Below are 113154 nucleotides of genomic sequence, written 5' to 3' on the forward strand. Positions count from 1 at the left end.
CGCCATACGACCGGCTCGGTCTATGCCGTCTTCGACAAGCCGGTGCATTTCTATCGCGGCACGACCATGGCAGGGATCATCCAGGACGAGGCACGTCACGATCCGTCACGCGGCTTCGTCGGTGGCTATGAGCTCGAGACGCTGGCGCTCGGCGTGCCCTTCATGGCGGCCTTCCTCGATCCGGGTGGCTGGGGTCGCTCGTTTGCCTCGGCCATGGACCAGTATGCCAATATGGCGGGTCTCTGGATCGTCGGCGAGGACATGCCGCAGGAGCAGAATGCCGTGAAGCTGCATGGCGAGCTGAAGGACAAATACGGCATGCCGATCCCGGACGTCTGGTTCACCGACCATCCGAACGACGAGGCGATGCGCAATCACGCCTACAAGCAGGGCGTGGCCCTCTATGAGGCAGTTGGGGCAACCCGTGCCTTCCCGACGCCGCCCTATCCGTCGACCCACAATCTCGGCACCAACCGCATGAGCGAGAAGGCCCAGGATGGTGTCGTCAACAAGTGGGGCCAGACACACGACATCAGCAACCTTTTCGTCTCCGATGGCAGCCAGTTCACCACCGGAGCGGCCGAAAATCCGACCCTGACGATCGTCTCTCTTGCGATCCGCCAGGCGGATTACATCGCCGAACAGATGGGCCAAGGCACGATCTGAGAGGCGGAACTACCTCCCTCTTGCGGGCAGCGATCGCGACGAGCGGTCCTGCCCGCTTTTTCGTGGGGAGAAGAGCCTTAGTGGCTTCGGGCCGCAACCAGAGCGCGGGCTTTCTCGCGTGCCTTGTTGCGGGTGCGGACAACGGCCTCGCGGATGCGTGCGCTGCGGCTGTTGTCGTTGTCGGCGACAGTCATCGCATTGCCGCGCCATTCGAAACCGCTGCCGAACCAGGCGGCGACAAAGAGAGCCGGCAAAAGCAGATCACGGGCGAGCATCGCGGGCAGGATGCGCCAGCTGCTTGGCCAGCCATAGCCTCGAGCGAGCAGCACTTCTGCGCCATACCAGGCGGCAAGATAGGCGAGCGGGGCGAGAAGCGGCAGTGTACCTGTCGCCGCGAGCGCAATCATGGCTGCCGTCGGCAGGGCTGCGCCTGTCAGGATTTCCGGCAGGAAATAGAGCGGGAAAGAGGCTCGGCGCAGGCGCGCCCACCGCAGCTGTCGCTTCCAGACGGCGGCGATGTCCCGCTTGCCGAGCGGCTGCGGGAAGGGCTCGTGAACGATGCGGACCTTGAGGTCCGCAGTGCGGATCAGCAGTGTTGCGGCGGCATCCTCGGCGACTTCGTCGCCCAGTCGCTCGAAACCGCCGAGCTGCGTCATCACGTGACGGTTGAACAGCATCGATTTGCCCTGGGCAAAGCCAAAGCCACAGGCGTCGGCGAAGAGCTGCCAGCGGGCCTGGAAACTGTTGAGCCAGGCGCTTTCGAGAAGGGCGCCAGCGTTCTCCGGCTCGGTTCCCACCGGTGGCGAGCAGACGAGGCCGGTCCCGCTGTCCCAGCGGGCGATCATGCGCTCGATGGTGTCTGCTGGCATCAGCACGTTGCTGTCGGTCATGACGATCCAGTCATGGCGGGCGGAGCGCCAGCCCTTGACCACGTTGTTCAGCTTGGGATTGGCGCTGAAGGGATCTTCGCCAACGAGAAGCGTCGATGGGACGTCGGGATGCTCCGCCATCAGGCGACGGGCGAGGGCGGCAGCCGGATCGTCGGCTCTTGCGACACAAAAGAGGATTTCATAGGTCGGCCAATCGAGCCGGAAGGAGGATGCGAGGCAGCGCTCGAGATTGTTTTCCAGTCCGCAGATCGGGCGGATGAGGGTGACCGGCGGGCGCGGCGTCGGCGCAGCCTCTCGGCTTCGGTGGCGCAGCTTGACGGAGAGGACGATGGCGATGCTTGCAAGCTGGGCGAGAAGCGCGATCGCGGCAAACCAGATCAGAAAAGTCATGGCGAGTCTCCGGATTTTGGTATCCGGATAGCACCGCTGTGTGACAGTTCGGCGAAGCCTCACCGGGTTCGCTATGTGGCTTCAGTCCTTGCTGCGCAGAGCGCGAAGCAGTTTGAAACCCAGGAATGCGGCAACGGCACCGGCCGCCAGGAAGCCGCTGATGCTGCCGCTGATTTCGGCGATCTCCGTGACGCTCTCGCTGAAGGCCGCTCCGAGACCGGTATAGAGACCGACCCAGACCATCTCTCCAAGGATGCCTGCCAGCGTGAAGCGGGCCCAGGAAAAGCCTGAGGCTCCGGCCAAAAGGTTCAGATAGGGGCCGAGCGGGGAAAGCAGCCAGCGGGTGAGAAAGACGGCGACAGTCCCGCGTGCATCCATCTCGTGCTGCGCCCGTTCTATCGCTTTGCGGCGTGCCGGCTCGCGGCTGACGATCGGGACGAGGCGCTGTCCGGCGAGGCGGCCAAGCATGTAGCCGATCTGGTCTCCCGCCACGGCCGAGGTGAGTGCCACGGCAATGACATAGGCCAGCGTGAAGTCTCCGGCGGCCGCCAATGCGCCCATCAGCATCATGACGATCGAGGCGGGCAGGGGCGCGCCGAGGCAACTGATGCCGACGACCAGCGCAAGCAGCAACAGGCCATAGGACGGCAGCGATGCGAGCAGCGTCTCGGTCAGGGTCATCTCGGAGGCACCTGCCGGCGCAGTTCGGCAAGGGAGGCCTCTATCTCGGCCTTGAACTCTTCGAAGTCCTGGCCACGCTCTTCTGCCAATCGCTCCAGCGAGGGGCGCGGGCCATCCTTTGGCGGCGGTGGCAGATCAAGGTCGCGGGCGAGCTTCTCGACCGGCACATGCCAGGAATGGGCGACATAGCCGATCGTCATCCAGGGTTCAGGCGGAAGGTCCTGGCGGGCGGGGTCGTTCCAGTAGGTCACGAAGAAAATCGTTCGCCCGGCGAAGAAGATTGCGAGCGCCATCGCCAGCAGGAATGCCGATGTCAGAATGCGCTGGCGGCGCCAGAGTTTCAGGAATGACTTCACGGTTCTCTTGTGTGCTCAGGTCGGGTTGAGGTTGACAGGTCCGGTTGCCGGCTCTCTATCGTCACGAAGCATGTAAGCGAGAACGAGGAGCGGCGGCAATGGCGGAGGTGGGTGTCCGGCTCGAAGACAGCTGGAAAGCGGTGCTGGGAGACGAGTTCGCGCAGCCCTACATGCGCAATCTCAAGGATTTCCTGAGGGCAGAAAAGGCGGCTGGCAAGCAGATCTTCCCCAAGGGTGCGGAGTATTTCCGGGCGCTTGATCTGACCCCACTCGACGAAGTCCGGGTGGTGATCCTCGGCCAAGATCCCTATCACGGGGCGGGGCAGGCGCATGGGTTGTGCTTCAGCGTCAAACCCGGCGTGCGCATCCCGCCCTCGCTCGTCAACATCTACAAGGAGCTGCAGAGCGACCTCGGCATTGCGCCGGCACGGCACGGCTTCCTGGAGCACTGGGCGCAACAGGGTGTGCTGCTTCTCAACAGCGTGCTGACGGTCGAGGAGGCGCGGGCGGCCTCGCATCAGGGGCAAGGCTGGGAGCGGTTTACCGATGCGGTGATCCGCGCTGTTAACGAGGATTGCGAGCATGTCGTCTTCATGCTGTGGGGCTCCTACGCGCAGAAGAAGGCTGCCTTTGTCGATGGGTCCCGCCATCTGATCTTGAAGGCGCCGCATCCCTCGCCGCTTTCAGCACATAACGGTTTCTTCGGCTGCCGGCATTTTTCGCAAGCCAATGATTATCTTCTCTCCAAGGGCAGAAACGCGATTGATTGGCAGTTGCCCAGCGAAGCATGAGGCGGGATCCTGGATGCCCTTATCGAAACCTGCTTAAGTAAGTAAATCGTCATTCTACCGAGCGAACAAAATACAGCCTGACGTTTATTGTGTGCTTTATTGGGGCGGGGCAGATTGCTCGACGATTTTTCCAGTCGTTTTCAGGTCTCACCTTTATGCAGTCCGCAATTCCGGTTTCGTCCGTTTGGCGACGGCCCGTTTCGCCGCTTCTTTGTCGCTGTGAAGAGGGCGATCTCGACCTTGTTGTCATTGGTGCCGGGTATCAGGGTCTTTCGACAGCGCTGCATGCGGCCCGCGCCGGGCTTTCGGTACAGGTCATCGAAGCCGGCGGGATCGGTGACGGTGCATCCGGGGTGAATGGCGGCCAGGTGATCCCGGGACTGAAGCAGGATCCGGAAACGCTGCTTGCGCTTTTCGGTGAAGAGACCGGCCGAAGGCTGATCGAGTTTTCGGCGGGGACGGCAGATCTTGTCTTCGATCTCATCGCCCGCGAGGGGCTCGATGTCGAGCATACGCGCTCCGGCTGGATCCAGGCGGCGCATACCGAGACCGCCATGCAGGCGGCCGCTCAGCGCAATCGGCAATGGCGGGCTCAAGGGGCGGATGTGGCGCTTCTCAATTCTGCAGAGATTGCGCTTCTGACCGGTGCCGAAGGCTATCGCGGCGGTTTTCTCGACCGTCGCGCCGGTGTCGTCAATCCGCTGGCGCTCGTGCATGAACTGGCGCGTGTCGCGACGGAAGCCGGCGCGGCGCTTGTTCTGAATGATGCCGCCATGTCGCTGCAGAGGGACGGAGCGTTCTGGCAAATCACAACGCAATCCGGCCGCTCGTTCCGGGCGCCGAAAGTCCTTGTCGCGACCAACGCCTATTCCGAGGGGCTGGTGCCGAACCTTGCCCAGAGCCTCATCTGGCTGCATTCCTTCCAGATTGCCACGCAGCCGCTACCGCCGGATTTCGATTTCGTCCTGCCAAGCGGACAGGCGGTGTCAGACAGCCGGCGTATCCTCGTCTACTATCGCCGCAGCGCAGACGGTCGTCTGGTTCTCGGTGGACGGGGGCCGATGCGCGTATCGCAATCGACAGACGATTGGCTGCATCTGGAGCGGGCCATGCTTCGGCTCTTTCCCATGCTTGGCTCCGTGCGGATCGAGCAGCGCTGGTTCGGTCGTGTCGCGATGACGCCCGACCATCTGCCGCATCTCCACGAGCCTCACCCTGGGCTTCTGATGGCGGTCGGCTGCCAGGGGCGCGGCATTGGGCTGATGGTGGCGCTCGGTCGGGCTCTCGCGCGGTATCTGGCCGAGGGCAGCCGGGAGGCCCTGCCACTGCCGATCACGCCCGTGGTACCCATTCCGCTGCATCGCTTCCGACGTCTCGGTGTCGCTGCCCATCTTGCCTGGTATAGATTGCTCGATGGACTGGAACGCTGATCCCCGCATTGAGGTTGGGGAAAGCCTGATCACGCCGTTTTGGATGCTTGCCGTGATCCGGCATGTGACCAATAGTGCAACATACCTTACTTTCACTCCGCTGGAGCGCGCATGTCCAACCATCTGAAGTTCTTCATAGACGGTGCGTGGGTGGATCCGCTGGAGCCTGCGGTGCTGGACGTGATCGATCCGTCCACCGAGGAGGCCTTTACGACGATCTCCATCGGCGGACGCGGCGATGTCGAACGCGCCGTGGCAGCCGCACGAAAAGCCTTTGCCACTTTCTCGCTGACCGACCGGTCGGAGCGACTGGCGCTTCTTGAGCGCATCCTTACTGTTTACAACGAGCGCTTCGACGACATCGCCCAGGCCATCAGTCGTGAAATGGGTGCGCCGCTCACTTTCGCACGAGACTCTCAAGCCGGGGCAGGGCGAGCGCATCTGGAGGCAACGATTGCCGCCTTCAAGAGCTTCGAATTCATGGAACAGCGTGGCTCGACCCGCATCGTCAAGGAGCCAATCGGCGTCTGTGCGCTTATCACGCCCTGGAACTGGCCGCTCAACCAGATCGTCTGCAAGGTTGCTCCGGCAATTGCCGCCGGCTGCACCGTCGTGCTCAAGCCCTCGGAGATCGCGCCGGTCTCGGGGCTGATCTTTGCCGAGGTGATGCAGGCGGCTGGGACGCCTGACGGGGTGTTCAACCTGGTCAACGGCCGCGGCCCCGAAGTTGGTCAGGTGATGGCGGGCCATCCCGATGTCGACATGGTGTCGTTCACCGGCTCGACGCGTGCCGGCATCATCGTCGCCAAGACGGCGGCCGACACGGTCAAGCGTGTGGCGCAGGAGCTGGGCGGCAAGTCGGCGAACATCATCCTTCCGGATGCCGATTTAGAGACTGCCGTGCGCAAGGGCGTGGAGGGCTGCTTCGGCAATTCGGGCCAGTCCTGCGATGCGCCGACCCGGATGCTGGTCCCGGCCGATCGCCATGACGAGGCGCTTCATATTGCGCGCGAGGCTGCGGACGCTCACAAGGTCGGTGATCCCAGAGCCGAAGATACCGTCCTCGGTCCTGTGGTGAGCGACATTCAATACAACAAGATCCAGCGGCTGATCGAAATGGGGATCGAAGAAGGCGCGCTGCTGGTCACCGGCGGTCCCGGGCGGCCCGAGGGCCTGAACCGCGGCTACTATATCCGCCCTACGGTTTTCGGCCATGTGACGCCGGATATGACGATCGCCCGTGAAGAGATTTTCGGCCCCGTGCTGTCGATCATGCCCTACGAGACCGAAGAGGAGGCGATCGCAATCGCCAACGACACCGTCTATGGCCTCGCTGCCTATGTTCAGTCGCAGGATATCGACCATGCGCGGCGGGTTGCAGGGCAGATGCGCGCAGGCTCCGTCTATCTGAACTATCCGGACTGGGACACGTCCGCGCCGTTCGGCGGCTACAAACAATCCGGCAACGGGCGCGAATATGCCGACTGGGGGATCAACGACTTTCTCGAGATCAAGGGCATCGTTGGCTGGGGCGCCTGAGCGGCTTTCAGAACACTCATCACGCCGTCCGTCCCGCCGCAAACGCGCCGTGGGCTTTTCAGCTTTGGCATCGGCTCGCCCTTGAGCGACTGCAGTTCTACTGCCACCTCAAGTAATATCTGCCACAGATGTTACGCTTCTGCCTAAATTCTGCCAATTTTTCCAAAGGCTTGCAGTAGAGTCTTAGGACAGGTGCGCGGAACAATTTCGCGTGAAGTCCGTTCTTTCCGTCAATGGCAGTCAACGGAAAGGATCAAGCCATGAATACGAAGATTATCGCTCTTAGCGCAGTCGTACTTGGTGCCGTCGCTTCTCCTGTCCTGGCGCAGGAAGGTACGGTCACCGGTGCTGCCGGTGGTGCCGTGACCGGTGCTATTGTCGGCGGTCCCGTTGGCGCAGCCGTAGGTGGCGTCGTCGGCGCCATTGCCGGTACCGCAGTCGCCCCGCCGCCGGACCGGGTTGTCACCTATGTCCAGCAGCAGCCGGTCCCGGCTCAGCCGGTCGTGATCGAGCGGCAGGTGGTCGTCGGTGAACCTCTTCCGCAGGAAGTTGTCCTGACCACGATCCCCGAGGATCCGACCTATGCCTATGCCGTGGTCAACAACCAGCGCGTCATCGTTGACCCGCAGACCTATGTCGTCGTCGGCGTCGTCCAGTAAGCGCCGATTGCCAGCCTTGTGAATAAGCAAGCTAACGGCCGACCGCGCAGCGGTCGGTCACCCAAACCAGGAGGAAATACCATGGACCAACGTCCTGATCCCCGCCTCGATCAGCGTCCGCACGTCACCCAGCAGACCACTGCGGGCAGCGGCGCTACCTGGGGCATCGCAGTCCTGCTGATCGTGGTGATCGCAGCCGGCGCATACTTCGTCTTCGGTGGCAATGACACCGCCGAGACCCCGGTTGCTCCGGCCACGGAAAGCAGCACGCCTGCGGCACCGCCGGCCGATGCTCCGGCTCCGCCGCCGGCTGACACGACGACGCCGCCGGCAGGTACGGCAACGCCCCCGGCTGCCGATCCGGTCACCCCGCCGCCGGCAAGCGATCCGGCACCGGCGGCACCTGCGACACCGGCTCCGACCGGTGGTGCCACCGATACGCCGCCACCTACCACGACGCCTTAATCGGTGTCTTGAAGCACTGCGAGGCCGGCCCCTTTGGGGCTGGCCTTTTTAGTGCCGATACGCTTTTCTCTCACTGCGTGCAGCGCAGCGACAGGACAGGAGAACGTCCAATGGGTGATGAGGGGCTCATGAGCACTGACACAGGTCGCCCACCACGTCTCGTCATCGATCCCTCCGACTATGCCGCTGTCTACGCAATCGGTGACGTGCATGGCTGTCTCGACGCGCTTCTGGAGCTGGAAGACATGATCCGCGAGGACGCGCAGTCGATAGAGGGGCGCAAGCTGATCGTGATGCTCGGCGACTATGTCGACCGAGGCCCGAAATCCGCTGCCGTCCTCTATCATCTCACGGCATCGCCGCCTTCAGGATTCGAGCGGGTTTGCCTGCGGGGCAATCACGACGACGCCTTCCTCGCATTTCTCGACGGTGATCCGGCCGGTGACTGGGTCCTCGACCACGGTGCGGAGACGACCTTGGCGTCCTACGGGGTCGAGATCGACGGTTTCACTCTGCCTGCTGGCTGATTTGCTTTGCGCGAGGCCATTAGGAATGCAGTTCCGAGCGGCCATGTGGCGTTTCTCAGATCGCTGCCGGTGCTGCTCACCATGGGTACGGATGTCTTCGCCCATGCCGGTCTAAAGCCGGGGCGACCGCTTTCCGAGCAGACCGATGACGACCTCATGTGGATCAGGCGATCCTTCCTCGATCTCGGTCCGGGTCTGCCTGTCCGTGTCTTTCATGGGCATACGCCGATGCGGGAAGCCCATGTCGGTCCGGATCGGGTCAGTCTCGACACGCATTGCTATCGCAGCGGGCGGCTGACAGCGGCGCGTGTTTTGGCGGGAGACGTGACAATCCTCTCTGTCGGCTAACCTTTCTTGAGGTTGTCAGCGCGGAGCCTTGTCAGGTGCGGGCTTGCCCCATTCGGCGATGGCGATGCCACCGAGAACCAGCACCAATGCCACCACATGGAAAACTTCCAGCTTTTCGCCGAGAATGGTGACCGATAGCAGCGTGCCGAAGACCGGAACGAGATTGATGAAGAGGCCGGCCCGGTTGGCGCCGATGCCTTCGACGCCCTTGATGTAGAGGATCTGCGAGATCAGCGAGGGGAACAGCCCGGCATAGAGAATGATCAGCCAGCCGCGCGTATCGGGGAGGATCAGCTCGCCTCGGCCCGCTTCCCACCAGAGAAGCGGCAGACAGGTGACGGCGGCGGCGAGTGCCGGCACCGCCATCAGGCTCTTCCAGTGGACAGGCGGTTTCCAGCGCAATGACACGGTATAGATCGCGTAAGCGATGCCGGCAAACAGCATCAGCAGATCGCCATAATTCAGCGTCAGGGTGAGCAAGGTCTGGAGATCGCCATGGGAGGCGGTGACGGCAGCCCCGATGAAGCTGATCATGAAGCCCAGGATCTGGACCGCGGAGACGGCAATGCGAAACAGCAGGAAGTTGATGACGAAGATCAGGACCGGGATCGCACCCTGTTCGATCGCGCCGTTGACCGCGCTGGTATACTTGAGCGCCGTATAGAGAAAGCCGTTGAAGGCGGCATAGCCCACCGCGCCGTAGAAGATCAGCAGCTTCCAGTTGGCTTTGAGGACATCCCAGTCCTTGCGGATCTGCGGGATTGCAATTGACGCGATCACGAGGGTCGCCAGCGCCCAGCGGCCGAAGCTCAGGACCATCGGGCTCACATGGCCAAGCGCCAGCTTGCCAGCAATCGTATTGCCGCCCCAGAGCAAGGTCGTGATGACGAGAAAGGTATAGGCGCGGATGGGCAAAGACGTCATTCCCTGCATGCGGACGCCGCTTGCCGAAACCGTGTGCCCCCCGGTCCGTCACGGCGCAATTGCCTCCGAAATAGGCCAGGGGGGACGCTTTGTCACGTAAAAAGCCAAATCGCCCGTCAAGACGGGTCGATTTCCCAAAAACAACACAGTATAGATGCGCGGGTTTGGGTAGGCGCAGGCACTGCGCAATATACAGGATTATGTGATGACGAATGTCGTGGTGATTGGTTCGCAATGGGGTGACGAGGGCAAGGGCAAGATTGTCGATTGGCTCTCTGAACGTGCGGACATCGTGGTCCGCTTCCAGGGCGGACACAATGCCGGCCACACGCTCGTCATCGACGGCGTTTCCTACAAGCTGTCCCTGCTTCCCTCGGGCGTCGTGCGTCCCGGCAAGAAGGCCGTCATCGGCAATGGCGTGGTCGTTGATCCGCATGCGCTGATCGCCGAAATCGGCCGTCTGAAGGATCAGGGCGTCGAAGTGACCCCGGACAATCTGCGGATCGCCGAAAACGCCACGCTGATTCTCTCGCTGCACCGCGAACTCGACGGCATGCGCGAAGATGCGGCCTCGAACAGCGGCACCAAGATCGGGACCACGCGTCGCGGCATCGGCCCGGCCTATGAAGACAAGGTCGGTCGTCGCGCGATCCGCGTGATGGATCTTGCCGATCTCGATGCGCTGGAAGGCAAGGTTGAACGTATTCTGACCCACCACAACGCGCTGCGTCGCGGCTTCGGCGTTGCCGAAATCGAGCACAAGACGATCATGGAAGAGCTGACTTCTATCGCCGATCGCGTGCTGCCGTTCATGGATTCGGTCTGGGTGCTGCTCGACAAGGAGCGCCGCAAGGGCTCGCGCATCCTGTTCGAAGGCGCTCAGGGCTCCCTGCTCGACATCGACCACGGCACCTATCCCTTCGTCACCTCGTCGAACACAGTTGCCGGTCAGGCCGCTGCCGGTTCCGGCATGGGCCCGGGCTCGCTCGGCTATATCCTCGGGATCACCAAGGCCTACACGACGCGTGTCGGTGAAGGTCCGTTCCCGACCGAGCTGCACGACGAGATCGGTCAGTTCCTCGGTGAGAAGGGCCATGAGTTCGGCACCGTCACGGGCCGCAAGCGCCGTTGTGGCTGGTTCGATGCGGCGCTGGTGCGCCAGTCGGTTGCCACCAATGGAATCACCGGCATTGCATTGACCAAACTCGACGTTCTCGACGGCCTTGAAGAGCTAAAGATCTGCGTCGGCTATAAGCTCGACGGCCAGGAAATCGATTATCTGCCGGCCGCCCAGGCCGCCCAGGCGCGAGTCGAGCCTGTTTACATCACGCTCGAAGGCTGGAAAGAATCGACTGTCGGCGCCCGCAAATGGGCGGATTTGCCGGCTCAGGCGATCAAGTATGTCCGCCAGGTGGAAGAACTGATCGGTGCGCCGGTCGCCCTCCTGTCGACAAGTCCCGAACGCGACGACACAATACTTGTGACGGACCCCTTCGAGGACTAATCTTAAAATTTAATAAAGCTTTGCCGGCCCTCAGCGGGCCGGCACCTTAGAGAAAGTGCTGATGGCTGACTTTATCGCAGTGATTCGACGGGCCGTTGACGGGCTCTCGAACAATACCCCGGAGATGCGTGCGCGGGTCTATGAAAAGGCTCGCGCCGCTGTCGTTCGGCAGCTCGAGAACATGTCACCGCGCCCGCCCGAGCACATGCTTCAGCGCCAGCTGGACAAGCTCGATCAGGCTATCCTGGAGGTCGAGGCAGAGCATGCGGAAGCCTTGGCGCCGCTTGAAGAGACGCCGGATTCTTCCATGCCTGCAGCCGCGGCTGCCGGTGTGGCAGCGGCAACGGCTGTTTCTGCGCCTGCCTGGGGCGAGCCGCAGCCGGAATACGCGCCTTCTTCGAACGAGGATGTGGCGGCGCCGGAACCGGCAGAAGACGCTGCTCCGGCCGAACAGCCGGTCGAGCCTCAGCCGGCGGTAAGCGGTGATGACTGGGCGGACGCCCACATGGCCGAGCCTGCGACACCTGCAGCGGTGGAGGAACCAGCCTATGTCGCCGAAGAACCAGCCTACGTCGCCGAAGAAACCATCACGCCCGTAGAAGAGTTTGTTCCGGAACAGGCCGTCGAACCGATGCCGTCGGCGGAAACCGCCTGGCAGGACCAACCCTTTGCGGTTCAGGAGCCGGAGAACGACTATTCGCGGCTCTACGAGAGCCGTGAAGACGATGCTCCTGCCGTCGAGCCGGAGCCGCCATACGAACCGGCGCCGGAGGCGAGGGACGAAGTCGAAACGGTCGCAGCCGCTGCACCCTACGGCGAAGGCCTGACCGCCGAAGAGACCTGGCCTCGGGGTGACGAGCCGGAAACGGCTGCACCCGCCTGGGATGCTGTGCCTGTTGTCGAGGTCGAACCTGTGGCCGAAGAGCCCCTTGGCTCTGACGCGGCAGTCGAGGTCGAGCCTTATCTCCCGCCGCAGGCGCCGGAGGTTGGCATTCGGGTGGATTCGGTTGAGGACTGGCTGCAGAGCCGCGCACTCGATCCGGCCCCGGTCATCCCCTCGGCAAGCTGGGAGCTGCCGGCTGCGACCGAAACGGCCGCCAATCGCGTGCCCGAACTGCCGGAAATCGACACCGCGCCGCCGGCCGTTTCCTATACGCCGACCGACGAGTTCCCCGCCTATGAGGAACCTGTACAGGTCGAGGCCAGCAACGACTATGTCGCGCCGGAGGGCTTGAGCCTTCCCGATGCCGATCCGGTCGTGCTCGGCAAGATCGCGTCCACCTCCACGGCACCGGCAATCGACGCCGATGACTTCAGCCAGTGGTTCCAGGAGCATGTCGATCAGGGCGAGACCCAGAAAGGCAATGGTGCTCCGGCTTCTGCTTCGGCCGCCCCTGCGGCCAGCGAATGGGACGAGCATATCGACAGCTTTGCACCCAGCGCCAAGGGTGCGCAGGTAGACGTCGCGGGCCAGGCCGATGGCATGGAAGCGCTGGTCGGCGGTTATGGCCAGCAGCCTGCCTATCGCCTCGAGCCGAAGAAGCGTCGCAATCCGGCCCCGATCATCGTTGCCGCGCTGGTGCTGGTTGTGCTCGGCGCTGGCGGTTATCTCGCCTGGAGCATGCGGGATCAGATCGGCAGCATGGTCGCCAACCTGACGGGCGAGGTTGTGCCGACGCAAGAGGCCGCCGAAGCGCCCGCGGCGACACCTGCAGAGCAGCCGGAGGCACCGGCCGACACGGCGGCTGCACCGGAAGTGGCGGCACCTGCAGTCGACGACGGCAGCCAGAAATTCACGCAGCGACTGCAGGCCGACGGAACGGAAATCGATGCAGGGGCCGGATCGGCGCCCATCGAGGGCGCGCCCGCCGAAGGTCGCTCCGTTTCGGCCCAGACCGTGGCGTCCACGGTCGAGCCCACCGATGCGCCGGCTGCTGCCAATGGCGCGGCTGCCACGCAGACGCCGGGAACCGCCGCCAATACGGCAGTCGTGGCCGGCGGGGAAAAGCTCTTCCTCTACGAAGAGCGTATCGGTCAGGCGACGCCGGTCGCAGTGCCTGGTTCGATCACATGGACGGCTGTGCGTGAAAACGGGGCGGACGGCCGACCTGATCCGCAGATCCAGGGCCGTATCAACGTGCCGGAGCGCGGCATCTCGGCGCTCCTGACCTTCAAGCGCAACACCGACAATTCGCTGCCGGCGAGCCACATCATCGAAGTGGTGTTCTCCGTGCCTGCGGATTTCGAGGGTGGTGCGGTGGAGAATCTGCAGCGGATTGCCATGAAGCGTACCGAGCAGGACCGCGGCGACCCGCTGGTTGCCGTGACGGCCAAGGTGACCGACGACACCTATCTCGTGGCGCTCAACGACTTCGAGGACGTGGTAAAGCGCAACATGGACCTTCTGTCCACGCGCGGCTGGATCGATATTCCCGTCACCTACCGCAATGGCAGACGCGCGCTGATCACGCTCGACAAGGGAACGACCGGTGGCAATGTCTTCGATCAGGTCATCCGCGAGTGGGCGGCATTGACGCCCGCCGCGCCAGCGAACTGAGGCTCGTCCCTATCGCTTTTCTACGGATCCGTCGGGCATGTCCCGGCGGATTTTTGTTTTCGATTTCAGGGGTAGGGCAGCGGAAGTTCTCTCCGCCAGCGACCAATGCAGGGACGACGTGATGTCAGTACAGGCGCAGCGAGTGTCGACGATTCCCTTTGCCGATCCGGGCGGTGATCCGGCGATTGCCTTCCTGTCCGTCAGCAAGGGTTTCGGGCGTGGAAGCGGGGCCATCAAGGCGCTCGATGATTTGAGCCTTTCCATCCCCCGAGGTGTCGTCTATGGCCTGCTCGGTCCGAACGGCGCGGGCAAGAGCACGCTCCTGCGCATTCTCGCCGGATTGGTCAGGCCCGATCGCGGCGAGATCCGGATCTTCGGCGAGCCGGCTTGCCCCGCCCAGCGCAGCCGTCTCGGCATGTTGATCGAATCGCCGAGCTTTTACCCCTTCCTGACGGCCCGAGAGCATTTGCAGATGTTGGCGGGCGCCACGGGTACCGCAACGCTTGTGGAGCCGATCTTGCGGCGCATTGGCCTTGAAAAGGCGGCTGACAAGGCCGTCTCCGGCTTCTCGCTTGGCATGAAACAGCGGCTCGGCATCGGCTGTGCGTTGATCGGGCAGCCCGAGGCGCTCGTCCTTGACGAGCCGACCAACGGGCTCGATCCCGATGGCATTCTGGAGATGCGGGCCCTTGTCCACGAACTGGCGCATCGCGATGGCCTGACTGTGCTTCTTTCCAGTCATCTGCTGGACGAGGTGGAGCGGGTTTGCGACCGGGTGGCGATCCTCCGGCGGGGGGCGCTGGTCGCCGAAGGTGCGGTTGCCGACCTCCTTGATCGTGACGGTCGCTTCTGGCTGAAAGTGGACGCGCCGGATGCGGTGCTTGCCCGTCTCGGCGAAGAGGCCGAGGAAGCGGACGGCGGCGTTTACGTACGGATCGAACGGACGGAGGTACCCAACCTCATCCTGTCGCTCGCCAATGCCGGCGTTCGCATTCACGAGGCCAAGTGGATCAAGCCGGATCTGGAAACCGTCTTCCTGTCAGAGACGCGGGAGGTGCGCTCATGAACCCGCTTCTCTCTGCCGAAATGCTCAAGCTTGTCCGTCAGCCGGGCATACTCTTCTGGGGCTTCCTGGCCGTGCCGCTCGCGGCACTTCTGGTCAAGCTGGTCATTGCAGGCTTCATCTATCTGCGTATGGGGCGGCAGTCCGGCGATGTCGATGTGTTCCTGTCGGCGGCGAAGAGCCTCAGTCTCTCTGGGAATTCGCTGGGTCACCTGCTCTTCGCGCTCGGCATCGCCACGGTCTTCTTTCTCGAGTATCGCTATTCCACCTGGCGGCTGCTGGTGCCCAGGCATTCGCGCGTGCAGTTCTTCGCAGCCAAGCTGCTCGTTTGCCTCGCGTGGCTCGCATTCGCTCTGTTGCTGGCTGCTGTCGGCGATATTGTGCTGACCATGCTGTTTGGTGTCTTGCAAGGGCAAGGTCTCGACATCTCGGCGTCCTCGCTCATTGCGCTGGTGGCGGCATTCGGGATCGCATTTCTTGAACTTGCGGTTCTGGCGTCGCTCGCTGCCCTGCTCGTGGTTGCCTTTCGGTCGATGATTGCAGCCGTTATCCCAGCCTTTCTCTTGGCGATCGGTTCGACACTGCTCCAACTCTATCTGGGAGCTGATGCCGATCGGTTGCCATTGCCGGGCTACGCGGCTCAGGACTTGCGGGACTGGTTGCTGGCGGGAGGGACGCCCGTTGCGGCAATGATCGGCGCCGCGGTGCTTTTCGGCTGGTTCTGCGTCCTGACGGGGCTTGGACTTGCAGTCTTCTCGCGGCAGCAACTGGCATCGGAGTAACAAGCGGCCACCCACAAAAGAAAAGCCGCCCGGTTGCCCGGACGGCTTGAACAGCTGTCGCCGCTGTCGACGGTCCTTTAAGCCTCGACCACCCGCAAGGCCTTGGCGCGCTCCAGGGCGTCCTTCTGGACGGCTTCCTGGACCTTTTCGAAGGCGCGGACTTCGATCTGGCGGACGCGTTCGCGGCTGATGTCGAACTCGGTGGAGAGTTCTTCCAGCGTGACCGGATCATCTGCGAGGCGGCGAGCTTCGAAGATGCGACGTTCGCGATCGTTCAACACGCTCATTGCCCGCTTCAGCATGCTGCGGCGGGTTTCGAGCTCGTCCTGTTCGATCAGGACGGCTTCCTGGCTTTCGTGGTCGTCGACGAGCCAATCCTGCCACTGACCGCTTTCGCCTTCGGCGGCGCGCAAGGGTGCATTCAGCGATGCGTCGCCGGAGAGGCGGCGGTTCATCGAAATGACCTCCTCCTCGGACACCTTCAGCTTGGTCGCGATCTCGGTGACCTGGTCGGGCTTCAGATCGCCTTCCTCGATCGCCTGGATCTTGCCCTTGAGGCGGCGCAGGTTGAAGAACAGGCGTTTCTGGTTGGCGGTGGTGCCCATCTTCACCAGCGACCAGGAGCGCAGGATGTATTCCTGGATCGAGGCCTTGATCCACCACATGGCATAGGTCGCCAGGCGGAAGCCACGCTCGGGGTCGAACTTCTTGACGGCCTGCATCAGGCCGACATTGCCTTCCGATACGACTTCGCCGATCGGCAGGCCGTAGCCGCGATAGCCCATGGCGATCTTCGCAACCAGGCGCAGGTGGCTTGTGACCATCCGGTGCGCCGCGTCACGGTCGCCGTGTTCGGCATAACGCTTGGCAAGCATGTATTCTTCCTGGGGTTCCAGCATCGGGAACTTGCGGATCTCGTCCAGGTAACGGTTAAGGCCGGCTTCTCCGGCTGTGATCGATGGCAAACTACTGCGGGCCATATAGCACCCCTCTTTCTTCGCGGGCTCCCAATTCCGGCGAGCCCCATCTCCGTGGATCTCTCTATCCCACAGAAATCCGTATGACAGATAAGTATGGCAAAACGGCGATACAAGATTTGTGTTCCGTCACGAGGCCGTGACGGAGTGTCAATCGATAGAGAACGGGCAGGATCAGAGCGTCAGGGTGTCACATCGCCATCAGCGCATCGATCACCTTCTGCAGGTCCGCCGGGATCGGGGCTTCGAAGCGCATGGTTTTGCCTGTGGTCGGATGCTCGAAGGCAAGCAGGTAAGCATGCAGAGCCTGGCGGTGGAACTTGTTGACGGCGCGCTTGGCGTCCTCGGGCAGGAGGTTCGCCTTGGTCTTGAAGGCGGCGCCATATTCCTGGTCGCCAACCAGCGGATTGCCGATATGGGCCATGTGCACGCGGATCTGATGGGTGCGGCCCGTTTCCAGGCGGCACTCGACCAGTGAGGCAAGGCAGGTGGCGTCCGGCTTTTCACCATAGCGTTCGAGCACGGTATAGTGGGTGATCGCCTCGCGGGCGTCGTCGGTGTCCTCGCGCTTCACCGTGCGCTTGGTGCGGTCGGCGCCGGAGCGGCCCAGCGCCGCATCGATCGTGCCGGCAAGCGTACGAGGGCGACCCCAGACCACGGCGCGGTAGGCGCGCTCCAGCGGACCGGTGCGGCCATGGTCGGCAAACTGGTCGGCAAGGTGGCGGTGGGCGATATCGTTCTTGGCGACGACCATCACGCCCGACGTGTCCTTGTCGAGGCGGTGGACGATGCCGGGCCGCTTGACGCCGCCGATGCCCGAGAGCGTGTCGCCGCAGTGATAGATCAGCGCATTGACCAGCGTGCCATGCCAGTTGCCGGCGCCCGGATGGACCACGAGACCCGGCGGCTTGGCGATCACGATCAGGTCCTTATCCTCGTAGAGGACCTCGAGCGGGATGTTCTCGCCCTTCGGCTGCGGATCCTCCGGCTCGGGCAGGTCGATGACGACGCTGTCGCCCGGCTTGATCTTGCGGTTCGGACTGTCGAGCAGATTGCCGTTGAGCTGGACTGCGCCCTGTTCGATCAGCGCCTTCACCCGGTTGCGCGAAAACTCGGCCCCGAGCGCCGCAGTCAGCCAGGCATCGATACGGCCGGAGGCGTCGTCCTCGGCAATCAGCTCTTTCCTTGATGCGGCGGCTTCGTTAAAGGGGTCGGTCATCATGTCATCCCGTCTTACGGCGGCCAGGGTCTCGGCCTTTGTCGCTGCCATTTGGCACAGACCGGGGGCTTCGACAATCGACAGCCGGTAGACCCGGCAATTTTCTCCGGCTCGTTCGCATCGGGGAAGGCATGCAAATCAGCGCGAACCTGGATTGGAAACGATTGCTGCCATGGCTCATATCGACGACGAGAACCCGGAAGACAAGCCGCTTGATCCCGTCATGGAAGGTGTGCGTCGCAAGATGGTCAAGCTGCAGCTGATCTCGGGCGGCATCATGGCGGTGCTCTTCCTCGCCGTGCTCGTATCGATCGTCTACAAGCTGACGCGTGACGAAGGCGGGGCGGAGCCCGTGGCCACGACGTCGCAGCCTTTCGCGGTCCCATCCGATCAGCCGCTCAGCCTGACCGCCACCCTGCCGGCCGGCTTCCGCGTCGTGCAGACCTCGCTGTCCGGCAGCCAGATGCTGATCTACGGCGAAACGGCTGATGGCGCGCGCAAGGCCTTCGTCTTCGATCTGCCGCTCGGCCGCATCATTGCCGACGTCACACTTGGCAGCAACTGAGGCAGGCGTGGAGCCGGGGCGCCTCATCGAGATCACCGATCCCGGCGATGTGAGGATCGCCGAGTTCACCTCGATCCGCGAACGCGACCTGACTGGACGTCACGGTCAATTCGTTGCCGAGGGCACGGTGGTGCTCTCGATGCTGGCCAAGGCGCATGCCGGTTTCGGATCGGTGCGGGCGGAAAAGCTACTGCTCCTGAAGAACAGGGTCGCTGGCCTTTCCGATCTGATCGAGCGTTTCCCCAAGGATATCCCGGTATACGTGGCCGAGGCTGCGGTTCTCGATGCGATCGCCGGTTTCCACCTGCATCGCGGGGTTCTCGCGGTTGGCAGCCGTTCTGCACCACCCGAACTGAACGATCTGGTCGCCGGTCTGCCGGAAAGCTCTCTGGCGCTGGTCGGGTGCGGCATCTCCAACCACGACAATATCGGTGCCCTGTTCCGCAATGCGGCGGGTTTCACTGCGGATGCCGTCCTCCTCGACGAAACCTGCTGCGATCCACTCTATCGCAAGGCATTACGTGTTTCTGTCGGCTCGGTTCTGACGGTTCCCTATGCCCGGCAGGGGAGCGCCGAAGAGGTGCTCGGGGCACTTGCCACGGCTGGATTCGAAATCTGGGCTCTGTCGCCTGCCGGTGAGGTCGAAATCGGCGCGGTTGCGCCGGGCCGGCGCGTGGCGCTGGTGATGGGAACGGAGGGGGAGGGGCTTCCGGCTGCAATCCTCAATCGTTTCCGGTCGGCCCGCATCGCCCAGGCCCCGGGTCTCGACAGCCTGAATGTCGGCACGGCCAGCGGCATTGCCCTCTACGCCATCGCGCGTGCCATGGGACGCCTCGGCTAATCCCGTGTTCCGGACTGCGGTTTCGGATCGCCGAGCCAGTCGGCCTATTCGGCTGGCGTCGCCATGCCTGCGCCACGACCGATCGACGGGTCCATGGCGAGTACCCGGTCGACCAGGCTCTTCGGCTTGTCCCCGCTCTTTGATTGCGGCGAGACGAAGTCTGTGATGACGCTCTGCTCGCCTTCACGGGCGGCCGTGAGAACGATCATCTTGGCGGCGATATCACCGAGTTCTTCACGCATTGCATCGTCTTCGGTCGAGGCCTTCACCTTCAGCAGGCGCTCGGTCAGGGCCGTCTGGCTCCGCCGAATATCGTACTCCAGCGCGGTCGTATCGGTCGCGAGGTTGGAATTGGCGATCTCGTCTTCGGGCATCGGCGTATCCTTGGCGTCGGGTATCGCGATGCCGGCTTCCCGAAGGGCGCGCTGGGCTTCGCGTAGCTGGGCATTGGCCGTCTTCAGCTTGGCGCGGAGATCGCGAAGCTCGCGTGTGCGGCGCTCGACCAGCGAACTTGCGTCGGCTCTTTCCGCAGCATCGCGTGCCAGGACGTCTTCAAGGCGCAGAACCTTGTGTTCTTCCTGAGCCAGGCGGACTTCCGCATCCTTGGCGCGCTTGCCGAGCAGCTTGTTTTCCCGCCGCAAGTCTTCCCGTTCGTCGCGCATCCCTTGAATGCGTGTCTTCAGCGTGTCGATCTCGGTGTCGCGGCTCATGGCTTCGATGCGCATGGTGTCGATGTCACTGATCAGGCGGGCAATGCGATGGGCACGGTCCTCGAGCTCGATATCCTTGGCGGCTGCGGCGATTTCCACCCGCTTCAAGGTTTCGCGCATCGTCGACATTTCCACGTCGCCCCGACGCAGACGCGAGCGCAGGTCGGCAGCTTCCGTGCTCATGTCTTCTATCTGGACCTTGAGCTCCTTCGTCTCAGCGACGAGGTGTGCTGCGTCGCCGCTGAGTGTCTCGTTCTTCAGCGTCAGGCCAATGGTCTTTTCACGCTCGCGGGTCAGATCATGCTGGGTTTTGGCGTTTTCTGCGGCATAGAGTGCGCGCACCATGTCCTTCTGGGCGCGGATCTCCTGCGGGCTGAGCGGCATGGTGGCCTTCAGACGGTTCTCCGTATAGCGCACCACGCGCTGATGCACGGCCGGGGCAACCAGCATCACCAGCAGCGCTGCCGCCATAAATCCCATTGCGAATATCAGGGTATATTCAATCACGACGGCGCCACAGCACTAGGGAAGCATTAGCAGATAGTTAAGCATGCAGAGTGTCGCCCGGCAAGCAGAACAGCCTGACGAGCCATGTCCTTACACCAATATGGCTAACGACAGAACAGATCGAGCTTGCTTCAGCCTTAAGGATTAAGGCGAGACGGTTCAGAAAGGGTTCCAGGTGGGTGTGCGGGTCAGCTTCAGATAGCCGACATTGATGCCGAGGCGTGCGCCGATGCCAGTGCGAATCGGCACCAGGACCACGTCACGGCTCTTCAATACCGTCATGCCGACGCCGGCGACGATATAGGCCGAGCCGCTCACGCCGCCATAGCGGGCATAGAGCGTGTCGACATCCGGCAGGTCATAGACCAGCATCATGGTGCGGGTGCCGTTGCCGCCGTAGTCGAGGCCGAGGGAGGGGCCTTGCCAGAAGACGTCGTGCTGACCGACATTCTTGGTGTAGAGCGTGCCTTCGCCATAGGTCAGGCCGGCAATGAGGGCGCCTGAGCCTTCCTGGCCCAGAATATAGCCGTTCGGAAGGCCATTCTGCTCGAAGGCCTGCTCGATCACCTTGGCTAGCGCGCCACTGGTCTCACCAAAGAAGCCATGACCCGCGTCGACCACTTCCTGGATCGAGTATTCACCTGCGGCATGGGCGGGGCGCAGGACCGAAACGAGGCTGATCGTTGCCAAAACGGCGACGGCGAGCGACCGCAGCAGCGGCAGGGAGCGAATGGGCAGGTGACGCATGGTGCCTCCTAAATGCGAAGCCGACGGATTCGGCGTCTTCCTTGGGGGTAATTAAACCTAGCGAGCATCGTCTTAATAATCGGTTTACCAAATATGGTGTCATTATGGCCGAACGGTATCCGACCAAGTCGTAGCCAGCGGACGTGTGTCCGACTGTTGCTTCGAGGGTCCACATCTTCTGGAGAAGACCATGGCGAAGAATCCTAATCTCACGCTTGCAGGCCCCGATCTTGCTGCGCTGCTCTGCAGCCGTGTCTGCCATGACGTGATCTCGCCTGTTGGAGCGATCAACAACGGCCTGGAACTGCTTGACGAAGGCGGCGCCGATGCCGATGCGATGGATCTGATCCGGACCAGCGCGCTCAACGCCTCGGTACGGCTGAAATTCGCCCGACTTGCCTTCGGTGCTTCGGGCTCGGTCGGTGCTTCGATCGATACCGGCGAGGCGGAAAAGGCAGCAAAGGATTTTGCCCAGGCCGAGAAGAAGACCGAGGTGAGCTGGAGCGGACCGCGCGCGATCATCCCCAAGAACCGGGTGAAGCTGCTGCTCAACCTCTTCCTGGTCGCCTATGGTGCCATTCCGCGTGGCGGCTCGCTGGATATTTCTCTCGAAAACCCGGAAACGGACGCCAAGTTCAAGATCGTCGCCAAGGGACGCATGCTGCGGGTGCCGCCGAAGTATCAGGAAATCCTGTCCGGTCATCTCGAAGAAGCCGTCGATGCCCATACCATCCAGCCCTATTACACGGTGCTGCTCGCGGATGAATGCAGCATGGAGCTGAAATGCGTGCCGAGTGAAGGCGAGATCGCGTTCACCGCCGAGGTCGTGAGCTGAACCGTCCCGCTTCGGGACGCGCAAGTGCTGCAACCGGTAACCTTTCCTTAGGCGCGGCCCGTTAAGGTATCCATTACATTTCAGATCCCCCGTATCTGGGGAGGGGAGTCCACCATGAAGCGCCTGATGATCGCAGATGGGTCCGACATCGTTCGCAAGGTCGGCAAGAAGATCCTGTCGGAACTCGGCTACCAGGTGACGGAAGCGGCGTCCGGTCGCGAGGCGCTGTCGCGCTGCGAGCGCGAGCTTCCCGATGTGATGATCGTCGATGCCGGCATGAGTGATGCCCTCGATCTGATCTCCAATGTCCGTGCGCTGCCGGAAGGCAAGGCGGTCAAGATCTACTACTGTGTGGTGGAAGCCGAGCTGAAGGTGATGATGGCCGGGAAGCGGGCGGGTGCCAGCGACTTCCTCCTGAAGCCCTTCGATCGCGAGATCCTCACGAAGACCTTCGGCGACAAGGCAATCGCTGCCTGATTTCCCCTGCCGGGGCTAAACGACGACATCTGTGACAAAGGCGGTGCCCAGGGGCGCCGCCTTTTGCGTTTCGGCCGTGCGTCGTCGGGGCAGCCCTCGTTTCGCGGCTCCAAAATGCAAGAAGCCCGCGTCATCGACGCGGGCCTCTTTGAAGAAGTGGAAATAGGCTTACGCCGTTTCCATGTATTCCGCACCATCCGGCTCGCGCAGTACATAGCCACGACCCCAGACGGTTTCGATGTAGTTGGCGCCACCGGCAGCGTTTGCGAGCTTCTTGCGCAGCTTGCAGATGAAGACGTCGATGATCTTCAGTTCCGGCTCGTCCATGCCACCATAGAGGTGGTTGAGGAACATTTCCTTGGTGAGCGTGGTACCCTTGCGGAGCGAAAGAAGCTCCAGCATCTGGTATTCCTTGCCCGTCAGGTGAACGCGCTGACCGCCGACTTCGACAGTCTTGGCGTCCAGGTTCACGATAAGCTCGCCGGTGATGATGATCGACTGGGCATGGCCCTTCGAGCGGCGGACGATCGCATGAATGCGGGCAACCAGCTCGTCCTTGTGGAACGGCTTGGTCATGTAGTCGTCGGCGCCGAAGCCCAGACCACGTACCTTGTCTTCAATGCCCGCCATACCGGAAAGGATCAGGATCGGCGTCTTCACCTTGGACAGGCGAAGGGTACGCAGCACCTCATAACCGGACATGTCAGGCAGGTTCAGGTCGAGCAGAATGATGTCGTAATCGTAGAGCTTGCCGAGGTCGACACCTTCTTCGCCGAGATCGGTGGTGTAGACGTTGAAGCTCTCCGACTTGAGCATCAGTTCGATGCTCTGCGCCGTTGCGCTATCGTCTTCAATGAGTAGAACCCGCATATTTATCCCCTTTACCGCCGCCGAAAGGTCAAGATGGCCCCCTACGCGATACGGATCCAGTCGTTGCCTGATTTGAAGGCTGCCACCAATTGGTTAACAAATTCTGATTCCCTCTGGCAAGGTGTATCGAATTTATTAAGCAAAGATATCAGCCTCCTGATTCTTCATGTGTTTCCGGTCATCGCCACACCTGAATCGGCGCCTCAGGAAAACCCTGTAACCGATTCATTTAACTCATCATTGTCACGAGCTCTTTTCGGGCTCTGGCATTTACTGACCCTTAAGTGATCGGGCTTATCATTAACGATGCCCGTAAACGAAAGGTTACCAAAGGTAGCTTTTTGTTAACGCCGCGGACTTTTTTTGGACGAATCGGTGGCGGGCGTGTTGAGTAGCAAGTGTGGCGGGGGGTCTCGCATCACGGGAGTATTGCGTATGAAGTCGCGTGAGAGCCTGGTACGCCTGAAGGGATTTCAGGTTACCGAAAAGCGTCGGCAATTGCAGCAGCTGCAGTCAATGATGTCGGAATTCGAACGGATGGCGAAGGAGCTAGAAGCTCAGATCGGCATCGAGGAAAAGAAATCGGGCATCACCGATCCCAATCATTTCGCCTATCCCACCTTCGCCAAGGCGGCACGCCAGCGCGCGGACAATCTCCAGGTCTCGATCCGGGAACTGAAGGTCCAGCAGGAAGCGGCAGAACTGGCGTTGGAAGAGGCTGAAGCGGAATACCAGAAGGCAGCGGCTCTCGAAGAGCGCGATGGCCAGATGCGTGTCCGGGCCTGAATAACGCTATTCAGTCTGGTTGAGATTTCAAACAAGAAGGCGGGCGCGGGTTATCCGGCGTCCGCCTTCGTTCGTCTTGGGCACCGGCTGACCGGTGCTCACTTGCGCACGTCGTTCCAATCCGGGTGCCGGTCCATCTGCGCCTTCATGAACGGGCAGAGCGGGATGATCTTCCAGCCGCCTTCACGCGCGGCAGCGACGGCATGTTCGGCGAGCGCCTGACCGGCGCCCTGTCCGCGCATGGTGTCCGGGACTTCCGTATGGTCGATGATGATCAGGCTGGCGGAGGCACGGGAATACGTCATCACGGCCGGCTTGCTGATGCCCTCGATGCGGCCGACATAGCGTCCACCCGATCCTGCCTCTTCACTGGTGATCTGCATTGACGCCTCCTGTTGCCGCGTTTCGATGGTTCTGTTTAACATCGGGTAGAGCCGACCGGGAAGCCAACTGCCGGATACGCTGTGTTCGATGTCAGGAAGGGAGCCATTGTGGTCGTCTGGTTGAAGGCGCTTCTTCTCGTCGGAGCCTCAATCTCGTTTGCGCTCGGCGTGAGCCTGCCGCTGATGCGGTTCGAAAGTTTTTATGTCTTTTCCACCGATGCGTCGCTGATCGAGGTGATCGTTTCGCTCTATGCCGACGGAGACGGCTTGCTTGCGCTTCTGGTCGGGCTCGTTTCCATCGGTTTTCCGCTGATCAAGCTGCTGCTTCTCGCGGCCGAGAATATCGCTGGCGAGGTGCAGCCGGGGCAGGGGTTGCTGACGCGGTTGGTCCCGGTGCTGTCGAAATGGTCGATGATGGACGTGTTGCTGGTCGCCATCGTCATCTTCGCGACGAAAACCAGCGGGCTCGCTCAGGCCTTCACGCAGCCGGGCCTGTGGTTTTATGCGGGATCCAGCCTGGCGGTTGCGGCGTTGAGTGGCTTGAACGCGGGAAGCGTTGCCCGAAAAACATGAAACCGGCAGGCTGGGCCTTGCCGGTTTCAGGTATGGGTCTGATGCAATTAGAAGTGTACCGGGCGAGCCGGCACGAAAATGGACTAATGGCGATACTGTTGAATTCGGGTGGTGCGCAGGCCCGGCAGGCCGTGATCGTTGATCGATGACTGCCAGGAGAGGAATTCCTCGACCGTCAGGGTGTAGCGTTCGCAGGCTTCTTCCAGGCTCAACAGGCCACCACGCACAGCCGCGACAACCTCAGCCTTGCGGCGGATCACCCAGCGGCGCGTATTGGCCGGCGGAAGATCGGCAATCGTAAGGGGGCTGCCATCGGGGCCGATGACATATTTCACTCGTGGGCGGATCATTTCGGTCATTGGACTCTCTATACAAACTCAAGACCACACACCCTCATACTAGGACCGATGCTTTAAAATTTGCCTAAGCCCATTGTAAGCATTTGATAATAATTTTCGCGACCGGGCTGGGGCGAGAGTCGTGGCGTTTCGGACAAGTTGATTAAACTTGCGGCAAATGCATAGGAGTTATGCGAGGACTGCGACTGGTGCCCATTAGCGATCTGTGGCATTGGGCTCCCCAGCAATACTGATGTCTCGATCGATGCGTCGATCGGAAGGGCAGATGTCGAGCATCGCGGTTTCCGTAGGGGGCCGCAAGACCGGCGACAGGCCCAGCTGATACTCGTTCCCCATGGAGCAATTCAATGTCCACAAACATTCGAAATCCCGATCGGACGAACGTCCGGTCGAAAGGAGTTTTATGTTCAGGCCAACTGATGTGACGGGCAGTCACGGTCTTGGTGACGGTGATGCCGTTTTTCAGAGCGAAGCGCTCTCCACCGGCCCATGGGGGCGCGAGTTCTCTGCGCTCGGTCGCAGCCATGGCTTTCGAAACACGCTGCTTGCGCGCGTTCCAAAGGCGGATAGTCCGGAGTTTTCGGCCAATCTGATCCTCTGTACCTGGCCTGACGAATTGCGCCTCGGCTATGAAGCGGCAGAAGTCTATGCCGGCAGCCTGCTGATCGCGCGGATCAAGCAGTCTATCCTTCCGCTCTTCACGCATGACAATCTGTTTCTCGGCACGCCGGGATCGGAGGCGCGCCAGCCGCTTGCCCCGCTTTTCCAGCAGTTTGAGATGGGCGGTTCTCTGGTCTTCAACTTGAACGACCGCAACCAGACCCAGTATGTGCTCGTCTTTTCGGGGCGTGACCATGCGCCCGAGCGTCCGGAAATCGCTGCCCTGCAGCTGAGTGCGATGGAGCTGCTGGATTCGGGCGTCGAGGCCCTGGTGCCGCGGCTTGGGCCGAAGGAAAAGCTGTCGGCACGCGAGATCGAATGTCTTCGCTGGTCGGCTGCCGGCAAGAGCAGCGATGAAATCGCCATAATCCTCGACATTTCCAGCCATACGGTCGTCAGCTATCTCAAGAGTGCAATGCGCAAGCTTGAGGCGGTGAACCGCATGCAGGCCGTGGCGCGCGCCTGTCGCTATCGGCTTCTGTAGCTTCCTGTGCTGCAGGCACGGCGTCATTTCAGGTTGCTTGTTGCGAGAGTGTTGGGAACAGCCTTAACAAAAGCTTTACAATCTTGAGGGGGAAACGTACGGTTGTGCTCGCCAAAGGGGAGGGCGCTGCCATGGCAAGTCTCAAGGAAGTAGCAGAGCACTTATCGACACTCGAAAACTTGCAAGACGATAACATTTTTCCCTGGACCGATGTCGAGCGAGAGGCCCTTGCTGAATATGCGAGGCCTGCAATGGCAGGGGGCAGAGCTCTTAATGCCTATATTTCCTATCAGGGATCATGTGGTTTCGCGAATGCGGGCCAGCAAGCCTATGTTGTGAACAAGCTGAGTAATGCCGTCGTCAATGCAACCGTCAGAGTTCGCTGGTCGCAGGGTGTGAGCAACGGTCAATACGATACTGTAGTCGCCATACCGGCTGGAAGTCGCGCGCTGATAGGGTGTACGCGCGGAAACGGCGTGACAGGATCATACTACGAATACTCCGTCGTTGGCAGTGTTCCGTGAGTAATGGCTGCCCTTGACCAAGCCAGGTGATCTTGCACCTGAGGGTTCGGTCCAGCCGGCGTCTCGCTGGATGATCGGCATTCGAGACGACCGGCTTATTGATCGAAGTGGGGCGGTTCACACCATCATCAGATTGAGCTCCGTGCCGGCATAGCCGAGATAGTAACCTGTCGGCCCGCTGTGCTGCAAAGTCAGTTCATCCCCTAGTTCGAGATAGACCAGAGCCATGGAGGTCGAGGTGCCATACTGACCGGCATGGCGCAGGAGATCCACTGTGCCATTGCGCTTCAGCGTTACAGTGGCGAAGCCGGTTCCATCGGGCGTCACCGTCAGTGCCATCTGATAGACGCCGGCAACGGGAACAACGAGGGGCTTGCCGTAACCGGAGGGGAGGGTAGCCCCGAGCGCTACGCCCCCCTGACCGAGATGCAACTGGTCGAAGCCGGTAACAGTCCCGTTGGCAAGCGTTGCCAGCTGGGGTGCAAGCGCTGCCCGGGCGATCGGTCTTGCCGGCCCCCTTATCATCCCGTCGGGCCGGATCTCAAGGGCCTGAACCCAGGTATTGCCGTCGGCGCTCACCCTGATCGACAGATGATCATCGCCGGTGAGGCCAATTTCGGCGCGTCCCGACCAGTTCGTCTGCAGCATCAGGCTTGCCGTTTCTGTCGCTGCTGCCTTGTTGATCTTGAGGCTATGGCCTGCGCCCTGATGGGTAAAGAGGCTGCCGTGGCTGGCGATCGCCAGGCGGGTGTTGTTGGTCGGTGTTGCTCCCAGCCCAAGGGTTTCCGCCTCGATGGAAGCGGGGAGGGGCAGATGTTTCCATTCTTGCCCGTCAAAGACCTTCATGCGCTCTTCGGTCTGAACGTAGGCGCGCCAGCCCGGCTTCGGAACGAGATAGAGCCAGGCGTCATCCCGCCAGACGGCCAGTCTGCCAGCGCGGTCGCTCCATGCGCCAGAGGCCTCGGACAGGATCACAAAGGCCTCTCCCTCCTGCGCTCCAATGGGAGGCTCGGCCAACTGATCCGTGATCGTCAACTGCACCAGCGCGTCGAGCCTCTGGAGCGCTTCATTGTGCGTCACGTGCTTCTGTGCCTGCGCCGGCAGGATGAAGGGCAGGGCGAGATTGGGGGTCGTGTCTGGCATGGTCTCTCCTTCGCATTCGGCTGCCGGAGGCAGCGGGGGTTGAAGCGGAGAGTGTGTGGCAGGCTGAGAGGAGGGGGATGAAAAGCACATGCCCCCATTGAAAAATCTCGAAAATTTCCGAAACTCATCCCCGCTCGGAGGGGCGTCCGGTGGCGAGAAACGGTGGGTTTTCGAAGGTGCGCAGCCCGGGCAGGCGTTTGCCATAGGTGAGCGGCGCGCCGTCTTCGGTCGCAACCATGCCGCCGGCTGCCCGAAGCACGGCATCGCCGGCGGCCGTGTCCCATTCCATGGTTGGGCTGAAGCGCGGGTAAAGGTCGGCGACGCCCTCGGCCACCAGGCAGAACTTGAGCGAGGAGCCGACGGTCTTGCGCTCCAAAACCTCTGCCTTGCGGATATAGGCGTCGGTCGCAGCGCAATTGTGAGAGCGCGAAACCAGGACTGACGGGGAAGCCCCCTTCAAACGCGCCGCAATCGGCATGCGGGCTACGACCCTGTCGTGTTCATCAAGCTTCAGCTTCTCGGCCTTGCCGGCGCCGCCGAGATAAAGCGTGTTGAGTGCTGGCGCATGGACGACGCCGAGGACCGGTATGCCGGCTTCGATCAGCGCGATGTTGACGGTAAAGTCGTCATGGCCGCCGATGAACTCGCGGGTGCCGTCGAGCGGATCAACCAGGATGAAACGGCCGCCACTGACATCGGGAATCCGCCCTGCGGCGACCTCTTCCTCGGCAACCACAGGCACGTCTGGCAAGGCGCGGGCAAGTGCATCGAGAATCAGGCGTTCGGCGGCTTCGTCCGCCTCGGTCACCGGAGACTTGTCGCCTTTCAGGCGCACCCCCGCACCCGCCTTGTAGATGTCGAGAATGACACGGCCAGCGGCAATCGCGCTCGTCTCGAAAAGCTTCAGAATGTCCTGCCTGTCACGCACCTGAACCGGGCTCCCGATCACATCCTCTCCGGTTTATCCCCGTCTCCCACGCTTTGGAAGTGCGCCTTGCCGCAGGACGGGAAACTTGCCTGATGTTTCTGTGCTGCACTGCGAGCAAACCTGTGTTCCATGTCTCAAACAGCATAGATTTTGTCCTGATCGCGCTTGCTCTTTGTGACGCCTATGCGAATGTGACGCGACATTTGCAGAGGTTGTTCGATGCGTTATTCCGCCCTTTCGATCTTCCGCCAGGCGCTTTCCGGCAACCGGAACTGGGCGCCGATGTGGCGTGAGCCGCAGCCGAAACCGCATTACGACGTTGTTATCGTCGGAGGCGGCGGACATGGTCTTTCCACCGCCTATTACCTCGCCAAGGAATTCGGCATCACCAATGTCGCTGTTATCGAGAAGGGCTATCTCGGCGGCGGCAATGTCGGGCGAAACACCACGATCATCCGCTCGAACTACATGCTGGAGGGCAATGAGCCCTTCTACGAGCTGTCGATGAAACTGTGGGAAGGCCTCGAGCAGGACTTCAACTACAATGCCATGGTTTCGCAGCGTGGCATCGTCAATCTCTTCCATACCGATGGCCAGCGCGACGCTTATGCGCGGCGCGGCAATGCGATGATGATGCATGGGGTTGCTGCCGAACTGCTCGACCGCGAGCAGGTGCGCCAGATGATGCCCTATCTCAACTTCGACCATGCGCGCTTCCCGATCCTGGGTGGTCTGTTGCAGAAGCGCGGTGGTACGGCTCGCCATGACGCGGTTGCCTGGGGTTATGGGCGCGGCGCCGACGAGCGCGGCGTCGATCTCATCCAGCATTGCGAAGTCACCGGCATCCGCCGCGACGAGCTCGGCCAAGTGACCGGCGTCGAGACGACCAAGGGTTTCATCGGCTGCAACAAGCTGGCGCTCGCCACGGCCGGCCACACCTCGGTCACCGGCAAGATGGCGGGGCTGGACCTTCCGATCGAGACGCATGTGCTGCAGGCTTTCGTTTCCGAAGGCATCAAGCCCGTGATCGACAACGTCATCACCTATGGTGCGGGACACTTCTATATCTCGCAGTCCGACAAGGGCGGCTTGGTCTTCGGCGCTGACATCGACTACTATTCTTCCTATGCCCAGCGCGGCAATCTCGCGACGGTCGAGCATACAATCGAGGAGGGCGTATCGCTGATCCCCGGTCTGTCGCGGGTTCGGGTGCTGCGGTCCTGGGGTGGTGCCATGGACATGTCGATGGATGGCTCACCGATCATCGACCGCACGCCGATCGACAATCTCTACCTGAATTGCGGCTGGTGTTACGGCGGCTTCAAGGCGACACCGGCGTCCGGCTTCTGCTTTGCCCATTTGATCGCGAAGAACGAAGCCCATCCCGTGGCCCGCCTCTTGCGCCTTGATCGCTTCGAACGCGGCTTTGCCGTTGACGAAGGCGGCAAGGGTCCCCAACCGAACCTGCATTGAGACATCGCCATGGCAAGCCTGATCACCTGTCCGCATTGCGGCGTTCGTCCCAAGGAAGAGTTCAGCATTCGCGGTGATGCCAGCCCGGTTCGCCCGGCCGCCGGTGCGCCCGACGATGCCTGGTATCGTTACGTCTTCGTCCGCGACAACCCGAAGGGCCGGATCATCGAGCACTGGCACCATTCGGCCGGCTGCCGCCGCTGGCTGGTGGTCGAGCGCGACAATGCTGCGAGCCACGAGGTCTATAGCGTGACCGATGCGAGCACTCACGCGAAGGAGGCCGCACGATGAGTGGTTACCGGCTTTCCTCCGGCGGGCTCGTCAACCGCGCCCGCACGCTCTCCTTCTCGTTCGATGGCCAGACCTATACTGGCTATGAGGGTGATACTCTGGCCTCGGCACTGATCGCCAATGATCAGCTGCTGGTCGGGCGCTCCTTTAAGTATCACCGCCCGCGCGGCATCGTGACGGCGGGTTCTGCCGAGCCGAATGCGCTAGTGACGATTGGAGCCGAAGGGCGCACCGAGCCGAATACACGGGCGACCGTCGCCGAGCTCTACCAGGGGCTCGAAGCCAATAGCCAGAACCGCTGGCCCTCGCTCAAATACGATATCGGTGCGGTCAACAGCCTGTTGTCGCCAGTCCTCTCGGCTGGCTTCTACTACAAGACCTTCATGTGGCCGAAGGCCTTCTGGGAAAAGCTCTATGAGCCGATCATCCGGAAAGCCGCCGGCCTCGGCAAGACGCCGTTCCTGCCCGATCCCGATCGCTATGAGAAGGCCTGGGGGCATTGCGACCTCCTGGTGATCGGCGCCGGTCCGGCCGGTCTGATGGCGGCGCGTGCTGCGGCGCGCGCCGGGCTTCGCGTCATCCTGGCGGATGAAGGGTTCCGGCTGGGCGGTTCGCTGCTGTCCGAGCGCGTCACCGTCGGCGGCGTGCCGGCGGCCGACTATGCTGCCTCCGTCGTCGAGGAGTTGAAGAGCCTTTCCAATGTCACGCTGATGCCGCGCACCACCGTGTTCGGCTGGTATGACGACAATGTCTTCGGTGCTGTGGAAAAGGTTCAGAAGCATGTCGCCCAGCCTTCGGGCGATCTGCCGGTCGAGCGGGTCTGGCGCATCGTTGCCAAGCGGGCGATCCTGGCATCGGGTGCGGAGGAGCGGCCGCTGGTCTTCGGCGGCAACGACAAGCCGGGCGTGATGACCTCAGGCGCTGTCAGGACCTATCTCAATCGCTATGGCGTGGCCGCCGGCCAGAACGTCGCCATCTTTACCAATGGCGGTGCGGGCTATCGTACGGCGGCCGATCTGGTCGCTGCCGGTGTTGGCGTTGCTGCTATCATCGATGGCCGGACACAGTCTACTGATGTTGCGCCCTCCGGCGTGCGGGTTATCAGGGGCGGCTCCGTCATCGACACGAAGGGCACCTACCGCATCAAGGGTCTGATCGCCGAACGCGTCGGCCATCAGGAGGAGATCACCTGCGATGCGCTGGCGATGAGCGGCGGCTATAGCCCGATCGTGCATCTCGCCTGCCAGCGCGGCGCCAAACCATACTGGTCGGACGAGCATCAGGCCTTCCTGGCGCCCGATGTGGGGCAGGGGCTTCGCATTGCTGGCTCTGCTGCCGGTCATGCCTCGCTTGCCGCCGTGTTGCGGGATGGTGCGGACAAGGCGCATGAGGCGATCGGGGATCTCGGTCGGCTCGTCGGCACGGTCGACGTGCCCGAGGTCGAGGGTGAATTCGACGCGAGCTTTGCGCCGCTCTGGTATGTGCCGGGCGCCAAGGCAAAAGCCTTTGTCGACTTCCAGAACGACGTGCATGTGAAGGACCTGAGCCTTGCCCAGCGCGAGGCCATGGGGCATGTCGAGCACACCAAGCGCTACACGACCGGCGGCATGGCGACCGACCAGGGCAAGCTCGGCAATATAGCTACCATCGGCATCATGGCCGGCATGCGTGGCGTGTCGCCTGCCGAGATCGGAACCACGACCTTCCGGCCCTTCTATACGCCCGTCTCCTTCGGCGCGATGGCGGGCACCTCGCGCGGTGAACATTCTCGGCCCGTGCGCACCTCGCCGTTGCATGGCTGGGCGAAGAGACAAGGCGCGGTCTTCGTCGAATCCGGCCTCTGGTATCGCTCCTCCTGGTTCCCGCGTGATGGCGAGAAGACCTGGCGCGAGGCCGTCGACCGTGAAGTCTTGAACGTCAGGGCCAATGCCGGGATCTGCGATGTCTCGACGCTCGGCAAGATCGAGATTTTTGGCAAGGATGCCGCGGAGTTCCTCAATCGCGTCTATTCCAACGCCTTCCTCAAGCTGCCGGTCGGCAAGGCGCGCTATGGCCTGATGCTGCGCGAAGACGGGATGATCTATGACGACGGCACCGCGAGCCGGCTGTCGGACGAGCATTTCTTCATGACCACGACGACGGCCTATGCTGGCGAGGTGATGACGCATCTGGAATTCTGCTCCCAGGTTCTCTGGCCGGACCTCGATGTGCGCTTCGTCTCCTCCAGCGATCAGTGGGCGCAGATGTCGGTCGCGGGTCCCAAGGCGCGGATCATCCTCGAACAGATCATCGAAGACGATATCTCCGACGAGGCCTTCCCCTTCCTTTCGGCACGGGAAGTGCTGCTCAAGGGAGGCTTGAAGGCGCGGCTCTTCCGCATCTCCTTCTCCGGCGAACTCGCCTTCGAAGTCGCGGTGCCCGCGAATTATGGCGAGGCGGTTGCCGATGCGATTGTGGCGGCGGGCAAGCCGCATGGCATCTGCGCATACGGTGTCGAGGCGCTCAACGTGCTGCGCATCGAGAAGGGCTTCATTACCCATAGTGAAATCGACGGTCGCACGACGCCCGACGATGTGGGTCTCGGCAAGATGTTCTCGACGCAGAAGGCCGATTTCATCGGCAAGCGGCTGTCCAGCCGTTTCGGCCTGACCGCCGCCGACCGTCCGCAGCTGGTGGGGCTCAAGCCCGTCGAACATGACAAGAGTTTCGCTGCCGGCGCGCATCTCCTGAAGGAAAACGTCAAGCCGTCGACGCTGAATGACCAGGGCTGGGTCTCCTCCGTCTGCCATTCGCCGACGCTCGGCCACACGATCGGCCTCGCCTTCCTGAAATCCGGCCGCGAGCGGCTGGGCGAGAAGATCGTCGTCTGGGACGGCTTGCGCGGTTCGGAAGTGCTGGCCGAGGTCGTCAGCCCCGTCTTCTACGACCCCGACAACAAGAAACTGAACCTGTGAGGATCCTGCCATGCCGGTGACCTATGCCATCAGTCACGTGCTCGAGGACCACATTTCCGGTTTCGAAGCGACGCCGAACCCGCATCATCTCGCCATCCTGCGGGCAGTGTCCGTCTTCTCTGTGCTTGCCCATCCGGGCCATGAGGCGGACATTGACGAGGCGCTGACCAATCTCGAAGATGTGCATGTGCGGGTCTGTGGACCGGGCGAGTGGCTTGTTCTCAGCGAGACCGTCGCTGCCGACACCATTGCGCGCCAGCTTGCCGAGCTCGGGGCAAGCCGGGCCTCCTTCGTCGACCAGAGCGACGGGCGCGTGGTGCTCCGGATTCACGGGCCGAAGGTGCGGTCGATCCTGGCCAAATGCACGGCGCTTGACCTGCATGCCGATCTCTTCGAAATCGGCCAGTCGAGCAATTGCCAGATTTGCCATGTCGCCGCCAACCTCGCCCGCACGGGCCAGGATGCGTTCGAGATCATCGTGATGCGCAGCTTTGCGGGATTTGTATTCGACGAGATGCGCGAGATGGGCCGGGAGTTTGCGTTGACGGCGGGGTTTGCGTGAAGGCCTGACCATACCTATCTCTCGGTGAACTGCCGGGGCTATGTCGGCGTTATCGAAGCACAGGATTCCGCCCCCGCATGTTTCACCTGATGTTCTCCCTGCCATGGCTGATCGTCGCCTCTCGCTTCATCGCCCCCTTGCCGTGGCCATGGTGGGTGCAGCTTTCGCTCGCCGTCTTCCTGCTGCTGGGCTCGCAATACCACCTGTTCAGCCGCTTTACGTCCGGATCGGTCTTCGCGCCGGAGTTTCCACGACCGCTGGTGATCGCCTTCAACCTGTTTTTCGGGGCGATCGTGCTCCTGGCGGCCATGCAGATGATCCTCGATCTGGTCTGCATCCTGATCTTTGCCGTCACCTGGTCGTTTCCTGTTGTGCCGCCGGAGGTGCGCTACACGATGGGGATCGCCGCGCTGTTGCTTGCAAGCTTTGGTATCAGCCAGGCGATCCGCGTGCCGAAGGTGAAGCGCATCGAGGTTGAGATTCCCGGTCTTGCGCCTGATCTCGACGGTTACCGGATGGTACAACTGACCGACATGCATATCAGCCGGCTGTTCACGGTCTCCTGGGCACGGGCCGTGGTGGAAAAGACCAATGCGCTCGACGCCGATCTGATCGTGATCACCGGCGATCTGATCGACGGCAGTATCGATATCCGCCGCGAGGACATTGCGCCGCTTTCCGGTCTCAGAGCCCGTCACGGAGTGCTGACGGTGCCCGGCAATCACGAGTATTTCTTCGATATCGACCGCTGGCTTGAGCATTTCCCGGAACTCAACATGCGCATCCTGGCGAATGCGCATCACGTCATCGAACGGGGTGAGGGCAGGCTGGTGATCGCCGGCGTGACGGATCTTTCGGCGCGGTTTACCGGCGCTGTCGAGCCGGATCTGGGGCGGGCGCTGCATGGCGCGCCTGCCGATGCCCCTGTCATCCTTCTCGACCACCAGCCGCGCATGGCAGAGCTGGCCGCAAAGCATGGCGTTGCGCTGCAGCTCTCCGGCCATACCCATGGCGGCATGGTACTCGGCCTCGACCGGATCGTCGCCCGGGCGAACAATGGTTATGTCTCCGGCTTCTACCGGGTCGGGGAAATGCAGCTCTATGTCAACAACGGCACGGGTCTGTGGCCTGGTTTTGCGCTCAGGATCGGCGTGCCGGCGGAATTGACGGAATTCACGCTGCGGTCGGTGGCTAGATGATGGGCGGGCGATGAGGCTGGTTGGTTCTCGCGTAGACCGGCATCATTTCTGGAAGAGATCCGCGTGAGTGCCCGTCCTTGCGAGTTGCAGTTCGTCGCCTTGGATGCGGTAGATCAGCAGCCAATCGGGCTCGATATGGGCATCTCGAAAACCATACCAGTCACCCTTGAGTGGGTGATCTCTGAATTTCGAGGGTAGGTCAGACCGCTGCATGAGCAGGATCAGGACTTCCTTGCGCTTGCCCAGATCCTTGCCGCGCTTTTCAACCCGTTTCACATCACGCCGGAACTGCGCGGAGCGAACGGGTGTCAGCATGTCACATGCCTAGATCATCGAAGAGTTCGTCTGCACTGGCAAGGCGCTTGCCCTTGCCTTGCTCCAGTTCTGCAATCGCCTTGCGGCTGCGGGCGTTGGGCACTTTCACGTCGAAAGGCAGCGTCTCATCAGCAGCCACCCGGATCAGCATCAACCTGATGGCATCGGACACGGACAGCCCCATGGAGGCCAAGGCGTCTGCCGCCTTTTTCTTGGTCTCTGAATCTATTCTTGCGCGCACGACTGTGTCGGTGGCCATGTCATTCTCCTTGTGGGCTACAATGTAGCTACGCGCGGTGTTGCTTGCAAGGTCGGGGCTAGTGCCGCACCCCAAGTTGGTTGTCGTCCTGAGCTGTGGTAGGCTGCTCGCGAAAGGGTAAGCTCCATGTCGAAATCCGCCTCTCTGACCATCACCTTGCCCAGCGACATGGCCGACCTCGTTCGTGCCAAGGTCGCGTCGGGTGCATTCGCAAGTGAGGTCGACGTCGTGGAGGAGGGCTTGCGGACGCTTGCCGAGAGGGATTTGGAAACCGAACGCTGGCTTCGAGACGATGTTGCGCCAGTCTATGATGCCTACAAGGCAGATCCAGCCGTCGCCCGTTCGCTCGACCATGCTTTCGATGACCTCGACGCGTTCATGGCTAAGACCGAAGGTCTGGCTCGGTGAAACGCTATGCCGTTCGGCTGATGCCTGCGGCTGAAAACGATCTTCGCGCCATCTATCGATATGTCCTGATAGCAAGCAGTTCCCCGCCTGTCGCTCGCGCATATGTGGCCCGTATCCGTCGGTTCCTGGAAGGTTTTCAGTCCTTTCCCATGCGTGGTAGCTTGCGAAACGAAGTCCGCGATGGCCTGCGTATCGTTGGTTTCGAGCGCAGCGTCAGTATCGCCTTTCTCGTCGAAACGGACGAAGTGGTCATCTTGCGGATTGCCTTGCACGGCCAGCAGCTTGAACTCTGAGGCGCTTCCCCGCGCCGCCCACAGAACACCCGCTATCACCCATGCGACATCTTTCGTCGCAGCATGGTCTTCTGGCTTTCACGCGCGCAAACTAGCTTTGTCGCATCAATCATTGCCGCCAAGGGGAGCGTTTTTCCATGAAGAGCCATGCGCGTGTCGTCGTCATCGGCGGGGGTGTCGTCGGGTGTTCGGTGCTTTATCACCTGACCAAGTTCGGCTGGACCGATGTCGTCCTGCTCGAGCGCTCCGAGCTGACCTCCGGCTCCACCTGGCATGCGGCGGGCGGCATGCACACGATCAATGGCGATCCGAACGTTGCCAAGCTGCAGAAATACACGGTCGAGCTCTACAAGGAGATCGAGGAATATTCCGGTCAGGACATCGGCTTGCACATGACCTCGGGCCTGATGCTGGCAGCCACCAAGGAGCGCTTCGACTGGATGAAGTCGCTGCTGGCCAAGGGCAAATATGCCGGCGGTGAGGCGACGCTGATTTCGGCACAGGAAGCCTATGAGATGATGCCGCTGCTTGATCCCAAGCAGTTCGTTGGCGCGGTCTTTGATCCGCATGAAGGCCATCTCGACCCTTACGGCACCACCCATGCCTATGCCAAGTCGGCCAAGAAGAACGGTGCCGAGATCTATCTGCACACCAAGGTCGAGGATCTGGTGCAGCTGGAAGACGGTACCTGGCGGGTGATCACCGACAAGGGTGAAATCCGGGCCGAGCACGTCGTCAATGCCGCAGGTCTCTGGGCACGTGAAGTCGGCCGCATGGTCGGGCTGGAGCTGCCCGTGCTCGCGATGGAGCACATGTATCTGATCACCGAGGACATGCCCGAGGTCATCGAATTCAACAAGACGACCGGCAAGGAGCTGATGCACTGCGTCGATTTCGACGGCGAGATCTATATCCGCCAGGAGCGCAACGGCATGCTCATGGGCACCTATGAAAAGGACTGCCGGCCGTGGTCGCCGATCGAGACGCCCTGGACCTTCGGCCATGAACTTCTGGCGGAAGATCTGGAGCGCATCACCAACGAACTCGAAATCGGTTTCCGGCATTTCCCGGCCTTCAACAATGCCGGTATCAAAAAGATCATCAACGGCCCCTTCACCTTCTCGCCGGATGGCAATCCGCTTGTCGGTCCGGTGCGCGGCATGACGAATTACTGGTCGGCCTGCGCGGTTATGGCCGGCTTCAGCCAGGGTGGCGGCGTGGGCTTGGCGCTTGCTAACTGGATCATCGAGGGCGATCCCGGCTTCGACGTCTTTGCCATGGATGTCTGCCGCTACGGCGACTATGCGACACTTGCCTATACCAATGCCAAGGTGCGCGAAAACTACTCGCGCCGATTCTCGATCCGCTATCCGAACGAAGAACTGCCGGGGGCACGCCCGCTGCTGACGACGCCTGTTTACGACAAGCTGAAGGCGGCCGGTGCTGTCTTCGGTGCCTCCTATGGTCTGGAAACGCCGCTCTGGTTTGCGCCTGAAGGTGTCGAGGATGCCTTCTCATGGCGCCGTTCAACAGACTTCGAGGCGGTCGGCCGCGAGGCCAAAGCCGTGCGCGAAAGCGTCGGCCTGATGGAAACCTCGGGCTTTGCCAAGTATATGGTGAGCGGGGAGGGCTCACGCGCCTGGCTCGATCACATGCTCGCCTGCAAGCTGCCGGAAGTCGGTCGCATGGCGCTCGCGCCGATGCTGAATGAGGCCGGCAAGCTGATCGGCGACTTCACGGTTGCCAATCTCGACGACGAGGATTTCCTGATCATCGGCTCCGGCATTGCCGAGGATTATCATATGCGCTGGTTCGAGAGCCATCTGCCGGAGGATGGTTCCGTCGATATCGAGGCCCTCAACCTCAGCCTCGTGGGCTTGTCGATCGCAGGACCGAAGTCGCGCGACGTGCTCGCCAAGCTGACCCATCTCGATGTGTCCGATGCAGCGCTGCCCTTCATGGCGATCCGCGAAATGGATCTCGGCATGGCGCCGGTCATGCTCGGCCGCGTCAGCTATACCGGCGATCTCGGCTACGAGATCTGGATGCGGCCGGAATACCAGCGCTACGTCTTCGATACGCTGATGGAGGCGGGGGCGGAGTTCGGCATCACGCTCTTCGGCCTTCGTGCCCTCAATGCTCTTCGTCTCGAGAAGAGCTTCGGCAGCTGGTCGCGCGAGTATCGCCCGCTCTACGGGCCGCTCGAGGCCGGGCTGTCGCGCTTCGTCGCGCTCAAGAAAGAGGCGAGCTTCATCGGTAAGCAGGCGGCGATGGAGGAGAAACTGTCCGGCGGTACGCTTCGGCTGCGGACCTTCATCATCGATGCGAAGGATGCCGACGTCATCGGTGACGAGCCGATCTCCTACAAGGGGGAGGTGCGCGGCTGGGTGACGTCGGGCGGCTTTGCCCATCCGAGCGGGGTATCGGTGGCAATCGGGTACGTTCCGAAGGAGATCGCAGACGAAATCGACGGCTGGGAAGTGGAGATTCTTGGGGAAATCTTGCCGGCCAGACTTCAGCCTCAGTCGCTTTTTGACGCCAACGGGTCGCGAATGAGAAACTGAACCGTTTTCGACATAAATGGGCTTGCTTTAGTTCCATCCGATAGACGGCAGGTCGCTCTCGTGACCTGCTGATTTCGTAAGCTTTTTCTGCTGCTTTTTTGTGTGACCTGTCATTTCCCGTGTCAAAGCACCTGTTAACAGTAACATTTTGCCTGATGCCTGCCTTTTTGGCTTCACATTTTCGGACAAAGCGATATGGAATCCCCCGACGCCTATGCCCGCAAGGGATAACAAAATGAGACGCAACAGCAAGGCGCGTCCGGGGGATAATATATGGAGTACTTTGCCCAGCAGCTCATCAACGGGCTGACTCTTGGTTCCATCTATGGCCTTATCGCTATCGGCTATACGATGGTCTACGGCATCATCGGCATGATCAACTTTGCCCATGGTGATATCTTCATGCTTGGCGGCTTTGCCGCTCTCATCGCATTCTTGGTCCTGACATCCTTCTTTGCTGGCGTTCCCGTGGCGGTCGCCCTGTTTGTGATGTTGGTTGTTGCGATGCTGATGACCAGCCTGTGGAACTGGGTCATCGAGCGGGTCGCCTATCGGCCGCTGCGCGGTTCATTTCGCCTCGCGCCGTTGATCACGGCGATCGGCATGTCGATCGTTCTGTCGAATTTCATCCAGATCTCGCAGGGTCCGCGCAACAAGCCGATCCCGCCGCTGGTCAGCGATGTTCTGCATTTCGGCAATATCACCATCGCGCTTAAGCAGGTGATCATCGTCGTGGTGACTGTCGTCCTGCTCGCCGCATTCTGGTACATCGTCAACAAGACACCGCTCGGCCGCGCTCAGCGCGCCACGGAGCAGGACCGCAAGATGGCGGCGCTGCTCGGCGTCGACGTCGACAAGACGATCTCCATCACCTTCGTGATGGGTGCGGCACTCGCCGCTGTCGCTGGTACGATGTACCTTATGTATTACGGTGTCGCATCGTTCCACGACGGCTTCATTCCGGGGGTCAAGGCCTTCACCGCGGCCGTTCTTGGCGGCATCGGCTCCCTGCCGGGCGCCGTGCTTGGTGGTCTGCTCATCGGTCTGATCGAGTCGCTCTGGTCCGCCTATTTCAGCATCGCGTACAAGGATGTCGCAACTTTCGGCATCCTGGCATTCGTGCTGATCTTCAAGCCCACCGGCATCCTCGGACGTCCGGAAGTCGAGAAGGTTTGATCCCATGACTACTTCTGAAAACGTAAATGGTGCCGCGTCGTCCGGCACACTGGCGCGCGCCATCAAGGAAGGCCTGTTCGCCGGTATCATCGCACTTGGTCTGTTCAGCCTCTATATCGGCATCAAGACCGATCAGAATATGGCGAACGAGCTGATCTGGTACACGCGTCCCGGCCTTCTCGCAGTGTTCGTGCTGATCGCCGCAGTCGGCCGCTTCGCCATGGTGGCGTTCATCGCGCCATGGTTCGCGGCCCGCCGGGAAAAGAAGTCCGCTTCCGTTCCCGTGCATGAGATCGACGCCCAGCCGTCATTCTTCAAGACGCATTTCCTGAAGATAGCGCTGCTTGCGCTGATCCTCTACCCGCCGGTCATCGTTGCGCTGACCGGGGTTCAGGGTTCTCTTAAGTATGTCGATAACTTCGGCATCCAGATCCTGATCTACGTCATGCTCGCCTGGGGGCTCAACATCGTCGTCGGTCTCGCCGGCCTGCTCGACCTGGGTTACGTCGCCTTCTATGCAGTCGGTGCCTATTCCTACGCACTGCTTGCCCAGAATTTCGGCTTGTCCTTCTGGCTGCTTCTGCCGCTCGCCGGTATCCTGGCCGCCTTCTGGGGTATCATCCTGGGCTTCCCGGTGCTGCGTCTCCGAGGCGACTATCTAGCCATCGTGACGCTCGCCTTCGGGGAAATCATCCGACTGGTGCTGATCAACTGGCAGGACGTTACCAAGGGTACATTCGGTATCTCCAGCATTCCGAAGGCGACGCTGTTCGGCATGCCTTTCGATGCCTCGGCCGGCGGTTTCGCCAAGACTTTCGACCTGCCGATGTCATCAGCCTATTACAAGATCTACTTGTTTTACGTGATCCTGGCGCTCTGCTGCCTGACGGCTTACGTCACGATCAAGCTTCGCCGCATGCCGATCGGCCGTGCGTGGGAAGCGCTGCGTGAAGACGAGATCGCCTGCCGCTCGCTCGGCATCAACACCGTCACGACCAAGCTTACGGCTTTCGCGATCGGTGCGATGTTCGGCGGCTTTGCTGGCTCCTTCTTCGCTGCACGTCAGGGCTTCGTTTCGCCGGAAAGCTTCGTCTTCCTCGAATCCGCCGTCATCCTTGCCATCGTCGTGCTCGGCGGCATGGGGTCGCTGACGGGGATCGCGGTTGCGGCGATCGTCATGATCGGCGGCACCGAAGCTCTGCGTGAGATGGAGTTTCTCAAGGTCATCTTCGGCCCCGAATTCACTCCGGAACTGTACCGCATGATCCTCTTTGGCCTCGCCATGGTCATCGTCATGCTGTTCAAGCCGCGCGGTTTCGTCGGCAGCAGAGAGCCGACGGCCTTCCTCAAGGAACGCAAGGCCGTCTCGGGCAGCTTTACCAAGGAGGGTCACGGCTGATGGCCTCCGGGAACACGACAATGAGCAATGATACGATCCTGAAAGTCGAGCATCTGTCGATGCGCTTTGGTGGCCTCATGGCCATCAACGACCTGTCCTTCGAAGCCAAGCGCGGCGAAATCACCGCGCTGATCGGGCCAAACGGTGCCGGCAAGACCACGGTCTTCAACTGCATCACCGGCTTCTATCGGCCGACCATGGGCATGATCACCCTGATCCAGAAATCCGGAGACCGCCATCTCCTCGAGCGGCTGCCAGACTTCGAAATCCCCAAGAAGGCAAAGGTGGCGCGGACGTTCCAGAACATCCGTTTGTTCTCCGGTCTGACGGTTCTCGAAAACCTTCTGGTGGCGCAGCACAATGCGCTGATGAAGGCATCCGGTTACACCGTGCTCGGCCTGCTCGGCCTGCCGGCCTACAAGAAGGCCGAGTCCGAATTGATCGAAAAGGCTCGCTACTGGCTCGAGAAAGCGGACCTTATCGCGCGTGCCGATGATCCGGCCGGAGATCTTCCCTACGGCGCCCAGCGTCGTCTGGAGATCTGCCGTGCCATGTGCACGGGTCCGGAGCTTCTGTGCCTGGACGAGCCGGCTGCCGGTCTCAACCCGAAGGAATCTCTGGCGCTTAACACGCTGTTGCGCGCTATCCGCGATGAAGGCACCTCGCTGCTCCTGATCGAGCACGACATGTCAGTCGTCATGGAGATTTCCGATCACGTCGTCGTCCTGGAATACGGCCAGAAGATCTCCGACGGCACACCTGATCACGTCAAGAACGACCCGAAGGTCATCGCGGCCTACCTGGGTGTCGAGGATGAAGAATTGGAAGAAGCGATCCACGAAGTCGAAGCCGTGGCGGGAGGAGAGCACTGATGTCCTCTGAACCGCTACTCAAAGTTTCCGGCGTCGAAACCTATTACGGCAACATCCGCGCGCTCGCGGGCGTCGATGTCGAAGTGCACAAGGGTGAGATCGTGTCGCTGATCGGTGCCAATGGTGCCGGCAAGTCGACGCTGATGATGACCATCTGCGGCAGCCCCCAGGCACGTACCGGTCGGGTGGTCTTCGATGGCGAAGACATCACCGAAATGCCGACGCACCTGATTGCCCGTCGTCGCATTGCCCAGTCGCCGGAAGGCCGTCGTATCTTTCCGCGCATGACCGTGCTCGAGAACCTGCAGATGGGCGCAGGCCTCGACAACCTGAAATACTTCAAGGAGGACGTGGAGAAGGTGTTCACCATGTTCCCTCGTCTGAAGGAACGTCAGAGCCAGCGCGGCGGCACGCTCTCGGGTGGCGAGCAGCAGATGCTGTCGATCGGTCGCGCGCTGATGTCGCGTCCGAAGCTGCTTCTCCTCGACGAGCCGTCGCTCGGTCTCGCACCGCTGATCGTCAAGGGCATCTTCGAGCAGATCAAGCGGCTCAACAAGGAAGAAGGCCTGACCGTCTTCCTCGTTGAGCAGAACGCTTTCGCCGCACTGAAGCTTTCCGACCGTGCCTATGTCATGGTCAATGGCAAGGTGACGATGAGTGGTACGGGTAAGGAACTGCTGGCCGATCCGTCGGTTCGCGCGGCCTATCTCGAAGGCGGCCATCACTGAGCGCGGGGAGTATTTGACATGCAAGGTTTGTTTTTCGAAAGCGACACGACGGTCCGTCTCGTGCTGCGTTTCCTCGTTCTGCTCCTCGGCTTCTGGACCGCCTGGCGCACGGGCAAGGCCGCAGCGGAAGGCTGGGACGGCTACGGCACGGTTCTCGTCTATGTGCTCGGGCTGGGTTTTGCCATGCGTTTCCTGCACTACTCGCTGTTTGCCGGACCGTTCCTCAGCCCCTTCTATTACATCGTCGACGTCGTAATCCTGATGGCGTTTGCGGTAGCTGGTTTCCAGGCACGCCGCACCACGCAGATGGTCGACAACTACTACTGGCTCTATGAGAGAACTTCGTATTTCTCGTGGAAGAACAAAGATTGACAAGCCGTTGTTTTCTGTCGCAGATTGGCGACAGAAGGCTACGGCCTGGCATATAACAAGGCCTCGGCCAGATACAAAAGAGTGGAACAGTTTTCCGGCGCAGTCACAGCGGGTATTGCGCAGGGTTTTTATCCTAAACCCGCACAAAAAACTTGGGAGTAACAATATGAAGAAGTCTCTTCTTTCGGCAGTTGCGCTGACGGCCATGGTTGCCTTCAGCGGCAACGCCTATGCCGAAATCCTGGTCGGCGTTGCCGGCCCGCTGACCGGCCCGAACGCTGCATTCGGTGCACAGCTGCAGAAGGGTGCCGAGCAGGCTGCTGCCGACATCAATGCCGCCGGTGGCATCAACGGCGAAATGATCAAGGTGGTTCTCGGCGACGACGTCTCGGACGCCAAGCAGGGCGTTTCGGTTGCCAACAAGTTCGTTGCTGACGGCGTGAAGTTCGTCGTCGGTCACTTCAACTCGGGCGTTTCGATCCCGGCTTCTGAAGTCTATGCAGAAAACGGCATCCTGCAGATCACGCCGGCTTCCACCAACCCGAACTTCACCGAGCGCGGCCTGTGGAACACCTTCCGTACCTGCGGCCGTGACGACCAGCAGGGCGCTGTTGCCGGCAAGTACATCGCCGACAACTTCAAGGACGGCAAGGTTGCCGTCGTTCACGACAAGACGCCTTACGGCCAGGGTCTCGCCGACGAAACCAAGAAGGCGATGAACGAGCTCGGCGTTACCGAAGTGATCTACGAAGGCATCACTGCCGGCGAAAAGGATTACTCGGCGCTCATCGCCAAGATGAAGGAAGCCGGCGTCACCGTCGTCTACTTCGGCGGTCTGCACACGGAAGCTGGCCTGATCATGCGTCAGATGGACAGCCAGGGCCTGAACGCGACCCTGATGTCTGGCGACGGCATCACCTCGAACGAACTTGCTTCGATCGCCGGTGACGCAGTCGACGGCACGCTCATGACCTTCCCGCCGGATCCGCGCATGAACCCGAATGCAGCTGACGCCGTGAAGAAGTTCCGCGACGCTGGCTTTGAGCCGGAAGCTTACACGCTGTATTCCTACGCTGCCCTGCAGGTTATCGCAGAAGCTGCCAAGGCTGCCGCTTCCAACGATCCGGAAACCGTTGCGACGGCTCTGAAGGAAAAGGGCCCGTACACGACCGTCATCGGCGAACTCGGCTTCGACGCCAAGGGTGACATCACCCGCCCTGACTACGTCATGTATACCTGGAAGAAGGGCGAGGACGGCAAGTACTCGTACTTCCAGAACTAATCGATCCTTCATCGGACCGACGGAAAGCCCGGCCTCGCGCCGGGCTTTCTGCTTTTGCAGTTCGTGATGTTAGTTGCCTGAGAGTTTGGCCAGAAGGAAGTCAGCGCGGTCTTCGACCGGGGCCTTCGGGAGAAGAACCAATGAATAGCCGAGCGCAGGATAGATCGTTGCCAATCGCTCGAACTCGGTGACAGCCGCTTCGAAATCATGCCGTCGTTCGGCGTCCTCGCGGTATATCTCGGGCCAAGGCGGTGTCAGGAATACGGTGGGATGGTATCTGTCCCGGCGGAGTAGGCTCTCCGTTACGCTGATGTCTCTGGTCGCATCTGCGAGGGCGGCATAGGCGTCTACCAGGCTTCTGTCGAAGAAGATCCAGCGGGATTTCAATGTGTGGGCCTGTTCGCGGTCACGGCGGCCCGGTTCGGACACGACTGCAAAGCCACGCCTGGAGAGTTCGGCAATCAGCGTCGACTTGCCGCCACCCGAACAGCCTGAGATCACGACGGCGTTTTCCATCCGGTTCCTCTCAAGGGAAAAGAGGGGGGGACGCGATTGCCTGGTCATCCCTCGCGTAAAACGTTGGCCGCCTTCACGGCGGCAGATGCACGGTTCTCCACCCCGAGCTTCGAATAGATCTGCTCAAGGTGCTTGTTCACCGTGCGCGAGGACAGGCCGAGGATTTCGCCGATGTCGCGGTTGGCCTTGCCCTTGGCGATCCAGAGCAGAACCTCGCTTTCGCGGTGGGTCAGGCCGAAGCTTTCGCGCAGCATTTCGTCTTCGCTCTGGCGGTTCGCCGAGGTCAGGCGGAAGAGATATTCGTCGGCGCCGATCGTGCCGAGCAATGACAGCGTCAGCGGCAGGCCGGTCGCGCCGGGAAAGGCAAAACTCGTTTCGGCCCTCTGTGGCGTTCCGGTGCGCCGATGGCTCAGCCATTCGGCAGCGGCCTTCGCCACATCGCCGATGCCCTCGGCATGACCGATCGCCGTCTCGATCAGACGGTTGGCCTGCGGCGTGGTCCAGTGGACCTGACCGTCACCCCTGATGGCGAGCAGATGGCGCCCGGCAGCGTCGAGCGCGACGCGGGCGCTCTGGGCCGAGCGGGCGTTCGAGAGGTGTACCCGGATGCGGGCTCGCAGCTCGTCGATGTTGATCGGCTTGGTGAGGTAGTCCACGCCACCCGATTCGAGTGCTTTCACCACATGTTCGGTCTCTGTGAGCCCGGTCATGAAGATGACCGGGACCTGGGCGACCACCGGATCGGCCTTCAAGGTGCGGCAGGTCTCGAAGCCGTCCATTCCGGGCATGACCGCGTCCAGCAAAATGAGGTCGGGGCTGATGCGGGCAACGATCGAGAGCGCGCCATGGCCCGAAGTGGCGATCAGGACGGAATAGCCCGATGCTTCCAGCGCTTCGGTGAGGAAGCCGAGCGCATCGGGACTGTCGTCCACCAGAAGCACGATATCGCGGCGGTTCGCCTCAGCCATGGATCGGCTCCCTGCCGGTTTCGAATGAGGTCAGGAAACTGCGCAGGCCGGCGAGGTCGAAGGCCTGCAGATAGGCGCGGGCCGCGTCGACGAAGGCCGTGGTGTTCCCCAGCCCGCCGAGTTCGGCAAGCTTTGCCTCGATGCCGCGGACATAGCCGATATCGCAGAGGCTGATCAACTCCTCGATATGCATCGCACCCGGCGAGACCGGGCGCTCCGCCGGCACTCCCGGCTGAAGCAGACGCGGGTCGTCTGCATAGATCCAGTCGAGGCCGAGAAAGCGAGCGAGCTTGTCACGCAGACGGGTGATGTCGACGGGCTTCGTGATCGCGTCGTCATGGCCATCACCGCCGGGGGCCGGCGCATCGCCGACATTGGCCGAGAGCATCAGGATCGGTGCCTTCTGGCCTACGTCACGCAGCTTTTCAACGAGTTGCCAGCCATTCATGCCCGGCATCGAAATGTCGACAAGGAAAAGGTCGGCCTTCACGCCTTCGATGAGGGTCAGGCATTCGGGCCCGCCACCTGCCGTCAGGACGACGAAGTCGAGCGGGGCGAGCACCTCACGCATCAGTTCGCGGTGGTCCTCGTTGTCGTCGACGACGACGATCGTGCGGCGCGGGCCGGTATAGGAGACGATCTTGCGCTCCGGCGCAGGTGCCGTATTCGGACGGTCGATGGCCGACAGCATCAGGCGCACCTTGAAGGTCGAGCCCTTGTCGCGCTCGCTGGTGACCGAGATCTCGCCGCCAAGCGTGTTGGTCAGGAGCTTGGTGATGGTAAGGCCAAGGCCCAGGCCCGGTTGCGGACGGATGTTGTCGGCCTCGCCGCGCTGGAAGGGTTCGTAGATGCGGTTGAGGTCCTTTTCCGAGATGCCACGACCGGTGTCACTGACGGTAAACGTCGCCACCTGGCTGCGATAATCGACGCTAAAGCGGATCGTGCCTTCCTCGGTGAACTTGATGGCGTTCGACAGCAGATTGACGAGGATCTGGCGCAGGCGCCGCTCGTCGGTGCGCACATAGAGCGGCAGGGCGCGCGAGCGCTGATGCTCGAAGAGAATGCCTTTCGCGGCAGCCTGCGGCGCAAACATGTCGATGAGCTGGTCGAGGAAATCCTGAATATTGACCTCGTTGGAGAAGACCTGCAGGCGGCCAGCCTCGATCTTCGAGATATCGAGGAGGCCGTCGATCAGGCCGGACAGATGGTCGGCGGAGCGACGGATGACCTTGATCGCCGACTGGCGCGGCACGGGGATCGTCTCGTCGCGCTCGAGGATCTGGGCATAGCCGAGCACCGCATTGAGGGGCGTCCGAAGCTCGTGGGAAAGGCCGACGACATAACGGCTCTTCGCGCGGTTCGCCGCTTCCGCGGTCTCTTTGGCATTCTGCAGCGCGGCGTCCGTCTTCCGATGCGCGGCGATTTCCTTGAGCAGCAGCGTGTTTTGGCGGGAGGATTCCTCTTCCGCCACGACACGGCTGTCATGGGCAAGCACATAGAACCAGGAGACGATACCGGCGATGATGGCGAAGATGAAGAAGACGACGGTGACCGCGCGGTTGACCACGTCGGTCATGGCGGGGGTCGCGGCATTCACCTGATGGGCGATGACCGCAAGGATGATGCCGATGACGGAAATCGAGATCATGGCGGTCAGCGCGTAGCGGCCAAGACGGGTCGAGAAGGTCTCGATTACCGCGTCTGGCAAAAGGGCGCGGGCAACTGTCGCTGCCTGCGCATTGATCTTTGCATGCGGCTTGCACATGTCGTGGCAGCGGCTGTCGAGCGTGCAGCAGAGCGAGCAGATCGGGGCTGCATAGGCGGGGCACCAGGCCATGTCCTCCGGCTCGAACGGATGCTCACAGATCGAACAGGTGATGCCGGTCTGGTTCTTCCAGCTGTAGCGCGGCTTGCGGGCCAGGTAGAACTTGCCGTCGGTTGCCCAGGCGATCAGCGGGGAGATCACAAAGGCGACCAGCGTCACATAGGTCGACAGCGAAGCCATGGTCGAGCCGAAGGCGCCGAAATGGGCGGCGAGCGCCAATCCGGCAGAGAGCGCCATGGTGCCGCAGCCGACGGGATTGATGTCGTAGAGGTGGGCGCGCTTGAACTCGATGCCGGGCGGGGACAAGCCGAGCTTCTTGTTGACGAAGAGATCGGCTGAAATGGCGCAGAGCCAGCTCATGGCGATGATCGAGAAGATGCCGAGCGTTTCTTCGAGCAGGCCGTAGATGCCGAGCTCCATCAACAGAAGCGCGATCGCGACGTTGAAGACCAGCCAGACGACGCGCCCCGGATGGCTGTGGGTCAGGCGCGAGAAGAAGTTCGACCAGGCGAGCGAGCCTGCATAGGCGTTCATCACGTTTATCTTGAGCTGAGAGATGACGACGAAACCCGCCATCAGCAGCATGGCTGCCGTCTCGTTCGGGATCATGTAGCCGAAGGCCGCGACATACATATGGGCGGGATCGGCGGCCTCGCTGATCGGCACGCCGGTCGAGAGGGTCAGGACGGCGAGGAAGGAGCCTGCCAGCAGCTTGGGCACACCGAGCACGACCCAGCCGGAGCCGGCGAGAAAGATGCCGATGCGATGGTGCAGCTTGCGGGCGCCCTCGGGCGGCAGGAAGCGGAGGAAGTCCACCTGTTCGCCGATCTGCGGCATTAGTGCCAGAATGACGGCGGAGGCGGCGCCGAACTCCAGGAGATTGAAGGGGGCCGTGTCGCCCAGATGGGCATTGGAGTGGCCGACACCGGCGAAGGCCAGCCAGAGGTCGATCTTTTCCCAGTCGAGAAAGGCGATGAAGACGAAGGGCAGGATGTTGAGCACGATCCAGAAGGGCTGGGTGATCAGCTGGAACTTCGAGATCATCCGGATGCCGTAGGTCACCAGCGGTAGCACTGCGACAGCGGAGATGATGTAGCCGAGCCAGAGCGGAATGCCGAAGGCGAGTTCTAGCGCCTTGGTCATGATCGAAGCCTCAATGGCAAAGAGCATGAAGGTGAAGGCTGCATAGATCAGCGAGGTGATGGTCGATCCGATATAGCCGAAGCCGGCACCGCGGGTCAGAAGATCGATGTCGACCCCGTGGCGGATTGCGTAGCGACTGATCGGTATGCCGACGAGCAGCATCAGGATCGCGGCGACGATGATGGCGAAGAAGGCGTTGGTGGTTCCATAGGCGATCGTGATCGTGCCGCCGATCGCCTCCAGTGCGAGAAAACTGATCGCGCCGATTGCCGTTTGTGAAATACGGCTGGAGGAGAATTTGCGGGCGCTCTTTGCCGTAAAGCGCAGCGCATAGTCCTCGAGCGTCTGGTTCGCAACCCAGCGATTGTATTCGCGGCGAACGGGGATGATGCGTTGGCGTGCGGCCATGCCTAAATTCTAGCGCCTTGTTCTGAGTGGCTTTCCTTTAGGCATTTTCACGCGATTGTCCAGAATAGCAAGGCCCGTTAGGGCTTGATCAGGCCGCCCTGATAGTCGAGTTGATAGACCACGCGCTCACCCATCCGGATACGTTCGACACCGAGGAAGCTGCGGTAGTCTCCGACCGACTGGTCGAGATATTCTCCGAGCGGGTGCAGATAGGTGAAGCCGCCGAGAAAGCGCTTTTCCTGATAAAGGGCTGTCAGAGCCAACTTGATGACGGTGCCCGCCCGCCCGCCGTCGAAATGCTCGGCATCGAGGATGCGACCGTAATAGTTCATTGCCCAGACCGGAATCTCGCCCTGCCAGACCACTTCCTGGCCGAGAAAATCCGTTCCGCCAAAATGGCTGTCGAGATAACGAAAGCGTCCGCGCTCATAGGAAATATCCTTTGCGCCAGTCCGGCTTGCCGAGGGGGCAGGGACCTTGCCGCTGACATAGGTCACGGCCTTGGCTTCAATGATGAAACTTTCCAGAGCCTCCACGGTCGCCTCCTTTATGTCGGAACATAATGAGAACGTATTGGCTTCGGGCCGGCCCGGCAACCCTAGCAACGCATGGGTTGCGACAGTTTCAGCGGATCATTCTGCCAGAACCTGGGCGGCCAGCCGATCGGAGAGTGCTCTCACGAGTGCGTCGGCATCATAGGGCTTACGCACGACCGGTACGGACAGCAATTCCTCTGGAACCGAGGAGCGATCATCGTAACCCGTGGCGAAGACAAAGGGGATGCCCCGACGTATCAGCTCCTGGGCGACGGGCACCGATGTGTCGCTGCCGAGATTGATGTCGAGGATTGCGATCGCCGGGGCGAAACTTTTGAGGCGGTTCAAGGCATCGCTGCTTGAGCTCGCGGTCACGACATTATCGATGCCGGCATCGGCGAGCATCATTTCCGCATCCATGGCGATCAGAACCTGATCCTCAACCAGCAGAACCGGTATTCCGGCGATGCTGGTCGGATGATTGACCACTTCGGCCTCGACATGCGGATTGGGTTCTTCGCTCACGGTTTCAACCTCCCAGCTCATAAATCGGCCTGGCAGCCGGAACTCTGCATCCAGTCCCTCGGGGCGATAATCGACCCGGCTTGTTCCGCCGAGGTCGTAGGGAATGCTACGCTCGATGAGGGCTGAGCCAAAGCCTTTGCGACCGATGGGGCCAATGGTCGGTCCGCCGCTTTCGCGCCAGTGCAGTCGGCAGTCGCCGTCCGCGGTTCCCTCCCAGGAAATGGCGAGCGAGCCACCGTCGCGCGAAAGGGCGCCGTATTTTGCAGCGTTCGTGCACATCTCGTGGATCACCAGTGCTGCCACGGCATGGGCCCGGGCGTCGAGCGTGACGGAGGGGCCGTTCACCTCGATCACGCTGCGACCAGCGCGATAGGGCAGAAGCTCTGCCTGCAGCAGGTCTTTGAGCGTGCCGCCACCACCACCCCGCGTCAGCTGGTCATGGGCGTGGGACAGCGCATGGATCCGACCGCGCAGCGAGCCGATATAGTCCTGGATCGGCAGTTCATCCCGCGAGGGCGCTGCCACCAGCGACTTGATTACGGCCAGGATGTTCTTGACCCGGTGGTTCAGCTCCTCGTTCAGCATGCGCTGGCGCACGTCGGACTTGCTGCGTTCCTCTTGCATCAGCTCGTTGTGACGCAGGACGATCTCGACGGTCGCCGAACGGATCGCTTCCGCAATCTCGAAATCGCTGTCGCGCCAGGGCGCCGCCTGACGCTGAACCGTTTCCTTCCACAGGGCAAAGCTCTTGCGTGGGGTCAGGCGATCGCCGAGCGGGCCAGCCTCATAGGACTTGTCCGGATTGCCCGCCCAGTTCAGCGTCTGCAGGCGTTCCTTGCGGAAGAAGAAGATGTAGTCGCGCGGCAAATGCGAGAGGGGAACGGCCATGACGCCGGAAACGTCTTCGAAGAAGGCTTCGGCCGGCGGATAGTCCTCAGAAAGCGCCTTTGTCGACCAGATCCGGCCATCTGCCACCTCGGCGATGAAGCGGGTGAAGTCTTCCTCAGCGCCCGGCGGCAGCGTGCTACCGATGGCCGTCCAGCGGCCATTCATCAGAAGTCCGACGCCGTCACAGGCGAACAGCGTCTGGAACTCGGGCAGGGCGGCGGTCAGGATGTCATCGAGATCGGAACGATGCGAGGCGGCCTGGAGAAACCGATCAAGCGAGCGCCGCGCCTCGTTGGATATATCCAGCTTGCGCTTCTGCTTCAGCGCCAGGAGATGCAGCGAGAAGAATTCGCCGAACATTTCTGCCGCGATGCGCTCGGACATGGTCAGGGTCTTGGGCGCATAGTGATGGCAGGCGATCAGGCCCCAGAGCTTGCCGTCGACGATGATCGAGATCGACATGGAGGCCGAAACGCCCATGTTGCGCAGATATTCACAATGGATCGGCGAGACGCTGCGCAGGTGGGCGAAGGAAAGATCGAGCGGCGCGGCCCGTTCTGCGGCCTGCGGCAGCAGATCGACGCGCAGACCTCGCGCATCCGAAATGACGCGGATCGGGTTCTGCATATAGAGGATGCGCGCCTGACGCGGGATATCGGTCGCCGGAAAATACTGGCCGAGAAAACTCTCCAGATCGTGGCGCTTGGCCTCGCTCGCGACCTTGCCCGATCCATCTTCCTCAAAGCGGTAGATCATGACGCGGTCGTAGCCGAGCACTGTGCGAACCAGCTTGGCAGACGCGGAAATCAGCAGATCGATATCGTTGATATCCTTCACCCGACCGATCATTTCACGGGCGAGCTGCAGCGGCTGGGTGCGTCGGAATGAGGGCTCGAATTCGAGGATCGCGCCCTGCTCCTGGCGATGGACGGCGACATCGAAGTGCTGTCCCGTCGGAAGCTGGAGATGGGCGATCACGGCCGGGCGGCTCGCTTCGGGGGCGGCGGCGACGGCGTTGCGGATGTCATGAATCACGTCCTCGCCGAGCAGATCGGCGATCCAGAGCCCGTCCATCGGGCCCTTGGCGCCCAGCATCTCCGGGGCATTCGCCGAATAAAGTCGGATGGAACTTATGCCTGGATCGCAGGCCAGAAGACATCCATGCGGCTGGATCGAGCCGGGGATGTGGATGGGTTCGCGATCACAATTGGTGAGATCCACGGATGGAACGTTCTGCATTCAGGGCGCTTTCGAAGGCACTACGGGCATAGTCGAAGGCGGTGTTTGCCCACCTAGCAGCGGCTCGGTTGTCGTATACACGCACGTTCTCCATATGCTCGGTCAACGCACGCCAGCTGGAAAAGTTCCGTGCCTGGGAAAAAAGATGTCGTGCGCCGAAATCGGCCGACAGGCCGAGTGCTTCCGCGCGCTTGGCGAGGAGGCGGGCACCGAGCGCCGATCCTTCCAGGACATAAAGCAGTCCGACGATGCCGTCGCCTTCTGGCGGCGTAAACGTCGGCTGGTCAGTCGGCGGGCGAGTGTTCAGGTCGGAAAGATCGGCCTCCAGCTCCGCATGGACACGGTGGGGCTTGTAGCCCTTGAGGTCCAAAGGCAGTTCGGCTTCGGAGAGCCAGGCTTCAACCGGCATCCGGAAGGCTGCGATGCCGGCCAGATAACACTTGTAGTCATCCAGCGTCCTGAAACTGCCGACGAGGTTATCGAGCGCCGCATGAGCGTCGGCAGTCGCCTCTTTCAGAGCAGTTCGACGGGGCGGGAAATCCATTGCAATCCTTTCGCGGCACGCCCTTCTATATCGGTGGTCTTTTGATCTGTACAACCCTGAACTTGTAAGGCTGCGATCGGTCCGCCATACGTGTTCCCTCTTTTACCCCCAGACCTACGTCAAACGACGTATACGGTTTTGCACTGCGGCATCGGATAGTCCCCTTCAGCAACGGTTAACACTCATTAACCGACCGGTTGCGACCAAGAAGAGGGGATCACAACAATGTCCATGAAGATGAAACTGACAGGCGCGCTTCTCGGCGCCATGCTGTCGACGACGGCCTTCCACGGCGCATTCGCCCAGGAAGACACGATCAAGATCGGCGTTCTGCACTCGCTGTCCGGCACGATGGCGATCTCGGAAACGACGCTGAAAGACGCCATGCTGATGCTCGTCGAAGAGCAGAACAAGAAGGGTGGCATTCTCGGCAAGAAGATCGAAGCCGTTGTCGTCGACCCGGCGTCTGACTGGCCGCTGTTTGCCGAAAAGGCGCGCGAGCTGATTGAAAAGGACAAGGTTGCGGCCGTCTTCGGTTGCTGGACCTCGTCGTCGCGCAAGTCCGTTCTCCCTGTTTTCGAAGAGCTGAACTCGATCCTCTTCTACCCGGTCCAGTACGAGGGTGAAGAATCCTCGCGCAACATCTTCTACACAGGCGCTGCTCCGAACCAGCAGGCGATCCCGGCCGTTGACTACCTGGCCGAGAACGAAGGCGTCGAGCGTTGGGTTCTCGCCGGCACCGACTACGTCTATCCGCAGACGACCAACAAGATCCTCAAAGCCTATCTGATGTCCAAGGGCGTTGCCGAAGAAGACATCATGATCAACTACACGCCGTTCGGTCATTCCGACTGGCAAACCATCGTCTCCGACATCAAGAAGTTCGGTTCGGCCGGCAAGAAGACCGCCGTCGTTTCGACCATCAACGGTGACGCCAACGTGCCGTTCTACAAGGAACTGGGCAACCAGGGCATCAAGGCCGAAGACATCCCGGTCGTCGCCTTCTCGGTCGGTGAAGAAGAACTCGCCGGTCTCGATACCGCACCGCTCGTCGGTCACCTTGCCGCCTGGAACTACTTCCAGTCCGTCGACACCCCGGCCAATGCCGAGTTCATCAAGACCTGGCATGCCTTTACCGGCAACGAAAAGCGCGTGACCAACGACCCGATGGAAGCTGCCTATATCGGCTTCAACGCCTGGGTTAAGGCCGTCGAAGCCGCCGGCACGACCGAAACCGATGCCGTTCTCAACTCGATCATCGGCGTTGCCGTTCCGAACCTGACCGGCGGCTACTCGACCGTCATGCCGAACCACCACATCACCAAGCCGGTGCTGATCGGCGAAATCCAGGCCGACGGCCAGTTTGAAGTCGTCCAGGAAACGCCTGCCGTCGTCGGTGACGAGTGGTCCGATTATCTGCCTGATTCCAAGGACCTGATCGCCGATTGGCGCAAGCCGATGGAATGCGGCAACTTCAACGTTGCCACCGGCAAGTGCGGCGGCAAGGGCAGCTGATCGCTTGACCTTAGGTCTAAGCCACTCACCCTAACCCTTTCCCCGCAAGCGGGGAGAGGGGATTTGCCCGGTGGTCTGCCGGTCACTGGTGGCGAGGGTGCGGCAATCCTCCTTCTCCCCGTTCACGGGGAGAAGGTGCCGGCAGGCGGATGAGGGGCCTTTTCAGGCTCGACCGCCCGCCATTCCGGGGACAACAGAATGCTCATTCGTTTTATCACACTCCTCTTCACCTTCCTCGCGCTCGCCGCGCCTTCCTTTGCGCAGAGCGATCCACGAGATCTCATCAACGCGCTCGGAAAAGCCAATTTCAAGCAAGCGGAAGAGCTGCTCGGAGAGATCGCTGCCACTGGCGATCCGCGCGTCGTTCCAGCACTCGAAGCCTTTGCGGAAGGCGAACTCTTCGTTCGCAAGTCGGATGGTGCTGTCTTCATCACCAAGGCTGCCGGCAGCAATCTGGCGGCCATCGATCCGTTGACGGGCGAGACTGTCGGCGAGGAGCCCAAGGGCGCCTTCACCAAGGTGAGGGTCAACAACAATCTCCGTCGCGCCATCCGTTCCGCGCTGGGCGGACTGACGCTGCTCAGCCCGGACAGGAATGTCCGTCTTTCTGCCGCCCAGGCGGTGCTGCAGTCTCCGAGTGCCGAAAACCTGGAGCTCGTCGAGACAGCGCTTGCCAAGGAAACCGATGCCGAGGTCAAGGCGCGCATGGAGCAGGCCCGTGCCGTGTCCATTCTGGCGTCTGACCGCTCGATCGAGGAGAAGCGAGGCGCGATCGAGGCTGTCGCATCGATCGGCGGCAGACCGGCCAAGAGCATCCTGCTCTCCGTATCCGGCACCATTGATGAGAGCTTGCGGCCGGATCTCGACGCCGCCGTCTCGAAGATCGAAGGCGAGTTGATCCTGTGGGATACCGCCGAGAGTGTCTGGTACGGCATCTCGCTCGGATCGGTGCTGCTGCTCGCGGCGATCGGCCTTGCCATCACCTTTGGCGTCATGGGCATCATCAACATGGCGCATGGCGAGATGGTGATGATCGGCGCCTATTCCACCTTCGTGGTGCAGCAGGTGATCCGAACCAGCTATCCCGGTCTCTTCGACTGGTCTCTCGCCATTGCGCTGCCCGTCGCCTTCTTGATGACGGCGCTGATCGGGCTCGTCATCGAGCGCGGTGTCATCCGGTTCCTCTATGGCCGGCCGCTCGAAACGCTGCTTGCCACCTGGGGCATTTCGCTGATCCTCCAGCAGACCGTGCGCACGATCTTTGGCCCGACCAACCAGGAAGTGGGCAACCCGTCCTGGATGTCCGGCTCATTTGCGCTGGGGGGCATGACAATCACCTGGAACCGTCTCTGGATCGTGCTGTTTTCGCTCACCATCTTTTTCGCGCTGCTCGCGCTGATGAAGAAGTCCGCCTTCGGCCTGCAGATGCGCGCCGTGACGCAGAACCGCCGCATGGCGTCTTCCATGGGCATTCGGACACCCTGGGTCGATGCCTTCACCTTCGCGCTCGGATCGGGCATTGCCGGTATCGCCGGCGTGGCGCTTTCCCAGATCGATAACGTCTCTCCGAATCTCGGCCAGGCCTATATCATCGACAGTTTCATGGTCGTGGTCTTTGGCGGGGTCGGTAATCTCTGGGGTACGCTGGTCGGCGCCTTGTCGCTCGGCATCCTCAACAAGTTCCTCGAACCCTCGGTCGGCGCCGTGCTCGGCAAGATCCTCGTGCTCGTGCTGATCATCCTCTTCATTCAGAAACGACCGCGCGGCCTCTTTGCGCTCAAGGGAAGGGCGGTGGAAGCATGATTACCGGCTTCATCTTACGCGCACTCGAAGGCAAGATCCTCATTGCCGCCGGCATCCTCATCGCCTTTGCCTTGCTCGTCCCGGCGCTCAACCTGCTGACGCCGCCCGACAGCCCCTTCCATGTGCCGACCTATGTCATGTCGCTGATGGGCAAGTATCTCTGCTACGCGCTGCTGGCGCTGGCGCTCGATCTCGTCTGGGGCTATTGCGGCATTCTTTCGCTTGGCCACGGCGCCTTCTTCGCGCTCGGTGGCTATGCCATGGGCATGTATCTGATGCGCCAGATCGGCTCCCGTGGCGTATACGGTGATCCCATCCTGCCCGACTTCATGGTCTTCCTGAACTGGAAGGAACTGCCCTGGTTCTGGCATGGCATGGACATGTTCCCGGTTGCCATGGCGATGGTGCTGATCGTGCCCGGCCTGCTTGCCTTCGTCTTCGGCTGGTTCGCATTTCGCTCGAGGGTCAACGGTGTCTATCTCTCGATCATCACCCAGGCGATGACCTATGCGCTGATGCTCGCCTTCTTCCGCAACGACATGGGCTTCGGCGGCAATAACGGCCTCACCGACTACAAGGAGATCCTCGGCTTCTCCGTTCAGGCGGATGGCACGCGCGCGGTGCTCTTTGCGCTCTCGGCGATCTTCCTGGCGCTCTGCCTCGTCATTGCCTCCGGCATCACCCGCTCGAAATTCGGCAAGGTGCTGGTCGGCGTGCGCGATGCGGAAAGCCGCGTGCGCTTCCTCGGCTACCGGGTCGAGAACATCAAGCTCTTCACCTTCGTCGTCTCGGCGATGATGGCGGGCATTGCCGGTGCGCTTTTCGTGCCGCAGGTCGGCATCATCAATCCCGGTGAATTCGATCCGGCCAACTCGATCGAAGTCGTGGTCTGGGCGGCTGTCGGCGGGCGCGGCACGCTGATCGGGCCGATCATCGGCGCGATCCTGGTCAATGTCGGCAAGAGCTACTTCACCGGAGCCTTCCCCGATCTCTGGCTGTTTGCGCTCGGCGGTCTCTTCATCTTCGTCACGCTCTTCCTGCCTAAGGGTATCGTCGGCACGGTGCAGCAGTATCTCGCACGCCGGAAGGAATATCGCGATGCAGCCGACAAGGATGCGGCTGATACCGGCGTGAAACCTCAACCGGCCCCCGTGGCTGCGGAGTGATGTGATGAGCGACAAGACCACGTCCAGCCTGCTCTATCTCAACGGTGTCTCCGTCTCCTTCGACGGCTTCAAGGCGCTGAATTCGCTCTCCTTCATCGTCGAACCCGGTGAACTTCGCGCCATCATCGGCCCGAACGGCGCCGGCAAGACGACGATGATGGACATCATCACCGGCAAGACCCGGCCTGACAGTGGCGAAGTCTTTTTCGATGGCGGGAAGATCGACCTCACCAAGAAGGATGAGGCCGAGATTGCCCAGCTCGGGATCGGCCGCAAGTTCCAGAAACCGACGGTGTTCGAAAGCCATACCGTCTGGGACAATCTGGAGCTGGCGCTGAACCGCAAGCGGGGTGTCTTTGCCACGCTGTTCTACAGCTTGTCGACCGAAGACAAGGCGCGCATCGAGGAGATCCTCGAGACGGTTCGTCTGACCCATCGCAAGGACGAGCTCGCTGCCAATCTCTCCCACGGCCAGAAGCAGTGGCTGGAGATCGGCATGTTGCTGGCGCAGGAGCCGAAGCTGCTGCTCGTCGACGAGCCGGTCGCCGGCATGACGGATGCCGAGACGGCTGAGACGGCCATCCTGCTCAAGGAAATCGCCAAGACCCGCTCCGTCGTCGTCGTCGAACACGACATGGGCTTCATCCGCGACCTCGGCGTCAAGGTGACCTGTCTGGCGGAAGGCTCGGTCCTGGCCGAGGGCTCGATCGATTTCGTCTCGAACGACCAGAAGGTCATCGAAAACTATCTGGGGCGGTGATGATGAGCGCTCTGGCGTTTGCCCCTCACCCCGGGAGCAACGTGTTGCTCCGACCTCTCCCCGCAGGCGGGGAGAGGGGACTTGCCCGTCGGAACCTCGGCGGTGGTCGCAAGGGCAGCGGCACGGGGTCTTCTCCCCGCTTGCGGGGAGAAGGTGGCGGCAGCCGGATGAGGGGCGACCTAAATATGAAAAGAGAATTGCGATGCTGACAGTCGAAAACGTCAATCTCCACTACGGTGCCGCACAGGCTCTCCGAGGCGTCTCCATCAATGCCGAGATGGGCAAGATCACCTGCGTGCTCGGTCGCAACGGGGTCGGCAAGTCGTCGCTTCTGCGCGCCATCACCGGCCAGCATGCGGTGTCGGCGGGAACGATCACCTTCAACGGCCAGAAGCTCAACGGCATGGCGCCGTTCAACCGGGCGCGGACGGGCGTGGGTTATGTGCCGCAGGGCCGCGAGATCTTTCCACTTTTGACCGTGAAAGAAAACCTCGAGACCGGTTATGCGCCGCTGGAGCGCAAGGACCGCTTCATTCCGGATGATATCTTCGCGCTGTTTCCGGTCCTCGACACCATGCTGTCGCGGCGCGGGGGTGACCTCTCCGGTGGCCAGCAGCAGCAGCTCGCGATCGGTCGGGCCATGGTAACGCGGCCAAAAATCCTGGTGCTGGATGAGCCGACCGAAGGCATCCAACCGTCGATCATCAAGGATATCGGTCGGGCGATCCGTTACCTGCGCGATACGACCGGCATGGCGATCCTGCTGGTCGAGCAGTATCTCGACTTCTGCCGGGAGCTTGCCGATCACGTTTACATCATGGATCGCGGCGAAATCGTCCATCAGGGCGCGGCGGAGACGCTTGATACGCCGGAAGCGCGGCGTCATCTGACCGTCTGATTTTGCAAGACAGGGTTGATGATTTATTAGCGAAGTCGGGTTGATGCTGGGGACACGCGTGATATTGAACGCGCATCTTCGAACAGAAGGCACATCCATGACAACCAGCACGGTTTTCCCACTCGTGCGGGCACGCGGTATTTCGCGCGTGGTCGCGGGGCTCTTTCTCTTTGGTCTTTCCAGCGCCGCTGCCCTGGCGGCGGGGTGTGGCGAACCCGTCCAGCCCGGCCACTACAGCCTCAGCTTTCAGTCCGGTGGTGTGGAGCGCGAGGCAATCTATGTCATTCCGTCGAGCTATACAGGCAAGAAGAAGGTCCCGCTGGTTCTCGATTTCCACGGCTCCAACAGCAATCCGAAGGTCCAGCTCGGCCGCAGCCACTGGAACGAGGTTGCCGAGCGCGAGGGCTTCGTGGTCATGGCGCTGGCCGGCAGCCTGAAGGGTGGATTGCCGAACACCTATGCCTGGAACGTGCCCGGTGTCACGGCAGGTGAGGGCGCGGATGAGTCCGCCGCCATTCGTGAGGCGCTGAAGATCGTAGAAGAAAAGCTCTGCATTGATGCCACCAAGGTTTACGCCTCGGGTTATTCCGGCGGCGGGCGCATGCTGTCGCAATATATCTGCAACGGCTTCGGCGACTTTGCCGCGGCCGGCTTCGTCATGGGCCTGCGCGCCGGTACACCCGTCGAGGAAAACGGTGTCTGGCAGCCGCGGCGCGAAAGCTGCCAGCCGAACCGGTCGGTGTCGATCATCGCGTTTTCCGGCAAGAAGGATCACGTCAACCCGTTCGAAGGCGGTGGACGGGCCTATTGGCGGTATGGCGGCGAAGTGGCGCTCAACCGCTGGGCCGAACTCAACGGCTGCGATGCGCGGGCCTCTCTCGAGGCCGGTGAGAATGCCGACGTGGCGAGCTATGCCGGCTGTCGTGCAGGCACCAGCGTTGTCTCCTATGTGATTGCCAGTGCCGACCACGCCTGGCCGGCCCGCACGGTGCGCTTCCGTCTCGCTTCTAACGGCGACAAGGCGATCCGCGAGGTTGATGCGACCGACAGAATGTGGGAGTTCTTCAAGGCCTCGGGCGGCGAGATGATTGCGACAGTCGCAGTCGACGCTGCCTGCAGCGACAAACAGAAAACCGCCGCGATCAGCGATGGCGGGCAGGGGGCACGGTGCACGCGAACAAGCAAACCAGACAGCAACGCGCCGTCGGTGTCGGACGACTTGTGACAAAGTCGCTCGGCGGGCGTACGCGCATCGCCGAGCTTTATCAGGAAGGGGCGGCCAAGATCCGCCTTCCTGAGAGTTTCACCGACGAGCTCGAAGCGGTGACGATCAACACTGCGGGCGGTATTACTGGTGGCGACCAGTTCGACTGGAGCTTTCGCGCCGGTCCGGGATGTTTCCTCACCGCGACCACGCAGGCCTGTGAGAAGATCTACAAGGCCTCTGCCGGTACCGGCCAGATCACCACGCGGATCGAGGTGGGCGAGGGCGCCAAAATGCATTGGCTGCCACAGGAAAGCATTCTCTTCGACAACGCCTCGCTGACGCGCCGGCTGGAGGTCGACCTCGCCGAGGATGCCGAATTCTTGGCCGTCGAGGCGATCCTGCTCGGGCGCAAGGCCATGGGGGAGGCGATGAATGCGGGTCTGGTTCGCGACCGCTGGCGGATCCGCCGCGGAGGTCAGCTTTTGCATGCCGAAGAGCTGAAGCTCGAGGGGGATGTCGCTAACCTTGTGGCGTCCCCGGCGGTACTTGCCGGACGCGTGGCCTTTGCGACTCTCATCTTCGTCAGCCCGCGTGCCGAAGCGCTGGTCCGCCCAATTCGTGAGCAGATCGGTGAAGAAATGGGCGGCGTAAGTCATTGGCAAGGCAAGCTTGTTGCCCGTGTGGCTGCCTCCGACGGTTTTGCCTTGAGAAAAATCCTGTTGCCCGTCATTTCGGCCTTGCGCGGGGGCGCGTCTGTGCCAAAAGTCTGGAATCTCTGACGATCACGCCATTGGAGCACGCATGAATCTGACGCCGCGGGAAAAGGACAAACTGCTGATCGCGATGGCCGCCATGGTGGCCCGTCGTCGGCTGGAACGGGGCGTGAAGCTCAACTATCCGGAAGCAATCGCGCTGATCACTGACTTCGTCGTCGAAGGTGCGCGTGACGGCCGCATGGTGGCCGATCTGATGGAGGCGGGCGCCCATGTCATCACCCGCGACCAGGTGATGGAAGGTATTGCCGAGATGATCCACGACGTGCAGATCGAAGCGACCTTCCCCGATGGCACGAAGCTTGTCACCGTGCACGAACCCATTCGTTAAGGAGAAGCCTGATGATCCCCGGTGAAATCATTGCAGCACCTGGCGAAATCGAACTGAATGCCGGCCATCCGACGGTCACGATCGAAGTGTCCAACAGCGGCGATCGCCCGGTGCAGGTCGGCAGTCACTACCATTTCTTCGAGACAAATGCCGGGCTGATCTTCGAGCGCGAACAGGCGCGTGGCATGCGGCTCGACATTCCGGCTGGAACGGCCGTGCGCTTCGAGCCGGGACAGACGCGTCAGGTGACGCTGATCCCGCTATCGGGCAAGCGCGAGGTCTACGGTTTCCGCCAGCAGGTCATGGGCAGCCTCTGATATGGGCGAGGCGGGGGCATGGGGCGAGCGATGAACTGGAGCGTGATCCTGATGCTGTGCGGTTGCGTATTGCTGCAAGACGCGCCGGCCTCGGGTGAGGACGTGCGTGACGTCGATTGCAACAATGCCCAGACCCAGGCCGACATGAACCAGTGTGCGGCCGAGGACTATCGAAAAGCCGATGCCGCAATGAATGCCCAATGGGCCGAGACGCGCGCCGCCATGCTTGCATGGGACAAGGCGACGCCACCCTCGGACGACAATGGAGCAGCCAAGCGGCTTCTGGCTTCGCAGCGTGCCTGGCTCGCCTATCGCGACACGGCCTGCGATGTCGAAGGTTACTCGGTCGAAGGTGGTTCGATGCAGCCATTGGTGATTTCATCCTGCCTTGCGGAGCTGACCAGGCGCCGCACCGAGGCGCTGAAATCGCTGGTCGGGCTCTATTGAGGGTGTGACGCGATGGCTCAGGCGAGACAGATCATGATCGTCGGCAATGGACCTGTTGATGCGGGGGCAGCGCCTCTGATCGACAGGGCCGATCTGGTGATCCGCTTCAATGGCAGCCGGAATTTTGGTTCAGCCGGACAAAAGACCGACATCATCGCCGTCTGCAACACCGGGCGACCGGGAGCTGTCATGCTCGCCGATCCGGAGTGGCGCGATAGCGAGGCCGTCCGCCGTACCGCCGCGATCTGGTCTGTGCGTGATCCCGACAAATTCGCCGAACTCAAGCCGCAGCTGGCGATCAGCCATCCCGAACTCGACGATTTCTGCGACGATTACACTGACGGCTTCGCGACCTTTGCCACGGCCAATGGCAAACAGCACAGGATCATCCATGGCGACGTGCACACGGCCCTCGATGCAGCGCTTCTGGCGCTTGATGCCGAACCCTATGTCGTGCCGTCGAGTGGCATGGTGGTGATCCAGGCGCTGCTCACGGACCCCCGGCATGCCGAGGATACGATCATTCTCGCCGGCTTCGGCCATAGCGGCTGGGACGGTCATCCCTTCGAGGCCGAGCGCCGCCTCGTGGACCGTTACATTGCCAGCGGCCGCGTGATGCGGCTGCAACCTCTCTTTGCTTCTTCCCTCTCCCAAGGAACCTGACGCCCATGTCCTACAAGATGTCCCGCGCCGCCTATGCTTCGATGTTCGGTCCGACCACGGGCGACAAGGTGCGTCTTGCAGATACGGAACTGTTCATCGAGGTGGAGAAGGACTTCACCACCTATGGCGAAGAGGTGAAGTTCGGCGGCGGCAAGGTCATCCGTGACGGCATGGGGCAGAGCCAGGTGACGCGGGCGGACGGCGCCGTCGACACCGTCATCACCAATGCCCTGATCCTCGACCACTGGGGCATCGTGAAGGCGGATATCGGCCTCAAGGACGGCCGCATCGTCGCGATCGGCAAGGCCGGCAATCCGGATACGCAGCCGGGCGTCAACATAATCGTCGGTCCGGGCACCGAAGCGATCGCGGGCGAAGGCAAGATCATCACCGCCGGTGGCATGGATGCGCATATCCACTTCATCTGCCCGCAGCAGATCGAGGAGGCTCTGATGTCCGGCCTCACCTGCATGCTGGGCGGCGGCACGGGGCCGGCACATGGCACGCTTGCCACCACCTGCACGCCCGGCCCCTGGCATATCGCGCGGATGATCGAGGCCGCCGATGCCTTCCCGATGAACCTCGCCTTTGCAGGCAAGGGCAATGCGTCGCTGCCGGGTGCGCTTGAGGAGATGGTACTCGGAGGTGCTACCTCGCTGAAGCTGCACGAAGACTGGGGCACGACGCCTGGCGCCATCGATTGCTGCCTCTCGGTTGCCGACCAGTACGATGTCCAGGTGATGATCCATACGGACACGCTGAACGAGAGCGGCTTTGTCGAGGATACTGTCAACGCCATCCGTGGCCGCACGATCCACGCCTTCCACACGGAAGGGGCAGGCGGCGGGCATGCGCCCGATATCATCAAGATCTGCGGCCAGATGAACGTCATCCCGTCGTCGACCAATCCGACGCGCCCCTACACGGTAAATACGATCGCCGAGCATCTGGACATGCTGATGGTCTGCCATCACCTGTCGTCGTCGATCCCCGAAGACATCGCCTTTGCTGAAAGCCGGATCCGCAAGGAAACGATCGCGGCCGAAGACATCTTGCACGACATCGGTGCCTTCTCGATCATCTCGTCCGACAGCCAGGCCATGGGCCGCGTCGGCGAAGTCATCATCCGCACCTGGCAGACGGCCGACAAGATGAAGCGCCAGCGCGGCGCGCTACCGTCCGAAACCGGCGACAACGACAACATGCGCGCCAAGCGCTATGTTGCGAAATACACGATCAACCCGGCGATCGCCCATGGCGTGTCCCACGAGATCGGGTCCGTAGAAGTCGGCAAGCGAGCCGATCTCGTCATCTGGAACCCGGCCTTCTTCGGCGTGAAGCCCGACATGATCCTGATGGGGGGCATGATTGCGGCTGCGCCGATGGGCGATCCGAATGCCTCGATCCCGACGCCGCAGCCGGTGCATTACCGACCGATGTTCGGCGCCTATGGCAAGGCGCGCACCAACACCTCCGTCACCTTCGTCAGCCAGGCCGCCATCGATGCCGGACTCGGCAACCGTCTCGGCGTCGCCAAACAGCTCGTGGCAGTCAAGAACACCCGTGGCGGAATTTCGAAGAAGTCGATGATCCACAACGACTTGACGCCGCATGTGGAAGTGGATCCGGAAACCTATGAAGTGCGCGCTGACGGTGAGTTGCTGACTTGCGAGCCGGCAACGAAGCTGCCGATGGCGCAGCGGTATTTCCTGTTCTAATGCGCTTTGCCATTAAGGTGACGAAATGGATGGGCGGCCTGATGGTCGCCCTTCTTGTTGCGCTTTCAATGGGCGTGTTCGTGCCCCGTCCGCTGGCCTCGCCTGCGGAGGCATCCGTCGGCGACGGAACGCAAATTCTGCTGCTCGCCAATCCCATCCACACGGACATCGCGCTGCCAATCGATGACGAGGTGCGGGCGGCCTTTGCCGATCTCGCTCCCTCCGGCCTGCCGGTCGACATGCCCGGTGTCGAGTATCTGATCATCGGCTGGGGTGGGCGGTCCTTCTACATCGAAACGCCGACCTGGGGCGATATCCGGCCGCTGCCGGTCCTGAAGGCGCTGACCATCGATCGCTCCGTGCTGCATGTCTCGGTTGCCGGTCCGATCGATCCTGCCCATCCCACGGTGCGCCCGCTCGTGGTGACGCAAGAGGGGCGCAAACGGATGATCGCAGCGATCCGTGACAGCTTCATTCGCGATGGCGGTTTGCCGGTTGCAATTCCGGGTGCGGCCTATGGTTTCGACGACGCCTTCTTCGAGGCAAAGGGCGCGTTTAACGCCTTTCTCGGATGCAACACCTGGACGGCTGCGGTGTTGCGGGCAGGTGGGGTGCGTACGGGCTGGTGGACGCCCTTGCCGCAATTGCTCGATCTTTCCATCGATCTTCACTACGATGCCTGAGACCCCGACATCGATCTTGCCATCACCGCCTGACCGCGCGTCATAGGATGACATTGTCGTCCATTTTAGGTGCTTCCGAGGTCAATGCGGCGATCGATCGCATTTTAGCGATTCGATTAGGGATTGAGGAAGCGACACTGCCTAATCCAGTACGCATCTTCATGAAGGAGCGGGCGGTTGAGTCGCGGCAGCAAATGGCTTTGGCGGCAGGTCGATGTGGGGGCGCTGGACAGCGCCGGCGCGGTCCAGCGCTTTGCCCTGTCGGTTGGTTTCCGAGCGGTGATCGTGACCAGTCTGGCAGGCCTCGTCTTGCTGCCGCTCCTTTATGTCCTCAACGTCGTCGCCACTCCGATCGACCAGACAATGCGGTTGATGGTGGCCTTTTCCTGGCTGTTCGGCGGCGTGCTTTCGGCTGCCTGTGCTTTCGTCGCCGGCCATGTGCTGCGCGAACTTCTGCTGTCACGGCGAAAGTTCGAGCGCCTCAGCCGTACCGACACACTGTCCGGTCTCGCCAACCGCCGTGCCTTCAACGAGGTGTCACTCGCCATTGATCGGGATGCTTCCCTGGCCATCATCGATATCGACCGGTTCAAGACGATCAATGATCGCTACGGCCATCAGACGGGGGATCGCGTCATCCAGTCCATCTCCTCGCTGTTGAAGGAGGTCTTTGGCGAAGCGCATCTCGTCGCCCGCCTCGGCGGGGAGGAATTCGGCGTCATCATCAGGGGCGGCAGCGTTGCCGAAAGGCTCGCCCTTGTCGAGCAGGCGAGATGCCGTGTCGCGGATGAAACGATCCTGTTCCAGGGCACGGAGCTTCACGTCACAGTCTCCGCCGGCGTTGCCGAATTTACGCCCGGCAAGCGGCCCGAAAGCGTCTATGCCTGGGCAGACAAGGCGTTATACCTTGCCAAGGAAAGCGGACGGGATTGCGTTTTCCACGAAAATTCGCTCGCCCTTGTGCAGGCTTTTTCCGCCGATCATGCCCCTGATGATGCTCAGCTTTTTGCGGCCATCGGACGCCGGGTCTGAAGAACGATCTTGCTGTCTGCCTTATTCCTGTGCATGGTTCAAAAAACAGCCATGCCGGAGTTTTCATGCAGCGTGCAACGTCTTTCAAATCCGCCGGTTTTATCACCGATGCGCCTGATGGGGTCGTTGTGCTTCCCCATGACGGGCGCCATCTGCGGCGCAAGCTCTTGCATCTCGACAATGGCGAGATGGTCATGCTCGACCTTAAGGAACCTGTGCTGTTCCATCATGGAGACCGGCTCGTGCTCGACGATGGCACGACCATCGAGATCCAGGCGGCGGAGGAACGGCTGTTCGAGATCCGCGCGCGCGATACTCTGCATCTGATCGAACTTGCCTGGCATCTCGGCAACCGGCATCTGGCGGCCCAGATCGAGGCCGACCGTATTCTGATCCAACGCGATCACGTCATCCGCGATATGCTGGCCGGGCTCGGGGCCGAGGTCAGTGAGGTGGTCGAGCCGTTCCAGCCGGTGCGCGGGGCTTATCATGCGCATGGTAGCCACGGTTCCCACGGGGGGCACCACGATGCCGGCCACGGCTGAGTTGGGCGCCGGTGGCCTTGGTGGTCGCCAGGCGCTTCTGCGTCTGATGGCCTGGCTGTCACCGGCCTTTCCGGTTGGCGGGTTCTCCTATTCTGCGGGCCTTGAGAGCGCTGTGGTGGAGAGGCATGTCGTTGATGGTGACGCGGTCGAGGCCTGGCTTCAGATGCTGATGAGCGACGGCGGGCTGCGCAATGATGCAATCCTGCTCTCCGAGGCGCATCGCTGCCAGAGCGAGGGCCGGGCGCTTAACGATCTGATTGCGCTCGCGACGGCGTTGGCGGGGTCCGCAGAGCGCCATGCTGAAATCACCCGGCTTGGCGAGGCATTCGTCAAGGCCGCTGCCGCCTGGCCGCATCCCGTGATCGACGCACTGGCGGGGCCTGTGCCCTACAGCGTCGCCGTTGGTGCGGTCGCGTCAGCCCATGGGGTCGGACGATCCGACGCGCTTGCCGCCTTCCTGCACGCGCAGGTGTCGCAATATGTTTCGGTCGCGATCCGCCTCGGCGTGATCGGACAGACGCGCGGGGTGGCGATCCTCGCTGCATCGGAAAGCCGCATTCTCGATGCCGCCTCCCGATATTCCGAGCTCGGCCTCGACGATCTCGGATCGGCGACCGTCATCGCCGATACGCTCAGTATGCGCCACGAGACGCAATACTCACGGCTTTTCCAATCCTAGGCGAAAGCGCTTACACAGGACGAAGATGATGAAATCGAAGAATGGTCCTCTCCGCGTCGGTATCGGCGGGCCTGTCGGATCCGGCAAGACGGCGCTCACCGAAAAACTCTGCAAGGCCATGCGCGACGACTATTCGGTCGCGGTCGTGACCAACGATATCTATACGCGCGAGGATGCCGATGCGTTGATCCGCATGCAGGCCCTGAGCTCGGATCGCGTCGTCGGCGTCGAAACGGGCGGATGTCCGCATACGGCAATCCGCGAGGATGCCTCGATCAACCTGAAAGCAATCGCCGACCTCAATGCACGCATTCCGGATCTCGATGTGGTCTTCATCGAATCAGGCGGCGACAATCTGGCGGCAACCTTCTCGCCCGACCTCGCCGATATCACCCTCTACGTGATCTCGGTCTGCCAGGGGGAGGAGATCCCGCGCAAGGGCGGGCCGGGCATCACGCGGTCGGATCTGCTTGTGATCAACAAGACGGATCTCGCGCCGCATGTCGGTGTCGATCTCGAGGTGATGGAGCGGGATGCTGGAAAGATGCGCTCTGAGCGCCCCTTCGTCTTCACCGATCTGAAGCGGGGTGCCGGTGTCGAACAGATCGTCAGCTTCCTGCGGCAGAGTGGGGGGCTCTGAGCAGAAGCCAAGGGGCCAGAGTGCCGATGCCCTCAGATCTGTCTGAGGGCGTTGACGTCGCTGATATGGATCGTGCGTCCGCGCACCACGACGCCGACGCGCTTGAGCGTCGAGAAGGCTCGTGACAGTGCTTCGGGTGCCAGACCGAGCTTGCCCGCGAGCAGGCTCTTCTGGAAGGGCAGGCGAATAGAGGCTGGGCCGCCCTCGGCTTCACAATGGGTCAGGAGATAATGCGCGACGCGCTGCGGGGCGGTCTGCAGGCGGTCATTGGCAATGCAGTCCATTGTCGTGCGCAGATGGTCGGAGAGGCAGCGGATGACCGCCTTTGCGACATCCTTCTCCTGTTCGGAGAGGGCCCGGACGCGCTGCAGGTCGAAGCGTGCGAGCGTCACCGTTTCAGCCGCCTGGGCGTTGTAGAGATACTTGTCGCCGATCGCCAGCAGGCATTCGGCAAAGGTATCTCCGGGACCGCAGATTCGGATATCGGCTTCGCGACCGTCCTTGTTCAGGCGGTAAAGGCGCACATAGCCGCTCAGCACGCTGTAGAAGCTGTCGGCGGGCTCTCCTTCGCGGAACAGGACTTCGCGCGCCTCGTAGGTGGAGATGTTGGCGATTTCCATCATCGAGGCCATCGCCGTGGGGCCCAATTGTGACAAGAACGACGTCCGCAATAGCGTGTTCTTGTCGCGCGGGTTCAGTCTCAGGATCTTGTTCACGGTCTTCACGGCTCCCCATCCATCGCGGTATCAGGGCATGCACCGCTGCCGTCGTCGTGCTCAAGTCCGCCTCGTCGGATGTGCACGCCGCCTGCAGGTCCGGGTGGTCGTGCCCTTTCCATTGGTAGTCACAATATAGCGAGCGGGGGCAGATCCGATTGATTTCGATCAATCGCGCAACGGCAAATCAGGTTTGTCTAATCTGATCCGGCGGCTTGCAAAAACGCGAAAGGCCGGGCACAGGGTCCGGCCTTTCGTGATCACCCAGCGTCGGTCCTACTCTGCTGCGAGCGGCGGCAGGTTGATGACGTTGCCGTTGCCATCGCCCTTGCGCGTAACCGGCTGGCTGCGTTCGACAGCCGCGACACGGCGATCTATGGCTTCCAGCGCCTGAACGTTCTGACGCGCCAGGAAGGAAAGGACTTCCGGTGTCAACGGCTCTTCCTCTTCTTCCTTCTTGCCGACGAAACGGCTGAAGATCCAGCCCAAGAGGCGGGAGACGTCGTCGAGGATCAGGAAGAAGGCCGGCACAACCACAAGGCTCAATACCGTCGAAACGATGATGCCGCCGATGACGGCGATCGCCATCGGCGCGCGGAACGAGCCGCCTTCGCCGACACCGAGCGCCGAGGGCAACATGCCCGCCGACATGGCGATCGAGGTCATGATGATCGGCCGGGCGCGCTTGCGGCCCGCTTCGACCATGGCCTCGAGCCGGTGCATGCCCTGACGGCGCATTTCGATGGCGAAGTCCACGAGCAGGATGGCGTTCTTCGTCACGATGCCCATCAGCATCAGGATGCCGATGAGGACCGGCATGGAGAGCGCGTTGTTGGTGATGATCAGCGCGACCGCCACGCCGCCGATCGCGAGCGGCAGCGAGAACAGGATGGTGAAGGGCTGGATCACGTCCTTGAAGAGCAGGATCAGCACTGTCAGCACCAGGAGCAGGCCGAGGATCATGGCGTTGACGAAGCTCTGCTGCATCTCTGCCTGGATCTTGGCGTCGCCGCTTTCGGCGAGGCGAACGCTTTCCGGGATCTCGGCATTCTCCACCGTCGTGCGGAAGGCGGCCGTTGCGGTGTCGAGGGCGACACCCTGAGGCAGGCCGGCACCAATCGATACGACACGGTTGCGGTCGTTGCGCTTGATCGACGAGACGCCTTCGGCGTAGTCGATGTCGGCGACGCTGGAGAGCGGTACGGTCGCGCCGCTTGCCGTGCGCACCTTCAGCGACCGGATGGCGGCCAGATCCGTGCGCAGGTCCAGCGAAGCCTGGACGCGGATCGGGATCTGGCGGTTGTCGAGCGAGATCTTCGGCAGGGCTGCATCGACGTCGCCTATGGTGGCGACACGAACCGTCTGTGCGATCTGCTGCGCGGTGATGCCGAGGCGGGCTGCCTCATCGGCGCGAGGGCGGATCTGCAGCTCCGGACGGGGCAGGGCGCCGTCGGCGCTGACATTGGCGAGTTCCGGCACCTGGCGAAGCTTGGCTTCGAGGATGCCGACAGCCTGGTTCAACTCCTCCTCGTTCTTGGAGAGGAAGTTGAAGGTGATGTCGCGCTCACCCCGGTCATTGAGCTTGGTGACCCGGATATCCGGAATGCCGGCAAGCTTGGCGAAGACCTCTTCCTCGACATCCCATTGCGGACGGATACGGCCGTTTTCGGGAAGCTTCGGCATATATTGGCCGATCAGCGGAATGTTGCCGAGACCGCCATTGACGAGGGTCTTGGCAAGCGAATGCTCGATCCGGTCGAGGTTCATCGTCACGCTGGCACGGCGCAGCTCCAGATCGCCGCGCGGCGAGGAGCCGCCCAGGATGAAGATGCTGGCGACATCGGGCACGTCCTGGATGGCCGCGTAGATCTCGTCCGTCTTGCGTTCTGTTTCGTCGAGCGTCGCATTTGGCGGAAGCTCGACGGAAAGCACGATACGGCCTGCATCTTCCGGCGGAATGAAGCTGCCGGGGACGCCTGCGAGAAGCATGATCGATCCGATCAGAAAGGCGATGGCAGCAGCCAGCGTGCCAAGGCGCGAATACCAGCGGCGCGTCGTGAAACGCACGAGCTTGGTATACATCTTGAGGGGCAGACTGTCGTTATCGTGATGGTCGTCCATCGCGTCTTCCGGCCGCATGAGATAGGCGGCCATCATCGGCGTGATGAGACGCGCCACAAGCAGCGAGAAGAAGACGGAGAAGGCCACCGTCAGGCCGAACTGGATGAAGTACTGGCCCGGGATGCCCGGCATGAAGGACACCGGCACGAAGACCGCGATGATCGTAAACGTCGTCGCGATGACCGCGAGGCCGATTTCGTCCGCCGCCTCGATGGCCGCGCGATAGGGCGTCTTGCCCATCTTGATGTGGCGGGCGATGTTTTCCACCTCGACGATCGCGTCGTCGACGAGAATACCGGTGGCCAGCGTCAGCGCCAGGAACGACACGAGGTTCAGCGAGAAGCCCATCATGTCCATGACCCAGAAGGTCGGGATGGCCGAGAGGGGCAGTGCTACGGCAGAGATCAGTGTTGCACGCCAGTTGCGCAGGAAGAGCAGAACGACGATGACGGCGAGGATTGCACCCTCGACGAGGGTATGCATCGCGGCTTCATAGTTGCCGTAGGTGAAGTAGACCGAGTCGTCGATCATCTCGATCTGGACGTCGGGGTTCTCGGCGCGAACCGTGGCGAGGCTCTCGGCCACGGTTTCTGCCACCGTCACTTCACTCGCTCCCTTGGCGCGGAAGACGGCGAAGGACACGACCGGCTTGCCGTCGTGACGGGCGAAGGATCTCTGTTCCTCGTACGTGTCGTAGACACGACCGAGGTCGGAAAGCTTGACGAAACGGCCGCCGGGGAGCGCGATGGTGGTGTTGGCAAGGCTCTCGACGTCGCGGTTGTCACCGAGCGTGCGGATCGACTGCTCGGCGCCGGCCACCTGGCCACGGCCCGAGCCCAGATCGACGTTCGTGCCCTTCAACTGGCCCGAGATGTCGGAGGCGGTGACGCCCAAGGCATCAAGGCGGTTGGGATCGAGTTCGACGCGCACCTCGCGATCGGCGCCGCCATAGCGGTCGACGCGACCGATGCCGGGCTGGCCCTGCAGGGCGCGCTTGACGCTGTCATCGACGAACCAGGAAAGTTCGGCAAGGTTCATGTTCGGCGAGGAGACGGCGAAGCTCTGGATTGCCTGACCCTCGACGTCGATCTTGGTGACGATCGGCTCCTCGACGGAGGCCGGAAGATCGCCACGGATCTGATCGATTGCGTCCTTGACGTCCTGCACCGCCTGTTCGGTGGGCACTTCCATGCGGAACATGACGACCGTCTGGGACATCCCGTCGGTGACGGTCGAATTGATTTCGTCGACGCCGGTGATCGAGGCCACCGCGTCTTCGACTTCCTTCGTCACCTGGCTTTCGAGTTCAGCCGGGGAGGCACCACTCTGGCCCACGGTGATTGCCACAAGCGGCACGTCGATGTTCGGGAAGCGGGTGATCGGCAGCGCATAAAACGACTGGATGCCGACGACCATCAGCAGGAAGAAGCCCAGGATCGGCGCAATCGGATTGCGGATGGACCATGCGGAGAAGTTCATGGCGTCGTCGCCTCTCAGTTGGAAACGCTGCTGGTTTCTTCCACGGGATTGATGCGGTCGCCGTCACGGACGAAGACGCCCGCCTTGGCAACCACCTTGTCCCCTTCGCTCAGGCCTTCGGTCACCTCGACATAAGCGCCGTCCTGAATGCCGGTGCGGATCTCCACCATCTGGACGGTGCCATCGGAAACCTTGCGCACCGTCGTTTTGCCGCCTTCGGTGGTGATCGCGGACAGCGGAAGGGCGATCCCCTTCGCTTCGCTGACAATGATCGCCGCACTGCCATACATGCCCGACCGGGCGGCCAGATCGTCGTCGAGTGCGATATGAACCGCGCCCAAACGGGTGACGGGATCAACGACCGGAGAGATCAGGCGCACGGAACCCGTCAGGGGTTCGGTGCTGCCGGCAATCGCAACGGCCGCCTTCTGGCCCGGCTTGAGGCGCAGGATATCACTTTCCGTGACATCCGCCACCAGTTCGATCTGCCCATCGCGGATGACCGTGAACAGCGGCTGACCGGCGCCGGATGCGATGGCGCCGATCCGGGCATTGCGAACGGAGATCGTGCCTGTGACGGGCGACTTGATCTCTGTGCGGGCAAGCCGAAGGTCGGTGTCTGCAATCTGGGTGTCGACAACCTTGATGTCGGCTTCCGCCACGGTGATTGCCTGGCGGGCAGTCTCGACCCGGGCCGTGGCGCTGGCGAGCGCTGTTTCCGCCTGCTCTTTTTGCGAAGTGGAGACGGAACCTGATGAGACCAGGCGCGTTGCCCGTTCAAATTGGCGCTGGGCGTCGTTCAGGCTCGCTTCGGCTTCCACCAGCTGGGCCTGATACTGGGCAAGGGCGGCTTCTGCCTTCGCACGGTTGGCGAGAGACTGGCTGCGCTGAAGCAGGAGAATGTCTTCGCTCAGCTTCGCGACGACCGCGTCAGCCTGGACCGTGTCGCCCACATCGACGTTCAGGGACTGGATCTGCAGACCCTCGACCTGAGGCTGGATCTGCACCTCTTCCTCGGCGCGGAGCGTGCCGGTTGAGACGACCCTGTCGACGAGGTCACGGCTCTCAGCCGTCGTGACGATGATGGCAGGAAGGTTCTGCGCTGGTGCTGCTGGCTGTTCCTGGCCAATGGCAACAGAGGCCGCCAATGACAGAGTGGCAGCCATCAGCACGGACTTCGCGCTCGCGTTTCGAAACATGAGACCCTTCCCAGAGGATGATAAAAGCAACTATCAGAGCATTACGTTTTGTCAGCCGGATCGGCTCACAGCGTCGATGCTACCGACATTCATACGCTGTTTTCAACTTTTCGGCATCTGAACCCAGATGAAGAGGTGGGGGATCGCAAAACCCCTTGCAAGAGCCTTAAAGGCCATTTGCGATATGGGCGTGAAAATAGTTCAATATAGAACGATGGTGTTGCCGATTTGCCAGTTTCGGCCGCAGAAATTGATCAGTAAAACCTACAAATAGACACGGGGATTGCTCCCCGTGTCCTTTATTCGCTGTGGTCCGCCAAGACTATTTAAGGGCCGCGTCGGTGATCTCGGTCGTGAAGGCGCCGGTCGGCTCCTTGGAGATCACGGGATCCGAACCGCCGCCGAGCAGGGTCTTGACCGTGCGGTCATAGTCGGCCTTGTCGAGCGCGCCGTTGGAGCCAGCGGTCAGCTTTGCGACTTCGCTCATCATGCGCTTTTGGTGGGCTTCGGTCTGAGCGCCGGAGGCGTCGTTTTCGAGCACGATTTCAGCAGCTTCGTCCGAATTGGCTTCTGCATACTTCCAGCCCTTCATCGAAGCGCGGACGAACTTGACCATCTTTTCCTTGAAGGCCGGATCAGCGAGCTTGTCTTCGAGGACATAAAGACCGTCTTCGAGGGTGGCCACGCCTTCGTCTTCATACTTGAAGGTCACTAGCTCCTCCGGCTTGATGCCGGCGTCGATGACCTGCCAGTATTCGTTGTAGGTCATGGTGGAGATGCAGGCGGCCTGCTTCTGGAGCAGCGGGTCGACGTTGAAGCCCTGCTTCAGAACGGTGACGCCACCTTCCGAACCGTCGGTCTTGATGCCGAGCGTGCTCATCCAGGACAGGAACGGGTATTCGTTGCCGAAGAACCAGACGCCGAGCGTCTTGCCCTTGAAATCCTCAGGCTTGGTGATGCCGGTTTCCTTGAGGCAGGTGAGCATCATGCCCGAGGACTTGAAGGGCTGGGCGATGTTGACGAGCGGAACGCCCTTTTCGCGGGTTGCGAGCGCCGACGGCATCCAGTCGACGATCACGTCTGCGCCGCCGCCAGCCAGTACCTGCGGAGGAGCAATATCCGGGCCGCCCGGCTTGATTTCGACGTCGAGGCCTTCTTCTTCGTAGAATCCCTTGTCTTTGGCGACGTAATAGCCGGCGAACTGGGCCTGGGTTACCCATTTCAGCTGGAGGGTCACCTTGTCGGCAGCGGCGGCCTGCATGGCGGTCAGCGAGACCGCAGCAGCCAGCAGCATGGATGCGAGTTTGACAGTCATTTCAGTTCCCTCTTTTTTTGTTGGTTCAGTTCACGACCGCCCACCACGGACGGACGGATGCCAGAAGGTGACCCGGCGTTCTGCCAGTGCCACCAATCCGTAGAAGACCGAGCCGGCGAGTGCGGCAACCGCAATCTCGGCCCAGACCATGTCGACATTCGAGCGTCCGACCTCTGTCGAGATACGGAAGCCCATGCCGACAATCGGGGTGCCGAAGAATTCTGCCACGATCGCACCGATCAGCGCGAGGGTGGAATTGATCTTCAGCGCATTGAAGATGAAAGGCCAGGCGGCGGGAAGCCTAAGCCGCACCAGCGTCTGCCACCAGGAGGCGGCATAGGTGTGCATCAGGTCGCGCTCCATATGGCTGGCGGCGGCCAGTCCCTGCACGGTGTTCACCAGCATCGGGAAGAAGGTCATGATGACGACGACCGCGACCTTGGACTGCCAGTCGAAGCCGAACCACATGACCATGATCGGGGCGATGCCGACAACCGGGAGTGCGGACACGAAATTGCCGATCGGTAGCAGCCCCTTCTGCAGGAAGGGCGAGCGGTCGATCAGGATCGCGACGAGGAAGCCGAGGCCGCAGCCGGCGACATAACCTGTTATCACCGATTTCAGGAAGGTCTGCTGGAAATCCGCCCAGAGGATATGGGTGGAGGTGAGGATACGGGCCCAGATCATCGAGGGGGCTGGGAGCAGGATCGAGGGGATCTCGAAGCCGCGCACCATGCATTCCCAGATGACCAGCAGGGTCACGCCGAAGATCAGGGGTACGGCGAGACCGATCGCGCGTTTCGTCGTCTGGTCCTTTGGACGGCGGCGGACAAGCCACTCGTTGAGACCCCAGGCACAGAGCCAGAAGAGGATAGCGAAGACGAGATAACCGTTCATGGCTTGACCCCCATGCGTGCCAGCACCCGTGCGTGGGCCATGCCGACGATCGAGACGAGCAGGGCCGCGAGCCCCGCCGCCATGAAGAGCGCTGCCCAGATCTGGATGGTCTGGCCGTAATAGGAACCAGACAGCAGTCGGGCACCGAGACCGGCGACGGCACCTGTCGGCAGCTCACCGACGATGGCTCCGACCAGCGAAATGGCGATTGCCACCTTCAGCGAGGTGAAGAGGTAGGGCATCGACGCCGGCCAGCGGAGCTTCCAGAAGGTCTGAGACTGGCTGGCACTATAGGTGTGCATCAGGTCGAGGAGCAGGATGTCCGGACTGCGCAGGCCCTTCACCATGCCGACGACGATCGGGAAGAAGGAAAGATAGGTGGAAATCAGCGCCTTGGGCATGAGGCCTGAGATGCCGATGGAATTCAGAACGACGATAATCATCGGCGCAATGGCGAGGATCGGGATCGTCTGGGAGGCGATGACCCAGGGCATCAGCGACTTGTCCATAGCCCTGTTATGAACGATGGCGATGGCAAGTACGATTCCAAGCACGGTGCCCATGGCAAAGCCGGCAAGCGTCGCCGAAAGCGTGATCCAGGCGTGGTAAACGAGGCTGCGCTTGGAGGTGACGGCCTTGTTGAACACCGTATCCCAGAGTTCGGCGACGATCTGGTGCGGAGCCGGCAGGACCGGGCGCTCCTGGGCGAAGGTTCGCTCGACGATCTGGGAGAAGGTTATCGTCTCGCCGGCACGTGCCGCCTGGTCGCGCACGAAGGGCGCGTTCAGATAGACGACGAAGACATGCCAGATCACGAGGATCGCCAGGAGGACCGTCAGGACCGGCAGGATTCGATCTCGGAAGGCGGAAGGAGCCGAGGTCATCAGGCGCCTCCTTTTGCAGGAAAGAGCATCAGGGCCATGGAGACGACACCGAGCGCAACTCCCGCCATCTGAACTGCGCTCAGCCGTTCACCGAAGACGAGAAAGGCGATGACATTGATGAGTACCAGCTGGGCCACGGCGGACGCGGAGATGGCAAGGCCAAGGCCACCCTCACGCATTAGTTTCACCATCATCAGATTGCCGACGCTGTAGAGGGCGAGAGAGGCCACGAGTACCCAGAGCTTGCCGTTGTCGACATAGGCGCGGCTGACGGTGGCGGCACCCAGGAAGGTCGCCATAGCAGCACCGAGCCAGAGGAGGAGGGTGGGGTTCATGGGGTGTTCCCCTTAATCACGGAACTATTCCTCATAGCTGTGCCCCGCCTTCAGGCCCTCGCGCACCCGGTGCGCGATCTCGAGAAACTCCGGGGTCTCGCGGATGTCGAGCGGCCGTTCCTTGGGCAACGTCGACTCGATGATATCGGTAACCCGGCCAGGCCGCGGGCTCATGACGACGATCTTGGTCGAGAGGTAGACGGCCTCGGGGATCGAATGGGTGACGAAGCATATCGTCTTGTTGGTGCGGTCCCAGAGCTTCAGGAGCTCGGAGTTCAGGTGGTCGCGGACGATTTCGTCGAGCGCGCCAAAGGGTTCGTCCATCAGCAGAAGGTCGGCGTCGAAGGCGAGCGCGCGGGCGATCGAGGCACGCTGCTGCATCCCGCCTGACAGCTGCCAGGGATATTTCTTGGCAAAGCCCGAGAGGTTGACCAGTTCCAGCGTCTGTTCGATGCGCTTCTTCTTTTCTGCCGCACTGTAGCCCATGATTTCGAGCGGGAGCGCGATGTTGTTTTCGATCGTGCGCCAGGGATAGAGGGCCGCTGCCTGGAAGACATAGCCGTAGGAGCGCGCCTTGCGTGCTTCTTCCGGTGTCATGCCATTGACCGTGATCTCGCCGGCGGTGTGCTTTTCGAGATCGGCGATGACGCGCAGGAAGGTGGTCTTGCCGCAGCCGGAGGGGCCGATGAAGGAGACGAAATCGCCCTTCTTCACCTCGAGATCGACATTCGACAGGGCGTGGACGGGGCCGTCATTGGTCTCGAAGGTGAGGCTCAGGTTCCTGGCCGAGACAACGGAGTAGGGTGCATTCATGCGCTAGGACCAATCGGGTTTGTTGCAAAGGCAGCCTGCCTCTTGCATTCTTTTGACATGCGGCCGCTCGGGAGCAGCGGAGAAGGAGGGGCGGCCTCGCCGCAGAAGGGATTAGGATCAGACCATGGACACATCAGCAAAGCCCACCTGCCGGATCGTGAAGCCCGGCCATACCTATGAGGGCAAGCAGGGACTGAGTTATTTCGAGGGCATTGCCGCCGAGACGGTCGGCGCCAAGGGCATCTGCATGCATGTGCTGACCATGCCGCCCGGCGCGCGCGCCAAGGCGCATCTGCACGAGAGCCACGAGACGGCGATCTATATGCTGTCCGGTCAGGCGCATACCTGGTATGGCGACCGGCTGGAGAACCATGTCGTGGTTCACGCAGGCGAGCTGTTTTACATTCCGGCCGGCGTGCCGCATCTGCCGGCGAACCTGTCGAACGCGCCCTGCACGGCGATCATTGCGCGCACCGACCCGAACGAGCAGGAAAGCGTCGTGCTGCTGCCGGAGCTGGATGGCTTGGTCGAGGTGTAGCGTAGGGTTCATCTGGCCAGACCTTCTGCCTGGGGCCGGGCGATCCACCTGTAGATGATCGCGCAGATCATGCCTGTCGGAGCGAGCGACATCGCCATTGATGCCTCGTTCTGATTGAAGAAGCGGCCCCAGGTTGCCAGTTGCAAAAGGGCGATGCCGGAGAGGGGGCAGGCGGCACCCGCGATGGCGAAATGCCACCAGCGGTTCCAACGCATTCGCAGCAGCACCCAGGTCGCCAGCAAGGTGAAGGGGGCAGCCAGCAACAAGGCAACCGGCAGGATCTCCAGGGTCAGCCTAAGGACCGGCAGTATCGAACCCGGAAAGAGCATGAAGCGCGGCAGGCGGCCGTAAGTGAACGCATCTGTCACTTCAAATGTTGCCCAGATGCCCATGACGCCGAGAAACACGGCGGCTGCATAGCCTGCGCCGAAGCGGGCAGTCTTAAGCAACCATGTCCTGTTTGCTGGCCTCACCCTCACCCTCACACCCCCGTCGCCGGAATGCCCGTGCGTTCCACCTTGCGCGGCGCCACGAGTTCCTTCCAGGTCGACAGTGCCTTGGATACGGCGGGGAAGGGCTCGCGCTTGACGAACTTTCCGTGGCCCTCGCGGGTCTTCACTGCATTTTCCTCGATCGCGACATAACCGCGGGTCAGCGTGTAGCGCGGCAGGCCAGTGACGGTCTTGCCCTCGAAGACATTGTAATCGATCGAGGACTGCTGGGTCTTGGCGGAGATGGTTTTGGAGCGCTTGGGATCCCAGACCACGAGGTCGGCATCGGCGCCGACAAGGACGGCGCCCTTCTTCGGGTAGATGTTGAGGATCTTGGCAATGTTGGTCGAGGTGACTGCGACGAATTCGTTCATCGTCAGGCGACCGGTCGCAACACCATAGGTCCAGAGCATCGGCATGCGGTCTTCGAGACCCCCGGTGCCGTTCGGGATCTTGGCGAAGTTGCCGACGCCGAAGCGCTTCTGTTCGCTGGTAAAGGCGCAGTGGTCGGTGGCGACAACCGAGAGCGAACCGGACTGCAGGCCTGCCCAGAGGGAATCCTGATGCTGCTTGTTACGGAAGGGGGGCGACATGACGCGGCGGGCGGCGTGGTCCCAGTCCTTGTTGAAGTATTCGCTTTCGTCGAGCGTCAGGTGCTGGATCAGCGGCTCGCCATAGACGCGCATGCCCTTTTGCCGGGCGCGGCGGATGGCCTCATGCGCCTGTTCGCATGACGTGTGCACGACATAAAGGGGAACACCGGCCATGTCGGCCAGCATAATCGCGCGGTTGGTGGCCTCGCCCTCGACCTCAGGCGGACGAGAATAGGCATGGGCCTCAGGACCGTTATTGCCTTCGGCCAGCAACTTTGCGGTCATCGAGGCGACGACGTCGCCGTTTTCGGCATGCACCATCGGCAGGGCGCCAAGCTCGGCGCAGCGCTGGAAGGAGGCGAACATCTCGTCGTCATTCACCATCAGTGCGCCCTTGTAGGCCATGAAGTGCTTGAAGGTGTTGATGCCGCGATCCTGGACGACCGTTTTCATCTCGTCGAAGATACGTTCGTTCCAGCCGGTGATCGCCATGTGGAAAGAATAGTCAGCCGTGGCGCGCGAGGTCTTGTTGTCCCACATCTGGAGCGCTTCGAGCAGCGACTGATCCGGGCCCGGCAGACAGAAATCGACGACCATGGTCGTGCCGCCGGAGAGGCCGGCGCGCGTGCCGCTTTCGAAATCATCCGCCGAGTAGGTGCCCATGAAGGGCATTTCCAGATGCACGTGCGGGTCGATGCCGCCGGGCATCACATAACAGCCGGCCGCATCCAGCACGGTGTCCCCGGAGAGGTTTGGCCCGATCTCGACGATCACGCCCCCCTCGATCTTGACGTCGGCCTTATAGGTCAGATCGGCGGTGACGATCGTGCCGCCCTTGATGACTGTGGTGGTCATTTGCTCTCTCCCCGTGTCGTGTTCTTGATGGTTGCGCGGTTGGTTCGCGTTTGTCCTCTCAGCATGTCGGGCTTGTCGCTTGCCGATAGTTCCCGCGTTTGTGCCTTCGCCTGCGGCGCCCCCTCATCCGGCGCTACGCGCCACCTTCTCCCCTCTGGGGAGAAGAGGTTACGCTGACGTCGTGCGCCCCGATCTTCTGTTCGGACGCTGCGGCGACGTGAGCGAATACTGGGGTCCGACGAGGCCACCGCGCGCTCCCTCTTCTCCCCAGCGGGGAGAAGGTGGTCCGAAGGACCGGATGAGGGGGCGCGAAGCGAAGGCTGAAATAGCATGACGGTCACCGGTCTGCCCTTATCGCTGGCGAAAAACGGATCGCGTCGCAGCGCTCGACGATCTGGCCCTGCAGAACTGCGAGAATTGTATCGAGGACGGCGTTGCGCTCCTGCAGGACCTCGGCGTTCCAAAACCGGAGGACAGAGTAACCCTGTCCGTTCAGCCATTCGGTTCGCCGTTCGTCGCGTTCGTTCTCCGCATGCTGGCTGCCGTCGAGCTCGACCACAAGCCGTCGCTCGCGGCAGACAAAATCGACGATGTAGGGTCCAAGCGGGATCTGTCGGCTGAACTTGTAACCATTCAGCTGACGATTGCGGATGTCTCCCCAGAGACGGTATTCGGCTTCGGTATCGTTGGCTCTCAGTTCGCGTGCTTTGCTGGTCCTGTCGGGCAGCCGTTTTGTCGGATCTTGCGGGTGTGTCATGGCCGTTCGGCCCCCCTCATCCGGCGCTAAGCGCCACCTTCTCCCCGCTGGGGAGAAGAGGTGACGCTGGCGTCGTGCGCTCCATCCATTCCATGATGCGATCCAGCGGGGCTTAAGGTCAATGGTCACCTCAGACATCACAACGCGCTCCCTCTTCTCCCCAGCGGGGAGGCGGTGGCACGAAGGGCCGGATGAGGGGGCGCGGAGCGAGGGCATCATCACCCGACAATCTCCGCCGTCTCCAGAACCGCCCTGAGCAGCACGTCGCAGCCAGCACTTGCCCATTCCTTGGAAATCTCCTCCGCCTCATTGTGGCTCAAGCCGCCGACGCAAGGGCACATGATCATGGTCGAGGGCGCGACCTTGGCGGCCCAGCAGGCGTCGTGGCCGGCGCCGGAGATGATGTTCATGTGGCTATAGCCCAAGTCTTCCGCCGCCTTACGGACGGAGGCGACGAGTTTCGGATCGAAGGTCACCGGATCGAAATGGCCGACGGCCTCGACCGCGCAGCCGACGCCCAGCGCCGCGCAGATCTCGGCGGCCTTGGCCTCGATCGTCGCGCGCATGCGGTCGAGCTTCTCCTGGCTGGGCGTGCGAATGTCTACGGTGAAGACGACGGTGCCGGGCAGGACGTTGCGGGAATTGGGCGAGAACTTCACCTGGCCGACACCGCCGACGGCACCGGGCTGTTCACTCATCGCGACGTTCTGGACCATCTCCATGATCCGGGCCATGGCAAGGCCGGCATTGACGCGCAGGTTCATCGGTGTGGAGCCGGTATGGGCTTCGCGGCCGGTCAGGGTAAATTCCAGCCACCACAGGCCCTGACAGTGGGTGACGACGCCGATCTGCTTGTCCTCTGCTTCGAGGATGGGACCCTGTTCGATATGGTATTCGAAATAGGCGTGCATCTTTCTGGCGCCGACCACTTCGTCGCCCAGCCAGCCGATGCGCTTCAGCTCGTCGCCGAAGGTCTTGCCGTCCATGTCCTTGCGGGCATAGGCGTAATCCTGGGTGAGAACGCCGGCGAAGACGCCGGAGGCGAGCATGGCTGGCGCAAAGCGGGCGCCTTCCTCGTTCGTCCAGTTGGTAACGACGATGGGGTGCTTCGTCTTGATGTTGAGGTCGTTAATCGACCTGATCACTTCCAGACCGGCGAGGACGCCGAGCACGCCGTCATACTTGCCGCCGGTCGGCTGGGTGTCGAGATGGCTGCCGATATAAACGGGCAGGGCGTCGGCGTCGGTGCCGGGGCGGGTCATGAACATGTTGCCCATGGTATCGACGCCCATGGTGAGGCCAGCGTCCTCGCACCAGCGCTGAAAGAGGCGGCGGCCTTCCGCGTCCTCGTCCGTCAGGGTCTGGCGATTGTTGCCGCCGGCAATGCCGGGGCCGATCTTCGCCATCTCCATGAGCATGTCCCACATACGATCGCCGTTCACGCGAAGGTTGTTGCCGGGTTGCGCCGTCATTGCAGATCCTCACCTGTTTGTCAGAACCGGATCTTCCGCCCGATTCCCATGTTCCCCGGGTCAGCAGCAGCGGCTTGTGTTGTTTTTTCCGCTGTCGTATCGGCAGTTGCCTTTATTTGACATCTGTCCAATAATTTGACCGACTGGTAAAACATTACAACTTCCATCACGGCACTCAAGACGAAATCGGCAAAATTCTGCGACAAAAATTCAAGCAGATGCCCAGATTTTGGGCTTCAATATTGCTGAGTGAGTTCAGTATCTTAGGCGGGGAACAACTCTAAGATGGCAATACCGAGAGCGGCGCAAACCCAGAGGCGGACGCGGATCCAGGAGGAGAAGGAGGAGCTCATCCTGGAGGCGGCGCTGGAGGTGTTCTCGCAGCGGGGATTCCATGGCTCGACGATCGACCAGATCGCCGAGGTCGCGGGCATGTCGAAGCCCAATCTGCTCTACTATTTCCGCACCAAGGAAGCCATGCACCGGGCCTTGATCGACCGAGTGCTGGAGAACTGGCTGGAGCCACTGCAGGCCTTCGACGCGGACGGCGATCCCGAACACGAGATCAGGTCCTACATACGCCGCAAGCTGGAGATGGCGCGGGAGTTTCCGCGCGAAAGCCGGCTGTTTGCCAACGAGATCCTGCAGGGTGCGCCGCATATCGCCGGCGTGCTCGAAGGACCGCTAAAGGAGCTTGTGGACGAGAAGGCCGAGGTCATCAGGGCCTGGATCGCTGCGGCCAAGATCCGGGAATGCGACCCGCATCACATGATCTTCTCGATCTGGTCGACCACACAGCACTATGCCGACTTCGACGTCCAGGTCCGTTCCGTGCTGGGGGCGAGCCGAGAAGGCGAGGATCGCTTCGAGGCGGCCGCGTCCTTCCTCGAAGGTCTTTTCGTGCATGGCCTGATTGTGAAGCCGGTCGTCAGTCCCTGAGCAGACCCATCACCAGAAGACCGGCGGCCGTGACGAGCGCACCGAGAAAAACGGCCGGGCTTGCCCAGCCGTGGCCGAGCATGCCTTCCAGGAGGATGATGAAGGTCGGCGTCAGATAGCCGTAGCCCAGCACCTTGGGTGCTGGCAGGCGCATCGAGGCGTATTGCAGCAACATGAAGGTGAGTGCTGTCGTCACGATCGAGAGATAGGCGATCGTCGCCCAGACCATGGGTGGTAGGCTCGCAAAATCCGTGATCGCGAGCGGGACAGCGCCGGTCGGCAGGAGCCAGGGGATGGTGAAGACCACAACCCAGAAACCGAAGGCGACCGGGTTGTCTCCCTGATTGAACTTGCGGATCAGCGGCACGTAGGCGCCGTGGCAGATGACGCCAATGAAATAGATCAGTTCCCCACGCCCAACGTCGAAGGAGAGGATCGCCTGGATGTCGGCGCGGAAGATGACCCAAATTGCGCCAAGGGCTGCAATCACGAGTGCAATGAACACATCCGGGCGGGTTTTCTGCCCGATGAAGACGAGCGCAAAGCCGGCGCTGATCAATGGCATCAGGGTGAAGACGGCGCCCGTCTGCACAGGGCTGGTGAATTCCAACGCCACGAACATGGTCAGCATGTAGACGGCGATCAGCCCGCCGAGCAGGGCAAAGCGCCAGATCCGCTGGGGAGCCCGGAAAGGAACGCGCAGGATGCCGAAGGTCAGGACACCCATCACGACCACGGTCATCAGGTAGCGCCACAGTGTCAGTGGGCCGGCATCCATGTGCTGTGCCGCCATGCCGCCAAAGGAGAAGGAGCCGGCGATCAGGGCAGCAAAGAGCAGCATTGCCGCATGCGCCTTCAGCTTTTCACGACCCTTGGCATGCACCGTATGCTGATTGACGGGCCTGTCTGCTGTTGACGCTTGCTCTGTCATGGCATGTCTTTCGACCGGAACTGGTCTCTCCGTTCGCGTCACTTGACCCGACCGGCTTTCTCATTCATCTGCGATCCGGGACGCGCGTCACTGCGTCGTCCGAGGACATTCTTCCGGCAGTTAATCGAAAGCGGACCTGATGACAACGACGATCGGCTTCAGTGATACCGACAAGAGCACAAGTGCGGTGCTGCAGGATGTGATCGACTCGATGGATGAGGATCACGTAACGCTGCGACAGATCCTTCAGAAGATGGGTGAAAGCGGGCTACTGCTGCTTTGCGGCCTGTTGTCTCTACCCTTCCTGGTGCCGGTTTCGATTCCGGGTGTCTCTACCGTCTTCGGTGCCGGCATCGTGCTGATCGGGATTGCGATCACCTTCAACCGCTTTCCGTGGTTGCCGGAGAAGGTGGCCGACCGCAAGCTCGAACGGGCGCGCCTTGTCCCGGTTCTGGAACGAGGTCTCAAGATCCTGAGAAAGGTCGACCGTTATGTCCGTCCCCGCTTGCTGGGCCTGACGCACGGGGCGCTGGTCAACCGTATCAACGGTGTCGTTCTGACGGCCGCCGGCGTGCTCTTGATGATGCCGCTTGGCTTCATTCCGTTCTCGAACACGCTGCCCGGTGTGGCGATCCTGCTTCTGTCGACCGGTATTTCCCAAAGGGACGGCATGGTCGTTGCGATGGGACACCTGATGGTGCTGCTGACGCTCGTCTATTTCTCGGCGCTGGCCTATGCCGGGTTCGCCGCTGGCCAGAGCCTGCTCAGCTGATCCATCTCCGAAGCGCGGTTCAGGCGCTCCGCCGCAGCAGGTCTTCGCGCTGCAAGGCATGTTTCCTTGCAAAATCGATGAAATTGTCCGGGCTCATCGGCCGCGCCAGCGCGTAGCCCTGCAGCGTCTGGCAACCGAGATCGCGCAGGATCGCCGCATGCTCCATGGTTTCCACGCCCTCTGCGACGATGCCGATCCCGTAGGAGCGGCCGATATCGACGATCGAGCTGATCAGCTTGCGCTGAGCAGGGCTTGTGACGATCGGGGCCACCAGTTGCCGATCGATCTTCAAGCGGCTCGGCGAGAGCTTGATCAGCGAGAGGATCGAGGCGTAACCGGTGCCGAAATCGTCGATTTCGATGGCAATGCCCTGAGTGCGGATGCGCTCGAGGCTTTCCGCTACGGCATCAGCCTTGTCGTCGAAGGAAATCGATTCCAGCAACTCGAATGAAAGGCTGCCCGGCTTGAAGTCGAGCTTGGCCAGGTGGTCGAGCAGCTTGTCCTCGAACAACCTCTGGGCAGAAATGTTGACTGAGACATGCTCGATGCCGAGACCCTCGGTCTTCCAGCGAGCCAGTTGCTCGAGTGCCTGATCGAGAATGCTCGCGTCGATCTGGGACACGACATTCAGGTTTTCGGCCGTTTCGAGGAATGCGTTGGGTGCGAGGATGCCCTTTTGCGGATGGTGCCAGCGCGCGAGCGCCTCCACACCGTTGATCGCAAGCGTTCGGGCATCGAATTGCGGCTGATACCAGGCGATGAAATCGTCGTCGCCCAAAGATCGAAGAATGGCGTCGGCGGTGCGCTTGATGTTGATCGTGCGAGCGCGCAGCTGGTCGTTGAAACGCTCGACGCGGTTTCGGCCACGGCGTTTTGCCTCGTAGAGGGCGATGTCCGCATTGACGAGGAGCTGTTCGGCGGTCAGTTCGGGCTCGATTCTGTCGGCGATACCGATCGATGCGCCGACACGGCATTCGTGTCCGTTGTAGACGATGGGCCGGTTGACGGCCGAGATCAGGTTCGAGCCCATGGCCTCGTAGCCTTCGGAGATATCGCAGCCCTGGCAGACGATGACGAATTCATCGCCGCCGATCCGGGCGACGAAATCGCATTCACCGACCATGCTCTGCAGTTCCTGCGCGACATGGCGAAGAATGGCGTCGCCGGCACCATGGCCAAGCGTGTCGTTGATTTCCTTGAAGCGGTCCAGATCCATGTGGAGTACGGTCAGCCTTGCCTCGGGCCGATCGGGGGCTGCAGCCAGTGCCTCGAGGCGCTGGTCCAGATAGCGGCGATTGGGCAGGCCGGTCAGCGCATCGTGCAGCGAATTGTACTCCATGCGCTGCCGTGCGGTTTCCAGCTCCTCGTTGCGCTGTGCCGTCTCGCGCTGTGCTTGGCTGAGTTCTTCCTGCAGAAGCACGTCAGCGCTGACATCCCAGTTGACGCCGAGCAAGAGCATCTTGTTTTTCTGGTCGCCGAAGGCAGTGCCGACCGTGCGGAAATGCACGATTTTCCCATCCGGGCGGATCACCCGGAAGCGGCCCGTATAGGAGGATTGGTTTTCGATGGCTTGCCGCATGCCCTCCTCGATGGCATCGACATCTTCGGGATCGACCATTGACCGCCAGGTTTCGCCGGTAATCGGTGTGTCAGGTGTCAGTCCGTAGAGATTATAGAGTCGTTCGTCCCAGATGAGGTGATCGCTGCCGACATCCATCTCCCAGACGCCAATGCGGGAGGATTCGAGTGCGACGCCAAGACGATACGACATGGCGCGAAGCTCTTCCTCGCGTTGCCGGAGAGCCGCATAGTTACGCTGCCGCTCCCGCATCAGCCCGGCGACCCAGATGACGCTTCCGGCGATCAGCGCGGACATGGCGGCGATCATGCTGCGGATCAGGACGTCGGGGCGGCTCATCGCGTGCCAGCCACCCTTGGGCACCGCCGAAATGGACCATTTCTCGTTGCCGAGATCCACAATCATGGTGACCGGGTCGTCGGTCAGGACGTGACTGTCGCCGTAGATCACGGCCTGGTTTCCCGTCTGTTGACTGTCGTCGGTAATGGTGATGGCGAGCGGCGAATCCGGGGCTCGCAGGCCGCTGTCGTCATAGAGCCTCGTGACATCGACGACCCCCGCCAAGCCACCCCAAAAGACCCGCTTGCCGTCGTCATTGGTCATCTCCACGGGCAGCGTGATGATCAGGCCCATGGCGCCATTCTTGAGCGGCAACGGGCCGCTGATGATTGTCTTGCCCTCTTCGCGCAACTGGCGCACCGCTTCCTCGCCATTCGGTGGCGGGAGTATCCAGTTCCCGATGAAGGACTTGTTGTCCTCGTAGGGGTGGACGAAACTCGTGATGAGATTGGGTGCTGCAACGATGTTGCCGATCTGGGAGGGCGTCGACAGGAGGCTTGATGCCAACGCCTCGAAACGCTTCTGCGTGACATAGGGCTCGGTCCCGATCACCGCGACCATGCCCTGCAAAAGCTTGATATTGGCGTTGATGTTGGCTTCGAGCTTGGTGCGGATCAGGCCAAGGTTTTCCCCGACCGCATTGCGGGCCGCCTCGCGGCTCAATCGTTGCTGCTGAAGGTCGGCATATAAGGCGGAGACGGCAACACCTGCCAGAACGATGGCGCTCGGAATGAGGATCTGCAGGCGCGATCGCAGGCTCGATCCACCATCCGTATTCTGCTCTTTATCGCCATGGTCTCCTTGCCCGGCTGGCCCGGCCTGACGAAAATGCTGTCAGTCCCGATGGCTGGATGGTGGAGTATAGCGCTGAATAATTTCTGAAGGTGTGGGCGAAAATTCGAGTGTTTTCTTTTGTCGAAAGGTATCCGGCCCGCAAGCGGGCCGGACTTGCTTGACCGAGACTATTCTGCCGCCTGCACAGCCATCGGATTGTTCGGATGGGTCGTCCAGTTCGCGTAGTTTGGATCGACCGGGCGACCCGTGCGCTGGTCGAGGGCGCCGGTCGGCAGTTCGACCATGGTGATGCAGTTTTCGACGGGACAGACGTTGACGCAGAGATTGCAGCCGACGCATTCGTCTTCCATCACCTCGAACTTCCTGACGCCATCGACCATGCTGGTGATCGCCTGGTGGGACGTATCCTCGCAGGCGATGTGGCAGCGGCCGCATTTGATGCAAGCATCCTGATCGATATGGGCCTTGGCGATGTAGTTGAGGTTGAGATACTGCCAGTCGGTAACGTTGGGCACCGCGCGACCGCAGATGTCGTCAAGGCTCTGGTGACCCTTGGCATCCATCCAGTCGTTGAGCCCTGAGATCATCTCCTGGACGATCTTGAAGCCATAGGTCATGGCAGCGGTGCAGACCTGCACATTGCCGGCCCCGAGTGCCAGGAATTCAGCCGCATCGCGCCAGGTGGTGACACCGCCGATACCGGAGATCGGCAGACCATAGGTTTCCGGATCACGGGCGATCTCGGCGACCATGTTGAGCGCGATCGGCTTGACCGCCGGGCCGCAATAGCCGCCATGGGTGCCCTTGCCGCCGACGGTGGGCGAGGGGGCAAAGCTGTCGAGATCGACCGAAACGATCGAGTTGATCGTGTTGATCAGCGAGACAGCGTCCGTGCCGCCGGCTTTGGCGGCGCGGGCCGGCTTGCGGATGTCGGCGATATTCGGTGTCAGCTTGGTGATGACGGGCATGCGGGTATATTGCTTGCACCAGCGCACGACCATTTCAATGTATTCCGGCACCTGCCCGACGGCTGCCCCCATGCCGCGCTCCGACATGCCGTGCGGACAGCCGAAGTTAAGCTCGATGCCATCAGCCCCGGTCTCTTCGACCAGCGGCAGGATCGCCTTCCACTCTTCCTCGACGCAAGGGACCATGATCGAGGCGACGAGCGCTCGGTCCGGCCAGTTCATCTTGACCTGTTTCATCTCCTGCAGGTTCACCTGCAGAGGACGGTCGGTGATCAGTTCGATGTTGTTGAGGCCCAGAAGCCTGCGGTCGGCGCCCCAGATTGCGCCATAGCGCGGGCCGTTGACGTTGACGACCGGTGGTCCTTCCGAGCCGAGCGTCTTCCACACGACGCCGCCCCAGCCCGCCTTGAAGGCGCGCTCGACATTGTAGGCCTTGTCGGTCGGCGGCGCCGAGGCCAGCCAGAAGGGGTTGGGCGATTTGATGCCGACGAAGTTATTGCGAAGATCAGCCATGTTTCAAATCCTCTCGAGAGCGGTGCGTCATGCGACTGCGGTTGCGCCCGCCGTCATGACGGCGAGAGAGCGGTTGATGCTTTCGGCCGCGTCGCGGCCCATGGCGACGGCGGAGACCGTCAGGTCCTGGCCACCGAAGGCACAGTCGCCGCCGGCCCAGACACCCGGGATCGATGTCCGGCCCTCGGCGTCGATGGCGATCTTGCCGCCTTCGAGCTTCAGTCCGTCCAGACCCTGGCCATCGAGTTTCTGGCCGATTGCGACGAGGATCTGGTCGGCCCTGATTTCGGTCGTGTGGCCGGTGCCCTTCATCATGCCGTTTTCGAGGTGGGTGTATTCGAAGGTGATCGACGAGCAGTGACCCGCATGGTGGGCGACTTCCTTCGGCTGGAGCCAGTGGCGGATGTGGACGCCCTTGGAGGTCGCGAGATCCTGCTCGAACACCGAGGCGTTCATGTGCTCCTTGCCGCGGCGGTAGCAGATCGTGACGTTTTCCGCCCCGAGAAGCTTGGCCTGGACGGCAGCATCGATTGCGGTCATGCCGCCACCGATGACGACGATGTCACGGCCGACGGGCACGTCGGCCTTCTTGTCGGCCTGGCGCAGGTTGGCGATGAACTCGACGGCGTCGAGCACACCATTGATCCCGGCGCCGGGTATGTTCAGCCCGTTGACGTTGCCAAGGCCGGCACCGAGGAAGACGGCGTCATGTTTCGCCTGGAGGTCGGCGACGGTGAAGTCGCGGCCCATCATCTGGCCGTCCAGCACATCGATATTGCCGAGCGACAGGATGTAATCGACTTCCTTCTGGGCGAAGTCGTTGGGGGTCTTGTAGGCCGCGATGCCGTATTCGTTCAGACCGCCGGCCTTTTCCTTCGCTTCGTAGATGGTGACCTGGTGGCCGTGCATGGCAAGGCGATGAGCAGCGGCGAGGCCTGCGGGGCCGGCGCCAACGATGCCCACCGTGTGGCCGGAGGACGCTGCCGGGGAATAGAACTGGCGGCCTTCTTCGATCGCGATGTCGGTGGCGTAACGTTGCAGGCGGCCGATTTCGACCGGGCGCTCCTCGGCCGTGTTGCGCACACAGGCTTCCTCGCAGAGCGTTTCGGTGGGACAGACGCGGGCGCACATGCCGCCGAGAATGTTCTGGTCGAAAATGGTCTTGGCGGCGCCAAGCGGATTGCCAGTCGATATCTGCCGGATGAACATCGGGATATCGATGGCGGTGGGACAGGCCGTCATGCACGGCGCGTCGTGACAGAAGTAGCATCTGTCGGAGGCGACGAGTGCCTCATGGCCGCCGAGGCGGGGATGCAGGTCAGAGAAATTCTTTGCATAATCGGCAGCGTCAAGCCGCCCGGCCTTGAGGCCTGGTTCCAGTCTTCGCATCGCAGTTCCCTCTTTTATATTCGAAGCGATGCAGAGAAACGTAACTCAGGATCAAAGTTTTATCAAACGGTAAAAAATTGCTCTTGGCGCCGCGGAACCCCTGAAAATCAAGGGAAGTTGATCCCTGTCAATCCCGGACGCCATGCCCTGATCAGGTCGGATCTGTCTCTGCGAAAACATGACTGAAAATTTCAACTATATACTTTACTCTTTTTGTCATGTTTTGTATGCCTGTCGTCATGAGGCTCGCAACCGCTGCCTCTGATCGGATTCGAGGAGACAGGACGTCATGGCGAAGAAGAAAAAGCAGGCTGCAAAGAAGCCGGGTGCGGAGGTTTCCGGCACGGCGACCACCGCCAAGACGCAAGCGGAGGTCCGCAGCTTTCTTTACGTCGGCGGGCGTGATTGCCAGGTCGCCCATCTTCGTCAGATCGCCAGCAATTTTGGTGCGGAACTAATTCACCATGATGGGGGTTTACGGGAGGCGGTATCGCGCATCGACACGGTGCTACCCTCCGTCGACTGCGTCTTCTGCCCTATCGACTGTATCAGTCACGATGCGTGTCTGCGCGTGAAGAGCGGTTGCAAGAAGTTCGGCAAGACTTTCATTCCGCTGCGAAATGGCTCGAAATCCAGTCTCGAGCGCGCGTTGCAGACACTGAATGAAAGGAACACCGAAGCATGAGCAGGGACGGATCCGAAAAGGGTGGCATGAGCTCGTTCCACGAGCTTGCACGTCAGCGCGGCGAGGGGCTTTTACCGGAGCTCGCCGATGCAATGTTGCAACGCTCTCGGGAAAGTGAAGTGACGAATTGCGAAATCGTCACTTTGCCGGGCTTGCATGAACGCAAACCTGCTACCATGTACGCAACCTTGAACCGGGCCCCCGCCCTCATTATCGATTTTCCCGCGCCGAGATGGCAGCGAAACGCCAACGCCAGATCGTAGCCGTTTCGTCGTCAGTCTCATGTGGGAAGCAGAGGAACTTTCCGCATGAACGCTGAGCAACCTGTTGCGAAGACGATCCTCAACGCAGTGCCTATCCTTCCCTCTCTGAACTTCTCTGAAACACGCAATTTCTATGTCGATACGCTCGGTTTCGAGGATGTCGGCTTTGACGGTCTCGATTATCTCGTGGTCCGTCGTGGTGGCATGGAATTGCATTTCTGGCTGAGCGACGATCCGCTCCAGTGCCAGAACAGTTCTGTGTTCTTCAGGTCCGAGGCACCGACCGAGATGTATCGCGACTTTTGCGATCGCGGCATCGAGGCGATCCGTCCATCGGACACCTCGGGAGAGTGCGGTGAAAGCCTACGGTTTCACATCCGCGACCCGCACGGCAACCTGCTGATGTTCGGCGGTACCGTTTCGGCCTGCATGGCCCATTGAACTTGCCATCAGAGTGATGTCGAGGCGTCGGTGTCGGGGCCGCGTCCTGCAGAGGTTGATCGGCGTCAGTCGCGTCCCGGAAGCAGGGCTCCTGCGCTCAGCAGCAGCCATGACACAATGAGCGTCATCCCGCCCGTCGGGGCCGCCATCGGAAACAGTCCGCTTCCAATGAAGTGCCGGGCAACCAGATCGCCAGCAAACAGCACTGTGCCGAGCATCATGCCGAGCGCTGCCAGTGCCGACAGTCTGATCCGGTCGCCAGCTATGGACAGTGCTGCGAGTGCCGGAGCATGGGCGAGACAAATCGTCGATGCCGGGCGCAGGAGCGCTTCGCCGCCAGCATGGCTGGCGGCCGCGGCAAGCCCGACACCGGCGGCTCCGATCAGTCCCGCCGCGACGGTCGCCCAGCGGTAACTCTGCACGCTTGCCATCCCCGTTATTCCTTGTTCTGCATGTGGAAGGCGAGCTTCTCGATGGGCGGCCAGATGATCTCGCGCAGCTTCGGATGCTCGACTGTTTCATCCAGCGCTCGGCGGAAGCACAGGAGCCATTCGTCCCGTTCCAACGGGCCGATCTCGGCGACGAAATGACGACGCCGCAGCATCGGATGGCCGCGCTTTCGCATGTAGATGGGCGGACCGCCAAGGTAGCCCGTCATATAGTCGTAAAACTTCTCTTCGCTGCCGCTCAAGTCCGGCGGGTGTACCGCCCGGCAATGGGCGGCCTCCGGCAGCGTGTCCATCAACTCATAAAAGCGCCGGGTCAGCGCCTTTACGGTCTGATCACCGCCGATCGCTTCGTAGAGGGTAATTGTGTCTTCGCTCATGGTGTCGTCCTTGCGTGACGTCTTTTCGCCCGTCTGCAGCCGCATGGCAACCGGCGAGCCCGGTCCGTGGCAATCCGGCGCAGCCGCGATGCCGCCCCGCAACAAAAGCAGGGGACAGGGGGGCTTCGACATGCCATAAGGGCGCCGATTTCCAGCAGGCGCCCTTGTCCATGATCCGTATCGAAAACATCTCCAAGCAGCTCAGCCACCGTATCCTCTTTATCGAGGCCTCCGCCGCGCTCAATCGCGGGGAGAAGATCGGTCTCGTGGGACCAAACGGGGCGGGCAAGACCTCGCTCTTCCGTATGATCATCGGGCATGAACAGCCCGACGAAGGCCAGGTCTCCGTCGATAAGGGTGTCTCAATCGGCTATTTCAGCCAGGATGTTGGCGAGATGTCCGGCCGCTCGGCTGTCGCTGAGGTCATGGACGGGGCAGGACCGGTCAGCGAAGTTGCGGCCGAACTGCGCGAACTCGAGGCAGCCATGGTCGATCCTGACCGGATGGACGAGATGGACGCGATCATTGAGCGCTACGGCGAAGTGCAGGCGCGCTACGAAGAGCTCGACGGCTATGCGTTGGATGGCCGTGCCCGCGAGGTGCTGGCCGGTCTCTCCTTCTCGGAAAGCATGATGGACGGCGATGTCGGCGCTCTCTCGGGCGGCTGGAAGATGCGCGTGGCGCTCGCCCGCATTCTGCTGATGCGCCCCGACGTGATGCTGCTCGACGAACCGTCGAACCATCTCGACCTCGAGAGCCTGATCTGGCTCGAGCAGTTCCTTAAAGGTTACGAAGGCGCACTGCTGATGACCTCGCATGACCGCGAGTTCATGAACCGCATCGTCAACAAGATCATCGAGATCGATGCCGGCCAGCTGAACAGCTATTCCGGCGACTATGTCTTCTACGAGGGGCAGCGTGCCTTGAACGAGAAGCATCAGCAGTCGCAGTTCGAGCGCCAGCAGGCGATGCTCGCCAAGGAAATCAAGTTCATCGAGCGCTTCAAGGCGCGGGCGTCTCACGCTTCGCAGGTGCAGAGCCGGGTGAAGAAGCTCGAAAAGATCGACCGTGTCGAGCCGCCGAAGCGCCGCCAGGTCGTCGCCTTCGAATTCCAGCCGGCGCCGCGTTCGGGTGAAGACGTGGTCAGCGTCAAGAACGTCTCCAAGCGCTACGGCGACAAGGTCATCTATGACGGCTTCGACTTCATGGTCCGCCGCCGCGAGCGCTGGTGCATCATGGGCATCAACGGTGCCGGCAAGTCGACACTTCTCAAGCTCGTTGCCGGTGATTCCAAGCCGGATGAGGGCACGGTATCGATCGGTGCCAGCGTCAAGATGGGCTATTTCGCCCAGCATGCGATGGATGTGCTCGACGGTGACATGACGATCTTCGAAATGCTGGAAACGAGTTTCCCGCGCGCTGGTCAGGCACCGCTCAGGGCGCTTGCCGGCTGCTTCGGTTTCTCAGGCGACGATATCGACAAGCGCGTGCGGGTGCTCTCTGGCGGTGAAAAGGCGCGGCTCGTCATGGCGATGATGCTGTTCGATCCGCCGAACCTGCTCGTCCTCGACGAGCCGACCAACCACCTCGACCTGGACACCAAGGAAATGCTGATCAAGGCATTGTCGCAGTTCGAAGGCACCATGCTCTTCGTCAGCCACGACCGCCACTTCCTGGCGGCGCTGTCGAACCGCGTGCTGGAGATCACGCCCGAAGGCGTGTTCCAGTATGGGGGCGGTTATACTGAGTATGTCGAGCGCACGGGCCACGAGGCGCCGGGCCTCAGAAGCTGAAGCCCGGCAACCAATAGCGACTTCGATTTATGCGCCAGCAGCCGTTTTCTCGGCCCGCAGAGCAGCGATCTCGGATCGCAGCGCCTGCATTTCGCGCAGCAAGTCGCCATTGTCGACATGCAGGGTTTTCAAGTCTGCGTCAGTGTCGGCCATGCTCTGCTCCTGCATCGCGGAGACGATGACACCGATGAAGAGGTTCAGGACCGAATAGGTGCTGAGCAGGATGAAGGGCACGAAGAACAGCCAGGCATAGGGATGGACTTCCATCACTGGCCGGACGATGCCCATGGACCAGCTTTCGAGCGTCATGATCTGGAAGAGCGAATAGGTCGACGCACCAAGATTGCCGAACCAATCGGGGAAGGTCCCGCCATAGAGCTTGGTCGCCATGACGGCCGAGACGTAGAACAGCATGAACAAGAGAACGATGATCGAGCCCATGCCGGGAAGGGCGGCAATGAGCCCGCCGATCACCCGCCGCAGCGAGGGCACGACAGAGATCAGTCGCAGGATACGCAGCACGCGCAGGGCGCGCAGCACCTGGAAGGGGCCGGTTGCCGGGATCAGTGCAATGACGACGATGGCGAAGTCGAAAATGCTCCAGGGATCGCGGAAGAACGCAAGCCGGAACGCGTAGAGACGGGCCACGATCTCAACGACGAAAATCGCGAGAATGATGCGGTCGAGTGCATGCAGAAGCGGTCCGATGACCTGCATGACAGTGGGTGACGTCTCGAGACCCAGGGTGACCGAATTGATGAGAATGACGGCTATGATAAACCGCTCCCACGCGCTCGAGGAGAGGATTGTTTTTAGTCTGTCGGCCATGGTTTTGGTTCCTGCAAAATCTGCAGGACGAAAAGCGGAAGGAACAAAGCGCGTCAAGGGGTTCCAAGCTGCAACACTGGCCTTAGACGCGCCTTTTTTAGGGAGAATTTGATCCCGAGGCAGCCGTACTCAATCGGAATGGCCGTTGAAGGTCGAGTGCCACGTCCAGGCCGAGCGGATGATGTCGTCAATGCCGTGCTTCGGATCCCAGCCGAGCACCTCGCGGGCAAGCGTGTTGCTCGCGACAAGGCCCGGGGGATCGCCAGGGCGGCGTTCCGTGCGCTTGATGGGCATCGGGCGGCCGGAGACCTTCTCGATCGATGCGATCAGTTCCTTGACGGTCGTGCCATTGCCGGTGCCGAGGTTGATGGCGATCGTCTCGCCTCCGTTCAGCAGATAATCGACCGCGCGGACATGGGCATCGGCAAGATCGTTGACGTGGATGTAGTCACGGATGCAGGTGCCGTCGCGGGTGTCGTAGTCTTCGCCGAAGATCGAGAAGAATTCGCGGCGTCCGAGCGCCGTTTCTATTGCGAGCGGGATGGCGTGGGTTTCAGGCGAATGCCATTCGCCGATGCGGCCTTCGAAGTCGGCGCCGGCGGCGTTGAAATAGCGCAGCATGACCGAGCGAATGCGTCCGCAGAGGTTGAGGTCACCCAGCGCTTGCTCGACGATATGCTTGGTGCGGCCGTAGGGGTTGATCGGCTTCTGGCCATGTTTCTCGTCCAGAGGCAGATATTCCGGTGCTCCATAGGTGGCGCAGGTCGAGGAGAAGACGAAGTTGCGGATGTCGGCTTCGCTCAAGCATTGCAGAAGGCTGAGCGTGCCCGAGACGTTGACGTCGTAGAAGTGTTCCGGCTCCTTGAAGGACTGGCCGACCTCGATCAGGCCGGCGAAATGCATGGCGGCCTTCGGCTGGTACTTTGCCAGTACCTCCTTCAGCCGCGCCTTGTCTCGGATGTCGCCCTGTTCGGCAGGACCCCATTTGACAAATTCTGGATGGCCTGAGGTGAAGTTGTCATAGACGACAGGCAGATAGCCGCGCTCGGAGAGCGCAAGGCATGTGTGCGAGCCGATATAGCCGGCACCGCCGACGACGAGGATGGGTGTGGCAGTCATGGTCATTCTCTGATCAGAGTGGGGAATGCACAAAGGCCGGCATCGCTGCCTCATCCTTCGTCTTGGCCAGGAAGAGACGCGCAGTGTCGAGCGCTTCGCGGATCGTCACGTCCATGTCGAGATAGCGATAGGTCGCGAGGCGGCCGACGAAGGTCACGGCCTTCTCTTCATTGGCGCGAGCGACGTAGTCCGCGAGCTGCGCCTTCTCCTCGACGAGACGGATCGGATAATAGGGGATGTCGTCTTCGCCGCAGGCGCGCGAGAATTCGCGGTAGCAGACCGATCCCTCGTGGCTTTCCCAGGGCGAGAAATGCTTGTGCTCGGTGATGCGGGTATAGGGCACGGAGGCATCGCCGTAGTTCATGACGGCGCAGCCCTGATAGTCGCCCTGATATGTAAAGCGCTCGAAGTCGAGCGTGCGATAGCCCAGACGCCCGAACTCATAGGCGAAGTAGCCGTCGAGCGGACCGGAATAGAAGAGGTGCGCGTAGTCATGGCGCGCGCGGGGATCGAAGTGCTGGCCCAGCGTCACCTTGATCTTCGGATGATCGAAGATCTTTTCGATCATGTCGGTATAGCCGTTTTCCGGCATGCCCTGGAATTTGTGGAAGAAGTAGTTGTCGTCGTAGTTGAAGCGCACGGGCAGGCGCTTCAGGATCGAGGCCGGCAGGTCGCTCGGCGAGCAACCCCACTGCTTTTCGGTATAGCCCTTGAAGAAGGCTTCATAGAGGTCGCGACCGACGAAGCGGAGCGCCTGCTCCTCGAAGGTCTGCGGGTCGGTGATGGTCTTGTCGGCCTGTTCCTCGATGAAGTCGCGCGCCTCTTGCGGGCGGAAGGTCTTGCCGAAGAACTGGTTGATTGTGTGCAGGTTGACCGGCAGGGAATAGACTTGGCCCTGGCTCGTGGTCTTCACCCGGTTCTTGTAGGGCAGGAAGGTCTGGTAGCTGTTCACGTAGTCCCAGACTTCCGCGTCATCGGTGTGGAAGATGTGCGGGCCGTAGATGTGGACCATGACACCGGTGTCGGCATCACGCTCTGTGTGGCAGTTGCCGCCGATATGCGGGCGCGTGTCGAAGACCTCGACCTCGAAGCCGGCCTCTGCCAGTTCGCGTGCGATGACGGCGCCGGACAGACCCGCGCCGACGATACCGATTTTCTGACCCTGTGCCATCCGGTGGGTGTTCCTCGATTTTCAGGGGCGGTGCGGTTCCAGCCGCAAGGCCTGCCGCATCTCGCCCAATTGCAAAGAGACCGGCGGTTGCCCGCCGGTCGAATCATGAAGTGGTCAGGCTGAGAGTTTTTCGCGCATGAGCGTGTCGTAAGCGGCGATCAGCCTGTTGACGTCGACGCCGTTCTCCTGCGGTCCGAAGCTCAGATGGCTGACAGTGAAGTCGGAATAGATGCATGTCGGGCGATCCAGGAAGGCTGGCAGGTCGACGGTCAGCATCTTTTCATCGTCGCCCTTGGCGAGCGCCATGTGCTGCAGATCGCGGCCGAGCCAGGCGATGAAGTTGATCGACTGGCGTTCCTGCCAGTCGACCACCTTGGTGGGAAGCGGCAACTCTTTCTTGGGCGATGCCAAGAAGAAGTCATGCAGCTTGTTCGCCTTGTCCGGATCGGTCCAGAGGGTGCCGCCAAAGCCGCCCGGCGGACGCTCGAAATGGCCTAGCGAGGCGGGGAGCGCGCCGGAAACCTGCTGGAAGTAGGCGCAGACCCCGTTATTGACGACATTCGCCGAGGTCACGAAGTAATGCGGGTTCTTGCGGCGGTGGTCGATGAAGCCTGCGAGGCCGTCGAGATCCAGGTAGACGATGTCGTCGTCGCATTTCAGGAAGAGTGCGTCAGCGAAATCGGCCAGACGGCGGGCGTAATACTGATATGCCTGGAAATAAGGCATCTGTTCGCCGGGGTTCCCGACGTATCGTCGTACCGGCGCGTCGACATGGCAGAGTTCGAGCGTGGCGCCCCAGCCGCCGCGGGCCATCACGTCGGCCCCAGCAGGCAGTGCGATGTCCGGCCAGCGGCCGAGCACGACGCCATTGACCATCAGTTCGGGTGTGCCGGATTGGTCGATCGAGACGACGACCTCGTTGGCGCGGCCTGGCGATAGCACGCTCGGGGTCAGCTTCGCCCAGACAGTCGGGGCGTCGCTTCGGTCTGCATCATTGAGCCGCGCGCGGGGTGCCTTGCGGATGACGGACTGCTGATTGTTCCAGCCGCCGATAACGACCTCGTAGAAATTGTCCGGGTCATGCTTTGGCAAAATCGCCAGATGCAGGTCGTTGTTGATCCTGGCATCGAGCCGCAGCGGAGACCGGGCGGATGCTGTCCCGCATGCCTGGTAGCCCACTGCGTCGCCCATGAAGCGAAGCGGGCCGAACTCACGCGTGACCCATTCGTGATCGGCAGCCGCCCGGGTGAAGTCCCAGATATGCCATTCGTCGATCAGACCGTCGGCCATGGCCTTGCGGACATAGCTGTTGAGGATCTGCATCCGGTGTTCCCGGCCGGCAAAGGTTACTAGTATTACAGGCGCCACAGTTATCTCCCAGCCCAGTTCGGTCTTTGCCCGCAGTCTTTCGTCACTGCCGTCACGTCCACAGACGTGTGTCGGTCGGGACGGGGTGGAAATCGTGCCAGGCGGAGATCCGATCGCGATAGCGCTTGCGATAGGCTGCCTCGTCCTCGAACTCGACTTCGGTCATCATCACTTCCGAGCCGATTTCGTAATACATCTCCATGTTGGAGAGATCCGGAACAGGTGTGTCGCCGCGCTCGCGCTCGCCCTGCATCTGCCAGTAAAGTTCTTCCAGCCGGCGCACGAGGCGCGGGATGTCGCGAAGTGCGCAGGTGTCACGCTGGGCCTGCAGGGAGGTACGGATCCTTGCCAGTTCGGTCTTGTCGTTCGCCAGCGCCACCGCCTTGCGGACGTAGTCCTCAGGGCTTGCGCAGATCAGTTCCGGAATGCCGGCCGATTTGACGATGCTGCTGCAGAAGCGCGAGGCGAAGCCCTTGCCCGGAAGCGTCAGCACGGGCAGGCCCATCGTCAGCGCATCCGACGCCGTCGAGTGGGCGCCATAGGGGAAGGTGTCGAGGAAGAGATCGGCGATCGCAATGCGGGCCAGATGGTTCGGATTGGCCACCTTGGAGGCGAAGTAGATGCGGGCCGGGTCAACGCCTGCCGACTTTGCGAGGTCGCGCAGTCGCTGGTTGACGATATCCGAGCCACCGAGCAGCCAGAGAATGCTGCCGGGGGTGGCTGTCAGGATTGCCATCCAGCGGGCGAAGACGGGTGCGGTGATCTTCTGCATGCCGTTGAAGCAGGCGAAGACGAAGGCGTTTTCCGGCAAGCCGGCTTCGGTCCGCGTCGGGCGGGTGCCGATTACGCGCTTGCGGTCGACCGGCTGGTTGCAGGGAATGTGGAGCACCTTTTCGGTGTAGTAGAGTTCGTTGCCGGGCGGGATGATCTGCTCGTCGGCAATGATGTACTGATGGACCGGGCTCGCCATGGTGCCGGGATAGCCGCAGAAGTTCACGATGACGGGGGCAGGGCGGTAGGAGAAGATCTTCGTGCGGGCGAGCTTGGTGTAGCCGTTGACGTCGATGAGGATGTCGATCTCGTCGGCCATGATCTGCTTGGCGGCATCGAGGTCCGAAAGCGCGGTGATGTCGCGCCAGACGTCGATGACGGCCTTCATCCGGTTTTGAGTCGCATCATTGGTGCGCGGCTCGCCGATGTAATAGGCATAGACTTCGACGGACGCCTTGTCGTGCAGTTCGAGAACCTCACTCAGGGCGAAGCCGACGGCATGGTCGCGCAGATCCGAGGAGACGTAGCCGATGCGCAGGCGCTGGCCGGTGCCGACCTTCTTGCGCGGGACGGGCTTGTTGAGATGTGCTGCGTCCGGGCGGCCTGCCAGCATCTTGAAGTAACGAAAGGCCTTGGCCATCTGGTAGAGCGGATCGTCCGCATAACAGGCGAGCGGGAGCGGCGAGATCGAGTCCAGCATCTGCCGCTTCGTCACATATTCCGATCCCTGGACGACCGGCCACTTGCACTGGTGCTGGCGGACCGAGATCCAGTGCTGGCCTGCTTCCGGCTTGTCGGGGCGCAGTTCGATTGCCTGCCAGAGAGCGTTCTCGGCATCCTCCAGAAGGCCGGCGCCTTCCATGACACGGCCAATATGCTGCAGGGCCATCAGACGATGAACCGATTTGTCGGGAGTGATTTCGGCGGTCGAGTCCACGTAGCTCCGCCACTGCTGGATCGCCTGAGCGCCCAGACCGCTATCCTCATAGGTTCTACCCAGATTGATGTGCGCCTGGCCCATCATGGGTTGAGCCTTCAGCGCCGCCTTCAACGCGTTGACCGCGCCTGCGGTGTCGCCGAGTTGCTTGAGCGTCACAGAATAGTTGAAGAAGGCGAGGTGAAGCAGCGGACTTTGATCGTTGAATGCCGTCCAGGTCTTGTAGAGTTCGGCGGAAAGCGCGAACTGACCCGCTGCCGACCACCGCTCCGCCAGCTGCAGGGCGTCGAGCAGCGAAAGCTGCTGGCGTCTCGATCTCTCCAGAGCTGTTGCGAGCTGGGCGTTCTGCTCCGGGGCGAATGCGGTATGTATCACCATCGACATGACATCTCTCATCGGCCAGGGGCCGGGTTACGTTCCCGCGGAGCGGCGTGTACAAAACTCCTAATCAGCCTAGCTTGCTTTGGGCTTGCGTGGGGGCAGGCCGCCTTATCTTAGGACTTGCCAAATCACTCGCTATTGACGATAGCATCCGAGGTTAAGAGGCGCCGGCTTAGCTTTCTGCCAAGAATAGACAGGTAAGTTCCGGGAACGTCCGTTAATAGAAAATTATCGGGTGCGCCCTAATCATCTGGGCAAGACTCGTCTCATCGTATTTCTGTGTTTGCAGAATGATGAGCCAAGGTCGTCTCCCGGGTACGGGGGTAGACGTTCAAAAAGGTGTGGGAAGCAGAGATTAGCTCTGCTGCATGATGCCCTCTCCAACGCCAGGCTCGCTCGAGCCATGTTTCACCAAAAGACTTTTGTCCGCAAGGACACCGCACGCCAAGCGCGATCGATCTGCGTTTGCGTTCGGATTGTGGCCATTCGGGGTGCAGGATGCTCCCCGGGTCGCGCGGTGAGGCACCCGACGTGCTCCCCCGACCGGTGGCAAAGGAATGCAACGGCCAATCGCTAACGTTGAAGGCGCGCGTCAAATGACCTCGATTATCTCTTCTCTGAGCATCACCCAGATCAAGTCGCTGTCTACGGCGACCATCGCTTCCTTCACGAGCGACGACGTTGCTGCGCTGAGCTCCGCTCAGGTCGCCGCGCTCTCGTCCAGGCAGATTTCAGCCTTCCAGACCGATGACATCGATCAGTTCGACTCCGCTCAGCTCAGTGCGATCTCGAGCGTCGCCATCCGCGGTCTAACCGTGGATCAGCTTTCCGTCATCGACAGTGCCAAGATGACGGCGCTGAGCAGCCGGCAGCTGGGTGCGCTGAACTCTACCCAGATGACGGCCCTGACGTCGGAGCAGTTCGCGGCGCTGACCCCCACGCAGCTCGCTTCGCTGAGCAGCGTCGCCCTTTCCGGCATCCAGACCGACGACGTAGCGACACTGACCTCGGCAGAACTCGCCGTCATCAGCACACGCGCTCTCGGCGGCCTCTCTACCGCCAACTTTGCGACCCTCAGCTCCACCCAGCTTTCCGGCCTGACCACCGGCCAGATCGCCGCGCTGTCGACCGCTGCCATCGCAACGCTGACTTCGGATCAGATCGACGGCCTGGACGCAACGCAGATCTCGGCGCTCAGCTCGCGCCAGGTCACCGCACTCACGACCGATGCGCTCGCTTCGTTCTCGACCGACCAGATTGTTGCCCTGAACAGCCGGGCAGTGGCGGTACTGAAATCGACACAGGTTGCTGCACTTTCGACCGACCAGATCGATGTCCTGACCACCGGCCAGCTCGCGTCATTGACCTCCGTGGCTGTTGCCGGTCTCGGTACCGACGACGTCGCTGTGCTCTCCTCGGACGGCGTGGCCGCTCTCAGCTCCCGAACCCTGGCCGCCCTTTCTACGGCGAACTTCGCGGCTCTGGGCTCCGGCCAGCTGACCGGCCTGACCTCGGCGAAAATCGCTGGTCTGACGGCAGCACAGATCGGTGTATTGAGCTCGGATCAGGTTGATGGTCTCACTCCCACCCAGATTGCCGGCCTGACCAGCGCCCAGATGAAGTCGTTGACCACGGATACGCTGGCGTCGTTCACGACCGATCAGGTCGGCGCGCTCAGCAGCCGTACAATCGGTGTGCTCGACTCTGCCAAGGTGGCTGCCCTGAGCAGCGACCAGGTGGCGGCTCTCTCGACACAACAGCTCGCTTCGCTCAGCTCGGCCGCCGTAAAGGGTCTGGAGACGGAAGATCTGGCGACATTCACGTCGACGGAACTTGCCGCCCTAAATTCGCGTACGCTTGCAGCCCTCTCCACCGAAAACATCGCGAGCCTCACCTCCGCCCAGCTGACGGCTCTTTCGAGCGGCCAGATCGCCTCGCTGACGACGGCGCAGGTGGCTGCGCTCGACAGCGATCAGATTGACGGCCTCAGCGCCTCCCAGGTCGGAGCCCTGAGCTCTGCACAGGTCATCGCGCTCGGTACGGATAATGTGGTCTCCCTCTCCACCGACCAGGTCGCTGCACTCAGCAGCCGCGCGGTCGGTGCGCTGACGGCAGCCCAGCTCACGGCGATGACGAGTGATCAGATCCAAGCCCTCGGCTCGGCGCAGATTGCCGCCCTTTCGTCGGCCGACCTGCAGGCGCTCTCCTCTGAAGACATCAACACCTTCAGCACGGATGAATTCGCGATCATCAGCTCGGCAGCCATCCGCGGCATATCTACCGACGTGATCGGTGAACTGTCGACAGACCTGATCGGTGTCATGAACACCCGCGCCGTGGCCGCACTCTCGTCCGCCCAGGTCGCCGCCATGACCTCGGATCAGATCGCCGCCCTGTCGACCGGGCAGCTCGCATCGCTGACCTCGGTCGCCGTCGCAGCTCTTGAAGCCGAGGACGTGGCCACCTTTACCTCCACCGAAATCGCTGCCCTGCAGTCGCGTTCGTTGGCTGCCCTGTCGAGCGCCAACTTCGCCACCCTCGGATCGGATCAGATCGTCGGTCTGACGAGCGCACAGATCGCTGCCCTGTCGACCGTGCTCGTTGGTTCGCTGACCAGCGACCAGATCGACGGTCTGACAACGGCGCAGGTTGCCACATTCTCCTCCTCGCAGCTCGCCTCCATCAGCACGGCCGGCATCGCGTCGATGACCACCGACCAGATCGGTGCCCTCAGCACCCGCGCCCTCGCTTCGCTCAAGTCGGAACAGCTGAACGTGCTGACCTCCGACCAGTTCGCGGCACTTGGAACCGGACAGTTGGCGGTCCTGTCGTCTGCGGCCATCCGCGGCCTCAACTCCGATGCCATCGGCACCCTGACTTCGGCTGAACTCGCGGTTCTGAACTCCCGTGCGATTTCCGCGCTGTCGACCGACAATCTGGCCCTGATCAGCTCTGACCAGATTGCTGGCCTGACCACCGGACAGATGGCGTCGCTGACCAGCACGCAGGTCGGCAGCCTCTCGACCGGTCAGATCGACGGTCTGACTGCCGGACAGATCGCGACACTGAGCAGTGTACAAATCCGCGCCCTCGATACGGATGCGATTGCTTCCCTCTCCACGGATCAGGTCGGCGCTATCAGCTCACGCGCCATCGCCAGCCTGTCGTCCAGCCAGCTTGGGGCGCTCGACTCCGACCAGTTCGCCGCGCTTGGGACCGGTCAGCTTGCGGCCCTGACGTCTTCGGCCATCGTCGGTCTCGATAGCTCTGCCATCGATACGCTGACATCTGTCGAACTCGCGGCGCTCAACTCCCGAGCTCTGGCGGCGCTGACCACCGACAACTTCGCACTGCTCGACTCGGCTCAGTTGGCTGGCCTCACGACAGGTCAGGTGACGGCTCTTACCACCGCTCAGATCGAGACCCTCGTCAGCGATCAGCTGGATGGTCTGACGAGCGCCCTCATCGGGATGCTCTCCAGCTCGCAGGTCAGGGCGCTGACCACCGATGCCCTCGCCTCGCTTGACACGGACCAGGTGGCTTCGATCAGCAGCCGCGCCATCGGCGCCCTTGGCTCTGGCGCAATCGCTGCCCTGTCCACCGATCAGATCGGTGTGCTGACGACCAACCAGCTTGCGGCCCTGACATCCGCAGCTGTTGCCGGGCTTGCGACCGATGACGTGGCAGTCTTCGAATTGACCGATCTGGCGGCGCTTAACTCTCGCGCTCTGGCAGCACTGTCGACGGACAACATCGCCGCCCTCAACTCGCTCCAGCTGAGCGGTCTGACGACCGGCCAGATCGTCGCCCTGACCACCGGCCAGCTTGGTGTCCTCGACTCGGATCAGATCGATGGTCTCTCGGCGAACCAGGCCGCGGCACTGACATCCGCCCAGATCGTCGCTCTGTCGACCGACAACATCGCATCGTTGTCGACCGATCAGGTTGCTGCGCTGAATTCCAGAGCCATCGGTGCCCTGACATCGGCACAGCTCGCCGCGATGAGCACCGACCAGATCGAAGCACTGACCTCGGCCCAGATCACCGCGCTGAGCTCGGCCGACCTCGCTGCCCTGTCGTCTGACGATATCGCCACCTTCTCGGCAGCCGAGATCGGGGTGATCAGCTCGGCCGCAATCTCCGGCCTGTCGACTGATGCGATCGGAGGTCTTGATACGGCCCAGGTCGCTGCGATCAACAGCCGCTCGGTCGGCGCCCTCAGCTCGGCCCAGATCGGAGCACTCGATACGGACCAGTTTGCGGCCCTCTCGACGGCACAGTTGGCCCAGATCAGCTCCGCTGCAGTCGCCGGTCTCGGAACCGATGACGTCGCAACCCTCGACTCTGCCGAGCTTGCCGTCCTGCAGAGCCGCACCATTGCAGCTCTCAGCACCGACAACTTCGTCGCTCTCACCTCGACCCAGCTGTCGGGTCTGACAAGCGGCCAGCTGGCGTCCTTGACCACCAACCAGGTTTCGCTGCTCAACAGCGATACGATCGCCGGTCTCTCCTCGACCCAGATCGCTTCCCTGAACTCCAGGCAGGTGGCGGCTCTGTCGAGCACTGCGCTCGCTGCGCTGACGTCTGACCAGCTTCCGGGTCTGTCGACCTCGGGTGTTGCCAGCCTGAACTCAGCCCAGATCGCAGCAATGACGTCTGACCAGTTCGACTACCTGTCGACGGCCCAGATCGGGGCGATCAGCTCCGTCGGTGTCGCCGGCCTGACGACCGACGATATCGCGACCTTCGCACCGACGGATCTCGCGGCAATGAACACCCGGGCGCTGGCTGCCCTGTCTACGGACAACTTCGCAGCTCTAGACGCAATGCAGATCTCCGGGATGACCACCGCCCAGGTGGCCGCCCTGACGACCGCGCAGATCAATGTCTTGACCACGGATGATATTCTCGGTCTTGGCCCCTCGCTGATGAGTGCCTTGACGACGGCGCAGGTCAGTGTGATGTCTACCGACATTCTGGCTGCGTTCTTTCCGTATCAGATTGCCGCGCTTGATACCCGGGTCTTCGCCAGCCTGAGCTCGAGTCAGGTGACAGCCCTCAGCACAAACCAGATCGACGCATTGTCGAGTGGTCAGCTCGGGGCGCTCAGCACGGCAGGCATCTCCGGGCTCGAAGCCGAAGACATGGCGACCTTCTCGTCGGATGAACTCGGTGCGCTGAGCACGCGGACCATTGCGGCCCTGTCGACCGACAACTTTGCCGAACTGACCTCGGCCCAGCTGACCGGCCTGAGCGCCGCTCAGGTGGCGGCGATCACCACCAGCCAGGTGGCCGCCCTGGCGTCTGACCAGATCGACGGTCTCTCCACAGGCCAGATCGCAGCACTGACCTCGAGCCAGATCCGCTCGCTGTCGACCGATAACCTGGCCTCGTTCTCCACCGACCAGGTGATGGCATTGAGCAGCCGCGCCATTGCGGCTCTCTCTACCGATCAGCTGGTGGCGATGACGACGGATCAGATCGAAGCTCTGACGTCGACGCAGGTTGCGGCTCTGAACTCGGCGGGTATCAGTGCCCTGGCGAGCGAAGACCTGGCCGAATTCTCGACCGACGACATTGCTGCGATCAGCACCTCGGCGCTGGCCGGTCTGTCCACACAGGACATCGACGATCTGAGCAGCGATCAGTTGCAATCGTTCACCACGGCGCAGATCAACGCGCTGAACAACGAGCAGGTTGTTGCGATCATCGCAGCCTACCAGTCGCTCTGATCGGGGGAGGCGCTCGGCGCCTCTTCTCACAGATAACTTTAGAAAGCCCCACCCATTGCGGTGGGGCTTTTCGTTTGGGCTGCTCTCTCAGATTTGGTCGAGGTGGTCCTCGGGGGCGCGACCATATCGCCGTGCCTGTGAAGACAGGTGTATTCGCGCGGCACGGAAAAGCCCGCCAACTCGGAAAGCTGGCGGGCGTCACTCTGGATGCTATCTATGGGAAAGTAGTATCCCAGTCGGCGGTATCTCCAGCGGCCCTCATGCCATCAGACGCGAACCTTTGCGGCATCGCGGGCCAAAGCCTCGGCTGTTGCGCTTCGTCGATACCACATGGTGATGAACGACGAGGTGATGACGATGAACAGGCTGTAGAGGATCGGGATGAACAGAACCTCCTGCTGCTGAATACCAGTGAAGGAGAGTGTCACGATCAGTGCTGCGAGCGGTCCGTTCTGGATCCCGGTTTCAAGGCTGATGGTGCGGGCACGGTTGCTGTCCTGGCGGAGCGCCCTGGCCAGCCAGTAGCCGAGCAACATGCCCGTCAGGCCGATCCCGACTGCCGCGATATAGACGGGGAAGGGGGTGTCGAGCAGCATCTGGTAATTGCGCGGCACCCAGGAGCCGATCAGGAAGAGGATGACGACAACGCCGAGCAGCGAGCCGATCATCTCGATCGTGGCGCCGACATTGGCGTTCATCTTGCGCAGGAACATGCCAAGCACGGTTGGCACAAGCAGCACCACGAGTACCTGAGCGACATTGCCGGCCGGGATCACATAGTCGCCGCCGAGGCCGGCGAGGCCGCTATAGAAGCTGAGCAGGAAGGGGACAGTGACCACGGCAACCAGCGTCGAGACCGTCGTCATCATGATCGAGAGCGCCAGAACGCCCTTGGAGAAATAGGCAAAGATGTTGCTTGTGGTGCCGCCCGGCATGCAGGCGATAAGGATCAGGCCCGCCGCCATGCCGGCCGGCAGGCCGAGGGCGAGTGCCAGGGCATAACCCAGGAAGGGCATGATCAGGTATTGGCTGAGCAGCCCGACCAGAATGCCCTTGGGCTTGCGAAAGGCGATGAAGAAGTCGCGCCAGGTCATGGAGGCGCCCATGCCGAGCATGATCACCATCATCATGATGCCGAGAAGGGTGGTTTCAAGTTCCGTCAACATGCTGTCTGCCCCTCACTTCTTGAATTCGCTCTGCACTTCGGCCTTCAGATCCTTGCGCAGGATCTTGCCGATCGGCGTCTTTGGCAGCGTGTCCCGGAAGACGATGGATTTCGGCACCTTGTAATCGCTGAGCAGGGTCTTGCAGTGGCTGCGGATCGCCTCCTCTGTGAGCTCGCCGTCGTGATCCGGGTTCTTGACGACATAGGCCCGGACGGCTTCGCCGGTCTTGGCGTCGGGAATGGCGACGACGGCGGCCTCGAGGACCGCATCCATCTTGGCGAGCGCGTCCTCCACCTCGTTGGGGTAGACGTTGAAGCCGGAGACGAGAACCAGATCCTTCTTGCGATCAACGATCTTCAGGAAGCCCTCGTCGTCCATGACGGCGATGTCGCCAGTCGCGAACCAGCCATTCTGCAGGGCCGTCGCCGTCTCATCGGGACGTTGCCAGTAGCCGAGCATGACCTGACGGCCGCGAACAAGAAGCTCACCCGGCTCGCCTGATGAAACGAGCTTGCCGTCGCCATCCACCAGAATGACGTCACATCCTGGTACAGGAATGCCGATGCTGCCGGATTTGGCACGATCATCGAGGGGATTGAAGCTGACCAGCGGCGAGGTTTCGCTGAGCCCGTAGCCTTCGGCGATGGGGGTCCCCGTCATCACCCGCCAGCGGGTTGCGACTGCCTCATGCAGCGCCGTGCCACCGGCGATGGCTGCGCGCAACTTTCTGGGCGGGTAGGCTGCGAACCATTCTTCGTTCATCAGGCCGTTGAACAGCGTGTTGACGCCGGTGATCCAAGTGATCGGATAGTTTTCGATCGCCCGCTGCAGGTTCTGTACCGGGCGGGGCGAGGGGATCAGAATGTTGCGTGCGCCAAGTTCGAAGAAGGTCATCAGGTTCGCGGTGAAGGCGAAGATGTGATAGAGCGGAAGCGCCGTCAGCACCTGATCTTCGCGGGCCATCACACCGCCCGATACCGCGCGCACCTGGTCGAGATTGGTCAGAATATTGCCATGGGTGAGCATGGCGCCCTTGGCGACGCCGGTGGTGCCTCCCGTATATTGCAGCAGGGCGAGGTCGTCGGGGCCCGACGCGGCCCACATGGCTTTCACGTCTGCGCCGTGAAACCGGCCCTTGGCGAGCGCTTCCTTGATCCGCAAAACGGGAACGCCGATGTTCGGGATAGGCGGGAGAACCTTGTTCCAGACCTTCTGGACACCTCGAATGATGATCTCGGGTAGCTTGGGGAAGAATTCCGGCACGCCGGCGAGAACCACGGTCTTGATACCCGTCTTCGGCACGACTTCTGACAGCTTGTCGGCGAACATGTCGACGATCACCAGCGCCTTGGCCCCGGAATCGTTGAACTGATGGATCATTTCGCTCGGCGTGTAGAGCGGGTTGGTGTTGACCAGAATGCAGCCAGCCTTGAACACACCGAAGGCGACCACGGGATAGGGCAGGCCGTTCGGCAGTTGCACTGCGACCCGGTCGCCGGCGCGCAAGCCGCAATCGTGGTGCAGGAAGGCAGCGAAGGCATCCGACATCTCGCCGACCTGGTCATAGGTCAGGCTGCCATTCATGCCGTTCGGTACCACGCAGGTGAAAGCCTTGCGCGGGCCGTTCTCGGCGCAGGACCGATCCACCAGTTCGGCGATGCTGCGGTAGCGCAAATCGCCCAGTTCCTGCGGGATGCCTGTGCCGTAAGCCGCCAGCCACGGTCGTGGTGGCGTGAAAATGTGTTCCATATCGTCTCCCCCCGGAGCGCTCTTCGGCGCTTCACTGTTCGGGGCCGGGTGCATATGCGATTCCGGCTCCCTTTAACGGGTCGAGGATGGATTTCTCCTTGGTCAAAGTCCAGCGTTTTCGGGGGCTTGGCAAAGTAATGGGGCCGGGGAGTGCCGCATGGAACAGGGATTTCCCATCACGTCCGCGTTATTCAGCTGCATGCCGCTGATGAAGCCATGCTTGAAACTGGCTATGCTGACACACTGCTTGCGGCTTGTGGAAAATGGCGCACCCGACAGGATTCGAACCTGTGACCTTTGGAATCGGAATCCAACACTCTATCCAGCTGAGCTACGGGTGCATCCGAAGGCGATGTGACTCGCCGTTCCAGAAGCGGTCATAGCGCAGTCGCTCGCGCGCATCAATCCGAAAAAACAGCCGGCGGCTCAGGGTAAATCAAGACGCGCCGGCTTGAAGGCGGGCGAAATGGGCGAATGCCGGTCAAATGCTCGCCCGAGCATTTGTGACCGAGACCAAACCTGGGGGGAATGAACGTTAGACGTTCAAAAACTGCTCGTCTCTCAGTTCCGGAGCCGATTGTGCCCTTGTGGCAACGGCTTAAACGGTTAGTATCGTTACAGGAAGGTCGTTGTCGGGGGCAGCGGTCGCCCGAGGGGCAATAATGATAATGGCGGGGAAATGCCTGAAATTACTATGGATGAATTGTTACCCAACACGTCTGGTCTAGACTTTTCAGTCATGGACGATGCTGTTGGGTATCGACTGCGGCGGGCGCAGCTTGCCGTCTTTCAGCATTTCAACGAAGCCTTTTCTTCGAAAGGTCTTCGGCCGACCGATTTTGCAACCCTGCTTCTTCTGACCGACAACCAAGGCGCCAAGCAGAGCGAAGTGGCTGAGGCGCTTGGCATCCAGCGGGCGAACTTCGTCGCGATTGTCGATGGTCTGGAGAACAAGGGCTATATCGAGCGCCGCAAGTCGGAAACCGACCGTCGGGTGCAGTCGCTCTACATGACGCCGGCCGGCGAGGCCTATCTCGAAGAGCTGATGCCGATCTGGATCGATCACGAGCGCTGGGTACTCGAGCAACTAGGCGGCGTCGCCGAGCGCGATACGGTGAACCGTCTCCTCAGGCGCCTCTACGACTGATAGTCAGCGTCCAAATCCCAAATCATATCGCTTGATCGCCTCGTCGATCAGGCGATTGGCGATTTTCATCCGGATTGTTGCCTGTTCGCGGAAATCTGCGGGCAGACGGTCCGGATGATTGTCGCGGGCGAATGCCCGCCTGCGCTCCTGAAGTCGCTCGCGATCGTCCGATGGCTCGAGGCCGAGATCTTCGACGACCTCCTCGGGAGAAAGCCGATCGAGCCAGACCGGTGGTGGCGGAGGGAGGGTCTCAAGGGGTTCGGCAGGCGGTTCAGGCTCTGCCGGCGGGATCTCATCAGACATCAGGGACAGATAGGCATCGAGCCTGGGATCTGCGCCCGATTCCGACAGAGAAGGGCCCGGGCCCTGCTCAGGCGTTTCGGGCAGAAAGCTCGTCGACAGGCCGTTGATCCGGAAGGTGGGTTCGTCTGCCGGCGGCTGCTCCTCGGCTTCCGCGTCGAGCCGGTCAACGACCGACTGGAAGAGCGACTTTCCAAACAGCATGCGTGCCAAGACCTCCGCTGCGGTCACCTCGCCGCGCTTTCTCGGTACAAGAGCAGCCCGACGTGGTGTGGGGCTTGCGTTGCACGTCAGCAGGAACCCGTCAGAGGAAGGATCAGCTTTGAGACTGGCTCTGGCTCTGCGTCGCCTCGACCATCAGCTTGACTGTGAGGTCCTCGCCGGCGAGCCCGATGCGCATGCCGGAGACTGGAGCTGCATCTGCATAAGACAGGCCTGTTGCGATCCGGACGTATCGGGTGTCGGGGCAGTGGTTGTTGGCGGCGTCGAAACCTACCCAGCCGAGGCCCTGTAGATAGACTTCCGCCCAGGCATGGGTTGCGGTCTGCTCCAGCCGGTCGTCCATCAGGAGATAGCCTGAGACATAGCGGGCCGGCAGGCTCAAGGCCCGTGCCGCGCCTATGAAGGCATGGGCATGGTCCTGGCAGACGCCGTGGCCGGCTTCCAGCGCCTGTTCGGCGGTGGTTTCCGTGCCGGTCGATCCGGTTTCAT

At 61.6% G+C, this 113154-nt stretch carries 108 protein-coding genes and 1 tRNA gene (2 of these 109 only partly in view); 60 read left to right on the top strand and 49 right to left on the bottom strand.

Annotated elements, in window-relative coordinates; all coding sequences use genetic code 11:
• Positions 1–666 carry the 3' end of a GMC family oxidoreductase gene (locus tag SJY08_RS03205; protein WP_377274677.1) on the top strand. It extends 906 nt beyond the left edge of the window, so only the last 666 of its 1572 coding nucleotides appear in the window; its start codon lies beyond the left edge, outside the window; it ends in the stop codon at positions 664–666.
• 77 nt (positions 667–743) lie between these two features.
• On the opposite strand, the gene SJY08_RS03210 is transcribed toward SJY08_RS03205, so the two are convergent.
• The 3 genes from SJY08_RS03210 to SJY08_RS03220 all read right to left on the bottom strand — a co-directional run bounded on the left by SJY08_RS03210 (position 744) and on the right by SJY08_RS03220 (position 2983).
• Complete coding sequence (locus SJY08_RS03210) at positions 744–1946, bottom strand: ceramide glucosyltransferase (protein ID WP_377274678.1); 1203 nt, start codon at positions 1944–1946, stop codon at positions 744–746.
• A gap of 81 nt (positions 1947–2027) precedes the next feature.
• Positions 2028–2627 (bottom strand): DedA family protein, encoded by a 600-nt coding sequence (locus tag SJY08_RS03215; RefSeq protein WP_377274679.1) that lies wholly within the window; start codon positions 2625–2627, stop codon positions 2028–2030.
• Positions 2624–2983 carry a hypothetical protein gene (locus SJY08_RS03220; RefSeq protein ID WP_069043510.1) on the bottom strand — a complete coding sequence of 120 codons (360 nt, stop codon included), beginning with the start codon at positions 2981–2983 and terminating at the stop codon, positions 2624–2626. The genes SJY08_RS03215 and SJY08_RS03220 overlap by 4 nt, the downstream gene beginning before the upstream one ends.
• Positions 2984–3081: 98 nt before the next feature.
• On the opposite strand from SJY08_RS03220, the gene ung reads away from it, so the two are divergent.
• The 7 genes from ung (at position 3082) to SJY08_RS03255 (ending at position 8742) form a co-directional block, all read left to right on the top strand.
• Entirely contained in the window at positions 3082–3774 is a 693-nt protein-coding gene (gene ung / locus SJY08_RS03225; RefSeq protein WP_054148324.1) for a uracil-DNA glycosylase, read from the top strand.
• Positions 3775–3929: 155 nt separating this feature from the next.
• Complete coding sequence (locus SJY08_RS03230) at positions 3930–5204, top strand: NAD(P)/FAD-dependent oxidoreductase (RefSeq protein ID WP_377274680.1); 1275 nt, start codon at positions 3930–3932, stop codon at positions 5202–5204.
• Between the two features lie 111 nt (positions 5205–5315).
• Entirely contained in the window at positions 5316–6743 is a 1428-nt protein-coding gene (locus tag SJY08_RS03235; RefSeq protein ID WP_377274681.1) for an aldehyde dehydrogenase family protein, read from the top strand.
• A gap of 260 nt (positions 6744–7003) precedes the next feature.
• Complete coding sequence (locus tag SJY08_RS03240; RefSeq protein ID WP_377274682.1) at positions 7004–7402, top strand: DUF1236 domain-containing protein; 399 nt, start codon at positions 7004–7006, stop codon at positions 7400–7402.
• A gap of 81 nt (positions 7403–7483) precedes the next feature.
• The gene (locus SJY08_RS03245) at positions 7484–7867 is read left to right on the top strand and encodes a hypothetical protein (RefSeq protein WP_377274683.1); all 384 of its coding nucleotides are present in this window, start codon (positions 7484–7486) and stop codon (positions 7865–7867) included.
• A 128-nt stretch (positions 7868–7995) separates the two neighbouring features.
• Positions 7996–8394, top strand: coding sequence for a metallophosphoesterase (locus SJY08_RS03250; protein WP_377274684.1), 399 nt, complete (start codon positions 7996–7998; stop codon positions 8392–8394).
• A gap of 45 nt (positions 8395–8439) precedes the next feature.
• Positions 8440–8742, top strand: a complete 303-nt coding sequence (locus SJY08_RS03255; protein ID WP_377274685.1) for a hypothetical protein — start codon at positions 8440–8442, stop codon at positions 8740–8742.
• Between the two features lie 15 nt (positions 8743–8757).
• On the opposite strand, the gene SJY08_RS03260 is transcribed toward SJY08_RS03255, so the two are convergent.
• On the bottom strand, positions 8758–9657 hold the full coding sequence (locus SJY08_RS03260; RefSeq protein WP_150127564.1) for a DMT family transporter: 900 nt from the start codon (positions 9655–9657) through the stop codon (positions 8758–8760).
• 214 nt (positions 9658–9871) lie between these two features.
• On the opposite strand from SJY08_RS03260, the gene SJY08_RS03265 reads away from it, so the two are divergent.
• From SJY08_RS03265 to SJY08_RS03280, 4 genes are all read left to right on the top strand, one after another.
• Entirely contained in the window at positions 9872–11170 is a 1299-nt protein-coding gene (locus tag SJY08_RS03265; protein WP_054148329.1) for an adenylosuccinate synthase, read from the top strand.
• 61 nt (positions 11171–11231) lie between these two features.
• Complete coding sequence (locus tag SJY08_RS03270; RefSeq protein ID WP_377274686.1) at positions 11232–13727, top strand: hypothetical protein; 2496 nt, start codon at positions 11232–11234, stop codon at positions 13725–13727.
• A 121-nt stretch (positions 13728–13848) separates the two neighbouring features.
• Positions 13849–14793, top strand: coding sequence for an ATP-binding cassette domain-containing protein (locus SJY08_RS03275; RefSeq protein WP_377274687.1), 945 nt, complete (start codon positions 13849–13851; stop codon positions 14791–14793).
• A complete protein-coding gene (locus tag SJY08_RS03280; RefSeq protein ID WP_377274688.1) occupies positions 14790–15572 on the top strand; it encodes an ABC transporter permease in 783 nt (260 codons plus the stop codon). The genes SJY08_RS03275 and SJY08_RS03280 overlap by 4 nt, the downstream gene beginning before the upstream one ends.
• A 77-nt stretch (positions 15573–15649) precedes the next feature.
• Here SJY08_RS03280 and rpoH read toward each other — a convergent pair whose 3' ends face one another.
• Positions 15650–16552, bottom strand: a complete 903-nt coding sequence (gene rpoH, locus SJY08_RS03285; protein WP_054148332.1) for an RNA polymerase sigma factor RpoH — start codon at positions 16550–16552, stop codon at positions 15650–15652.
• 187 nt (positions 16553–16739) lie between these two features.
• Positions 16740–17768: an RluA family pseudouridine synthase gene (locus SJY08_RS03290; RefSeq protein WP_377274689.1), complete on the bottom strand. Its 1029-nt coding sequence runs from the start codon at positions 17766–17768 to the stop codon at positions 16740–16742.
• A gap of 172 nt (positions 17769–17940) precedes the next feature.
• On the opposite strand from SJY08_RS03290, the gene SJY08_RS03295 reads away from it, so the two are divergent.
• Positions 17941–18333, top strand: a complete 393-nt coding sequence (locus tag SJY08_RS03295) for a hypothetical protein (RefSeq protein WP_300889217.1) — start codon at positions 17941–17943, stop codon at positions 18331–18333.
• Entirely contained in the window at positions 18320–19174 is an 855-nt protein-coding gene (locus tag SJY08_RS03300; RefSeq protein ID WP_377274690.1) for a TrmH family RNA methyltransferase, read from the top strand. The genes SJY08_RS03295 and SJY08_RS03300 overlap by 14 nt, the downstream gene beginning before the upstream one ends.
• A gap of 44 nt (positions 19175–19218) precedes the next feature.
• On the opposite strand, the gene SJY08_RS03305 is transcribed toward SJY08_RS03300, so the two are convergent.
• The gene (locus SJY08_RS03305) at positions 19219–20364 is read right to left on the bottom strand and encodes a hypothetical protein (protein ID WP_377274691.1); all 1146 of its coding nucleotides are present in this window, start codon (positions 20362–20364) and stop codon (positions 19219–19221) included.
• A 186-nt stretch (positions 20365–20550) separates the two neighbouring features.
• A complete protein-coding gene (locus SJY08_RS03310) occupies positions 20551–21138 on the bottom strand; it encodes a DUF1134 domain-containing protein (protein WP_377274692.1) in 588 nt (195 codons plus the stop codon).
• 190 nt (positions 21139–21328) lie between these two features.
• Between SJY08_RS03310 and chpT the strand changes: the two genes are divergently transcribed.
• Both chpT and SJY08_RS03320 read left to right on the top strand, forming a co-directional pair.
• Positions 21329–21973, top strand: a complete 645-nt coding sequence (gene chpT / locus SJY08_RS03315; RefSeq protein WP_069043521.1) for a histidine phosphotransferase ChpT — start codon at positions 21329–21331, stop codon at positions 21971–21973.
• A 114-nt stretch (positions 21974–22087) separates the two neighbouring features.
• Positions 22088–22450 (top strand): PleD family two-component system response regulator, encoded by a 363-nt coding sequence (locus SJY08_RS03320; RefSeq protein WP_054148337.1) that lies wholly within the window; start codon positions 22088–22090, stop codon positions 22448–22450.
• Positions 22451–22618: 168 nt separating this feature from the next.
• Here SJY08_RS03320 and ctrA read toward each other — a convergent pair whose 3' ends face one another.
• Positions 22619–23320 carry a response regulator transcription factor CtrA gene (gene ctrA / locus SJY08_RS03325; RefSeq protein WP_054148338.1) on the bottom strand — a complete coding sequence of 234 codons (702 nt, stop codon included), beginning with the start codon at positions 23318–23320 and terminating at the stop codon, positions 22619–22621.
• Positions 23321–23353: 33 nt separating this feature from the next.
• On the opposite strand from ctrA, the gene SJY08_RS03330 reads away from it, so the two are divergent.
• Positions 23354–23608 (top strand): hypothetical protein, encoded by a 255-nt coding sequence (locus SJY08_RS03330; RefSeq protein ID WP_377274693.1) that lies wholly within the window; start codon positions 23354–23356, stop codon positions 23606–23608.
• A 147-nt stretch (positions 23609–23755) separates the two neighbouring features.
• Positions 23756–24106: a hypothetical protein gene (locus tag SJY08_RS03335; RefSeq protein ID WP_054148339.1), complete on the top strand. Its 351-nt coding sequence runs from the start codon at positions 23756–23758 to the stop codon at positions 24104–24106.
• A 98-nt stretch (positions 24107–24204) separates the two neighbouring features.
• Here SJY08_RS03335 and SJY08_RS03340 read toward each other — a convergent pair whose 3' ends face one another.
• The gene (locus SJY08_RS03340; protein WP_054148340.1) at positions 24205–24489 is read right to left on the bottom strand and encodes a GNAT family N-acetyltransferase; all 285 of its coding nucleotides are present in this window, start codon (positions 24487–24489) and stop codon (positions 24205–24207) included.
• 81 nt (positions 24490–24570) lie between these two features.
• Here SJY08_RS03340 and SJY08_RS03345 point away from each other — a divergent pair, with 81 nt between their 5' ends.
• Entirely contained in the window at positions 24571–25062 is a 492-nt protein-coding gene (locus tag SJY08_RS03345) for a paraquat-inducible protein A (RefSeq protein WP_377274694.1), read from the top strand.
• Positions 25063–25145: 83 nt separating this feature from the next.
• On the opposite strand, the gene SJY08_RS03350 is transcribed toward SJY08_RS03345, so the two are convergent.
• Positions 25146–25421 (bottom strand): DUF1153 domain-containing protein, encoded by a 276-nt coding sequence (locus SJY08_RS03350; RefSeq protein ID WP_006725852.1) that lies wholly within the window; start codon positions 25419–25421, stop codon positions 25146–25148.
• Between the two features lie 403 nt (positions 25422–25824).
• On the opposite strand from SJY08_RS03350, the gene SJY08_RS03355 reads away from it, so the two are divergent.
• Both SJY08_RS03355 and SJY08_RS03360 read left to right on the top strand, forming a co-directional pair.
• On the top strand, positions 25825–26565 hold the full coding sequence (locus tag SJY08_RS03355) for a helix-turn-helix transcriptional regulator (protein WP_054148341.1): 741 nt from the start codon (positions 25825–25827) through the stop codon (positions 26563–26565).
• A gap of 131 nt (positions 26566–26696) precedes the next feature.
• Positions 26697–27089, top strand: coding sequence for a hypothetical protein (locus SJY08_RS03360; protein WP_377274695.1), 393 nt, complete (start codon positions 26697–26699; stop codon positions 27087–27089).
• A 117-nt stretch (positions 27090–27206) separates the two neighbouring features.
• Here SJY08_RS03360 and SJY08_RS03365 read toward each other — a convergent pair whose 3' ends face one another.
• Both SJY08_RS03365 and cysQ read right to left on the bottom strand, forming a co-directional pair.
• Entirely contained in the window at positions 27207–28232 is a 1026-nt protein-coding gene (locus tag SJY08_RS03365; RefSeq protein WP_377274696.1) for a DUF2793 domain-containing protein, read from the bottom strand.
• A 124-nt stretch (positions 28233–28356) separates the two neighbouring features.
• The gene (gene cysQ / locus SJY08_RS03370) at positions 28357–29160 is read right to left on the bottom strand and encodes a 3'(2'),5'-bisphosphate nucleotidase CysQ (protein WP_377274697.1); all 804 of its coding nucleotides are present in this window, start codon (positions 29158–29160) and stop codon (positions 28357–28359) included.
• Between the two features lie 219 nt (positions 29161–29379).
• Here cysQ and SJY08_RS03375 point away from each other — a divergent pair, with 219 nt between their 5' ends.
• From SJY08_RS03375 to SJY08_RS03395, 5 genes are all read left to right on the top strand, one after another.
• Entirely contained in the window at positions 29380–30633 is a 1254-nt protein-coding gene (locus SJY08_RS03375) for a sarcosine oxidase subunit beta family protein (protein ID WP_377274698.1), read from the top strand.
• Positions 30634–30642: 9 nt separating this feature from the next.
• A complete protein-coding gene (locus SJY08_RS03380; RefSeq protein WP_377274699.1) occupies positions 30643–30924 on the top strand; it encodes a sarcosine oxidase subunit delta in 282 nt (93 codons plus the stop codon).
• Complete coding sequence (locus SJY08_RS03385; RefSeq protein ID WP_377274700.1) at positions 30921–33878, top strand: sarcosine oxidase subunit alpha family protein; 2958 nt, start codon at positions 30921–30923, stop codon at positions 33876–33878. The genes SJY08_RS03380 and SJY08_RS03385 overlap by 4 nt, the downstream gene beginning before the upstream one ends.
• 10 nt (positions 33879–33888) lie before the next feature.
• Complete coding sequence (locus SJY08_RS03390) at positions 33889–34440, top strand: sarcosine oxidase subunit gamma (protein WP_377274701.1); 552 nt, start codon at positions 33889–33891, stop codon at positions 34438–34440.
• A gap of 77 nt (positions 34441–34517) precedes the next feature.
• The gene (locus SJY08_RS03395; protein WP_377274702.1) at positions 34518–35639 is read left to right on the top strand and encodes a metallophosphoesterase; all 1122 of its coding nucleotides are present in this window, start codon (positions 34518–34520) and stop codon (positions 35637–35639) included.
• A 42-nt stretch (positions 35640–35681) separates the two neighbouring features.
• Here SJY08_RS03395 and SJY08_RS03400 read toward each other — a convergent pair whose 3' ends face one another.
• Together SJY08_RS03400 and SJY08_RS03405 are read right to left on the bottom strand one after the other, a co-directional pair.
• Positions 35682–35954 carry a type II toxin-antitoxin system YafQ family toxin gene (locus SJY08_RS03400; protein ID WP_377274703.1) on the bottom strand — a complete coding sequence of 91 codons (273 nt, stop codon included), beginning with the start codon at positions 35952–35954 and terminating at the stop codon, positions 35682–35684.
• 1 nt (position 35955) lies between these two features.
• Positions 35956–36213: a type II toxin-antitoxin system RelB/DinJ family antitoxin gene (locus tag SJY08_RS03405; RefSeq protein ID WP_377274704.1), complete on the bottom strand. Its 258-nt coding sequence runs from the start codon at positions 36211–36213 to the stop codon at positions 35956–35958.
• Between the two features lie 126 nt (positions 36214–36339).
• Here SJY08_RS03405 and SJY08_RS03410 point away from each other — a divergent pair, with 126 nt between their 5' ends.
• From SJY08_RS03410 to SJY08_RS03450, 9 genes are all read left to right on the top strand, one after another.
• Positions 36340–36621, top strand: a complete 282-nt coding sequence (locus tag SJY08_RS03410; protein ID WP_377274705.1) for a type II toxin-antitoxin system ParD family antitoxin — start codon at positions 36340–36342, stop codon at positions 36619–36621.
• Positions 36618–36914 (top strand): type II toxin-antitoxin system RelE/ParE family toxin, encoded by a 297-nt coding sequence (locus SJY08_RS03415; RefSeq protein ID WP_377274706.1) that lies wholly within the window; start codon positions 36618–36620, stop codon positions 36912–36914. Before SJY08_RS03410 ends, SJY08_RS03415 begins: the two co-directional genes overlap by 4 nt.
• Positions 36915–37051: 137 nt before the next feature.
• On the top strand, positions 37052–39478 hold the full coding sequence (locus SJY08_RS03420; RefSeq protein ID WP_377274707.1) for an FAD-dependent oxidoreductase: 2427 nt from the start codon (positions 37052–37054) through the stop codon (positions 39476–39478).
• Positions 39479–39751: 273 nt separating this feature from the next.
• A complete protein-coding gene (locus SJY08_RS03425) occupies positions 39752–40654 on the top strand; it encodes a branched-chain amino acid ABC transporter permease (RefSeq protein WP_054148351.1) in 903 nt (300 codons plus the stop codon).
• A 4-nt stretch (positions 40655–40658) separates the two neighbouring features.
• A complete protein-coding gene (gene livM, locus SJY08_RS03430; RefSeq protein WP_054148352.1) occupies positions 40659–42053 on the top strand; it encodes a high-affinity branched-chain amino acid ABC transporter permease LivM in 1395 nt (464 codons plus the stop codon).
• Positions 42053–42925 (top strand): ABC transporter ATP-binding protein, encoded by an 873-nt coding sequence (locus SJY08_RS03435; protein ID WP_377274708.1) that lies wholly within the window; start codon positions 42053–42055, stop codon positions 42923–42925. The genes livM and SJY08_RS03435 overlap by 1 nt, the downstream gene beginning before the upstream one ends.
• Entirely contained in the window at positions 42925–43653 is a 729-nt protein-coding gene (locus SJY08_RS03440; protein ID WP_054148354.1) for an ABC transporter ATP-binding protein, read from the top strand. The genes SJY08_RS03435 and SJY08_RS03440 overlap by 1 nt, the downstream gene beginning before the upstream one ends.
• Positions 43654–43671: 18 nt before the next feature.
• On the top strand, positions 43672–44025 hold the full coding sequence (locus tag SJY08_RS03445; RefSeq protein WP_153762654.1) for a DUF6867 family protein: 354 nt from the start codon (positions 43672–43674) through the stop codon (positions 44023–44025).
• Positions 44026–44191: 166 nt separating this feature from the next.
• Positions 44192–45307 (top strand): branched-chain amino acid ABC transporter substrate-binding protein, encoded by a 1116-nt coding sequence (locus SJY08_RS03450; protein WP_054148356.1) that lies wholly within the window; start codon positions 44192–44194, stop codon positions 45305–45307.
• Between the two features lie 69 nt (positions 45308–45376).
• Here SJY08_RS03450 and SJY08_RS03455 read toward each other — a convergent pair whose 3' ends face one another.
• From SJY08_RS03455 to SJY08_RS03480, 6 genes are all read right to left on the bottom strand, one after another.
• A complete protein-coding gene (locus SJY08_RS03455) occupies positions 45377–45823 on the bottom strand; it encodes an AAA family ATPase (protein WP_377274709.1) in 447 nt (148 codons plus the stop codon).
• Between the two features lie 44 nt (positions 45824–45867).
• A complete protein-coding gene (locus tag SJY08_RS03460; RefSeq protein ID WP_054148358.1) occupies positions 45868–46791 on the bottom strand; it encodes a response regulator transcription factor in 924 nt (307 codons plus the stop codon).
• Positions 46784–50167 carry an ATP-binding protein gene (locus SJY08_RS03465; protein WP_377274710.1) on the bottom strand — a complete coding sequence of 1128 codons (3384 nt, stop codon included), beginning with the start codon at positions 50165–50167 and terminating at the stop codon, positions 46784–46786. The genes SJY08_RS03460 and SJY08_RS03465 overlap by 8 nt, the downstream gene beginning before the upstream one ends.
• Positions 50168–50244: 77 nt before the next feature.
• The gene (locus SJY08_RS03470) at positions 50245–50694 is read right to left on the bottom strand and encodes a DUF5680 domain-containing protein (RefSeq protein WP_300889329.1); all 450 of its coding nucleotides are present in this window, start codon (positions 50692–50694) and stop codon (positions 50245–50247) included.
• 105 nt (positions 50695–50799) lie between these two features.
• Positions 50800–53355: an HWE histidine kinase domain-containing protein gene (locus SJY08_RS03475; RefSeq protein WP_377274711.1), complete on the bottom strand. Its 2556-nt coding sequence runs from the start codon at positions 53353–53355 to the stop codon at positions 50800–50802.
• Entirely contained in the window at positions 53318–53899 is a 582-nt protein-coding gene (locus SJY08_RS03480) for a biliverdin-producing heme oxygenase (RefSeq protein ID WP_377274712.1), read from the bottom strand. Before SJY08_RS03480 ends, SJY08_RS03475 begins: the two co-directional genes overlap by 38 nt.
• A 225-nt stretch (positions 53900–54124) precedes the next feature.
• On the opposite strand from SJY08_RS03480, the gene urtA reads away from it, so the two are divergent.
• From urtA to ureG, 17 genes are all read left to right on the top strand, one after another.
• Positions 54125–55414, top strand: a complete 1290-nt coding sequence (gene urtA, locus SJY08_RS03485) for an urea ABC transporter substrate-binding protein (protein ID WP_377274713.1) — start codon at positions 54125–54127, stop codon at positions 55412–55414.
• Between the two features lie 198 nt (positions 55415–55612).
• Positions 55613–57217 (top strand): urea ABC transporter permease subunit UrtB, encoded by a 1605-nt coding sequence (gene urtB / locus SJY08_RS03490; protein ID WP_377274714.1) that lies wholly within the window; start codon positions 55613–55615, stop codon positions 57215–57217.
• The gene (gene urtC / locus SJY08_RS03495; protein WP_377274715.1) at positions 57214–58383 is read left to right on the top strand and encodes an urea ABC transporter permease subunit UrtC; all 1170 of its coding nucleotides are present in this window, start codon (positions 57214–57216) and stop codon (positions 58381–58383) included. The genes urtB and urtC overlap by 4 nt, the downstream gene beginning before the upstream one ends.
• 4 nt (positions 58384–58387) lie before the next feature.
• Entirely contained in the window at positions 58388–59143 is a 756-nt protein-coding gene (gene urtD, locus SJY08_RS03500; RefSeq protein WP_136557738.1) for an urea ABC transporter ATP-binding protein UrtD, read from the top strand.
• 202 nt (positions 59144–59345) lie between these two features.
• On the top strand, positions 59346–60041 hold the full coding sequence (gene urtE, locus SJY08_RS03505; protein WP_153762647.1) for an urea ABC transporter ATP-binding subunit UrtE: 696 nt from the start codon (positions 59346–59348) through the stop codon (positions 60039–60041).
• A gap of 97 nt (positions 60042–60138) precedes the next feature.
• Positions 60139–61266, top strand: a complete 1128-nt coding sequence (locus SJY08_RS03510) for an alpha/beta hydrolase family esterase (protein WP_377274716.1) — start codon at positions 60139–60141, stop codon at positions 61264–61266.
• Complete coding sequence (locus SJY08_RS03515; RefSeq protein WP_153762645.1) at positions 61209–62027, top strand: urease accessory protein UreD; 819 nt, start codon at positions 61209–61211, stop codon at positions 62025–62027. The genes SJY08_RS03510 and SJY08_RS03515 overlap by 58 nt, the downstream gene beginning before the upstream one ends.
• Positions 62028–62049: 22 nt before the next feature.
• The gene (locus tag SJY08_RS03520) at positions 62050–62352 is read left to right on the top strand and encodes an urease subunit gamma (RefSeq protein WP_054148370.1); all 303 of its coding nucleotides are present in this window, start codon (positions 62050–62052) and stop codon (positions 62350–62352) included.
• Positions 62353–62363: 11 nt separating this feature from the next.
• Positions 62364–62669 (top strand): urease subunit beta, encoded by a 306-nt coding sequence (locus tag SJY08_RS03525; protein WP_300889245.1) that lies wholly within the window; start codon positions 62364–62366, stop codon positions 62667–62669.
• Positions 62670–62699: 30 nt separating this feature from the next.
• On the top strand, positions 62700–63116 hold the full coding sequence (locus SJY08_RS03530; RefSeq protein WP_076394242.1) for a lysozyme inhibitor LprI family protein: 417 nt from the start codon (positions 62700–62702) through the stop codon (positions 63114–63116).
• A 12-nt stretch (positions 63117–63128) separates the two neighbouring features.
• Positions 63129–63779 (top strand): Urease operon accessory protein, encoded by a 651-nt coding sequence (locus SJY08_RS03535; RefSeq protein WP_377274717.1) that lies wholly within the window; start codon positions 63129–63131, stop codon positions 63777–63779.
• 5 nt (positions 63780–63784) lie between these two features.
• Positions 63785–65497: an urease subunit alpha gene (gene ureC, locus SJY08_RS03540; RefSeq protein WP_377274718.1), complete on the top strand. Its 1713-nt coding sequence runs from the start codon at positions 63785–63787 to the stop codon at positions 65495–65497.
• A gap of 41 nt (positions 65498–65538) precedes the next feature.
• Positions 65539–66180 (top strand): TIGR02117 family protein, encoded by a 642-nt coding sequence (locus tag SJY08_RS03545; RefSeq protein ID WP_377274719.1) that lies wholly within the window; start codon positions 65539–65541, stop codon positions 66178–66180.
• 177 nt (positions 66181–66357) lie between these two features.
• On the top strand, positions 66358–67212 hold the full coding sequence (locus SJY08_RS03550; RefSeq protein WP_377274720.1) for a GGDEF domain-containing protein: 855 nt from the start codon (positions 66358–66360) through the stop codon (positions 67210–67212).
• A gap of 65 nt (positions 67213–67277) precedes the next feature.
• The gene (ureE, locus tag SJY08_RS03555; RefSeq protein WP_054148376.1) at positions 67278–67757 is read left to right on the top strand and encodes an urease accessory protein UreE; all 480 of its coding nucleotides are present in this window, start codon (positions 67278–67280) and stop codon (positions 67755–67757) included.
• Positions 67741–68436, top strand: coding sequence for an urease accessory protein UreF (locus SJY08_RS03560; protein WP_377278462.1), 696 nt, complete (start codon positions 67741–67743; stop codon positions 68434–68436). The genes ureE and SJY08_RS03560 overlap by 17 nt, the downstream gene beginning before the upstream one ends.
• A 28-nt stretch (positions 68437–68464) precedes the next feature.
• Complete coding sequence (ureG, locus tag SJY08_RS03565) at positions 68465–69076, top strand: urease accessory protein UreG (protein ID WP_377278464.1); 612 nt, start codon at positions 68465–68467, stop codon at positions 69074–69076.
• A gap of 32 nt (positions 69077–69108) precedes the next feature.
• On the opposite strand, the gene SJY08_RS03570 is transcribed toward ureG, so the two are convergent.
• From SJY08_RS03570 to SJY08_RS03605, 8 genes are all read right to left on the bottom strand, one after another.
• On the bottom strand, positions 69109–69792 hold the full coding sequence (locus tag SJY08_RS03570) for a Crp/Fnr family transcriptional regulator (protein WP_377278466.1): 684 nt from the start codon (positions 69790–69792) through the stop codon (positions 69109–69111).
• Positions 69793–70068: 276 nt separating this feature from the next.
• Positions 70069–73392, bottom strand: coding sequence for an efflux RND transporter permease subunit (locus SJY08_RS03575; RefSeq protein WP_054148378.1), 3324 nt, complete (start codon positions 73390–73392; stop codon positions 70069–70071).
• A 14-nt stretch (positions 73393–73406) separates the two neighbouring features.
• Positions 73407–74591: an efflux RND transporter periplasmic adaptor subunit gene (locus SJY08_RS03580; protein ID WP_377274721.1), complete on the bottom strand. Its 1185-nt coding sequence runs from the start codon at positions 74589–74591 to the stop codon at positions 73407–73409.
• 322 nt (positions 74592–74913) lie between these two features.
• Positions 74914–75906, bottom strand: coding sequence for an ABC transporter substrate-binding protein (locus SJY08_RS03585; RefSeq protein ID WP_054148380.1), 993 nt, complete (start codon positions 75904–75906; stop codon positions 74914–74916).
• 30 nt (positions 75907–75936) lie between these two features.
• Positions 75937–76803: an ABC transporter permease gene (locus SJY08_RS03590; protein ID WP_377274722.1), complete on the bottom strand. Its 867-nt coding sequence runs from the start codon at positions 76801–76803 to the stop codon at positions 75937–75939.
• Complete coding sequence (locus SJY08_RS03595; RefSeq protein WP_377274723.1) at positions 76800–77687, bottom strand: ABC transporter permease; 888 nt, start codon at positions 77685–77687, stop codon at positions 76800–76802. The genes SJY08_RS03590 and SJY08_RS03595 overlap by 4 nt, the downstream gene beginning before the upstream one ends.
• Positions 77687–78022 (bottom strand): hypothetical protein, encoded by a 336-nt coding sequence (locus SJY08_RS03600; protein WP_377274724.1) that lies wholly within the window; start codon positions 78020–78022, stop codon positions 77687–77689. The genes SJY08_RS03595 and SJY08_RS03600 overlap by 1 nt, the downstream gene beginning before the upstream one ends.
• 24 nt (positions 78023–78046) lie before the next feature.
• The gene (locus SJY08_RS03605; protein ID WP_054148384.1) at positions 78047–78835 is read right to left on the bottom strand and encodes an ABC transporter ATP-binding protein; all 789 of its coding nucleotides are present in this window, start codon (positions 78833–78835) and stop codon (positions 78047–78049) included.
• A gap of 124 nt (positions 78836–78959) precedes the next feature.
• Between SJY08_RS03605 and SJY08_RS03610 the strand changes: the two genes are divergently transcribed.
• On the top strand, positions 78960–79373 hold the full coding sequence (locus SJY08_RS03610; RefSeq protein ID WP_069043556.1) for a cupin domain-containing protein: 414 nt from the start codon (positions 78960–78962) through the stop codon (positions 79371–79373).
• An 8-nt stretch (positions 79374–79381) separates the two neighbouring features.
• Here SJY08_RS03610 and SJY08_RS03615 read toward each other — a convergent pair whose 3' ends face one another.
• From SJY08_RS03615 to SJY08_RS03630, 4 genes are all read right to left on the bottom strand, one after another.
• Positions 79382–79822: a hypothetical protein gene (locus tag SJY08_RS03615; RefSeq protein WP_377274725.1), complete on the bottom strand. Its 441-nt coding sequence runs from the start codon at positions 79820–79822 to the stop codon at positions 79382–79384.
• Between the two features lie 32 nt (positions 79823–79854).
• Positions 79855–81312, bottom strand: a complete 1458-nt coding sequence (hydA, locus tag SJY08_RS03620; RefSeq protein ID WP_300889255.1) for a dihydropyrimidinase — start codon at positions 81310–81312, stop codon at positions 79855–79857.
• Positions 81313–81649: 337 nt separating this feature from the next.
• A complete protein-coding gene (locus tag SJY08_RS03625) occupies positions 81650–82069 on the bottom strand; it encodes an endonuclease domain-containing protein (RefSeq protein WP_377274726.1) in 420 nt (139 codons plus the stop codon).
• A gap of 218 nt (positions 82070–82287) precedes the next feature.
• Positions 82288–83541: a Zn-dependent hydrolase gene (locus SJY08_RS03630; RefSeq protein ID WP_377274727.1), complete on the bottom strand. Its 1254-nt coding sequence runs from the start codon at positions 83539–83541 to the stop codon at positions 82288–82290.
• Between the two features lie 285 nt (positions 83542–83826).
• Here SJY08_RS03630 and SJY08_RS03635 point away from each other — a divergent pair, with 285 nt between their 5' ends.
• Positions 83827–84480: a TetR family transcriptional regulator C-terminal domain-containing protein gene (locus tag SJY08_RS03635; RefSeq protein ID WP_054148391.1), complete on the top strand. Its 654-nt coding sequence runs from the start codon at positions 83827–83829 to the stop codon at positions 84478–84480.
• Here SJY08_RS03635 and SJY08_RS03640 read toward each other — a convergent pair.
• Entirely contained in the window at positions 84470–85411 is a 942-nt protein-coding gene (locus tag SJY08_RS03640; RefSeq protein ID WP_054148392.1) for a DMT family transporter, read from the bottom strand. The genes SJY08_RS03635 and SJY08_RS03640 overlap by 11 nt on opposite strands.
• Before the next feature lie 139 nt (positions 85412–85550).
• Here SJY08_RS03640 and SJY08_RS03645 point away from each other — a divergent pair, with 139 nt between their 5' ends.
• Positions 85551–86183, top strand: coding sequence for an exopolysaccharide biosynthesis protein (locus tag SJY08_RS03645; protein WP_069043561.1), 633 nt, complete (start codon positions 85551–85553; stop codon positions 86181–86183).
• 19 nt (positions 86184–86202) lie between these two features.
• Here SJY08_RS03645 and SJY08_RS03650 read toward each other — a convergent pair whose 3' ends face one another.
• From SJY08_RS03650 to SJY08_RS03660, 3 genes are all read right to left on the bottom strand, one after another.
• Complete coding sequence (locus SJY08_RS03650) at positions 86203–88764, bottom strand: EAL domain-containing protein (protein WP_377274728.1); 2562 nt, start codon at positions 88762–88764, stop codon at positions 86203–86205.
• Between the two features lie 299 nt (positions 88765–89063).
• Positions 89064–90377 (bottom strand): NAD-dependent dihydropyrimidine dehydrogenase subunit PreA, encoded by a 1314-nt coding sequence (preA, locus tag SJY08_RS03655; RefSeq protein WP_300889260.1) that lies wholly within the window; start codon positions 90375–90377, stop codon positions 89064–89066.
• 27 nt (positions 90378–90404) lie between these two features.
• Positions 90405–91766 (bottom strand): NAD(P)-dependent oxidoreductase, encoded by a 1362-nt coding sequence (locus SJY08_RS03660; RefSeq protein ID WP_377274729.1) that lies wholly within the window; start codon positions 91764–91766, stop codon positions 90405–90407.
• 289 nt (positions 91767–92055) lie between these two features.
• Here SJY08_RS03660 and SJY08_RS03665 point away from each other — a divergent pair, with 289 nt between their 5' ends.
• Both SJY08_RS03665 and SJY08_RS03670 read left to right on the top strand, forming a co-directional pair.
• A complete protein-coding gene (locus tag SJY08_RS03665) occupies positions 92056–92451 on the top strand; it encodes a DUF2325 domain-containing protein (protein WP_054148397.1) in 396 nt (131 codons plus the stop codon).
• 308 nt (positions 92452–92759) lie between these two features.
• Positions 92760–93155: a glyoxalase gene (locus SJY08_RS03670; RefSeq protein ID WP_054148399.1), complete on the top strand. Its 396-nt coding sequence runs from the start codon at positions 92760–92762 to the stop codon at positions 93153–93155.
• 65 nt (positions 93156–93220) lie between these two features.
• Here the strand turns inward: SJY08_RS03670 and SJY08_RS03675 are convergent, their stop codons facing one another.
• Positions 93221–93586, bottom strand: coding sequence for a DUF423 domain-containing protein (locus SJY08_RS03675; protein ID WP_069043565.1), 366 nt, complete (start codon positions 93584–93586; stop codon positions 93221–93223).
• A gap of 5 nt (positions 93587–93591) precedes the next feature.
• Entirely contained in the window at positions 93592–93981 is a 390-nt protein-coding gene (locus SJY08_RS03680; protein WP_054148532.1) for a globin, read from the bottom strand.
• A gap of 170 nt (positions 93982–94151) precedes the next feature.
• Between SJY08_RS03680 and SJY08_RS03685 the strand changes: the two genes are divergently transcribed.
• A complete protein-coding gene (locus tag SJY08_RS03685; RefSeq protein WP_054148401.1) occupies positions 94152–95774 on the top strand; it encodes an ABC-F family ATP-binding cassette domain-containing protein in 1623 nt (540 codons plus the stop codon).
• Between the two features lie 27 nt (positions 95775–95801).
• On the opposite strand, the gene SJY08_RS03690 is transcribed toward SJY08_RS03685, so the two are convergent.
• The 5 genes from SJY08_RS03690 to SJY08_RS03710 all read right to left on the bottom strand — a co-directional run bounded on the left by SJY08_RS03690 (position 95802) and on the right by SJY08_RS03710 (position 102346).
• Positions 95802–96602 carry an ion transporter gene (locus SJY08_RS03690; protein WP_377274730.1) on the bottom strand — a complete coding sequence of 267 codons (801 nt, stop codon included), beginning with the start codon at positions 96600–96602 and terminating at the stop codon, positions 95802–95804.
• A 129-nt stretch (positions 96603–96731) separates the two neighbouring features.
• On the bottom strand, positions 96732–97721 hold the full coding sequence (galE, locus tag SJY08_RS03695; protein ID WP_377274731.1) for a UDP-glucose 4-epimerase GalE: 990 nt from the start codon (positions 97719–97721) through the stop codon (positions 96732–96734).
• A gap of 13 nt (positions 97722–97734) precedes the next feature.
• Positions 97735–98892, bottom strand: a complete 1158-nt coding sequence (gene glf / locus SJY08_RS03700) for a UDP-galactopyranose mutase (RefSeq protein WP_377274732.1) — start codon at positions 98890–98892, stop codon at positions 97735–97737.
• A gap of 114 nt (positions 98893–99006) precedes the next feature.
• Positions 99007–100215, bottom strand: coding sequence for a hypothetical protein (locus SJY08_RS03705; RefSeq protein WP_377274733.1), 1209 nt, complete (start codon positions 100213–100215; stop codon positions 99007–99009).
• Positions 100216–100312: 97 nt separating this feature from the next.
• Positions 100313–102346, bottom strand: coding sequence for a glycosyl transferase (locus tag SJY08_RS03710; protein WP_377278468.1), 2034 nt, complete (start codon positions 102344–102346; stop codon positions 100313–100315).
• 599 nt (positions 102347–102945) lie between these two features.
• Here SJY08_RS03710 and SJY08_RS03715 point away from each other — a divergent pair.
• The gene (locus SJY08_RS03715; protein ID WP_377274734.1) at positions 102946–108081 is read left to right on the top strand and encodes a beta strand repeat-containing protein; all 5136 of its coding nucleotides are present in this window, start codon (positions 102946–102948) and stop codon (positions 108079–108081) included.
• 266 nt (positions 108082–108347) lie between these two features.
• Here SJY08_RS03715 and SJY08_RS03720 read toward each other — a convergent pair whose 3' ends face one another.
• From SJY08_RS03720 to SJY08_RS03730, 3 genes are all read right to left on the bottom strand, one after another.
• Positions 108348–109247 (bottom strand): bile acid:sodium symporter family protein, encoded by a 900-nt coding sequence (locus SJY08_RS03720; RefSeq protein WP_153762626.1) that lies wholly within the window; start codon positions 109245–109247, stop codon positions 108348–108350.
• A 12-nt stretch (positions 109248–109259) separates the two neighbouring features.
• Positions 109260–110996, bottom strand: a complete 1737-nt coding sequence (locus SJY08_RS03725; RefSeq protein ID WP_377274735.1) for an AMP-binding protein — start codon at positions 110994–110996, stop codon at positions 109260–109262.
• A gap of 264 nt (positions 110997–111260) precedes the next feature.
• Positions 111261–111337: transfer RNA gene (locus tag SJY08_RS03730), tRNA-Arg, on the bottom strand.
• Positions 111338–111735: 398 nt separating this feature from the next.
• Between SJY08_RS03730 and SJY08_RS03735 the strand changes: the two genes are divergently transcribed.
• A complete protein-coding gene (locus SJY08_RS03735; RefSeq protein WP_054148408.1) occupies positions 111736–112143 on the top strand; it encodes a MarR family winged helix-turn-helix transcriptional regulator in 408 nt (135 codons plus the stop codon).
• A gap of 3 nt (positions 112144–112146) precedes the next feature.
• On the opposite strand, the gene SJY08_RS03740 is transcribed toward SJY08_RS03735, so the two are convergent.
• Together SJY08_RS03740 and SJY08_RS03745 are read right to left on the bottom strand one after the other, a co-directional pair.
• Complete coding sequence (locus SJY08_RS03740; protein ID WP_377274736.1) at positions 112147–112674, bottom strand: hypothetical protein; 528 nt, start codon at positions 112672–112674, stop codon at positions 112147–112149.
• An 85-nt stretch (positions 112675–112759) separates the two neighbouring features.
• Positions 112760–113154: the 3' portion of a transglutaminase family protein gene (locus tag SJY08_RS03745; protein ID WP_054148410.1), read on the bottom strand. 427 nt of this gene lie beyond the right edge of the window; 395 of the gene's 822 nt are visible here — the last part of the coding sequence; its start codon lies off the right edge, out of view; it ends in the stop codon at positions 112760–112762.

Source organism: Rhizobium sp. R86522 (assembly GCF_042466255.1).
GTDB lineage: Bacteria > Pseudomonadota > Alphaproteobacteria > Rhizobiales > Rhizobiaceae > Allorhizobium.

Excerpts from the sequence above, each read along its gene's own strand:
- SJY08_RS03735 (WP_054148408.1), top strand. The coding sequence starts at position 111,736 with ATGGACGATGCTGTTGGGTATCGACTGCGGCGGGCGCAGCTTGCCGTC.
- rpoH (WP_054148332.1), bottom strand. The coding sequence starts at position 16,552 with ATGGCCCGCAGTAGTTTGCCATCGATCACAGCCGGAGAAGCCGGCCTT.
- SJY08_RS03435 (WP_377274708.1), top strand. The coding sequence starts at position 42,053 with ATGGCCTCCGGGAACACGACAATGAGCAATGATACGATCCTGAAAGTC.
- ureE (WP_054148376.1), top strand. The coding sequence starts at position 67,278 with ATGCAGCGTGCAACGTCTTTCAAATCCGCCGGTTTTATCACCGATGCG.
- SJY08_RS03720 (WP_153762626.1), bottom strand. The coding sequence starts at position 109,247 with ATGTTGACGGAACTTGAAACCACCCTTCTCGGCATCATGATGATGGTG.
- ureG (WP_377278464.1), top strand. The coding sequence starts at position 68,465 with ATGAAATCGAAGAATGGTCCTCTCCGCGTCGGTATCGGCGGGCCTGTC.
- ureC (WP_377274718.1), top strand. The coding sequence starts at position 63,785 with ATGTCCTACAAGATGTCCCGCGCCGCCTATGCTTCGATGTTCGGTCCG.
- SJY08_RS03450 (WP_054148356.1), top strand. The coding sequence starts at position 44,192 with ATGAAGAAGTCTCTTCTTTCGGCAGTTGCGCTGACGGCCATGGTTGCC.
- glf (WP_377274732.1), bottom strand. The coding sequence starts at position 98,892 with ATGGCACAGGGTCAGAAAATCGGTATCGTCGGCGCGGGTCTGTCCGGC.
- SJY08_RS03580 (WP_377274721.1), bottom strand. The coding sequence starts at position 74,591 with ATGTTTCGAAACGCGAGCGCGAAGTCCGTGCTGATGGCTGCCACTCTG.
- SJY08_RS03600 (WP_377274724.1), bottom strand. The coding sequence starts at position 78,022 with ATGAACCCCACCCTCCTCCTCTGGCTCGGTGCTGCTATGGCGACCTTC.
- SJY08_RS03410 (WP_377274705.1), top strand. The coding sequence starts at position 36,340 with ATGTCGAAATCCGCCTCTCTGACCATCACCTTGCCCAGCGACATGGCC.
- SJY08_RS03725 (WP_377274735.1), bottom strand. The coding sequence starts at position 110,996 with ATGGAACACATTTTCACGCCACCACGACCGTGGCTGGCGGCTTACGGC.
- SJY08_RS03685 (WP_054148401.1), top strand. The coding sequence starts at position 94,152 with ATGATCCGTATCGAAAACATCTCCAAGCAGCTCAGCCACCGTATCCTC.
- SJY08_RS03675 (WP_069043565.1), bottom strand. The coding sequence starts at position 93,586 with ATGGCAAGCGTGCAGAGTTACCGCTGGGCGACCGTCGCGGCGGGACTG.
- SJY08_RS03340 (WP_054148340.1), bottom strand. The coding sequence starts at position 24,489 with ATGCAGATCACCAGTGAAGAGGCAGGATCGGGTGGACGCTATGTCGGC.
- SJY08_RS03710 (WP_377278468.1), bottom strand. The coding sequence starts at position 102,346 with ATGGTGATACATACCGCATTCGCCCCGGAGCAGAACGCCCAGCTCGCA.
- urtA (WP_377274713.1), top strand. The coding sequence starts at position 54,125 with ATGTCCATGAAGATGAAACTGACAGGCGCGCTTCTCGGCGCCATGCTG.
- SJY08_RS03525 (WP_300889245.1), top strand. The coding sequence starts at position 62,364 with ATGATCCCCGGTGAAATCATTGCAGCACCTGGCGAAATCGAACTGAAT.
- SJY08_RS03210 (WP_377274678.1), bottom strand. The coding sequence starts at position 1,946 with ATGACTTTTCTGATCTGGTTTGCCGCGATCGCGCTTCTCGCCCAGCTT.
- livM (WP_054148352.1), top strand. The coding sequence starts at position 40,659 with ATGACTACTTCTGAAAACGTAAATGGTGCCGCGTCGTCCGGCACACTG.
- SJY08_RS03425 (WP_054148351.1), top strand. The coding sequence starts at position 39,752 with ATGGAGTACTTTGCCCAGCAGCTCATCAACGGGCTGACTCTTGGTTCC.
- SJY08_RS03560 (WP_377278462.1), top strand. The coding sequence starts at position 67,741 with ATGCCGGCCACGGCTGAGTTGGGCGCCGGTGGCCTTGGTGGTCGCCAG.
- SJY08_RS03295 (WP_300889217.1), top strand. The coding sequence starts at position 17,941 with ATGGCTCATATCGACGACGAGAACCCGGAAGACAAGCCGCTTGATCCC.
- SJY08_RS03680 (WP_054148532.1), bottom strand. The coding sequence starts at position 93,981 with ATGAGCGAAGACACAATTACCCTCTACGAAGCGATCGGCGGTGATCAG.
- SJY08_RS03590 (WP_377274722.1), bottom strand. The coding sequence starts at position 76,803 with ATGAACGGTTATCTCGTCTTCGCTATCCTCTTCTGGCTCTGTGCCTGG.
- SJY08_RS03230 (WP_377274680.1), top strand. The coding sequence starts at position 3,930 with ATGCAGTCCGCAATTCCGGTTTCGTCCGTTTGGCGACGGCCCGTTTCG.
- SJY08_RS03630 (WP_377274727.1), bottom strand. The coding sequence starts at position 83,541 with ATGACGGCGCAACCCGGCAACAACCTTCGCGTGAACGGCGATCGTATG.
- SJY08_RS03290 (WP_377274689.1), bottom strand. The coding sequence starts at position 17,768 with ATGACCGACCCCTTTAACGAAGCCGCCGCATCAAGGAAAGAGCTGATT.
- SJY08_RS03440 (WP_054148354.1), top strand. The coding sequence starts at position 42,925 with ATGTCCTCTGAACCGCTACTCAAAGTTTCCGGCGTCGAAACCTATTAC.
- ctrA (WP_054148338.1), bottom strand. The coding sequence starts at position 23,320 with ATGCGGGTTCTACTCATTGAAGACGATAGCGCAACGGCGCAGAGCATC.
- SJY08_RS03575 (WP_054148378.1), bottom strand. The coding sequence starts at position 73,392 with ATGAACTTCTCCGCATGGTCCATCCGCAATCCGATTGCGCCGATCCTG.
- SJY08_RS03545 (WP_377274719.1), top strand. The coding sequence starts at position 65,539 with ATGGTCGCCCTTCTTGTTGCGCTTTCAATGGGCGTGTTCGTGCCCCGT.
- SJY08_RS03310 (WP_377274692.1), bottom strand. The coding sequence starts at position 21,138 with ATGCGTCACCTGCCCATTCGCTCCCTGCCGCTGCTGCGGTCGCTCGCC.
- urtB (WP_377274714.1), top strand. The coding sequence starts at position 55,613 with ATGCTCATTCGTTTTATCACACTCCTCTTCACCTTCCTCGCGCTCGCC.
- SJY08_RS03510 (WP_377274716.1), top strand. The coding sequence starts at position 60,139 with ATGACAACCAGCACGGTTTTCCCACTCGTGCGGGCACGCGGTATTTCG.
- SJY08_RS03320 (WP_054148337.1), top strand. The coding sequence starts at position 22,088 with ATGAAGCGCCTGATGATCGCAGATGGGTCCGACATCGTTCGCAAGGTC.
- urtC (WP_377274715.1), top strand. The coding sequence starts at position 57,214 with ATGATTACCGGCTTCATCTTACGCGCACTCGAAGGCAAGATCCTCATT.
- SJY08_RS03365 (WP_377274696.1), bottom strand. The coding sequence starts at position 28,232 with ATGCCAGACACGACCCCCAATCTCGCCCTGCCCTTCATCCTGCCGGCG.
- SJY08_RS03605 (WP_054148384.1), bottom strand. The coding sequence starts at position 78,835 with ATGAATGCACCCTACTCCGTTGTCTCGGCCAGGAACCTGAGCCTCACC.
- SJY08_RS03280 (WP_377274688.1), top strand. The coding sequence starts at position 14,790 with ATGAACCCGCTTCTCTCTGCCGAAATGCTCAAGCTTGTCCGTCAGCCG.
- SJY08_RS03265 (WP_054148329.1), top strand. The coding sequence starts at position 9,872 with ATGACGAATGTCGTGGTGATTGGTTCGCAATGGGGTGACGAGGGCAAG.
- SJY08_RS03480 (WP_377274712.1), bottom strand. The coding sequence starts at position 53,899 with ATGGATTTCCCGCCCCGTCGAACTGCTCTGAAAGAGGCGACTGCCGAC.
- SJY08_RS03405 (WP_377274704.1), bottom strand. The coding sequence starts at position 36,213 with ATGGCCACCGACACAGTCGTGCGCGCAAGAATAGATTCAGAGACCAAG.
- SJY08_RS03625 (WP_377274726.1), bottom strand. The coding sequence starts at position 82,069 with ATGACACACCCGCAAGATCCGACAAAACGGCTGCCCGACAGGACCAGC.
- SJY08_RS03715 (WP_377274734.1), top strand. The coding sequence starts at position 102,946 with ATGACCTCGATTATCTCTTCTCTGAGCATCACCCAGATCAAGTCGCTG.
- SJY08_RS03275 (WP_377274687.1), top strand. The coding sequence starts at position 13,849 with ATGTCAGTACAGGCGCAGCGAGTGTCGACGATTCCCTTTGCCGATCCG.
- SJY08_RS03595 (WP_377274723.1), bottom strand. The coding sequence starts at position 77,687 with ATGACCTCGGCTCCTTCCGCCTTCCGAGATCGAATCCTGCCGGTCCTG.
- SJY08_RS03445 (WP_153762654.1), top strand. The coding sequence starts at position 43,672 with ATGCAAGGTTTGTTTTTCGAAAGCGACACGACGGTCCGTCTCGTGCTG.
- SJY08_RS03380 (WP_377274699.1), top strand. The coding sequence starts at position 30,643 with ATGGCAAGCCTGATCACCTGTCCGCATTGCGGCGTTCGTCCCAAGGAA.
- SJY08_RS03645 (WP_069043561.1), top strand. The coding sequence starts at position 85,551 with ATGACAACGACGATCGGCTTCAGTGATACCGACAAGAGCACAAGTGCG.
- preA (WP_300889260.1), bottom strand. The coding sequence starts at position 90,377 with ATGGCTGATCTTCGCAATAACTTCGTCGGCATCAAATCGCCCAACCCC.
- hydA (WP_300889255.1), bottom strand. The coding sequence starts at position 81,312 with ATGACCACCACAGTCATCAAGGGCGGCACGATCGTCACCGCCGATCTG.
- SJY08_RS03535 (WP_377274717.1), top strand. The coding sequence starts at position 63,129 with ATGGCTCAGGCGAGACAGATCATGATCGTCGGCAATGGACCTGTTGAT.
- SJY08_RS03670 (WP_054148399.1), top strand. The coding sequence starts at position 92,760 with ATGAACGCTGAGCAACCTGTTGCGAAGACGATCCTCAACGCAGTGCCT.
- SJY08_RS03665 (WP_054148397.1), top strand. The coding sequence starts at position 92,056 with ATGGCGAAGAAGAAAAAGCAGGCTGCAAAGAAGCCGGGTGCGGAGGTT.
- SJY08_RS03355 (WP_054148341.1), top strand. The coding sequence starts at position 25,825 with ATGTTCAGGCCAACTGATGTGACGGGCAGTCACGGTCTTGGTGACGGT.
- SJY08_RS03390 (WP_377274701.1), top strand. The coding sequence starts at position 33,889 with ATGCCGGTGACCTATGCCATCAGTCACGTGCTCGAGGACCACATTTCC.
- SJY08_RS03400 (WP_377274703.1), bottom strand. The coding sequence starts at position 35,954 with ATGCTGACACCCGTTCGCTCCGCGCAGTTCCGGCGTGATGTGAAACGG.
- SJY08_RS03460 (WP_054148358.1), bottom strand. The coding sequence starts at position 46,791 with ATGGCTGAGGCGAACCGCCGCGATATCGTGCTTCTGGTGGACGACAGT.
- SJY08_RS03375 (WP_377274698.1), top strand. The coding sequence starts at position 29,380 with ATGCGTTATTCCGCCCTTTCGATCTTCCGCCAGGCGCTTTCCGGCAAC.
- SJY08_RS03520 (WP_054148370.1), top strand. The coding sequence starts at position 62,050 with ATGAATCTGACGCCGCGGGAAAAGGACAAACTGCTGATCGCGATGGCC.
- SJY08_RS03690 (WP_377274730.1), bottom strand. The coding sequence starts at position 96,602 with ATGGCCGACAGACTAAAAACAATCCTCTCCTCGAGCGCGTGGGAGCGG.
- SJY08_RS03215 (WP_377274679.1), bottom strand. The coding sequence starts at position 2,627 with ATGACCCTGACCGAGACGCTGCTCGCATCGCTGCCGTCCTATGGCCTG.
- SJY08_RS03640 (WP_054148392.1), bottom strand. The coding sequence starts at position 85,411 with ATGACAGAGCAAGCGTCAACAGCAGACAGGCCCGTCAATCAGCATACG.
- SJY08_RS03305 (WP_377274691.1), bottom strand. The coding sequence starts at position 20,364 with ATGGGATTTATGGCGGCAGCGCTGCTGGTGATGCTGGTTGCCCCGGCC.
- SJY08_RS03585 (WP_054148380.1), bottom strand. The coding sequence starts at position 75,906 with ATGACTGTCAAACTCGCATCCATGCTGCTGGCTGCTGCGGTCTCGCTG.
- urtE (WP_153762647.1), top strand. The coding sequence starts at position 59,346 with ATGCTGACAGTCGAAAACGTCAATCTCCACTACGGTGCCGCACAGGCT.
- SJY08_RS03660 (WP_377274729.1), bottom strand. The coding sequence starts at position 91,766 with ATGCGAAGACTGGAACCAGGCCTCAAGGCCGGGCGGCTTGACGCTGCC.
- SJY08_RS03240 (WP_377274682.1), top strand. The coding sequence starts at position 7,004 with ATGAATACGAAGATTATCGCTCTTAGCGCAGTCGTACTTGGTGCCGTC.
- SJY08_RS03530 (WP_076394242.1), top strand. The coding sequence starts at position 62,700 with ATGAACTGGAGCGTGATCCTGATGCTGTGCGGTTGCGTATTGCTGCAA.
- urtD (WP_136557738.1), top strand. The coding sequence starts at position 58,388 with ATGAGCGACAAGACCACGTCCAGCCTGCTCTATCTCAACGGTGTCTCC.
- ung (WP_054148324.1), top strand. The coding sequence starts at position 3,082 with ATGGCGGAGGTGGGTGTCCGGCTCGAAGACAGCTGGAAAGCGGTGCTG.
- SJY08_RS03465 (WP_377274710.1), bottom strand. The coding sequence starts at position 50,167 with ATGGCCGCACGCCAACGCATCATCCCCGTTCGCCGCGAATACAATCGC.
- SJY08_RS03705 (WP_377274733.1), bottom strand. The coding sequence starts at position 100,215 with ATGCAGATCCTCAACAGCTATGTCCGCAAGGCCATGGCCGACGGTCTG.
- galE (WP_377274731.1), bottom strand. The coding sequence starts at position 97,721 with ATGACTGCCACACCCATCCTCGTCGTCGGCGGTGCCGGCTATATCGGC.
- SJY08_RS03385 (WP_377274700.1), top strand. The coding sequence starts at position 30,921 with ATGAGTGGTTACCGGCTTTCCTCCGGCGGGCTCGTCAACCGCGCCCGC.
- SJY08_RS03610 (WP_069043556.1), top strand. The coding sequence starts at position 78,960 with ATGGACACATCAGCAAAGCCCACCTGCCGGATCGTGAAGCCCGGCCAT.
- SJY08_RS03330 (WP_377274693.1), top strand. The coding sequence starts at position 23,354 with ATGGCCCCCTACGCGATACGGATCCAGTCGTTGCCTGATTTGAAGGCT.
- chpT (WP_069043521.1), top strand. The coding sequence starts at position 21,329 with ATGGCGAAGAATCCTAATCTCACGCTTGCAGGCCCCGATCTTGCTGCG.
- SJY08_RS03335 (WP_054148339.1), top strand. The coding sequence starts at position 23,756 with ATGAAGTCGCGTGAGAGCCTGGTACGCCTGAAGGGATTTCAGGTTACC.
- SJY08_RS03235 (WP_377274681.1), top strand. The coding sequence starts at position 5,316 with ATGTCCAACCATCTGAAGTTCTTCATAGACGGTGCGTGGGTGGATCCG.
- SJY08_RS03475 (WP_377274711.1), bottom strand. The coding sequence starts at position 53,355 with ATGCAGAACGTTCCATCCGTGGATCTCACCAATTGTGATCGCGAACCC.
- SJY08_RS03395 (WP_377274702.1), top strand. The coding sequence starts at position 34,518 with ATGTTTCACCTGATGTTCTCCCTGCCATGGCTGATCGTCGCCTCTCGC.
- SJY08_RS03360 (WP_377274695.1), top strand. The coding sequence starts at position 26,697 with ATGGCAAGTCTCAAGGAAGTAGCAGAGCACTTATCGACACTCGAAAAC.
- SJY08_RS03250 (WP_377274684.1), top strand. The coding sequence starts at position 7,996 with ATGAGCACTGACACAGGTCGCCCACCACGTCTCGTCATCGATCCCTCC.
- SJY08_RS03420 (WP_377274707.1), top strand. The coding sequence starts at position 37,052 with ATGAAGAGCCATGCGCGTGTCGTCGTCATCGGCGGGGGTGTCGTCGGG.
- SJY08_RS03270 (WP_377274686.1), top strand. The coding sequence starts at position 11,232 with ATGGCTGACTTTATCGCAGTGATTCGACGGGCCGTTGACGGGCTCTCG.
- SJY08_RS03455 (WP_377274709.1), bottom strand. The coding sequence starts at position 45,823 with ATGGAAAACGCCGTCGTGATCTCAGGCTGTTCGGGTGGCGGCAAGTCG.
- SJY08_RS03350 (WP_006725852.1), bottom strand. The coding sequence starts at position 25,421 with ATGACCGAAATGATCCGCCCACGAGTGAAATATGTCATCGGCCCCGAT.
- SJY08_RS03635 (WP_054148391.1), top strand. The coding sequence starts at position 83,827 with ATGGCAATACCGAGAGCGGCGCAAACCCAGAGGCGGACGCGGATCCAG.
- SJY08_RS03245 (WP_377274683.1), top strand. The coding sequence starts at position 7,484 with ATGGACCAACGTCCTGATCCCCGCCTCGATCAGCGTCCGCACGTCACC.